The sequence below is a fragment of the Photobacterium gaetbulicola genome (genome assembly GCF_003025515.1).
GTDB lineage: Bacteria > Pseudomonadota > Gammaproteobacteria > Enterobacterales > Vibrionaceae > Photobacterium > Photobacterium gaetbulicola.
The window spans coordinates 115344-230686 of sequence record NZ_PYME01000003.1; the positions used below are offsets into that span (position 1 = coordinate 115344).

General features: G+C 51.2%; 92 protein-coding genes and 4 pseudogenes (1 of these 96 only partly in view). 48 read left to right on the forward strand and 48 right to left on the reverse strand.

Annotation, left to right across the window (positions count from 1 at the left end):
- Nucleotides 1-187 precede the first annotated feature (187 nt).
- Both C9J03_RS03365 and C9J03_RS03370 read right to left on the reverse strand, forming a co-directional pair.
- Entirely contained in the window at nucleotides 188-856 is a 669-nt protein-coding gene (locus C9J03_RS03365) for a thioesterase domain-containing protein (protein ID WP_044621691.1), read from the reverse strand.
- Nucleotides 857-871: 15 nt separating this feature from the next.
- Complete coding sequence (locus C9J03_RS03370) at nucleotides 872-1357, reverse strand: CurL C-terminal domain-containing protein (RefSeq protein ID WP_082060526.1); 486 nt, start codon at nucleotides 1355-1357, stop codon at nucleotides 872-874.
- Here C9J03_RS03370 and C9J03_RS03375 point away from each other — a divergent pair.
- Nucleotides 1318-1562: pseudogene (locus C9J03_RS03375) on the forward strand (integrase core domain-containing protein); the annotation flags it as partial. The gene C9J03_RS03370 and the pseudogene C9J03_RS03375 overlap by 40 nt on opposite strands.
- A 155-nt stretch (nucleotides 1563-1717) precedes the next feature.
- Here the strand turns inward: C9J03_RS03375 and C9J03_RS03380 are convergent.
- The gene (locus tag C9J03_RS03380; RefSeq protein ID WP_044621693.1) at nucleotides 1718-3727 is read right to left on the reverse strand and encodes a heparinase II/III domain-containing protein; all 2010 of its coding nucleotides are present in this window, start codon (nucleotides 3725-3727) and stop codon (nucleotides 1718-1720) included.
- A 360-nt stretch (nucleotides 3728-4087) separates the two neighbouring features.
- Here C9J03_RS03380 and C9J03_RS03385 point away from each other — a divergent pair, with 360 nt between their 5' ends.
- Together C9J03_RS03385 and uxaC are read left to right on the forward strand one after the other, a co-directional pair.
- On the forward strand, nucleotides 4088-5863 hold the full coding sequence (locus C9J03_RS03385; protein WP_044621694.1) for a sodium:solute symporter family transporter: 1776 nt from the start codon (nucleotides 4088-4090) through the stop codon (nucleotides 5861-5863).
- Nucleotides 5864-5969: 106 nt separating this feature from the next.
- Nucleotides 5970-7376: a glucuronate isomerase gene (uxaC, locus tag C9J03_RS03390; protein ID WP_044621695.1), complete on the forward strand. Its 1407-nt coding sequence runs from the start codon at nucleotides 5970-5972 to the stop codon at nucleotides 7374-7376.
- A gap of 177 nt (nucleotides 7377-7553) precedes the next feature.
- Here uxaC and C9J03_RS03395 read toward each other — a convergent pair whose 3' ends face one another.
- On the reverse strand, nucleotides 7554-8720 hold the full coding sequence (locus C9J03_RS03395) for an oligogalacturonate lyase family protein (protein WP_044621696.1): 1167 nt from the start codon (nucleotides 8718-8720) through the stop codon (nucleotides 7554-7556).
- 376 nt (nucleotides 8721-9096) lie between these two features.
- On the opposite strand from C9J03_RS03395, the gene kduD (C9J03_RS03400) reads away from it, so the two are divergent.
- On the forward strand, nucleotides 9097-9858 hold the full coding sequence (gene kduD, locus C9J03_RS03400) for a 2-dehydro-3-deoxy-D-gluconate 5-dehydrogenase KduD (RefSeq protein ID WP_044621697.1): 762 nt from the start codon (nucleotides 9097-9099) through the stop codon (nucleotides 9856-9858).
- A gap of 187 nt (nucleotides 9859-10045) precedes the next feature.
- On the opposite strand, the gene C9J03_RS03405 is transcribed toward kduD (C9J03_RS03400), so the two are convergent.
- Nucleotides 10046-10369 carry a cupin domain-containing protein gene (locus tag C9J03_RS03405; protein ID WP_044621698.1) on the reverse strand — a complete coding sequence of 108 codons (324 nt, stop codon included), beginning with the start codon at nucleotides 10367-10369 and terminating at the stop codon, nucleotides 10046-10048.
- 396 nt (nucleotides 10370-10765) lie between these two features.
- Between C9J03_RS03405 and C9J03_RS03410 the strand changes: the two genes are divergently transcribed.
- Nucleotides 10766-11404, forward strand: a complete 639-nt coding sequence (locus tag C9J03_RS03410; protein WP_044621699.1) for an RpiB/LacA/LacB family sugar-phosphate isomerase — start codon at nucleotides 10766-10768, stop codon at nucleotides 11402-11404.
- A 113-nt stretch (nucleotides 11405-11517) separates the two neighbouring features.
- On the opposite strand, the pseudogene C9J03_RS03415 reads toward C9J03_RS03410, so the two are convergent.
- The 3 genes and pseudogenes from C9J03_RS03415 to kduD (C9J03_RS03425) all read right to left on the reverse strand — a co-directional run bounded on the left by C9J03_RS03415 (nucleotide 11518) and on the right by kduD (C9J03_RS03425) (nucleotide 13753).
- A pseudogene (locus tag C9J03_RS03415) lies at nucleotides 11518-12227 on the reverse strand (HAD family hydrolase).
- A gap of 121 nt (nucleotides 12228-12348) precedes the next feature.
- Nucleotides 12349-12855 carry a YgjV family protein gene (locus C9J03_RS03420; RefSeq protein WP_082060527.1) on the reverse strand — a complete coding sequence of 169 codons (507 nt, stop codon included), beginning with the start codon at nucleotides 12853-12855 and terminating at the stop codon, nucleotides 12349-12351.
- 136 nt (nucleotides 12856-12991) lie between these two features.
- On the reverse strand, nucleotides 12992-13753 hold the full coding sequence (gene kduD, locus C9J03_RS03425) for a 2-dehydro-3-deoxy-D-gluconate 5-dehydrogenase KduD (protein WP_039460752.1): 762 nt from the start codon (nucleotides 13751-13753) through the stop codon (nucleotides 12992-12994).
- A gap of 275 nt (nucleotides 13754-14028) precedes the next feature.
- Between kduD (C9J03_RS03425) and kdgR the strand changes: the two genes are divergently transcribed.
- From kdgR to C9J03_RS03450, 5 genes are all read left to right on the forward strand, one after another.
- The gene (kdgR, locus tag C9J03_RS03430) at nucleotides 14029-14808 is read left to right on the forward strand and encodes a DNA-binding transcriptional regulator KdgR (protein WP_044621700.1); all 780 of its coding nucleotides are present in this window, start codon (nucleotides 14029-14031) and stop codon (nucleotides 14806-14808) included.
- Nucleotides 14809-14894: 86 nt separating this feature from the next.
- A complete protein-coding gene (gene kdgK / locus C9J03_RS03435; protein WP_044621701.1) occupies nucleotides 14895-15833 on the forward strand; it encodes a 2-dehydro-3-deoxygluconokinase in 939 nt (312 codons plus the stop codon).
- A 10-nt stretch (nucleotides 15834-15843) separates the two neighbouring features.
- Nucleotides 15844-16467, forward strand: coding sequence for a bifunctional 4-hydroxy-2-oxoglutarate aldolase/2-dehydro-3-deoxy-phosphogluconate aldolase (locus C9J03_RS03440; RefSeq protein WP_044621702.1), 624 nt, complete (start codon nucleotides 15844-15846; stop codon nucleotides 16465-16467).
- Between the two features lie 178 nt (nucleotides 16468-16645).
- A complete protein-coding gene (locus C9J03_RS03445; protein ID WP_044621703.1) occupies nucleotides 16646-17440 on the forward strand; it encodes a substrate-binding periplasmic protein in 795 nt (264 codons plus the stop codon).
- Nucleotides 17441-18040: 600 nt separating this feature from the next.
- Complete coding sequence (locus tag C9J03_RS03450; protein WP_052260669.1) at nucleotides 18041-18640, forward strand: porin family protein; 600 nt, start codon at nucleotides 18041-18043, stop codon at nucleotides 18638-18640.
- A gap of 106 nt (nucleotides 18641-18746) precedes the next feature.
- On the opposite strand, the gene C9J03_RS03455 is transcribed toward C9J03_RS03450, so the two are convergent.
- From C9J03_RS03455 to C9J03_RS03465, 3 genes are read right to left on the reverse strand one after another with little or no spacing between them, the layout of a single operon-like run.
- A complete protein-coding gene (locus C9J03_RS03455) occupies nucleotides 18747-20375 on the reverse strand; it encodes a polysaccharide lyase 6 family protein (protein WP_044621704.1) in 1629 nt (542 codons plus the stop codon).
- Nucleotides 20376-20432: 57 nt separating this feature from the next.
- Nucleotides 20433-21689 carry an alginate lyase family protein gene (locus C9J03_RS03460; RefSeq protein ID WP_044621705.1) on the reverse strand — a complete coding sequence of 419 codons (1257 nt, stop codon included), beginning with the start codon at nucleotides 21687-21689 and terminating at the stop codon, nucleotides 20433-20435.
- Nucleotides 21690-21698: 9 nt separating this feature from the next.
- The gene (locus C9J03_RS03465; RefSeq protein WP_044621706.1) at nucleotides 21699-23480 is read right to left on the reverse strand and encodes a sodium:solute symporter family protein; all 1782 of its coding nucleotides are present in this window, start codon (nucleotides 23478-23480) and stop codon (nucleotides 21699-21701) included.
- A gap of 436 nt (nucleotides 23481-23916) precedes the next feature.
- Between C9J03_RS03465 and C9J03_RS03470 the strand changes: the two genes are divergently transcribed.
- The 5 genes and pseudogenes from C9J03_RS03470 to C9J03_RS03490 all read left to right on the forward strand — a co-directional run.
- The gene (locus tag C9J03_RS03470) at nucleotides 23917-24597 is read left to right on the forward strand and encodes an oligogalacturonate-specific porin KdgM family protein (RefSeq protein ID WP_044621707.1); all 681 of its coding nucleotides are present in this window, start codon (nucleotides 23917-23919) and stop codon (nucleotides 24595-24597) included.
- Between the two features lie 195 nt (nucleotides 24598-24792).
- Nucleotides 24793-25509 carry a FadR/GntR family transcriptional regulator gene (locus C9J03_RS03475; protein ID WP_044621708.1) on the forward strand — a complete coding sequence of 239 codons (717 nt, stop codon included), beginning with the start codon at nucleotides 24793-24795 and terminating at the stop codon, nucleotides 25507-25509.
- A gap of 297 nt (nucleotides 25510-25806) precedes the next feature.
- Nucleotides 25807-26586 carry a 3-oxoacyl-ACP reductase FabG gene (fabG, locus tag C9J03_RS03480; protein WP_044621709.1) on the forward strand — a complete coding sequence of 260 codons (780 nt, stop codon included), beginning with the start codon at nucleotides 25807-25809 and terminating at the stop codon, nucleotides 26584-26586.
- Nucleotides 26587-26795: 209 nt separating this feature from the next.
- The gene (locus C9J03_RS03485; RefSeq protein WP_044622010.1) at nucleotides 26796-27407 is read left to right on the forward strand and encodes a LysE family translocator; all 612 of its coding nucleotides are present in this window, start codon (nucleotides 26796-26798) and stop codon (nucleotides 27405-27407) included.
- Nucleotides 27408-27488: 81 nt separating this feature from the next.
- A pseudogene (locus C9J03_RS03490) lies at nucleotides 27489-27761 on the forward strand (glutathione binding-like protein); the annotation flags it as partial.
- 688 nt (nucleotides 27762-28449) lie between these two features.
- Here C9J03_RS03490 and C9J03_RS03495 read toward each other — a convergent pair.
- Nucleotides 28450-30600 carry a heparinase II/III domain-containing protein gene (locus C9J03_RS03495; protein WP_044621710.1) on the reverse strand — a complete coding sequence of 717 codons (2151 nt, stop codon included), beginning with the start codon at nucleotides 30598-30600 and terminating at the stop codon, nucleotides 28450-28452.
- Nucleotides 30600-32741, reverse strand: coding sequence for a heparinase II/III domain-containing protein (locus C9J03_RS03500; protein ID WP_044621711.1), 2142 nt, complete (start codon nucleotides 32739-32741; stop codon nucleotides 30600-30602). Before C9J03_RS03500 ends, C9J03_RS03495 begins: the two co-directional genes overlap by 1 nt.
- A gap of 309 nt (nucleotides 32742-33050) precedes the next feature.
- Here C9J03_RS03500 and C9J03_RS03505 point away from each other — a divergent pair, with 309 nt between their 5' ends.
- From C9J03_RS03505 to C9J03_RS03520, 4 genes are all read left to right on the forward strand, one after another.
- The gene (locus C9J03_RS03505; RefSeq protein ID WP_044621712.1) at nucleotides 33051-34817 is read left to right on the forward strand and encodes a sodium:solute symporter family transporter; all 1767 of its coding nucleotides are present in this window, start codon (nucleotides 33051-33053) and stop codon (nucleotides 34815-34817) included.
- Between the two features lie 81 nt (nucleotides 34818-34898).
- A complete protein-coding gene (locus C9J03_RS03510) occupies nucleotides 34899-35228 on the forward strand; it encodes a cupin domain-containing protein (protein WP_044621713.1) in 330 nt (109 codons plus the stop codon).
- A 58-nt stretch (nucleotides 35229-35286) separates the two neighbouring features.
- Nucleotides 35287-36213, forward strand: a complete 927-nt coding sequence (gene kdgK, locus C9J03_RS03515) for a 2-dehydro-3-deoxygluconokinase (protein WP_044621714.1) — start codon at nucleotides 35287-35289, stop codon at nucleotides 36211-36213.
- A gap of 18 nt (nucleotides 36214-36231) precedes the next feature.
- Nucleotides 36232-36855 (forward strand): bifunctional 4-hydroxy-2-oxoglutarate aldolase/2-dehydro-3-deoxy-phosphogluconate aldolase, encoded by a 624-nt coding sequence (locus C9J03_RS03520; RefSeq protein WP_044621715.1) that lies wholly within the window; start codon nucleotides 36232-36234, stop codon nucleotides 36853-36855.
- Nucleotides 36856-37026: 171 nt separating this feature from the next.
- Here the strand turns inward: C9J03_RS03520 and C9J03_RS26450 are convergent, their stop codons facing one another.
- From C9J03_RS26450 to C9J03_RS03540, 5 genes are all read right to left on the reverse strand, one after another.
- The gene (locus C9J03_RS26450) at nucleotides 37027-37242 is read right to left on the reverse strand and encodes a hypothetical protein (RefSeq protein WP_146149059.1); all 216 of its coding nucleotides are present in this window, start codon (nucleotides 37240-37242) and stop codon (nucleotides 37027-37029) included.
- Between the two features lie 354 nt (nucleotides 37243-37596).
- Nucleotides 37597-38343: a 3'-5' exonuclease gene (locus tag C9J03_RS03525; protein WP_052829677.1), complete on the reverse strand. Its 747-nt coding sequence runs from the start codon at nucleotides 38341-38343 to the stop codon at nucleotides 37597-37599.
- A gap of 21 nt (nucleotides 38344-38364) precedes the next feature.
- Complete coding sequence (locus tag C9J03_RS03530) at nucleotides 38365-40239, reverse strand: putative nucleotidyltransferase substrate binding domain-containing protein (protein WP_044621716.1); 1875 nt, start codon at nucleotides 40237-40239, stop codon at nucleotides 38365-38367.
- A 230-nt stretch (nucleotides 40240-40469) separates the two neighbouring features.
- Entirely contained in the window at nucleotides 40470-41138 is a 669-nt protein-coding gene (locus tag C9J03_RS03535; protein WP_052829678.1) for an AbgT family transporter, read from the reverse strand.
- Between the two features lie 102 nt (nucleotides 41139-41240).
- Nucleotides 41241-42422 (reverse strand): M20 aminoacylase family protein, encoded by a 1182-nt coding sequence (locus tag C9J03_RS03540; protein WP_044621717.1) that lies wholly within the window; start codon nucleotides 42420-42422, stop codon nucleotides 41241-41243.
- 145 nt (nucleotides 42423-42567) lie between these two features.
- On the opposite strand from C9J03_RS03540, the gene C9J03_RS03545 reads away from it, so the two are divergent.
- Entirely contained in the window at nucleotides 42568-43491 is a 924-nt protein-coding gene (locus C9J03_RS03545) for a LysR substrate-binding domain-containing protein (protein WP_044621718.1), read from the forward strand.
- A 226-nt stretch (nucleotides 43492-43717) separates the two neighbouring features.
- Here the strand turns inward: C9J03_RS03545 and C9J03_RS03550 are convergent, their stop codons facing one another.
- The gene (locus C9J03_RS03550) at nucleotides 43718-44911 is read right to left on the reverse strand and encodes an acetate/propionate family kinase (RefSeq protein ID WP_039466800.1); all 1194 of its coding nucleotides are present in this window, start codon (nucleotides 44909-44911) and stop codon (nucleotides 43718-43720) included.
- Between the two features lie 393 nt (nucleotides 44912-45304).
- Nucleotides 45305-46216 (reverse strand): LysR family transcriptional regulator, encoded by a 912-nt coding sequence (locus tag C9J03_RS03560; RefSeq protein ID WP_044621720.1) that lies wholly within the window; start codon nucleotides 46214-46216, stop codon nucleotides 45305-45307.
- Between the two features lie 102 nt (nucleotides 46217-46318).
- Here C9J03_RS03560 and C9J03_RS03565 point away from each other — a divergent pair, with 102 nt between their 5' ends.
- Together C9J03_RS03565 and C9J03_RS03570 are read left to right on the forward strand one after the other, a co-directional pair.
- Complete coding sequence (locus C9J03_RS03565) at nucleotides 46319-47251, forward strand: Rossmann-fold NAD(P)-binding domain-containing protein (RefSeq protein WP_044621721.1); 933 nt, start codon at nucleotides 46319-46321, stop codon at nucleotides 47249-47251.
- Between the two features lie 205 nt (nucleotides 47252-47456).
- Entirely contained in the window at nucleotides 47457-48419 is a 963-nt protein-coding gene (locus tag C9J03_RS03570; protein WP_052829679.1) for a helix-turn-helix transcriptional regulator, read from the forward strand.
- 67 nt (nucleotides 48420-48486) lie between these two features.
- Here C9J03_RS03570 and C9J03_RS03575 read toward each other — a convergent pair whose 3' ends face one another.
- On the reverse strand, nucleotides 48487-49146 hold the full coding sequence (locus C9J03_RS03575; RefSeq protein ID WP_044621723.1) for a CatB-related O-acetyltransferase: 660 nt from the start codon (nucleotides 49144-49146) through the stop codon (nucleotides 48487-48489).
- 74 nt (nucleotides 49147-49220) lie between these two features.
- On the opposite strand from C9J03_RS03575, the gene C9J03_RS03580 reads away from it, so the two are divergent.
- Nucleotides 49221-49520: a hypothetical protein gene (locus C9J03_RS03580; RefSeq protein ID WP_044621724.1), complete on the forward strand. Its 300-nt coding sequence runs from the start codon at nucleotides 49221-49223 to the stop codon at nucleotides 49518-49520.
- Between the two features lie 124 nt (nucleotides 49521-49644).
- Complete coding sequence (yieH, locus tag C9J03_RS03585; protein WP_044621725.1) at nucleotides 49645-50313, forward strand: 6-phosphogluconate phosphatase; 669 nt, start codon at nucleotides 49645-49647, stop codon at nucleotides 50311-50313.
- A 36-nt stretch (nucleotides 50314-50349) separates the two neighbouring features.
- Here the strand turns inward: yieH and C9J03_RS03590 are convergent, their stop codons facing one another.
- Nucleotides 50350-51648, reverse strand: a complete 1299-nt coding sequence (locus C9J03_RS03590; RefSeq protein WP_044621726.1) for a tetratricopeptide repeat protein — start codon at nucleotides 51646-51648, stop codon at nucleotides 50350-50352.
- A 314-nt stretch (nucleotides 51649-51962) separates the two neighbouring features.
- Between C9J03_RS03590 and C9J03_RS03595 the strand changes: the two genes are divergently transcribed.
- Together C9J03_RS03595 and C9J03_RS03600 are read left to right on the forward strand one after the other, a co-directional pair.
- On the forward strand, nucleotides 51963-52346 hold the full coding sequence (locus tag C9J03_RS03595; protein ID WP_044621727.1) for a DUF3302 domain-containing protein: 384 nt from the start codon (nucleotides 51963-51965) through the stop codon (nucleotides 52344-52346).
- Nucleotides 52346-53476, forward strand: a complete 1131-nt coding sequence (locus C9J03_RS03600) for an HlyD family secretion protein (RefSeq protein WP_039457688.1) — start codon at nucleotides 52346-52348, stop codon at nucleotides 53474-53476. Before C9J03_RS03595 ends, C9J03_RS03600 begins: the two co-directional genes overlap by 1 nt.
- Nucleotides 53477-53530: 54 nt before the next feature.
- Here C9J03_RS03600 and C9J03_RS03605 read toward each other — a convergent pair whose 3' ends face one another.
- Complete coding sequence (locus C9J03_RS03605; RefSeq protein ID WP_044621728.1) at nucleotides 53531-55345, reverse strand: S8 family serine peptidase; 1815 nt, start codon at nucleotides 55343-55345, stop codon at nucleotides 53531-53533.
- 346 nt (nucleotides 55346-55691) lie between these two features.
- Between C9J03_RS03605 and C9J03_RS03610 the strand changes: the two genes are divergently transcribed.
- Nucleotides 55692-57062, forward strand: coding sequence for an L-serine ammonia-lyase (locus tag C9J03_RS03610; RefSeq protein ID WP_044621729.1), 1371 nt, complete (start codon nucleotides 55692-55694; stop codon nucleotides 57060-57062).
- Nucleotides 57063-57118: 56 nt separating this feature from the next.
- Here C9J03_RS03610 and C9J03_RS03615 read toward each other — a convergent pair whose 3' ends face one another.
- From C9J03_RS03615 to putA, 5 genes are all read right to left on the reverse strand, one after another.
- Complete coding sequence (locus tag C9J03_RS03615) at nucleotides 57119-58228, reverse strand: porin (protein ID WP_044621730.1); 1110 nt, start codon at nucleotides 58226-58228, stop codon at nucleotides 57119-57121.
- A 315-nt stretch (nucleotides 58229-58543) separates the two neighbouring features.
- On the reverse strand, nucleotides 58544-60517 hold the full coding sequence (locus C9J03_RS27085) for a chitinase (protein ID WP_044621731.1): 1974 nt from the start codon (nucleotides 60515-60517) through the stop codon (nucleotides 58544-58546).
- A gap of 374 nt (nucleotides 60518-60891) precedes the next feature.
- Nucleotides 60892-62388: a sodium/proline symporter PutP gene (gene putP, locus C9J03_RS03625; protein WP_044621732.1), complete on the reverse strand. Its 1497-nt coding sequence runs from the start codon at nucleotides 62386-62388 to the stop codon at nucleotides 60892-60894.
- A 134-nt stretch (nucleotides 62389-62522) separates the two neighbouring features.
- Nucleotides 62523-63215, reverse strand: a complete 693-nt coding sequence (locus C9J03_RS03630) for an aldehyde dehydrogenase family protein (RefSeq protein WP_044621733.1) — start codon at nucleotides 63213-63215, stop codon at nucleotides 62523-62525.
- A 28-nt stretch (nucleotides 63216-63243) separates the two neighbouring features.
- Nucleotides 63244-66378, reverse strand: coding sequence for a bifunctional proline dehydrogenase/L-glutamate gamma-semialdehyde dehydrogenase PutA (gene putA / locus C9J03_RS03635; protein WP_044622014.1), 3135 nt, complete (start codon nucleotides 66376-66378; stop codon nucleotides 63244-63246).
- Between the two features lie 283 nt (nucleotides 66379-66661).
- On the opposite strand from putA, the gene C9J03_RS26615 reads away from it, so the two are divergent.
- Nucleotides 66662-66808 carry a hypothetical protein gene (locus tag C9J03_RS26615; protein WP_156149929.1) on the forward strand — a complete coding sequence of 49 codons (147 nt, stop codon included), beginning with the start codon at nucleotides 66662-66664 and terminating at the stop codon, nucleotides 66806-66808.
- Nucleotides 66809-66824: 16 nt separating this feature from the next.
- On the opposite strand, the gene C9J03_RS03640 is transcribed toward C9J03_RS26615, so the two are convergent.
- Nucleotides 66825-67616, reverse strand: a complete 792-nt coding sequence (locus C9J03_RS03640) for an AraC family transcriptional regulator (RefSeq protein WP_044621734.1) — start codon at nucleotides 67614-67616, stop codon at nucleotides 66825-66827.
- A 534-nt stretch (nucleotides 67617-68150) separates the two neighbouring features.
- Between C9J03_RS03640 and C9J03_RS03645 the strand changes: the two genes are divergently transcribed.
- The 3 genes from C9J03_RS03645 to C9J03_RS03655 all read left to right on the forward strand — a co-directional run bounded on the left by C9J03_RS03645 (nucleotide 68151) and on the right by C9J03_RS03655 (nucleotide 70970).
- Nucleotides 68151-69110, forward strand: coding sequence for an AEC family transporter (locus tag C9J03_RS03645; RefSeq protein ID WP_044621735.1), 960 nt, complete (start codon nucleotides 68151-68153; stop codon nucleotides 69108-69110).
- Between the two features lie 804 nt (nucleotides 69111-69914).
- The gene (locus tag C9J03_RS03650) at nucleotides 69915-70625 is read left to right on the forward strand and encodes a helix-turn-helix transcriptional regulator (RefSeq protein ID WP_044621736.1); all 711 of its coding nucleotides are present in this window, start codon (nucleotides 69915-69917) and stop codon (nucleotides 70623-70625) included.
- Between the two features lie 171 nt (nucleotides 70626-70796).
- Entirely contained in the window at nucleotides 70797-70970 is a 174-nt protein-coding gene (locus C9J03_RS03655; protein WP_044621737.1) for a hypothetical protein, read from the forward strand.
- A gap of 47 nt (nucleotides 70971-71017) precedes the next feature.
- On the opposite strand, the gene pdxH is transcribed toward C9J03_RS03655, so the two are convergent.
- Nucleotides 71018-71662, reverse strand: coding sequence for a pyridoxamine 5'-phosphate oxidase (gene pdxH / locus C9J03_RS03660; protein ID WP_044621738.1), 645 nt, complete (start codon nucleotides 71660-71662; stop codon nucleotides 71018-71020).
- Nucleotides 71663-71830: 168 nt separating this feature from the next.
- Between pdxH and C9J03_RS03665 the strand changes: the two genes are divergently transcribed.
- From C9J03_RS03665 to C9J03_RS03675, 3 genes are all read left to right on the forward strand, one after another.
- Nucleotides 71831-73663 carry a sensor histidine kinase gene (locus C9J03_RS03665; protein ID WP_044621739.1) on the forward strand — a complete coding sequence of 611 codons (1833 nt, stop codon included), beginning with the start codon at nucleotides 71831-71833 and terminating at the stop codon, nucleotides 73661-73663.
- Complete coding sequence (locus C9J03_RS03670; protein ID WP_044621740.1) at nucleotides 73660-74931, forward strand: sigma-54-dependent transcriptional regulator; 1272 nt, start codon at nucleotides 73660-73662, stop codon at nucleotides 74929-74931. The genes C9J03_RS03665 and C9J03_RS03670 overlap by 4 nt, the downstream gene beginning before the upstream one ends.
- Nucleotides 74932-75144: 213 nt before the next feature.
- Nucleotides 75145-77082: an EAL domain-containing protein gene (locus tag C9J03_RS03675; protein WP_052829680.1), complete on the forward strand. Its 1938-nt coding sequence runs from the start codon at nucleotides 75145-75147 to the stop codon at nucleotides 77080-77082.
- A gap of 80 nt (nucleotides 77083-77162) precedes the next feature.
- Here C9J03_RS03675 and C9J03_RS03680 read toward each other — a convergent pair whose 3' ends face one another.
- The 7 genes from C9J03_RS03680 to C9J03_RS26455 all read right to left on the reverse strand — a co-directional run bounded on the left by C9J03_RS03680 (nucleotide 77163) and on the right by C9J03_RS26455 (nucleotide 85603).
- The gene (locus C9J03_RS03680) at nucleotides 77163-78815 is read right to left on the reverse strand and encodes a DUF342 domain-containing protein (RefSeq protein ID WP_044621741.1); all 1653 of its coding nucleotides are present in this window, start codon (nucleotides 78813-78815) and stop codon (nucleotides 77163-77165) included.
- Nucleotides 78816-78992: 177 nt separating this feature from the next.
- Nucleotides 78993-79397, reverse strand: coding sequence for a hypothetical protein (locus C9J03_RS03685; protein WP_044621742.1), 405 nt, complete (start codon nucleotides 79395-79397; stop codon nucleotides 78993-78995).
- 247 nt (nucleotides 79398-79644) lie between these two features.
- On the reverse strand, nucleotides 79645-80388 hold the full coding sequence (locus tag C9J03_RS03690; protein ID WP_044621743.1) for a phosphatase: 744 nt from the start codon (nucleotides 80386-80388) through the stop codon (nucleotides 79645-79647).
- Complete coding sequence (locus C9J03_RS03695) at nucleotides 80385-82529, reverse strand: tRNA(Met) cytidine acetyltransferase TmcA (RefSeq protein WP_044621744.1); 2145 nt, start codon at nucleotides 82527-82529, stop codon at nucleotides 80385-80387. The genes C9J03_RS03690 and C9J03_RS03695 overlap by 4 nt, the downstream gene beginning before the upstream one ends.
- A 117-nt stretch (nucleotides 82530-82646) precedes the next feature.
- Nucleotides 82647-83621, reverse strand: a complete 975-nt coding sequence (locus C9J03_RS03700) for a ParB/RepB/Spo0J family partition protein (protein ID WP_039457620.1) — start codon at nucleotides 83619-83621, stop codon at nucleotides 82647-82649.
- A 7-nt stretch (nucleotides 83622-83628) separates the two neighbouring features.
- Nucleotides 83629-84843: an AAA family ATPase gene (locus C9J03_RS03705; RefSeq protein ID WP_039457617.1), complete on the reverse strand. Its 1215-nt coding sequence runs from the start codon at nucleotides 84841-84843 to the stop codon at nucleotides 83629-83631.
- A 541-nt stretch (nucleotides 84844-85384) separates the two neighbouring features.
- Nucleotides 85385-85603 carry a hypothetical protein gene (locus C9J03_RS26455; protein WP_146149060.1) on the reverse strand — a complete coding sequence of 73 codons (219 nt, stop codon included), beginning with the start codon at nucleotides 85601-85603 and terminating at the stop codon, nucleotides 85385-85387.
- Nucleotides 85604-86181: 578 nt separating this feature from the next.
- Here C9J03_RS26455 and C9J03_RS03710 point away from each other — a divergent pair.
- Nucleotides 86182-88182 carry a replication initiator protein RctB domain-containing protein gene (locus C9J03_RS03710; RefSeq protein ID WP_044621745.1) on the forward strand — a complete coding sequence of 667 codons (2001 nt, stop codon included), beginning with the start codon at nucleotides 86182-86184 and terminating at the stop codon, nucleotides 88180-88182.
- A 119-nt stretch (nucleotides 88183-88301) separates the two neighbouring features.
- Nucleotides 88302-90581 (forward strand): patatin-like phospholipase family protein, encoded by a 2280-nt coding sequence (locus C9J03_RS03715; RefSeq protein WP_044621746.1) that lies wholly within the window; start codon nucleotides 88302-88304, stop codon nucleotides 90579-90581.
- Nucleotides 90582-90913: 332 nt separating this feature from the next.
- Here the strand turns inward: C9J03_RS03715 and C9J03_RS03720 are convergent, their stop codons facing one another.
- Complete coding sequence (locus C9J03_RS03720; RefSeq protein ID WP_044621747.1) at nucleotides 90914-91681, reverse strand: uracil-DNA glycosylase family protein; 768 nt, start codon at nucleotides 91679-91681, stop codon at nucleotides 90914-90916.
- A 145-nt stretch (nucleotides 91682-91826) separates the two neighbouring features.
- On the opposite strand from C9J03_RS03720, the gene C9J03_RS03725 reads away from it, so the two are divergent.
- From C9J03_RS03725 to C9J03_RS03740, 4 genes are all read left to right on the forward strand, one after another.
- The gene (locus C9J03_RS03725) at nucleotides 91827-92843 is read left to right on the forward strand and encodes a hypothetical protein (protein WP_146149061.1); all 1017 of its coding nucleotides are present in this window, start codon (nucleotides 91827-91829) and stop codon (nucleotides 92841-92843) included.
- Between the two features lie 145 nt (nucleotides 92844-92988).
- Nucleotides 92989-94065, forward strand: a complete 1077-nt coding sequence (locus tag C9J03_RS03730; RefSeq protein ID WP_231580605.1) for an efflux RND transporter periplasmic adaptor subunit — start codon at nucleotides 92989-92991, stop codon at nucleotides 94063-94065.
- The gene (locus tag C9J03_RS03735; protein ID WP_044621749.1) at nucleotides 94065-97160 is read left to right on the forward strand and encodes an efflux RND transporter permease subunit; all 3096 of its coding nucleotides are present in this window, start codon (nucleotides 94065-94067) and stop codon (nucleotides 97158-97160) included. Before C9J03_RS03730 ends, C9J03_RS03735 begins: the two co-directional genes overlap by 1 nt.
- A gap of 166 nt (nucleotides 97161-97326) precedes the next feature.
- Entirely contained in the window at nucleotides 97327-97671 is a 345-nt protein-coding gene (locus tag C9J03_RS03740; RefSeq protein ID WP_039457598.1) for a hypothetical protein, read from the forward strand.
- Between the two features lie 87 nt (nucleotides 97672-97758).
- Here the strand turns inward: C9J03_RS03740 and C9J03_RS03745 are convergent, their stop codons facing one another.
- Nucleotides 97759-98991, reverse strand: coding sequence for a serine/threonine protein kinase (locus C9J03_RS03745; RefSeq protein WP_039457596.1), 1233 nt, complete (start codon nucleotides 98989-98991; stop codon nucleotides 97759-97761).
- 362 nt (nucleotides 98992-99353) lie between these two features.
- Here C9J03_RS03745 and C9J03_RS03750 point away from each other — a divergent pair, with 362 nt between their 5' ends.
- Both C9J03_RS03750 and C9J03_RS03755 read left to right on the forward strand, forming a co-directional pair.
- Nucleotides 99354-100268, forward strand: coding sequence for an AraC family transcriptional regulator (locus tag C9J03_RS03750; protein ID WP_044621750.1), 915 nt, complete (start codon nucleotides 99354-99356; stop codon nucleotides 100266-100268).
- A gap of 123 nt (nucleotides 100269-100391) precedes the next feature.
- Complete coding sequence (locus C9J03_RS03755) at nucleotides 100392-100595, forward strand: hypothetical protein (RefSeq protein WP_039457594.1); 204 nt, start codon at nucleotides 100392-100394, stop codon at nucleotides 100593-100595.
- A 130-nt stretch (nucleotides 100596-100725) separates the two neighbouring features.
- Here C9J03_RS03755 and C9J03_RS03760 read toward each other — a convergent pair whose 3' ends face one another.
- The 4 genes from C9J03_RS03760 to C9J03_RS03770 all read right to left on the reverse strand — a co-directional run bounded on the left by C9J03_RS03760 (nucleotide 100726) and on the right by C9J03_RS03770 (nucleotide 104753).
- Nucleotides 100726-102186, reverse strand: coding sequence for a sodium:solute symporter family protein (locus C9J03_RS03760; RefSeq protein WP_044621751.1), 1461 nt, complete (start codon nucleotides 102184-102186; stop codon nucleotides 100726-100728).
- Between the two features lie 9 nt (nucleotides 102187-102195).
- Nucleotides 102196-103131 carry a DMT family transporter gene (locus tag C9J03_RS03765; RefSeq protein ID WP_044621752.1) on the reverse strand — a complete coding sequence of 312 codons (936 nt, stop codon included), beginning with the start codon at nucleotides 103129-103131 and terminating at the stop codon, nucleotides 102196-102198.
- A gap of 2 nt (nucleotides 103132-103133) precedes the next feature.
- Nucleotides 103134-103280, reverse strand: a complete 147-nt coding sequence (locus C9J03_RS26620; protein ID WP_162845544.1) for a hypothetical protein — start codon at nucleotides 103278-103280, stop codon at nucleotides 103134-103136.
- 255 nt (nucleotides 103281-103535) lie between these two features.
- Nucleotides 103536-104753 carry an MFS transporter gene (locus tag C9J03_RS03770; RefSeq protein WP_044621753.1) on the reverse strand — a complete coding sequence of 406 codons (1218 nt, stop codon included), beginning with the start codon at nucleotides 104751-104753 and terminating at the stop codon, nucleotides 103536-103538.
- Between the two features lie 231 nt (nucleotides 104754-104984).
- On the opposite strand from C9J03_RS03770, the gene C9J03_RS03775 reads away from it, so the two are divergent.
- Entirely contained in the window at nucleotides 104985-105866 is an 882-nt protein-coding gene (locus C9J03_RS03775; protein ID WP_044621754.1) for a LysR family transcriptional regulator, read from the forward strand.
- A gap of 141 nt (nucleotides 105867-106007) precedes the next feature.
- On the opposite strand, the gene C9J03_RS03780 is transcribed toward C9J03_RS03775, so the two are convergent.
- On the reverse strand, nucleotides 106008-106526 hold the full coding sequence (locus C9J03_RS03780) for a cysteine hydrolase family protein (protein WP_044621755.1): 519 nt from the start codon (nucleotides 106524-106526) through the stop codon (nucleotides 106008-106010).
- A gap of 141 nt (nucleotides 106527-106667) precedes the next feature.
- Here C9J03_RS03780 and C9J03_RS03785 point away from each other — a divergent pair, with 141 nt between their 5' ends.
- The 3 genes from C9J03_RS03785 (at nucleotide 106668) to C9J03_RS03795 (ending at nucleotide 109992) form a co-directional block, all read left to right on the forward strand.
- Nucleotides 106668-107633 carry a GlxA family transcriptional regulator gene (locus C9J03_RS03785; RefSeq protein WP_044621756.1) on the forward strand — a complete coding sequence of 322 codons (966 nt, stop codon included), beginning with the start codon at nucleotides 106668-106670 and terminating at the stop codon, nucleotides 107631-107633.
- A gap of 113 nt (nucleotides 107634-107746) precedes the next feature.
- Nucleotides 107747-108865: an alkene reductase gene (locus tag C9J03_RS03790; RefSeq protein WP_044621757.1), complete on the forward strand. Its 1119-nt coding sequence runs from the start codon at nucleotides 107747-107749 to the stop codon at nucleotides 108863-108865.
- 20 nt (nucleotides 108866-108885) lie between these two features.
- The gene (locus tag C9J03_RS03795) at nucleotides 108886-109992 is read left to right on the forward strand and encodes an alkene reductase (RefSeq protein ID WP_044621758.1); all 1107 of its coding nucleotides are present in this window, start codon (nucleotides 108886-108888) and stop codon (nucleotides 109990-109992) included.
- A gap of 287 nt (nucleotides 109993-110279) precedes the next feature.
- Here C9J03_RS03795 and C9J03_RS26990 read toward each other — a convergent pair whose 3' ends face one another.
- Entirely contained in the window at nucleotides 110280-110444 is a 165-nt protein-coding gene (locus tag C9J03_RS26990) for a substrate-binding domain-containing protein (RefSeq protein WP_338064686.1), read from the reverse strand.
- Here C9J03_RS26990 and C9J03_RS03800 point away from each other — a divergent pair.
- Nucleotides 110434-111315 (forward strand): annotated as a pseudogene (locus C9J03_RS03800) (PTS fructose transporter subunit IIC); the annotation flags it as partial. The gene C9J03_RS26990 and the pseudogene C9J03_RS03800 sit on opposite strands and share 11 nt — an antisense overlap.
- A gap of 66 nt (nucleotides 111316-111381) precedes the next feature.
- Here the strand turns inward: C9J03_RS03800 and C9J03_RS03805 are convergent.
- A complete protein-coding gene (locus C9J03_RS03805) occupies nucleotides 111382-112164 on the reverse strand; it encodes a hydratase (protein ID WP_044621759.1) in 783 nt (260 codons plus the stop codon).
- Nucleotides 112165-112364: 200 nt separating this feature from the next.
- Here C9J03_RS03805 and hxpB point away from each other — a divergent pair, with 200 nt between their 5' ends.
- Nucleotides 112365-113039, forward strand: coding sequence for a hexitol phosphatase HxpB (gene hxpB / locus C9J03_RS03810; RefSeq protein WP_044621760.1), 675 nt, complete (start codon nucleotides 112365-112367; stop codon nucleotides 113037-113039).
- An 88-nt stretch (nucleotides 113040-113127) separates the two neighbouring features.
- On the opposite strand, the gene C9J03_RS03815 is transcribed toward hxpB, so the two are convergent.
- Both C9J03_RS03815 and C9J03_RS03820 read right to left on the reverse strand, forming a co-directional pair.
- Nucleotides 113128-114018, reverse strand: a complete 891-nt coding sequence (locus C9J03_RS03815; RefSeq protein ID WP_044621761.1) for a LysR family transcriptional regulator — start codon at nucleotides 114016-114018, stop codon at nucleotides 113128-113130.
- Between the two features lie 178 nt (nucleotides 114019-114196).
- Nucleotides 114197-115343, reverse strand: the 3' portion of a protein-coding gene (locus C9J03_RS03820) for a serine hydrolase domain-containing protein (RefSeq protein ID WP_044621762.1). 158 nt of this gene lie beyond the right edge of the window; 1147 of the gene's 1305 nt are visible here — the last part of the coding sequence; its start codon lies off the right edge, out of view; its stop codon occupies nucleotides 114197-114199.

Consider the following 115343-nt stretch of genomic DNA (forward strand, 5'->3'; position numbering starts at 1 on the left):
ACATCCTATGTTTAATGTCACTGTTCAGATTCCACAAATTGATTGGGATAGCGGGCTATTTCTTCAATAGCCCTGGCCGGAAAATGCCACTTGTAGTGCGATAAGTCTTAGTGATTAACCGACGATTATCATGGTATGAGCAGGAGGTCATATTCAATCAAAGCGCCGGGCTCTTCACCTTTCTCTTCTATACCATAGCCAACAACTGAGATTGCTCACTCTCACTGTGGGCTTCTGCCAGTACTGCCGACAATGTCCGCGCCACCTCTCTAACATAGGGGGCAACAACCATTGTCATATGGGTCCCTGGCACCATACGGCATTCGAGATCCGTCGCAACATGATCCCAACCAAAGGTCGGGGTCTTGATATCCGGATGCTCTTTGTAGCCGGTAAACTCGTAATCATCCAAATCCTGCACCCGAATAAGCTTCACTTTTCCATGGTACGGCTGGGGCTGGTATTGACGCTCGGCACTGTCGGCGCCCCTGAACATATCAATAATTTGCTCCAGTTGCTCACGGGCCGCCCCGTTCTCAGACATCTCATTGATACTGCTGGCTTTTTCTAGTACTCGTTCGAACTGGGCCTCTGGCTCTAGTCCATTGAGTTCATTCGGATCAATATCCAAGCTATTGCCAAAGATCTGACCGATCCCACGTCCGAGGAATGTCATCACCCCTGACAAGGCAGCGGCGACATATTCACCAATACTGTGCCCGATCATCGCCTTCGGCTTGATCCCGAGACTCATCAATAACTTGGCTAAGGCATATTCGACAACAAACAAGGCAGGCTGGGTTAACCGTGTCTGGTTGAGTTCGGCGGCAGAGCCTGACGCCGAGCTAAATAGCACGTCACGAATCCCCTGTCAGGCTTGCTCAACCAACAGCTCCTTGGCCATACCGGGATACTGGCTCCCCTGACCGGAAAACATGAAAACGATATCAGGTTTATGGTCAGATAACCCTCCGTCAATCTGATCTTTATGCCACTGCTTACCTATAATGGAAGCTATATCGTCTTTTTCGCTGACCGCAAAGGCGGCACGGTATTCAAATGGCTTACGCCCGACCTGCAGGGTATAGGCAGCATCGTCCAAATTCAGCGCTTTATTCGCCCTGAAATAATCAGCAAGATCCTCACAACGCGTCTTCAGTGCCGAGGCGGTTCTCGCTGAGCAGAGCAGAAACTGCGTTTGCCTGGATGGTTCCGAGGCGGCCTCGGGTGAAGCTTGCTCCAACACAATAGGGCCATTAGTCCCACCGATACCGAATGAACTGCCCCCGCAGTATCTACCCAGGGCGTTAAATTGTCTCGCTATTGAGACGAGGAAACTGCTGGGGCAACAGTCCAATGGAGAGGTTCTTCAGAAGCTTAAAACAGAACGGATTTCAGTAACGGGCTATCGGAGTGTTGCTGAAGCTCGACAAGAAATCATTCGATACATAATCGGTTATTAAAGTCAGCTTAGGCAGCATCACTATAATGGAGGGCTGACACCGAATGAGTCTGAAAGGCGTTACTGGAATAACTATAAAACCGTGGCCAATTTAAGTTGACCATACAGATGTCACGGAATAGTTCTTTTGACAGAAAGGGAAACGCTGAAAAGCATGCATTACAACGACGATAAAAACGATATGCCGATACCGATCAAAAAAGCCAGCACATCAGTACTGGCTTCCCTCGATTGGCTGGGTTTTACTCAACGTTATCAGTCGTGACGCAACACGTGGTATTCCATACCACTATCCGTGAAGGCCACTTTGATTGAATGCGCTTCACCGCCCCGGCTCAGGCTGATATAGGCACTGTCTCCGACCCATTGGACATCGACATTTTCGAGTGCTCGAGCACTATCCAGATCATGGATCACCGCGGCTTTGTAGTGGGTATTCTTACTTCTCAACAGCATGTAAGACAGGTTGCTAGTTGCAGGGTTATCCGGCGCTTGCCCGGTCAGCAGCTCCCCTTGCGCAACAACATAGCAGTGGTACGGCGCTTGCCCTTCAATGTCAAACTGCTGTGCTGATACGCCAGATACGGGTTGCACCTTGCAGTCGGTCATACGTGCAAGCGGCCCCTGCAATGGGTTGTCGCACTCAACTGCGGCCGGATGTACCTGATGCTGGCCGCGCACATGCCAGACTAAATCCAGTTGCTGGGCGTGCGGGTTTTCTACCTGGTTGATTTCAATCGCCGTATGGCCGAGCCAAATCACGCTACGGCGGAAAGTAACGTCCCGGTAGGCATCTTCATCCCACTGAACCAGCGTATGGCTGTCCAAGCCTGGGTGGGCTTTAGACCAATCGACAATAGTATCGAGGCAAGTGACGCCATCATGCTCTTCGAAGCTCAGTACCTGCGGTATTGCCGGTGGCTGGTTTTGCTGATTAACCGCAAGGGTATTGTGGGTCACGGTATTTTTATAATAACCATAATGCAGCTCGGCACCGTACCCAGTTGTACCCAGATCCGGCAAAATTTCCTTGCCGTCACGGCAAATGATAATACCTAACCGATCATAGTGATCATGCTCGCCGCCATACGGAGTGTGCTTAACCAGCAGCATATTGCTGCGCTGCTGATCTTTGCAGATAGTTATCCCAACGTCCGGCGCATGGATTGGCTGGGTTGCCAAAGGCTCAGCAGCAGGCAGCTCCTCAACACCGTAAAGCAAGGCATCGATATTGTCCCGGCTCTTGTTTTGATAAATACTCGCCAACGCTGAAGCAAACAATGGATGTTTGAATTCACTGTAGGCGTACTCGAACAAGTGAGAGTGAGTAAGGACTTCCTGACCGGCAATGCAATCGTTCAAGCGAGGGAAACGGCCATCGATCTGCACGAGCTGCAGTGGAAAAGCGAGCATCTGGAAAAAACTAGGATGATCTTTTAGCGAATACTCACTGCCACGCGCCATCATCTCGTAGCCCATAAGAGCCTGCAACGCGTAATAGTGATAATGGATAGAACCTTCGAACCACAGTCCTTCGCCGATAATGCCATGCTCCAGCTGATAGCGAAGACCGTAGGGGCTATTTACAGCAAAATCAATAAACCGCTGCTCATCAAGCAACAAACCAATCACACCAATAGTTGAGCTGATCTTCATTTCGTGGTTATGGAGCTGATCACTGCGGTGCTGCATCATGAACTCCGCCCCTTCACGCAACAAGTTCTGTTCGATGTGACCACGCTCTGCTTCTGTCAGCGCTTCCCGAACAAAGTCATAGCCACGGGCAAAGTCCATATGGCAGTTGGCTTCACACAAGGTCTGGGCATTAGCTTTACCTGGACCATTGTACGGGATACCGCCGTGCTCTTCGTAGTCGGGGTAATGATCCGCATAGGCCATCAAAATATCACGAACTTTAGCTAAATATTGTTGTTCACCCGTCAAGTGCCACAGTAGCCCCAGTTCATTACAGGCTTTGGAGTTTAGCCCATTAAGCCAGCGCCACCATGCGCCATCGTACGGTTCGCCGGTAAATACCTTACCGTCTACCGGACAACGATGCTCCAACGGACTATTACGTTGCCAATCAAGGCGAACACCGTGTTCTGGACAGAAGTAGTATAAATTCCATGTCGCCCGTGAATCTGGCGGAACCAAGGTCTCCGATGTCAAAACTGTCTGATTGTTCTGGATCAAATTATCAATGATCGCTGAGCAATCCTTGGTTTTGATCTTAGTCATTTCTTCGCTAGAAAACTGAAGCATGAAATACCCGATTTTTTATGAACCACCGTTTCAATTATACACAAACAGCATCGGATGTTGGTAAAATTTACGCAAAGATAAAGTAAGATCACACTCCAGAAATCGCACTTAAGCCTACGCATATCAATAGCTTTTACGCCTCACCCCGCTAAGCTGTTGTTATTAAATGACTATCAAAAGCTAAACACGAAACAATACAACCAACAAAAACAAAATCACGTTTCATTTTTTTCCTAAATGGATTTTGATCACAGTTTTATCGCTCAATAACACATAAAATTCGCCACATAAGATTTTCAACTATGAATCGCAACAGCCCAATCATCGATTGCAATGGTTGGCATAAGCAAAGAGAGCACTATGAATACAGAGATTATGGTAATAGGCGGCTACTTTATGCTGATGATTTTCATCAGTCTCGCCTTTAAAAAAATGGCCAGTAACTCTTCTAGCGACTACTTCCGTGGGGGCGGCAGGATGCTGTGGTGGATGGTGGGGGCAACCGCCTTCATGACCCAGTTCTCGGCATGGACCTTCACCGGGGCCGCAGGTAAAGGCTTTAACGATGGTTTTATGGCCACGGCAGTATTCTTTGGTAACACCCTTGCCTACGGTGTTTCCTACCTTTATTTTGCAAAGCGTTTCCGCCAGACCCGCGTTGATACCCCAACCCAGGCCGTACGCAACCGCTTTGGTACAACCAATGAGCAGTTCTTTACCTGGGCGATTATCCCTCTGAGTGTATTGAATGCCGGTGTGTGGCTAAATGGCCTATCGATCTTCGTGGGTGCCGTGTTTGGCTTCGACATGACAACAACCATTTGGATCACTGGTCTTGCCGTACTGGCTATCTCGCTACTAAGTGGCGCATGGGGTGTAGTGGCATCGGACTTCGTTCAGACTCTGGTTGTTGCCATCATTTCTATTGCTTGTGCTGTTGTCGCCCTTATCAAAGTCGGTGGCCCGGGTGAAATTGTCGCCAACTTCCCATCTGACTTCATGATGGGTCCTGATATGAACTACGGCCTGATCTTTGTGGGTACCTTCCTGTTCTTCGTGGTTAAGCAGCTACAAAGTATCAACAACATGCAGGATTCTTACCGCTTCCTGAATGCCAAAGACTCCAAAAATGCCAGCAAAGCAGCACTGATGGCGATGGGCCTAATGGCTGTGGGTAGCATCATCTGGTTCATCCCGCCTTGGGCCTCTGCCATCCTATACCCTGAAGCGGCAACGCAATACGCAGCTCTTGGTAACAAGGCTTCAGATGCGGTTTACCTTGTCTTTGCTGAAAATGCGATGCCACTGGGTACAGTTGGTCTGCTTGTTGCGGGTCTATTTGCTGCGACCATGTCTTCAATGGACTCAGCGCTAAACCGAAACTCGGGCATTTTTGTTCGCAGCTTTTGGACCCCAGTGATCTGCAAGAACAAACCAACCAGCGAAAAATCACAGCTACGTGTTGGCCAGATTGTATGTGTGGCAAACGGCATCGTGGTTATCATGATGGCCCAGCTATTTAGCAGCCTGAAAGAGCTAAGCCTGTTTGACCTGATGATGACAGTTTCAACACTGGCTCAGTCACCAATCCTAGTTCCGCTATTTATGGGTATGTTCATCAAGAAAACACCTAAGTGGGCAGCATGGGCAACAGTGGTCTTCGGTATGTTCGTCTCTTGGCTATGTATCAATGTCTTCACGCCTCAGGCTCTTGGCCAGCTGCTAGGTATCGAGTTTACCGGTCGTGAAATTGGTGAACTACGCACCATGATCACCATTGCAGCTCACCTGTTCCTGACCGCAAGCTTCTTCTGGGCAACTACCCTGTTCTACAAAGAAGAGTCGTTCACCGCAGAAGAGAAAGCTGAGATCAACACCTTCTTCGAGAACGTTGAAACCGAGTGTGTTGCAGACGACTCTCAGGACGAGTTCGACAAAATGCAGCGTGAGAAACTGGGCACCATCACCATGATGATGGGTGTGGGTCTGCTGGCCATGGTACTGGTACCAAACCCACTATGGGGCCGCGCATTGTTCCTAGGCTGTTCGGGCATCATCTTGCTGACGGGCTACCTGCTTAAAAAGAGCGCCCAGAGCAAGCCGGAATCAGCGGCGCAACTTGCGACTCAGAGCTAAGCGCTAAATATTGCCAACCAATGCCGCCTCATTGACCTGAGGCGGCATTTTATTTTGACCAAGCTTTCATGCCAGCTAGGCTAACCCCTTCATTGAAGAGTATATTATGAAGAAGCCTTTTCTTGATCAGCACTTTTTGCTGCACACCCCAACAGCACAACACCTATATCACAGCGTTGCCAAAGACCTTCCGATTATTGATTATCACAACCACCTCAGTGCCCAGGATATCTACCACGATATCCACTACCGCTCTATCGCCGATGCATGGCTCTCCCATGATCATTATGTTTGGCGGGCAATGCGCAGTAACGGGATCGACGAGCGCTACATCACAGGTGATACGAGCGATTTCGAGAAATTTGAGAAATGGTGTGAAACCGTTCCTTATTTGATCGGCAACCCTTTCTACCATTGGGCCCACATGGAGTTGCAGCGCTACTTTGGTATTAACGAACTGATCTGTCCCGAGAACTGTCACCAAATCTGGCAGCAGTGCAATGAACAGATCAGCGGCGACGGTTTTTCAGCCCGGCAGCTACTAGAGCGAATGAATGTTGAGTCATTGTGTACGACCGATGACCCTTTAAGCGATCTTCGCTATCACCGCCACTTAGCTGAGACGGACTTCAAGGTAAAGGTACTGCCAACCTTCCGGGCCGACGATGCCTTCAATATCGAAAACAACAAAAAGTTTGTCACCTGGGTGGCCAAGCTTGCCTCGCTAACCGATACCAGAATCAACAATATTGAAGATCTCTACCGGGCATTAGAGCAACGCTTTAAATACTTCCATCAACACGGCTGTCGCTTATCAGATCTTGGGCTCAAAACTGTCCCTTATACCGATGCAACCCCAGATGACGCCAACAGAGCATTCAAAAAGGCCCTTGCAGGCCAGCCATTGTCAAGCCTAGAAGTCGCGCAGTTCAAGACCCAATTGTTCCAATACCTAGGTCAAAAGAACCATGATCTTGGCTGGGTCATGCAAATACACATCGGGGTACTGCAAGACGCAAACCGCCGCCGCTTCGAACAACTGGGCGGAGCAACTGGCTTCAGCGCCATTGACGATACCTGTATTGCCCAGCCCCTGAGCAAACTGCTGAGCTCGCTGGATTACCAGCACTCCATGCCCAAAACCATCCTGTACTGCCTCAACCCAAAGGACAACTATGTGCTTGGCGCAATGATCGGCGCTTTCCAAGATAGTGACTGTGGGCCGGGCAAAGTTCAGCTGGGTGCGGCTTGGTGGTTTAACGATCAGAAGGATGGCATCCTAAACCAACTGCAAACTTTGGGGAATCTGGGGGCTCTGGGTCGCTTTGTAGGCATGCTAACCGACTCCAGAAGTTTTCTTTCCTACCCCCGCCATGAATACTTCCGCCGTATATTGTGCAACGTGATCGGCGAGTGGGTTGAGCTCGGCGAGCTGCCAGACGATGAGACGTTGTTGGAACGTCTGATCAGCGATATCTGTTACCACAATGCCAAACGCTACTTCGACCTGTAGTATCACGAAAGCCCAAAAAAGGCCAAGTCACAGAATGACTTGGCCTTACTGTCCGCATTGGACTCGCTCAATTTAGCCTATTGTTTGCGTGCATCGACAATGGCCGTTCATAAAAAAACCCACCGAAGTGGGTTTTTCTTTCCAGCGTCTGAGGGCAATCGCACTCAACCTTGATCGCTATGATCTAAGCTGCTCTGGAATTTCTGCAATATACAGACTCGGAACGCCCTCAAAATCACTCGTGAACAACACGCCACTGTCATCAGGCGTAAATGAAGGGTGCGGGTGAGTGATCTGGCGGTCACCATCTAGCACTTCCCAAGAAGTCGAGTGCTTCGCCAGGCGAGTCGACGTTTTGGTCTTGGTGTTCAAGATGTAAAGGAACGGGTCATTCTCAATGTTATAACCGTCGCTATCAGCCACATCCACTGGCGCATCACAGCCATCACCGACCATCAAAGAACCATCGAAGTTACTCATCAAGTGTGAACAGGGCGGCATCACCATGACTTCTTCATTTTCAAGCGTCACCGGATCAGCTTTGTAAATGACGCGATCCGTCTGGCCCTTGAAGTAAGAAACATAGGCCATCGCCGAACCGTCTGGGATCCAGAACTCGTGAGTACAAGACTCGCCTTCGGCATGCTCTTTGATTTTACGAACGTTCGAACCGTCTTCATTAACCAGCCACATGCGCGCATCCACAAGATCATGCGGCCCTTCATGGCAGAAGCCAACCGTCGAATCGTCAAAAGGACGGTAGATTGGGTGGCCCAGCCACGCATCATCCTGATGAACAACTTCCAGTTCACCCGTCTGGATATCAACCTTAATCAAGCGGCACGTTGGGTTGGTATGATAGAAGTCTTGGAATTTCTGCCAATCTGTCAATGGCTTCCAGCACGATTTCAAAATCTCGATACCGACAAGCTTGGTGCAGTCAGAATTAGCCACCCACGTACCGTAACCTTTCCATTCGCTGTCAACGGTATAGATAACGCTCTCTTCCAGCGTCTCTAGATCCACCTTCATCAGGTGTAACTCGTTCTTCACATAAAAGAAGCTTTTCTCATCCGTTGAAATGAAACCGCCAAACGTATTGTCGCCTGCGCCTTCAGTCAGCTGTGTAGCTTGCTGCTTTTCTAGATCCAACAAATAGTAGTTACGATTACCATCGAAGTCACCGGCAAAAAGTAACTTAGTACCATCATTAGTAAAACACTTTTGGTAAAAGTAGTTACGGTGGCAAGTCATACCTTTCGGGGTAAGGCGAGTCACTTTCACCCCAGTATCACTGTCTTCAAAAACCTCAAAGCTCAGGTCGATTACGTTACCTTTTGCCATTCTATTTCTCCGATATTAAATCAGCCGCCGGGCTGGGATAACCTGTAAGCATAGTACGCAGAGGAACACTTACACAGCCCGACCGTCACAATAATCAAAACAATGTTTCAAGTTAAAGTGATTATAACCTACCTCGACGGACAAGCACACAAAAAATCAAAACAATGGTTCAATTTAAAAAAAACAAACCAAAAACGTGACCACTATCAAATTTATGACTCGGCAACACAATTCGTTATGACCATTAGTCTCCCGTCAACACATCGATAAGATTGCGGAAATTGAAACGCCGTTTCTTTTTTGTTGAAAAGATGAATCATGATGGTATTATCCCTCTCAACCATTACACAAACAGCCATCACTTTGAGGAAAAGGCATGATTCTGAATTCATTTAACCTTGATGGTAAAGTAGCCATTGTTACAGGTTGCAACAGAGGGTTAGGTCAGGGTATTGCTGTAGGCCTAGCACAAGCCGGATGCCATATTGTCGGCGTTAGCTCTTCTGGCAGCGTAGAAACGCAGAAGAAAGTCGAAGCTATTGGTCGTCAGTTTATTGATATTCGAGCCAATTTGATGAAATTGGATGATATTCCTGCAATCGTGCAACAAACCGTGGAGCACTTTGGCAAAGTCGACATCTTAGTGAACAATGCCGGTATCATCCGCCGCGAAGACGCCATCAATTTCAGTGAATCTGACTGGGATGATGTCATGGATATTAATCTCAAAACCGCTTTTTTCCTCAGCCAAGCTGTCGCCAAAAAGTTCATCGCCCAGGGGAGCGGCGGAAAAATCATCAATATTGCGTCGATGCTATCGTTCCAGGGTGGGATCCGTGTGCCCTCTTACACGGCATCCAAAAGCGGTATTGCCGGCCTCACTAAACTGCTAGCTAATGAGTGGGCTAAACACGGTATCAATGTCAACGCCATCTCCCCTGGTTATATGGCAACAGATAACACCGCTCAGCTACGCCAGGATGAAAAACGCAACCAGGAAATCTTGGATCGTATCCCGGCGGAGCGCTGGGGTAAGCCGGAAGATCTTTCCGGCCCAGCCGTCTTCCTGGCATCTGACGCCGCCAGCTATATTCAAGGCTATACCCTTGCCGTTGACGGTGGGTGGCTGGCTCGTTAATCACAGCAAGGAAACGTTAAACGCATATCCTGAATGCCTTCACACCGAACGTAAAAAACGTTCGGTGTTTTTTTGCCTATCAACCCAGTAAATCTCGCCGAACCTAGCATCCTTGGGTACATAGGCAAAAAAAATCCCCGAGCGACTAAGAGCTCAGGGATCTTGCGTTAATCTTACTTGCACCAAATTAGCTGATGAAGTCTTTGCGCATCGGGGTGAATGTATCGATCAATACACCAGCCTTTAGACAATGGCAGCCATGCACAATTTCTGGCTCCTTGTACATCGTATCGCCCGCTTTAACAATTTTGGTGTCATTGCCAATTGTAAATTCGAATTCGCCTGACAATACGTAAGTCAGTTGCTCATGCGGGTGAGTGTGCAGGGCACCGATCGCACCTTCTTCAAAGTGGACTTCGACAGACATCATGTTGTCGCTGTGGGCTAGGATTTTACGGCTGATCCCTTCACCCAGATCTTCCATCGCAACTTCGTTATTGAATACAAACATTTCTCTACCTTACCTCTATTGCTAGAGTTTCATTTAACACTCGACAGCGACATCTTACACCACCAATCGAAATAATCAAAATAAATGAAACCATGTTTCACAAATAAGATATTGCCATTACCCGCCCTTTCAAACCGACATAGACTTATTTTTGCACACAGCCGTTAGCACGATAGAATAAAAGTCATTTAAAAACATAAATTTACCGTTAACACTTAATTGTTAGTACTTTTCATCTACTCTAAAAATGCCAGTATTTAGCAGCGACCAAACCCTGAACCCGCTTCCGGCAAGCCGAAGCATTAGCAAAAAGTTAATTTTTATTTTTTTGAAAAGGCTTTTCATTTTTCACGGCATCACATATAATCAGCTCATCAACGACAGAGAGATATTGTTATGAAAATCGCACTTATGATGGAAAACAGCCAGGCGCCTAAAAATGCTATGGTTGCAGCTGAGCTAAACAACGTTGCAGGTGGCCTTGGCCACGAAGTATTCAATGTTGGCATGAAAGATGAAAACGACCACCACCTAACGTACATTCACCTAGGTATCATGGCGAGCATTCTTCTGAACTCTAAAGCTGTTGATTTCGTTGTAACCGGTTGTGGTACAGGTCAAGGCGCACTGATGGCCAGCAACCTACACCCAGGTGTTGTTTGTGGTTACTGCCTAGAGCCATCTGACGCATTCTTGTTTAATCAAATCAACAACGGTAACGCTATCTCTCTAGCGTTCGCGAAAGGTTTTGGTTGGGCTGGTGAGCTGAACGTTCGTTACATCTTCGAAAAAGCGTTTACTGGCAAGCGTGGCGAAGGTTACCCAATCGAGCGTGCTGCTCCACAGCAAGCTAACGCAGCGATCCTTAACGAAGTGAAAGCAGCTGTATCAAAAGATGTAGTTGAAGGCCTGCGCGCAATCGACCAAGAGCTAGTTAAAACTGCTGTTGGCAGCGCACACTTCCAAGAGTGCTTCTTCGCAAACTGCCAAGACGAAGCAATCAAAGAGTACGTTCTGTCTGTACTTGAAAAGTAATTTGACTGCCCTAAGTTAACATTACGGTTATGGAATTTGAAAAGGCTCCGAGCATGCTCGGAGCCTTTTTGTTTGTCTGTGTGACACATTCGCTGTCCATTCTTACCCTTCGTTTACAGGTAATGCTCACAGATCGCGGGCAATTCACGAGGTGTTCGAATAATAAAGTCCGGTTGGCTGCCCCATTGCTCAGGCATCGCGCCGCTATACGCCGCCGCAACAGAGATAACAGTAGAATCCTGCCCGAGTTCCGACTGTAAGTTACGGGCAAATTGCACATCGGCTTGGTGATCGCCGACATACATGATCACCTTGTTGTCAGGGGTCGCAAACAGCTGCTCCAAGCATTTTATCCCCCCTCAGGTGAAGGTTTCTGGCCCCCCTTTGACACATCGTCATAACCGATCACCGCCTGAAAAAATGTATCGACCTGAGCCTCAGCAAGTACCCCTTTAATATTCTTGGCCGCATTTTGCGAGCATATGCCATGGGGAACAGCCGCCAAGCGTCTTACCGTATCCTCCACACCGGCAAATAGCGTCACTAGCGTGGTATTGCTCAACTGATGCTCTGTCCACAAAGCGCCTGCTGCCAACATTTCTGACTCGGTCATACCGTAGTATTTCACGTAGAGTTCCTGCCAGTTTTTTGCGGCATGGTTAACTTGGTGATATGCCGCTTCACTTTGCAGGCAGTAAGGGAGGTTATCGCCGGTTAAATGGGGGGCGACAATAGAGAGGATCCGCTTGGTAATATCGATATTTTTCGGCACCGAATTGACAATAGTTCCATCGTAATCCCACAGAATCGCGTCTAGCTTCATGGCTCCCTCACACACGCTTGTTTCGAATGAACCTAGAATATATCTGATTACTGACGCGCAATCTCACCAAAGATGTTCATGCAGGGAAACAATGCGTTGACGATTCAATCTCGTCATGGTGCTACGCAACGACTACCCGCTGCTGACGATATAGCCGTAGCATCGTCACCACATTCACACTCAACAGGGTTGCTTCGAGCAGCGTACCGCCAATCGAGCCCACCGCGATATTGTTGCTAAGCCAGCACAGAGCCCCAACCAAGAATGCCAAACGCATCTTGATACCTTCGAGGCAGAATAACGCGTAGGTACCGATACATGCCCCAGCAATCGGCAGTAAATCCAGCCACTGCTCAGCCAGATAAAAACCCACAACCAAGTTACAGGCGATAAAGGAATAAGCGAGGAGCTTCGACTGAAACTTTACTGACAAAGCAGTACGAAAAGCCGACAGCAAGGCACTGAAACCCGCAGTCACGGCACCAAGCAAAAAGAAATGCAGCATATGGTTGATATTAAAAATCACCATCACCACTTTTAGCTTCTTGTCATCTTTCTGGTAAAACGCCGTGATCCCCAGTGCGAAACTGACAAACCCCAGTGCTTGTGCAAGCGACATTTCACTCATCACTATCCGACCCTCTAAAAAACCGTCACTACCAGCGAAAACCACGCTTTGACCCGCATAGCTCAAAAATATCAGCTGATAAATACAAAAAACGGCCGCCTCCTTACAGAGGCAGCCGCCATATTGTATTATTATATTAGCGCGCTAGCCAGCCGCCATCGACAGCCAGTGTGTAGCCGTTTACATATGAAGCCGCATCAGAGGCTAGGAATACACATGGACCTGCTAGATCTGAAGGCTCACCCCAGCGATCCGCTGGAATACGCTCTAGAATTTCAGCGTTACGCTTCTCGTCAGCACGTAGCTGAGCCGTATTGTTGGTCGCCATGTAACCTGGTGCGATCGCGTTCACGTTGATGTTGTGCTTCGCCCACTCGTTAGCCATCAGACGAGTTACGCCCATAACACCGCTCTTAGACGCAGTGTATGAAGGTACGCGGATACCGCCCTGGAACGAAAGCATAGACGCGATGTTTACGATCTTGCCACCGTGACCCTGAGCGATGAACTGCTTAGCAACAGCCTGAGACATGAAGAACACAGACTTGATGTTGATGTTCATGACATCATCCCAGTCAGATTCGCTGAAGTTGATCGCATCTTCACGACGAATGATACCGGCGTTGTTTACCAGAATATCGATTTTGCCGAATTTTGTAACGGCTTGATCAACGATGCTTGCGATGTCATCCGTCTTCATCAGGTTAGCGCGGATATCAAGGAACTCACGACCCGTTTCTTTGATTTTTTCAATCGTTTCAGTAGGTTCAACAATGTTGACACCAACGATGTTACAACCAGCTTGAGCCAAACCCAATGCCATACCCTGACCAAGACCAGTGTCACAGCCTGTTACGATGGCAACCTTACCTTCTAGGTTGAATGTATTCAAAATCATGTCGTTTCCTCGGTGTGTGTCCGCGGCCGTCAGACCCCGAACAAGAAATTGGTGTTCCCGTTAATGTGGTGCAACTATAGCAACACCGAAAACCCACATCAAGTTTTTTGAAAAGCCGTTTTATTTTTTATAACAACAGAGTTGACGCACATCACAAAAATGAGGACATTTCGCGTTGATTCATATTTTCTGAAAAAGGTTTTTATAAAAATAGATACAAAAAATGTTAAGTCGTATAATGGTGGCAAAACGAATTAGATAGAAAGGAATTTTTGATGGAGTCAACAAAACAACCTGAAGCCGTCTCATCGGTGATGAAGGTGTTCGGGATCCTGCAAGCGCTTGGCGAACAGAAAGAAATTGGTGTCACCGAACTATCGCAGCGCCTGATGATGTCAAAGAGCACTGTATATCGCTTTTTGCAGACAATGAAAATGCTCGGGTATGTCTCCCAAGAAGGCGAAACAGATAAGTATGCACTGACGCTAAAACTGTTCGAACTGGGTGCCACCTCGCTTGAGCATGTTGATCTCATCGATTTGTGCGATAAAGAAATGCAACTTATCTCGCAGCAAACCAACGAAGCCCTTCACCTTGGCGCGTTGGATGAAAATGCCATCATCTATATCCACAAAATAGACTCCGGCTATAACCTGCGCATGCAATCTCGCATTGGTCGCCGAAATCCGCTCTACAGTACCGCTATCGGCAAAGTTCTGCTGGCCTACCGCAGTGAAGAGTTCACCCGAAGCGCCCTGCAAGATGTAGATTTTATCAAACACACCGATAAAACCCTTGAGAACATCGACCAACTACTCAGCGAACTGAAAACCGTCAAAGAGCAAGCCTTCGCTGAAGATAACGAAGAGCAGGAGCCAGGCCTTCGCTGCTTGGCAGCACCGGTCTTTGACCGCTTTGGCAATGTCATTGCCGGACTATCAATTTCATTGCCAACCATTCGTTTCGATGAAAAACGCAAGTCCTACTATGTCGAACTGCTGCAAAATGCCAGCAAAAAAGTTTCGGAACAGCTTGGGTTTCACAATTACCCATAAAAAATAGAAACACAATTTCATTTTTATTGACTTGCGTATTCTTATTGTTGAAAATACCCTCAGTAACCAATATTGAGGGTTTTTTTATGTCTTTAAAACATGTCGCTGTGATCGGAGAGTGTATGGTCGAGCTACAGCGCAAGGGCGAGCTCATCAAACAGAGTTTTGGTGGTGATACGCTCAATACCGCACTCTACCTTTCCCGTCTCACCCATCAATATGGTGTTGAGACAAGCTATGTGACCGGCCTGGGTACTGACAGCTTCAGCCGCGACATGCTTGACGCTTGGCAACAAGAGCACATCAATACTGAGCTTGTTTTCCAATCTGAAGACAAAAACCCAGGTTTGTACCTGATTGAAACTGACAATACCGGCGAGCGCACCTTCCATTACTGGCGCAACGATGCAGCGGCACGTTACTGGCTGGATAATATCGACACCCAAGCCTTGATCGAAAAGCTGAGCCGTTTTGAAATGATTTATCTGAGCGGGATCAGCCTGGCGATCTTGCCTGACCAAGCCCGCGAGACCCTGTTCGGGGTGCTAAGAGCATGCAAAGAGCAAGGCAGCAACATTGTCTTTGACAACAACTACCGTCCACGCCTGTGGCAAAATACGGATGTTGCAGCCATGCATTACCAGACCATGTTATCGCTGACTGATATCGCCCTGCTGACCTTTGACGATGAAGTGATGCTGTACGGCGAGCACAGTGTCGAAACCTGCATTGCCCGTACCCAGGAACACGGTGTGAACGAAATCATCATCAAGCGCGGCGCTGAAGACTGCCTTGTCATTACCGCAGAAGGCTGCCAGTCTGTTGCTGCAACCCGAGTCGAGAACGTGGTTGATACCACGGCTGCCGGTGACTCGTTCAGTGCCGGCTATCTAGCAACACGCCTAACCGGCGGAAATACCGAGCAAGCGGCCCAAAATGCTCACTTATTAGCTGGTACCGTGATCCAACATCAGGGCGCCATTATTCCATCCACAGCTATGCCTGTGTTGTTCAAATCGAATTAAGGAAGACATCATGACTACGTTAAACGCTCGCATGGCCGAGCTGAAAGTTATCCCTGTAATTGCTATCAAAGATGCAGACAAAGCGGTAAAACTGGCTCAGGTGCTGTCTGAGAACGGCCTGCCTTGTGCAGAGGTAACTTTCCGTACCGAAGCGGCTGCACAAGCTATCCGCAACATGCGCGATGCCTTCCCTGAGATGCTAATCGGTGCCGGTACCGTGCTAAATGCCGAGCAGGTAGACCAAGCTATCGACGCCGGCGTGGATTTCATCGTGAGCCCGGGCTTCAACCCGACTACCGTGAAATACTGCCAGCAGCGCGAAATGCCAATCATCCCAGGCGTGAACAACCCAAGCATGGTTGAGCAAGCGATGGAGCTAGGCCTTAATACACTGAAGTTCTTCCCGGCTGAACCTTCTGGCGGTGTGAACATGCTAAAAGCGATGACAGCGGTTTACCCTGTAAGCTTCATGCCGACAGGCGGCGTCAGCCCTGCCAACGTCAAAGATTACCTAGCGGTTAAATCTGTCTTTGCCTGTGGCGGTACTTGGATGGTTCCTGGCAACCTGATCGACGAAGAGCGTTGGGATGAGCTAGCAGTGCTAGTTAAAGAAGTGGCCAACGTTGTAGCCTAATTGGCTATTGTAGCTACCAACCACATTCTCCAAGGCAGTGGACATTCCACTGCCTTTTCATTTTCAGCCAACTTATTTGGGGTTCAAGCGATTTTCCACTTCCTCCTCACCAGCAAACTTTCAGCCCGCTGTTACACTTGAAAGACCCATAATATTTTGGCTGCCTGAGGTCTTTAACATGAACAATACCAACTCAAAGCCTCGCTATCTGCTCCCTTTGAAACTGGCCATATACAGCTCAGCCCTTTTGGCTGTTGTCCACCTATCTGCCGAACAACGCAAACTTATTGTTGCCATCTCTACCGATATGCCACCTTATGTGATGGATAATGGCAGCAAAGGTCTCGAAGTTGATATTGTCCGGCAGGCATTGGAAGGGTACGAGCTGGAGTTTGTTCAAATGCCACTGACGTATGTACAACGCGCAGTACAAAACCAAAAAGCCGATATTGCCATAGGCGTGCTGGTCGATGGCGGCGAAATCTACTATTCCGATCATCTCGTTACCTTTGTGAATTTTGCTATCAGCAAGAAAAGCGACAGCCTTGCAATAAACACTATCGATGACCTCAAAACCCATCCGGTATTGACTTGGCAGAACGCCTACCTTGAACTGGGCGACGAGTTCAAGACATTATTTTCACCGGGCTCCGAATACCGCTCCAACTACCATGAATTCGGTAACCAGGCCGACCAGGTCGCCCAGTTTTGGAAAGCAAGCAAACAAGTGATTGTCATCGACCGCAGCATCTTTGAATTCTTCAGCAAGGCGATGAAGCAACCGACCGACAATGTCGAGTACCACAGCCTGTTCCCACCCGTGACAGAATTCAAGGCCAGCTTCAAAGACAAAGCAATCAAAGATACCTTCAACACAAATCTCAAGGAAATGTGCCAAAACGGCGCTTACGTCAAACTGCTAGAGGTGTATGACGTAAAGTTGGAAACGACGGTCTGTGACAAGATTAACTAGTAACATATAGGCGACCCCATACAAAAACCCGCAAACACTCTACTTGTGATTGCGGGGTTTACAATTCAAACGACACAGTAGCGATTTAGTGTGATTACACTCTCACTTCCCCACAAGTTACTGAGAATAATGTTAACAATACTCTATCATTCAATTACCACAAAAGTGGGATATCGCTTCCAACACTTTGTCACCATGTAAAAATTTGGTATTAGACATGGACATGTTTACTCTCGATATAAGAACACTCAACTTCATTATCATTCTGTTTTCTTGCCTCAAGGGCCGACCAAGCCCTATATCAGGCTAAATTCGAAGGGAGAAATACTGTTGTCACCGATTCAGAGGCTCCTACTTGCTCTCTCATCGACCACACCCGCCATAGTCAACCAGAAACTTATGACAAAGCGTTGTGAATAGACTTCACACTCACCCAAGGCCTGAACTGAAACACCTCTTCACACTTAATGCAATTTAGCAGTCAAATGCTTCGAAAGTGTCGGCTTTTGTCAGCTTTATGTTATTTCACTTCGTTCGCTAATTACAAATAGTACCGTTAACTCCATAATCCTCCCGCCCCCAAATAATATAGTAAGACCAATGATGCAAAAGTTATTCGCAACTGCAGCCTTAACACTGCTAACGACAGCTCCAATGGTGGCCAGTGCCCACCATAGCCCTAGCTACCACACTCACCACCATTACCACAATGGTGGCCCTAACGCTTATCAGGGGCCACGTGTTGGCTTGGGAATTTCTTATCTGTCAGACCGTTATACCGACACCGATACTGGCTTCAAGCTTGAGGGAGGGTACGATTTCAACCGCATTGTCGGATTTAACCTTTCCTATGAAGAATCTGGTTATGATTACTATGGTTACCAGCGCGGCTCGGTTGATTACAGTACCGTCAAGCTGGGTGCTGACTTAGGTTATGCGTTCCCGCTAAGCCCGAGTGTGTCACTCAAACCTTATATTTCGCTGGGTTTCCACCGTACCACAGAAGATGAAAGATGGTGCTCGAGCAAAAGTTGCTACTCCGCCAATTACTCTGACACCAACACCTATTATGGTATCGGTATACGTCTGACGGCAGACATGTTCTACATCAACGTGTCCAATGAAGTATTGAAATTTGATGTTGGACCTTACCGCTACGAGCCCGATCAGATCGCCGTCACGGTTGGCCTTAAGTTCTAATCGCAAGTAGGCTACCACTCCTGATGACTAATAGAGTTGGCAGCCTACCTGGTATATGAAAACATTGTGGGCACCGTCTGTTCAAGCCGCTCCCCGCGTATTTTCCCTAGCGCTTCGGTGCCTCTTGCAAACGGTAGCTTGGGCCGATTTCATCGGCAGTCAGCACGTGCAGTTTCGAGACATCCGCACCGCCTTCGGCAAACTGGTAGAAGTCGCCTACCTTAGTGTAAGTTGGCTTCTGCTGGGTAACGCCTGCTGGCACCCCGTCTACACCGTGTACCTGGCCGTAGTAAACCTCATCACTGTAAGTTGGGTTTGTCAGCGGGGTCGCCGGATCAGCACGCAATGCCTGCAGCGTTTCATCCAAGTTGAACACCACATTGCTGCTGAATCTAATGTGATCACCAGTGAAAATCGTCTCGACCTGGCTGTTATCGAACAGGCTGACACGGTGGCCCTGGTTGCCGTGAACCATTCCGAACTCCACATCAACCATGGTGTTGTTTTCCACCGTGACGTTCTTCGGCGTCCACTGCTTGTTCAGCTCTTTGCCTTTGACTTCCTGGTCAAGCTGCTCGTTATTCTTTACATCGATGATGCCGGTGTTGATCACCACGCCACCGCGAACATCGGCATTACCGGCGATCTGGCCGCCCGAGCCGCGCAGGCCAACCAGGTAGTTATTGCGAACCACATGATCTTCGTCGTAGATACGGATACCACCGGTATCCTGCTTGTTGTTACCAATGATCACATTGTTCTCCACCACGTTGGCCTTGCCGTGACGCAGGGAAATCATCGACGCGCTCTCGAAGATGGTATTACCCGCGATGCGGTTCTCGCCTGATTTGACCGAGATCAGCTCGCGCTCACCGTCCGAGTCCACCAGCAGGTTGTTGACGAATTGGGTACGTGACGGCCACTGGCTGCTCTTAGAATCACCGATCCGTATCGCCTCCCAGCTGTTGCCGTTGTAGCGTACCGCTTTTTCAATCGCCAGCTCGTTGTAGCGGTTCTTTTTCTGCGAGTAGAAGATATTGCCTTCGATCAGGTGGTTATCCGCCTGATCGTCAATGTTCTTCTGAATACCGATCAGGGTACCGCGCTTGTGCTTGCCTTCGAAACGGTTGTTAATTACCTTGCCATCTTTGCCCCATAGCGATACCCATAGGTAACGTGGGTACTCACTGCGTCGCTCGTCCGGCTGGTACTCGTAATCATCATTGAAGTAGTAGAAGGTCGAGTTCTGCAGGGTATTGCGCATCCCTTCCAGGCGCACGCCACCAAAGCGCTCTGCCGGGCCACCCTCGGTAAACACTAGGCTATCCAAGGTGATGTCATCGCCTTTGACAACCAGCTGGACCAAGCCCGTCAGCAGCACTGTGCCCGGCTGCTCAGCTTTCACTGTGATGCCATCCGCTGTCAGTTCAATCACCCCCAGGTTGGCGTAACGGCCCGGGGCAATAGTGATCACCTCACCCGGCTTGGCATTTTCCAGCTGCTGCTTCAAAGCCTCTGCGGCCGCATTATCCGCAACCTCGACCTTGCTGGCATCGACCAGCTCACGGCTTTGGCCGGCAACCAGCTGTTCAGCCGTCAGCGATTGTAGTGAAACCTCGGCGATAGGCTGTACAACCGCCGTCTCCGGCAACTGTACCGGCGTCGGCGAAGTGGCATGGGCATTGAAAGACAGCGCAGCTAGCAAAGCCAGCGCGATAGGCGTGTGTTTTTTCATGGTGTTTTCCTTATACCGGGCGGCGTAATTGCCGCCCGGGTGTTTCATGAAGAGGGTTTACAGTTTTGGATACAGCAGGTACGCGTCACGCTCCGCCCAAACCTGTGACAGGTTATTCAACTCGGCATTGCCAAAGCCAATCTTGTCGATAACCTGATCGTAGTAGTCGGTGCCCCAGGCCAAATCAGCCTTGCGGTAGACTGTCAGCATGCGATAGGTCTGGAAGCGGCCCTTCTTCACATCGTTGTCAGGGTGCGGCCAGTCTTCGATACGCTGGTACTGCGCCACGTAATCTATCGCCGACTTCATGCTGCGGCCACGGTATTCATGATTCCAGATATCAACCCCCAACTTGTCGCCAAGCTGTGCCAAATAAGCCATGGCATCCAGGTTGAAGTAGCTATAGTGGTAGCCACGGGTACGCGCCAGCTCTTCTGGCTGTGTGCCCTTGCTATCTAGCTGTTCGCGGATCCGCCACTTGGTCTGGGCCACAGCCATCTTGGCGATATCTTCACGGCCAAGGTAGTAAGCGATACCGGCAATTTGGGCCTGCATCCAAGTCCCGTGGTTATTCGGGGCAAAGTGCTCGGCGGTGCCCTGCTCGGAGGTGATCAACCAGTCAAGGAAGTCACCCAGCCAGGCGCGCATGGCAGCATCGTCCTGCTCGGTCCAGTGCTCCGACAGCTCAATCAGTGCCAATGCATCAACCAGGCGATCCGAGAAACTGCGCGAGTCAATCATGCCGCTGCGGCGCTGGTCATCGACGCCCGGCACGGCCTGGGCGTAGCGCATGTTCGAATTCATCCGCGTTTCAGGGTTAATGAACCAATGGCGAAGCATCTCTGCAGCCTGCTCGGCGTACTTTTCCTCACCGGAGAAGTAGTACGCCACACCAAGAGCGCGCACCGAGCGGGTGAACAGGCCGATACGGACAGAGTCTGTCGCATCGGTCTTCGAGTCCGGGTTGGTGTTACCGTCCTGGCGGACCCATGGCAAGCCATCTTCTGTCTTTTGGTTCGGCCACCAGTATGGGCTGATAGAGAAGTAATCATGCTTGTCACCGCTTGGTGGCATCAGGGTCTTGTCGGTCACCGACAGCAAACCCACTTTCATCGCGGCTTCCGCTTCTTCCAGCAGGCGCTGGTAACTCGCCTGGGCCTCCTTTGTTGCCGTATCGTTGTGAATACGCGCCTTGCTTTCAGCAATCAGATCGGCATCGAAAAATACCGTGCTTGGCGTACCGTCTAGGGCAAACACTGGAGCGGCAAACAAGGCGCCGGCTATGGCCAATGAAGTTAGTGTACGTTTCAACATATTCGCTCCCTAGTCTTGTTCGGTTGCCAACTCGGCATTGTTTTCAACGCTGCTATCCACCGCCTTCACCAGCAGCAAGCCAACACCCAGGACAATTGCCCCGCACAACACGAAGATCATTCGGCCCCAGAATGGGTTAGGCAGCACAAACATCGCCATCACTCCCACACCAGCGACTGCGATCAGCGAGCCAAGCATACGACGCTGCTTGTTATCCAATTGCTTCTGCTCGGTAGATTCTGAGACCAACGGTGTTGCCAGGTTATTGAAGAAACGGTCAACGTCTTTCTGGCGCTCATCCGATAGCGGTTTGTAGAACACCGTTGACAGGATGAAGAAACCGGCGGTGAAGATCAGGTGACCGATCAGGCCGATGGCCACTTTCAAGTCAGACCATTCACGGCCAGTCAGCGGCTCAAGGTCGAACCAGTTCTGAACCATGTCGGCCGTGATAACGAAACCAACGAAGTAAGACACGATACCACCGACAACCAGCGTACCCCAGCCAGCCCAGTCCGGTGTTTTCTTAATAAAGAAGCCACAGAAGGCAGGGATGGTCATCGGGAAACCGATCAGCGCACCGACATACATCATGGTGTCGAACAGGCTCAAACCTTTCAGTGAGTTGATGAACAAGGCAACCAAGATGATCGCGATACCGAAGAAGGTCGATGTCAGTTTAGAGACCACGACTAGCTCTTTCTCCGGGGCGTTTGGACGCAGGATTGGCTGGTAGAAGTTCTTAACGAAGATCCCTGAGTTACGGTTCAGGCCCGAGTCCATCGAAGACATGGTCGCGGCAAACATCGCAGAGATCAGCAGACCCACCATACCTGCTGGCATGTATTCTTGTACGAAGTACAGGTAAGCAAAGTCACCGGCTTTAGAGCCTGCTTCTGGGTATTGCGCCATAAGATCAACACCCTGACCAGCGATGAACCAAGAAGGCATGAACCAGATCAATGGGCCCATGGTCATCAGGATACACGCAAGCAATGCGGCTTTTTTCGCGTTCTTAGAATCTTTGGCCGCCAGGTAACGGTATGAGTTCAGCATGTTGTTAGTAATACTGAACTGCTTGAAGAAAAGGAAGAATGCCCAGATCCCAAAGATGCTTAGGTAGTTAAGGTTGTTACCCGATACGAAAGAAGCACCTTCTTCCAGTGGGAAATTGCTGACGATCTCGCCAACACCGCCGCCCTGGATAACCGCAACGATAGTACAGGTCACCGTTACCGCCATGATGATCACCATCTGCATGAAGTCAGAAGCAATAACCGCCCATGAACCGCCGGTTACCGACATCACCAGTACAACCAGGCCAGTCAGGATAATGGTCATGGTCATATCGAAACCGAAAATGCCCGATGCGATAATTGCCAGACCATTTAGCCAGATACCCGCGGTGATCACACTGTTAGGCATGCCTGACCAGGTAAACACCTGCTCATTGTGCTTACCAAAACGCAGGCGAATCGCTTCGATCACTGTAACCACCCGCATTTGACGAAACTTTGGTGCGAAATACAGGTAATTCATCAGGTAGCCGAAGGCATTGGCCAGGAAAATAATCGCAACCGCGAAACCGTCATCATAGGCTTTACCTGCCGCTCCGGTAAACGTCCAAGCACTGAACTGGGTCATGAAGGCTGAAGCACCCACCATCCACCACAGCATGCTGCCTCCCCCCCGGAAATAGTCACTGGTGGTATTGGTAAATGTCCGGAACATCCATCCAATTGCAATCAGAAACAGGAAGTAGATGCCGACGATCATGGTATTGAGATCCATCGTAAAAGTCCTTTTGTGTATTAATTTGCTAATACTATAAGAACTTCGCATCACGTCTTGTACTACAATATTCATTAATCGCGATATTGATCACGAAGAGATACTAACAAAAAATAACACAAATAAAATTACCCTTATAAATCATAATATTGCACATACAGAACAGATAGATAAAGCGTATATCCCATTATTAAACAAACACAAAAATCATACTTTTTATGATCAATTTCACGTTTGCTAAATTTATAAACAATATAAAAACCACACCACCAGATATAATAATCAGTTGAATTATATAGATAAAAACAACAACTGTGATCAAGATCACCCAAGATCATGATCACAAATATCTTCAACCCTTCATTGACGACAAGAATACAAACAATAATATTGTATTACTTTTTCAACAACGCTCTATAATTCAGGAATAAACACTATGTTCAAACACTCTTCCCTGATGCTACTTATTGGCTCAGCCTTAGTTGCAGGCCAGGTCAGCGCGGCTTCTATCGACTTCCGCCACGAATACAGAGGCAAGTCAGAACAGCACTCAAGCCGTGTCAAAATTAACGAAAGCATCGGTAGCCTCTATTTCAGTGGTGAACTGAAATTTAAAGGTGCAGATGGTAAGTTTATGGAAGACTTACAAAACAATGGCTGGGAATTCGACTGGGGATACCGCTTCCGTAACGGCAACTGGACCCTGCAACCAGGTATGCCAATTGAAGGCCGCAGCAGCGGCATGACCTATAAGCCTCAGCTTCGACTGACTTATGCCTTCGATAATGTTGAGGGCCTAACACTGAGCGGCCGCTACCGCCACGACTTCAAAACCTACAGTGATGATCGTTCAACTCAAAAACGCCACCGGGTAACGGGTAATGTTGGCTACCGTATCGACCAATGGCAGTTTGGACTAGAGATGAACTACTACAAGGCCGAGGGTTACGACTTGTACGATGGTAAAGACACCAACTACGAAAACAACATCAGTATCCGTTACCGTCCGGGGGCATGGAGCCCTTACGTAGAGTTTGGTGACGTCAACTACAACCGCAAAGATGCCAGCGATACCCGTGAGCTACGCAGCCGGGTGGGCATTACTTACAGCTTCTGATCAACAGCTCCGGCTTCCGCTTATGAACTGTTTTTTGAGCTAAAAATTGCCCCTAGCGGCAAAGTTTATTACGATAAAAGGCCGACGAGAGTCGGCTTTTTGCCTGAAATACGCAAAACTACTCAGGCAAACAGTCTAAATCCAGTATACTGTAGTCATATAGTCATACATATAGTTATTGAACCAAGGATTAACATGTCTTCTAGTTTTACCGCGATCGCGGGATCCAAACGCAGCCTGCATGTTCAGGTCGCCCGTGAAATCGCCCGTCGCATTCTCTCTGGCCAGCTTGAGCAAGGACAAGTGATCCCTGGCGAAATGACGCTTTGTGAACAATTCGGCATTAGCCGTACGGCACTGCGTGAAGCCGTTAAGCTTCTGACTTCGAAAGGTCTGCTTGAGTCAAAACCTAAAATTGGTACCAAAGTCGTTGACCGCCTGAATTGGAACTTCCTTGACCCGCAACTACTGGAATGGATGGAAGGCCTGCAAAACGCCCAAGTCTTCTACCACCAGTTCCTCGGCCTGCGCAAAGCCATCGAGCCAGAAGCCTGCGCGCTGGCGGCCCGCCATGCCACCGCTGAGCAGCGTATCGAGCTGTCTGAGACATTCCAGCAGATGTGCGAGATTGCCGACGACTTCGACCAAGCCCGCTGGGCTGAAGTGGATATGCATTTCCACCGCTTGATTTTCTTCTCGACCGGTAACGACTTCTACCTGCCGTTCGGTAATGTATTGGCAACCATCTTCATGAGCTTCATTCACCACTCATCCAAAGACGGCGGTGTCTGCATCAATGAACACCGTGCTATCTATGACGCGATCATGGCTGGCAATGCCGACAAGGCCCGAGCAGCGTCTCAGTTCCTGCTCCAGGAAGAAAAGCACCGCCTGCCAAGCGAAGTGGCCTAACTCGCTAATAATTTTCAACGGTATATATCCATGTGGCGCCCCAAGCCGCCTGGATGTATACGGACAACATTTCCTTTGCCATCTCGCGCCTTAATTACCTGCCCCACTTACCTCTCGTGACTGCGATTGCCTCGTCATACAGCGCTCGAATCTGTGAAAACAGCCAGAATGGATTACATAAATTTGGGATAGGCACCACTGTATAAGATTTCTTACAATCAAGCATAAAAAATCATACCAACACCACATTATTATACCTTCCCATATTACGTCGCATATCTTAGGAGAAGGTACATCATGCTCAGCCCAATCAAAGGACAAACAGTTATCGTCACAGGCGGAAGCAAGGGGATCGGCAAGGGTATTGCCCGCGTATTTGCCCGCCAAGGGGCCAATGTGGTTATCGTTGCCCGTGGTGAGGAAGCCGCGCAACAAGCCATTTCAGAGCTAAATGCGCAGGGGCTGAACGCCGATTACATCTTGGCTGACGTCAGCAACTGGCAAGACATGCAACGCATGGCTGAATATGTCAGGGAAAAATATGGCCGAATAGACGTGTTGTGTGCCAATGCCGGGATCTTTCCGCAAGCCCGCCTGAGCGAGATGGAACCAGAAAACTGGGATCAGGTGATGAACACCAATCTCAAGAGCCTATTCCTGAGCGTTAAGGCGGTTACTCCGTTAATGAAAGCGCAGGGCAAGGGGCGGATCATCGTCACCTCATCCATTACCGGTCCGATTACCGGCTTCCCGGGTTGGTCTCACTATGGAGCCTCGAAAGCCGGCCAGCTCGGCTTTGTCAAAACCGCAGCCATCGAGCTGGCCCGCTCAGGCATCACCATCAATGCCGTCATGCCGGGGAATATCTATACCGAAGGCCTGCAGGATCTCGGTCAGGAGTACCTCGATACCATGGCCGCCTCTATTCCGCTCAACCGCCTGGGCAATGTCGAGGATATCGGCAATACCGCGCTGTTCTTTGCCTCCGATGAGGCGGGCTACATTACCGGACAGACTATCGTGGTCGACGGCGGCCAGATCCTGCCAGAGTCTCTGGAAGCACTTGAAGGCATTTAACTACCCAACAGCGCCTTGGCCGATGCGGGGCGCTGGCACTTATCTCGCAATGACTTCGTCCCGGCCGCAAAAACGGCCCTTATAGTCCAGTTTGACTTTACCTTTTACTCACTTCAATTCATATTAAAAGGCTCGCCGAGATGGAGCTTCGGCACGAGCACCGCTTACCTGTACGGCAAGTATTCCGAGCCTTCAACCACGAGGAAGTAATGGACTATTTATACTCCTTAATATTGTTTGCGGTGGTATCATCCGCAACGCCAGGCCCCAATAACATTTTAGTGATGACCTCAGGCCTTAACTTTGGCATCAAGAAGAGCCTGCCTGTCTTGTGCGGAATATGCGTCGGCTTTTCTTTCATGTTGCTGCTGGTCGGCTTGGGGTTCGGCCAAGTCTTCGAGCTTTTCCCGCGTTTACATGTCCTCATCAAAATATCTGGCGTGTTGTATTTGCTTTACTTGGCATGGCTGATTTCAAGCTCAAGCGGCGGCCTTGGGGCAAAACAACAATCTGAACCGCTGACTTTTCTCAACGGCGCCTTGTTCCAGTGGGTTAATGCCAAAGCCTGGGTGGTTGCAACAGGGGCCATTGCAGCGTTCACCGTATCGGGCGGTGAGTTCAGTACCCAGACGATAACTCTGGCGGGCACATTTTTGGTTATCTCGTTTCCTTGCGTCGGGATCTGGCTCTATTTCGGTTCATGGCTCAAACGGTATTTGAACAATGCCGCACACCGTAAGTGGTTCAATTTATCCATGTCCGGTTTATTGGTAGCCTCTGTACTGCCAGTGATTGGCGAACTGTTTGAGCAATTTAGCTAATACTCGCTAGCAAGGAGACATGTGTGTACCAACTGTATTACTACCCCAACAATGCCAGCCTCGCCCCGCACTTTCTATTACACCATTCCCAACGTGGTTGCCGCACAAGACGATCGCATCGCCGATGCCTTGGCTGTCATCGATAACCAGTTGGCCAGCAGTACTTACCTGCTAGGTGATAACCTCTCGGCCTGCGACTTCTTCCTGTTCATGCTGGCCGAGTGGTCGCTGCCTATCAAAAAGTCCCCTTTGCACTTTCCCCACCTGGCAACTTATCTCAAACGGATGTCTCAGCATCCCACCATCCAAGCAGTCAGTGAAATAGAAAACATCGATCTCTCTCCATTTCATTAGCAACCAGGCAATGATCCGACGGATTAAATTCACAGAGAGGATGTCTGAGACATCTTTGACGAGAATAGCGAAAAGAAGACAGGCAAAAAAATAGCGCTCCGTCCTAGAGCGCTGTTAGACAAGGCAAAGCTTAAGTTAGGAAGTAGATTGTTATAATAAGTCAGTCTCAGGGTAGCCACTTGAGGAACAGCTATCTTGATTAATGGCTGCATTATAAGCGAAGAAAACCAAAATGCAAAACATTATACTTAAAATAGTAAAACACGGTTTCATAAGTGATGATTTGTAGAATTACAGAATAGAGAAAGCACGTGAGGAACAAAGCTCAGCATTGCAATTTAGCTAAAAAAATAGCGCTCCGTCCTAGAGCGCTGTTAGACAAGGCAAAGCTTAAGTTAGGAAGTAGATTGTTATAATAAGTCAGTCTCAGGGTAGCCACTTGAGGAACGGCTATCTCGATTGATGGCTGCATTATAAGATCACTCAACTTGTAATACAATATATCAAGAGCAGCATGGCACTAAATCCGCATTTCATTGGCTAAAACTTGACAATTCCGTGATCCAGATCTCGTTTAAACATCCATCACGAGCCCATTAATAATACAAAACCCTGGTGCATTTCTGCATCAGGGTCTTAAACGTAAAAAAGCCGGGCTAAAGAGCCCGGCTTTCCTTATGGCATGTAACTATAGCTGTGCGTAAGGGCCTTCCCAGCTGAAGGTCTCGCCTTCAAAGCTCACTTCATGCTTGCCGTCTTGCAGGCCACCAGTTTGGTTCGATACTGCATAAGTCAGTACATGACCTTCAACAAGGTGCAGACGAACAACAGAGGCCACATCATCCATACCCACCACTTCAACGCGCTCTACTTTACCGCGGGCATCAACTGATGCCTCTACCGCTTCGTTGAAGTAACCGTGCGTTTCCAGCACGTTAGCAAACAGGTGAGATTTCGCTTTCTGGCGCAGTACGAACATTGGCTCAGAACGTAGGTTGAAATCAGGATCGTTAGCACCAAGGCGACCAAAGATCACTTCACCCTGGTTACCCGCAGAGCTCACCATGCTGTAGTAGCTGTTGTCATGCAACCAGCTTACCAGCGTGCTGCCTGATACTTCACCTTGCGCAACCTGCCAGATGTGCTGGTAGCCATCGCTTTCGCCCATTGGCTTCAAGCTCGCGTTTGCCTGGTAGTCGAAATCAGTACGGATGATCTGGCCCCTGTGGTGTACAGGGAAGTCATACTCGTGCTCGTCTTCAGAGATCAAACGGTACAGGTCGATGATCAACGGGCTTTCGATACCGTCAACTTTCGCCAGTAGCACGCTACGCTGCATATCAACACCGGCGTAGTATTCGCGTACGATGCCGCTCATGCCCTGGAAGTCTTCGTTGTCAGTCTTGAAGAAGTGCAATTCACCGTTACGAGATTCAGCCATCGCGGTATTGAATTCGTTCTGGGTCTTGCGATCAACAACTACCGTGTTGTGGGCGATAGTTTGCTTACAGTAGCTCTTGTTCTCTGGAATGTAGCGACCACCGAACTTAGGCTCAACATTAACCCAGCGACCAAAACCGTAGTCGTGCAGGGTTTCGTGACCTTTGTTGAATACGCTTAGGTGAAGGCCGTCGTAGTGACCGTGATCCAGTGCCGAATGGTACTGGTGATCAGAGCCGTGCTGACCGAACCATAGCAATGCCATAGTATCTTGGTCTTTGCTGTCACGGTGACGCAGGATAGTCAGGCCACCTTTGTCGCCGTTAGGGCCGTCAGTGACAAACAAGCTACCCCAGTTAAATGCAGGGATATTCTCTTCTTTTGCTACCGCGTCAGACAGTTTCTTACCAGAGATATGCACCCACACATCTTTCTGGTGAGCAGCCATCGCCAGTAGGTTGGCGTCTTCTTCGTAACGGCCGAAACACGCACTTGTCGTGATCAGAACACCTTCATCATTGATGTCCATGGTCTTCGACGAGTCGTTCAAAGCCGGTAGCGTACCGTCAGGGAATGCCGTTGACATTACTGCATAGCTGGTCGTTTTAATCACACCGTCTTTGTGGGCGAAAATACCCACTTCTGGCTGGCGGCGCTCAATGGCTTCAGCAAACAACTGAATTGGGCGCAGTGAGAAGCGGTGGTAGTAAGGGCCTTCCATGTAGTAGCCGTCTGGCGAGAAAAGCTGAGAAAGCTGAGCCAGGAAGCCACCGCTTACGCTGTCGCCTTTCAAACCGTATAGCGCCTTATCCACGATGTCCTGGTTCTGGATAGCGTAACCACAGATCCCCACACCTGCTACAGCCCATAGGCCGTGGTTGTGGATGATATCGAAGTCGTGGGCGTACGTGTCGACGAACATATCCGCCATAATCTGGAACAGATCGTTTTCGATCAGGCGGCGCTCGTCGTCAGACAGCGTGTGGTGGATGCAGCTGTACGCACAAGACGCGTAAAGCATCCACATGTTCTCGTTCAGCGTCTGGTGGAAGATACGGCCGGGGTGATTACTGTCAAGGCTGACGTTCAGCTCCAACGTCGGGTAAACCTCGGCATAGGCCACCAGCAGGTTACGGATGTAATCACGGTACGCTTCGTTCTCGGTGATCAGGTACAAACGGCCGGCAATATCCATATGGATGTAGTTTTGCTTGTGACGGTTGTGCTCATAGCCGCCCCCTTCGCCGTGGCCAGGTACTTCGATACCAACCGTTGCGATGTAGTCTTCCAGTTTTGCAATGTCACGGGCCAGTGCATTGCCCATCAGGGTATCTTTACCCAGATCTTCACGAAGGATAGCGGCTTCGTCGAAGCTCATCAGTAATGGTTGATACGTCATTATTTCGTCTCCTGCTCAACAGCAAGGAATCCTTTCCAGCTATAAGTCTTGTCGTTGATGATAATTCGATGTTCGGTCGTGTCGGTCACATTAGGCTGGTTGCTCACCATCACTGTGAAGCGGATGCCTTCCCCTTCAATGGCAACTACCGAGCCGGTCTCGCTGTGAGCCAGCACTTTAATCTGGTGAAGCTTGCCACGGGCATTGACCGAGGCTTCCACCGCTTCATTGAAGTAACCATGGGTCTCCAATGCCGAGGCGAACAGCAAGTCTTTGCCCGTGGTTCGTAAGATAAAACTGTTTTCATAACGCAGGTTAAACTGCGGATCATTGGCACCGGTCTGGGTGAAGATCACTTCGTTGTCAGCGCTTGAGCTGGTGCCAAGCCAGGTGTAGTAACTGTTACCCTGCAGCCAGCTGATCAACGCATTGCTACCGGCTTCGCCACGGGCCAGGCTCCATAGGTGCTGGTATCCATAGTTATCACCCAGCGGATGGAGCTCGGTATTGGTCTTGTACTCGAAGTCGGTACGGATGATCTGGCCTTGGTACTGGTGCGAGTAGTCGTACTGGTGCGGTTTTTCGCTCGTTAGGCGGTACAGATCGATCAGCAGTGGACTTTCCAGCATATCGGATTTCAGCATCATCACCGTGCGCTGCATCCCCATTCCCGGATAATGCTCGTCGGCAAAGGCACTCATCGCCTGCAGCTCGGTACCTTCACCCATGAAGAAATGCGGCTTGCCGTGCACACTGTCTGCACGCTTGATATCGAACTGGTTCTGGCAACCCTCATCCACCGTCACACTGTTGTGGTTGATGGTCTGGCGGGCGTAGCTCTTATTCTCGTCCAGGTAGCGTCCGCCGAATTTCGGCTCAACATTCACCCAGCGGGCAAAACCGTATTCACGAAGTACTTCTTGGCCTCGGTTGTAGAAAGCGATCCCCAAGGTATCGAAATGGCCGTGGTCCATACCGTGCTGGCCATAGTTCATGGAAAGCTGGCAGATGTCTTTGTCTTTCGCCTGCATACGCAGGAAGCCCTGTGCGCCACACGTACCGTCTGGTCCTTCGTTCAGCTCCACGCTCGGCCAGAACGGCGGATCGATCGTCGCCTCGGCATCACACGCTTCGGAAAGGGCCTGGCCACACGGGTGCATCCAGACCTGATTTTGGATCTGGGCCATGCCCAGCAAGTTCTTATCAAAGCCGTAGCGCTTGAAGTACATGCTGACGGCAACCACGACTCCCATGTCTGTGATAGCCATGGTCTTTGACGCATCGTTCAACGCCGGGAACAGCCCGTTCGGGTAGGCAGTAGCCAAAAGGGCCTGGGTAGTCTGCTTAATCACCTGGTCTTTGTAGTTGTAGATGTCCAACTCAGGCATGTGGCGGTGCAGCACTTCGGCAAACACCGCCAAAGGGCGAATGGCAAAGCGGTGGTAATACGGGCCTTCCATGTAGTAACCAGAAGGGGCAAACAGCTTGGAGATCTGAGCCAGGAAGCCACCAGTTTCGCCGTCACCATTGTGGCCGAACACCGATATCTCAAGATACCTACGCTCACCAATGGCGATACCGCAGATCCCGACAGCCGCCACCGCCCAGATACCGTGGTTGTGAATACGGTCAAAATCATGGCCGTACTTCTCGGTAAACATTTCCAGCATCGGCTTGAATAGCCGCTCCACGATGTGGCTGCGCTGCGCCTGAGAAAGCCACGCACTGATGCAAGAATAGCCTAAACTTGCATACATTAACCACATATGCTCGTTGAGAATTTGGTGGAACAAACGGCCCGGAGGATTGGTATTGCGCTGGATATGGAAATCAAAGGTGAGGTATTTGTCCGCATACATAGCCAATAGCTTGCCAGCATACTCAGCATAGCGCTCATCTTTAGTGATCAGGAACAAACGACCAGCAAGGTTGATGTATTGGTAGTTTTGCTTGTGCTTGTTGTGCTCATAGCCACCAGCTTCACCGTGACCAGGAACGTCCATGGGTAATGCCATATATTGCTCAAGCTCGGCCTGCAGCTTAGCAATCGTGTTGCCCATCAATGAAGGTCGGCCGATTTCTTTATGCAAATCAGCAAGTTCTTCATTTGAAAGTAACACAGGCAGTGTTGTTGTGTTCATATTAACCTCTAGGTTAGAGCGTATACCACACCTTTTTGATGAGCATAAAATAATACAAATGGTTTTTTATTTCATGACCACATTGAAAAAACCCGACGGCCATCACATTTCAAAATGCGAATTGATCCATATCAAACAACAAGATTAAGATACTGATACAAAAGAATAAAAATTAAAAGCAAAACAAAAATAACTTTGCAGCACGGAAAATAAACTTGATTAAGGTCACGAAAACACCCATCTTGTATTACAATATAACTTTTCAGTTATTACACTAGCGCCAATTCGATAAACTTAAGGCTGAAAAAGATGACCATTGATACTTTCGTAGTTCTGGCCTATTTCCTATTTCTCATTGCTATCGGGTGGATGTTCCGGAAATTCACCACCTCTACCAGTGATTACTTCAGGGGAGGAGGTAAGATGTTGTGGTGGATGGTAGGTGCTACCGCCTTCATGACGCAATTTTCAGCATGGACGTTTACTGGTGCAGCAGGGAAAGCATTTACAGATGGTTTCGCCGTCGTTATTTTGTTCTTGGCAAATGCGTTCGGTTATTTCCTCAACTATCTGTATTTCGCACCAAAATTCCGCCAGCTACGTGTGGTAACAGCAATTGATGCCATCCGTATGCGTTTTGGTAAAACCACAGAGCAGTTCTTCACCTGGGGTAGCATGCCAGATAGCCTTATCTCGGCGGGTGTTTGGTTGAACGGTCTTGCAATCTTCGTTGCTGCTGTATTCAACATCCCGATGGAAGCGACCATTATCTTCACCGGTATCGTCCTGATGCTGATGGCGGTAACGGGTGGCTCATGGGCTGTTATCGCCTCTGACTTCATGCAGATGCTGGTCATCATGGCGGTAACGATCACCTGTGCGATTGCTGCTTACTTTCACGGTGGTGGTGTTGGTAACATCGTTGACAACTTCCAGGGCAACTTCCTGGTAGGTAACAACCTGAACTACATCAGTATCTTCATTCTTTGGGTTGTGTTCATCTTCATCAAGCAGTTCGGTGTCATGAACAACAGCATCAACGCTTACCGCTACCTTGCAGCAAAAGACAGTGAGAACGCGCGTAAAGCAGCGGGGCTTGCGTGTATCCTAATGGTTATTGGTCCAGTTATCTGGTTCCTACCACCATGGTACGTAAGCGCCTTCATGCCAGATTTCGCAGCTCAGTACGCATCAATGGGTGACAAAGCGGGTGACGCAGCCTACCTAGCATTCGTGCAGAACATCATGCCTGCCGGTATGGTGGGTCTACTGATGTCAGCAATGTTTGCCGCCACCATGTCTTCCATGGACTCAGGTCTGAACCGTAACGCTGGTATCTTCGTGTGTAACTTCTACCAGCCAATCTTCCGACCTCATGCAAACCAGAAAGAGCTGATTATTGTCAGTAAGCTGACCACTATCATGATGGGCTTCATCATCATCTCGATTGGTCTGTTTATTAACTCTCTACGTCACCTGAGCCTGTTCGATATCGTACTGAACATCGGTGCCCTGATTGGCTTCCCGATGCTGATCCCAGTCCTTCTGGGTATGTGGATCCGCAAGACGCCTGACTGGGCGGGTTGGTCAACGCTAATCGTCGGTGGTGTTGTATCTTTCATCTTCGGTATTGCACTGAAAGCCCACCACATCGAAGGCCTATTTGGCCTTGAGCAACCGCTAACAGGGCGTGAGTGGAGTGATCTGGTGGTTGGCCTGAGCCTGGCAGCACACGTTGTGTTCACCGGTGGCTGGTTCATCATGACCACATTCTTCTACAAAGGCCTAACGGTCGAGCGTGAGAAAGAAGTAGAGAAACTATTTGAAAACTGGAATACCCCACTGGTTTCTGGTGGTGACGAGCAGCAATCGCTAGATACAGCGCAGCGTTCAATGCTGGGTAACCTAATCAGCGTAGCAGGCTTTGGTATTCTGGCTATGGCCCTGATTCCTAATGACCCTTCAGGCCGTGGACTGTTTATTTTGTGTGGCTCTATCGTGCTAACGGTCGGTATTTTGCTGGTGAGTGCTTCAAGAAAAAAGCCTGAAGCCACAGCCGAGACGAGCACGGCTTAACCAATAACAACAAAGTCTGAACCTTTGTCCCCTACTTTAAATTGTATTATTTCAACACATTATTTTTGGGAGAATCACACAATGTTTTTCGAAATCAACAACAACGAATGGGAAGATCTTGGCGATGGCATCAAGCGCAAAATCGTCGGCCACACTGAAGATCTAATGGCAGTACACCTAGAGTTCGCTAAAGGTGCTATCGGCCACCCACATGCTCACGATATCCATGACCAGATTGGCTACGTGGTTGAAGGTAGCTTCGAAGCAGAAGTTGACGGTGAGAAACGCGTACTAAAAAAAGGCGACGCGTATATCGCTGCTAAGCTAGCCGTTCACGGTGCAGTCGCACTGGAAGAAGGCAGCATCCTGCTAGACATGTTCTCACCTGTTCGTCAAGACTTTTTGAAGTAATTACCCTGATGGGAAGGGCACGGTTGTGCACTTCCCGTCCCCTTTTTCCGGAGTATGTATGGCTACAATGAACATTGCCATTCTTGGCGAGTGCATGATTGAACTGCAACAAGCCAATGACCAACTAACCCGTACCTTTGGAGGCGATACCCTGAACACAGCGGTATACCTATCCCGCCTAACCAAAGGCAAGGACATCAACACCACCTACGTAACAGCTCTGGGTAACGACAGCTTCAGTGATGAAATGTTGGCAGCTTGGAACGAGGAAGGGATCAATACTGACTTGGTGCTACGCCTGGAAGGTAAACTACCTGGCCTTTACTACATCGAAACCGACAACACGGGTGAGCGCAGCTTCCACTACTGGCGTAATGATGCAGCCGCAAAATACTTGCTTGAGCAAGCGCAAAGTGCAGAGCTGCTAAACAGTCTGATGGACTTTGATGCAATTTACCTCAGTGGTATCAGCCTGGCGATCCTGACCGCAGCAAGCCGCGAGCAGCTATTTACATTCCTTGAAGATTTCAAAGGCAAAGGTGGCAAGGTGTTGTTCGACAACAACTACCGTCCAAAGCTTTGGGCTTGTGTGAAAGAAGCCCAGGAAGCTTACCTTCGCATGCTATCGCTAACGGACATCGCACTGCTGACTTTCGACGACGAGCAGTTGCTGTTTGGTGATGAGACGCTAGAAGAGTGTATCGCACGTACCCAAGGTGCCGGCGTGACCGAAATTACCATCAAGCGCGGTAAAGATGCCTGCCTTGTTGTCACCGCAGAGCAGAATGTATTTGTCCCTGCCCTAGTGGCCGACAAGGTTGTCGACACCACAGCTGCAGGCGACTCGTTCAGCGGTGGCTACCTCGCTAAGCGTTTCACCGGCGGCTCGGCAACCCAAGCCGCTCACGCAGGCCACCAGGTTGCATCAACGGTTATCCAGTACCGTGGTGCAGTGATCCCAGCCGACGCGATGCCAACAATTTAACACACGGAGTAAAGAGTAATGAGCAACCTAAATGACAAACTAGCCGCGCTAAAAGTTATCCCTGTCATCGCAATCAAAGACGCTGAAGACGCAATCCCACTCGGTAAAGCCCTAGTCGACAACGGCATGCCTTGTGCTGAAATCACTTTCCGTACTGAAGCGGCAGCCGACGCAATCCGCAACATGCGCAAAGAATTCCCTGAGATGCTAATCGGTGCCGGTACAGTGCTGACCAAAGAGCAGGTTGACGAAGCGATTGACGCTGGCGTTGACTTCATCGTAAGCCCAGGTTTCAACCCAACAACCGTTAAGTACTGCCAGGAAAAAGGCGTTGCTATCGTTCCTGGCGTAAACAACCCTAGCTTGGTTGAACAAGCCATGGAGATGGGCCTGCGTACCCTCAAGTTCTTCCCAGCCGAGCCTTCTGGCGGTGTGTCTATGCTAAAAGCACTGACTGCGGTTTACCCAGTTAAATTCATGCCAACAGGCGGTGTGAGCCTAGGCAACATTGATGACTACCTAGCCCTTCCTTCGGTACTGGCTTGTGGTGGTACATGGATGGTTCCGGGCGACCTGATTGACAACAAGCAGTGGGACGAACTGGGCCTGCTCGTCAAAGATGCGGTTGCCAAGGTGCAGTAAGTGCTTCACCCCCGATGAAATTTCTGATCTTAGTCGATCATTTTTGCTTTTAATATTTTTAGTTACTTGCCAAAGTTACTACATTAATTGATCCGTTTGCCCCAGCCATTGGCTGGGGCTTTTTTTATCTGCGGATTATGGAAGAATGCAAGTAGCCGATACCGAGCAACGTCAACTTACCGGAGGGCGCGGGTAGCGATAGATTTGTGGTGGAGGCCTGTCCATTATTTCCGTGGTGCGGTATAGCTCCATGTAGTGGCGGTTCATCGGCGGCTCGGCATCACTGCGCGAGAACGTGCTGCTCTCGCACCCAGTCAGGGATAGGAACAGCCCCCCCACTATAATGGCTTGCAGGCAAAGCCTTATGCTGCTTGACCGATATTTCATTAGCCGATCTCACTCAGCGGATCTCATCTTAACTATAAGTCAGTTTCTCACTTTCAGGAGAAAGCCAGATATCCGTCTAGCGCGTCAAAGCCGTCATCACTGACTAGTGGTTATAGTGAAAAACAGATCACCGCGATAACTTACCCCACTTTAAAAACAGCGTTCAATATGTATAATTGCGACAGCAAAATATTGCCACCAACAGAAGAAATCGGACATTGGTATTAAGCGACAAGGATGCGGCCTTTCGAACAACAAGAGAATCTTACATGACGGCATTCTTGATTTTTATCGCTTACAGCATCCATAGCGCTTCGGTGTAACAGGGCCACTCTCGGCCCCGCAGAGACAGCCTCACTGACTCATCGTCAGCTCATAGTGGTGCAGGTCATACACCTCCTCCAGCCTTGGTGAACTATGACCGAAGCACTTGGTCATCAATGCCAACAACAACTCCCCCGTTGCAACTGCATCTATCAGCGCCCCGTGGCTCGGGTACTCCGGCAGGCCATAGCGCTGACGGATAGAGGACAGCCGATAATCCCCTTCTTCGCGCATGTGGCGGTTGGTCACCAGCATCTTTTCAATCAGCAAGGTATCGAGCCACAGTAGTGGCGGCAACGGGATCCCAACCCTTTGTTGCACATAGTGCTCGAGAAACGACTTCTCGACCGACAGGCCATGGACCAGCACCACCTTGCCCGCCATCCTTTCAAACAAGGCTTCCATCGCCTCATCGAGTGCTTGGCCAGATGTCAGCATTTCCGGGGTAATTTGATTGATAATGGCCGTATGGGCATTGATGCCGCAGCTGTCCTTGATAAATGTTTCTTCACTGCTGCTGAGGTTGAGCATCCCCTTTTGCATCTCGACATAGCCGATACTCAGGATCTGATCTTTGCCGGGGTTCAGGCCCGTGGTTTCAAAGTCGAGGCAGAGAATATCGAGATCCAGCAAGGTGCTGTCCGGGGCCGGCAGCCCCGGACCGAGCAAGTTGACAACCCGCTCGGCACTGGCTCGGGTAGCATAAGTATCACGCCATTTGGCCTGCCCCCTGGAAAGGCGGTTCAGCGGCTTGAAATACGACAGCACACGTTTCATTATTCTGGCTTTCCTTACTTGTTAGGCCTGTCCGAAGCGCAGCTTCACCGCATCCTGATGTTCGGCGATGATCCGGAACGCATCCTTGAGGTGCTTGCGCTCAAAGCTACCGAACATATCCGGAGAGATATGATTATCCGGCACTTCGCCTTTCTTCAACGCCTGAAGCTGGTGGCTGTAGCGTACCCGAGTAATAAAGCGGTAGGCACCGATAATATCCTTGAGGCTCTCTTCGCTCAGGCTGCCGTGCTCGCAGGCATAGTGGAAACGCTCCTCGGTACCGGTCAGGGTGCAACCGACCGCCAGGCTGTAAATCCGCGCCAAATCGACAATCAGGTTGAGCGCATATTTCTTGATGTTGAGGGTATTGCTATGCTCACCATTTTTCTCCAAAACGAACTTATTGAAGATCCCCAGCGGCGGTTGTGTTGCCACCGTTTCTTTGGCCAAGATACTCAAAAAGCTACTGTTTTTCCCCAGCAAGCTCATCAGGTGAGCCTGCAGCTCTTGCGATAGCGCCGTCTGGCCAAAAATGGCCCTCACTTCCAAGAATACCGTGATATTGAGCAGTCGCTCATACTCGGGGTTTTCCGCCCATTTGGTATAATACGCCTTCCACACCGACAAAGGCTGGCACCACTTCTGCACCGATGCCATGTAGTTTCCGCTGCACAAACTGTAACCGCAGGCATCCATCCACTTGCAGACATCCATTGCCAGCAGCTTGAAGTACATCCGCTGATCGTCGGTCACATCATCGGACAAGATAATGGCATTGTCTTGATCGGACAGGGCATGGACTTCATTTCGGGCATGGGAGCCCGCCACCACCCACGTATACTGACAAGGCGGCGGCCCCATCCGCTGCTCAACCAATTGCAAGATACGGCGGTTGAACGAATCCATAATCATCGCCATCACCTGACCGATGATCTCCGAGCCAACGTTACCCTCGATCAGGGCTTCGAAAATCGCCTGCCGCTCAGGGGCCAGTTCGACCAGCTCCTCCAGCGAGTCGGAGTAGTTGATCTTCTCAATCAGGAAAATCGCCTGTACCCGGTGCTTCTGAACCAGATGCGTGGTCGACAATACCCCAACCACCAGCCCGTCCTTGACCACCGGCAAGCTGCGGACATTGTGCTGCATCATCAGTGATGCCGCCTTCATCACCAGATCATCCGGGGCGACGGTCAGCGGGTTCGGGGTCATCACTTCGCGGATTTGCCGTTCAGGGTCAACGCCTTTGGCCAACACCCTTTTTGCCAAATCGCGATCGGTCATCACACCGACAATCGTATTGCCGTCTTTCACCACCGCAACCGGCGAAGGTGTCTCTATCGTCATTCGATGAGCCGTCTGCTGGATAGACATAGCCGCCGGCACGACGGCAACCCTGTCGCTGGCCACCTCTGCGACCGTTTTGAAAAACAACCCCTTTTCATCATCCGACCACACCACACTCAGGGCCGACTGGATCCGGACCTGGGCCTGGGCGGCAAAGTGCTGGGCATATTCCGGGTACGAGCGCAGGATATGTTTGAGCTTGGCATGGGGGATCAAATAGAGCAGGGTGTTCTCCATCGCCGTCGCCGTATAGGCCATCTCTGCCTGACTGCTGTCCCCTTCGGTTTGCAGGAAGCTGAAGCCGAAGATATCTTGCTCGCCCAGCTTGGCCCTGAGTACCCCGTCGGACTTGCGCTGCTCCATCGCGCCGGAGCGGATAATATAGAGGTAGCACTCTTCCTGATCGGTCGAGAAAGCAATCCGCTCCCCCTGCCCTAGGTAGTTGATCTTGATACAGCCGGCAATTTTTCCGAGGCAGTCCTTGGGCAGTTTATCGAAAGGGTCGACATGGGTAAGAAATTCAATGATGTTCGGCAGCAAAGTGTGAGACATGGGCTTTATCCGGTTGAAAGGCAATACCGTACCGAGCCAACGAACAGCTCAGACAAGAAGTATAATAATACAATTAATACGATTTCGGAAAGGTGAATAACACCAACCAATTCACACTGTAAATCGCCCCTGAAAGTTGGCTCCGCCAAGGACCGAAAAACGGCTCACAGCGAGCCGTTTTCCCCCTCATGCAACTTTTACCGACACCACCAGGCTCCAAGTGATCATTTTCAATATATCCCAAACGGCAACCCTAAGGCGTACCAGACAAAGAACAGCACTATCCAACCGGAGAGGATCGCCAGCGAATACGGCAGTGCCGTCGCCAGCAGGTTGCCAATCGTAAACCGCGGGCTATAGCTGTGAATGAAAGCCAAGATCAGCGGCAAGTAGGGGGTGATGGGGGAAATCACATTGGTGGATGAATCGGCGATTCGATAAGCCGCCTGTACCGCTTCTGGCTCGAGCCCCATCAGCATCGGCAGAAACACCGGCGCCATCAACGCCCACTGCGCCGAGCCACTGTAGATAAACAGCAGGGCAACGATGCCCGTCCTTCTGAGTGCTCTTTGCTCGGTGTCAGACAACTCTGCGGTTACCGGCTCGGCTGCGTCCTCGCCTGAATGGCTGAAACGCTGCAAGGCAGGCTCGGCATATTTGTGGGTGATCACCGTGATGATGCATGTGATCAAAGGTACCGACACGCACATAAAGAACCAGTTCGCCAGAACACTGACCTCATGATCAGGGCGTACCGATTGCACAACCTCGGTCGAGATCCCCGAGATCAGCAGGTCGGTTCCGGCAATGAAGACGTTGGCCGAGAAGCCCGCAAATACCGCGACAAAGGAGGCGATAATGCCGACCAGTGGGTTGCGCCCCACCGTCTTGAACATCATGGCGGCAAGCGATTGGCTAACTTTTCAATCAATTCCATTACAACTGAAAAGGAGCGGCTGGATTGGAGTTTGGTCTCTTCCATGATTTCCTCCGTCAATATGTTATTTAATGGCTAGCTCTTGCTGGATCACCTCGACAAAAAATGACGCTCCGACCGGAATAATTTCGTCATTGAAGTCATAGCTTGGGTTATGGACGCTAATCCCCCCTCGGCTCCCTTCACTGCCGTTGCCGACAAGCACATAGCACCCAGGAACTTGCTGGAGCATAAAGGAAAAATCCTCACTGCCCGATAACGGCAGACACTTGGCATCGACGCTATCGCAACCAACGACAGCGTCGGCAGCCGATTTGGCGACCGCTACGGCCCCCTTGTCGTTCACCGTTGCAGGATAACTACCTGGTTTTACAATAAACTCTGCCGAGGCACCGTAGGACGCCGCAACCTGCCCGACCAGTCGCCCCAGCCGCTCGATAGACTCACGCCGCACATGTTCATCGAACGCACGCAGACACCCTTTGAGAGAGGCATGATCGGGGATAACGTTATGGGTACCGGAGCCGGCATGGACATCGGTAAAGGAGATCACCGCAGCGTCCAAAGGAGACGTATTCCGGCTGATGATGGTTTGGGCTGCCATGATGATATTGCTCAGCACGATTGTCGGGTCAGTCGCCATATGGGGCATGGCGGCATGTCCTCCCCGGCCGGTGATCTCAATAACAAAGCGATCGGAGCTGGCCAGCAACGGGCCTTCCCTAAACCAGATCTTGCCCTGGGGGATCCCGGGCATATTGTGCAATCCATAGATTCTGTCGCAGGGAAAGCGCTCAAAAAGCCCTTCTTCAACCATCACTTTTGCGCCAGCCAAGCCTTCTTCGGCGGGTTGGAATATAAAATACACCGTGCCACTGAAATTACGCTGCTGCGACAAATACCACGCGGCTGCCAGCAAAATCGCGGTATGGCCATCATGACCACAGCCGTGCATTTTTCCCTGGAGGCATGAGGCATAATCAAATTGATTGGCCTCATCCATTGGCAGCGCGTCCATGTCCGCGCGCAGGCCTATCGCCCGGTTCGACGCCTGCCTGCCTTTCAGCACACCGACCACCCCCGTTTTCGCAATCCCAGTATGTACCTCGTCAACCCCCCACGCCCTGAGTTTTTCTGCGATCAGATATGCCGTCCGAGATTCCTCGAATCCGAGCTCTGGGTGGCGGTGTATATCACGCCGCCATGCTGTGAACATCTCATTGTTCATTTGAAGCGCTTCGATCATCTTGCTCTCCTGTTTAGCCTATCAGCCATAACAACTTGTAATGGCCTATCCGGTATACTCGTAACCCATGACTTTTGAGTTACTGTATACTGGTTTATAAGTAGATATCTAATGACTTAGCACTATCAAAGCATAAGGAAATGTTATGGCATCACGAGGGTTTACCGACAGCCAGATAGAGGCGTTTTTGTGGATAATGCGTACCAGGAGTGCGACCAAGGCTGCTGAAAAAATGCTGATCACCCAGCCTGCGATTAGCCGGTTAATCAAACAACTAGAACAGAGACTGGGGTTTGCATTGTTCGACCGGGTAAACAACCGCCTGCTCCCCACCCGAAAAGGGAAACTGTTCTACGATGAGGTCGAGAAAGTCTATGCCGGTTTAACCCACTTAAAAGGCTTTGCCGACCGGCTCAAAAAACAGGTGGTCGGGCAATTTAACATCGTGAGTATGCCCGCCTTTGCGGTAAACTTACTGCCTGAGCTGGCCATTGCTATCGACAGCCAGTTTCCCGGTTTGGATATCGGGCTCTACTCCTACCGTTCAAACCAGATTATTGCCGAGATGGCCGCTCAACGATTTGATTTTGCCATCACCACCGACTTGACCGAAGATCCCCGGTATCAAAGTTTTTTCTATACTGTTCCCAATATCTGCCTGCTTCCCGAAACGCACCCTCTCACCCAGAAGCCCTTTATCCAAATAGCTGATTTCAATGGCGAGACGCTGATTGGCGGTGAGCCGAACGAATACATTCGCACCTCGATCTCCGATCTCTTCCATGAGGCCCAGATCACGCCCAGCAAAACTTGGTCCGTCTCATTGAGTGATATGGCCAGCCGGCTGGTAGCCGGCGGCAAAGGGCTGGCAATCATCAACTGCATTTCCGCCATGGATATTCCCCAAGGTACGGTGGCAAAACCCTTCGACCACCTGGTCGATTATCAACTCCAAGTCATCATTCCCTTGGAAAAAGATATGGATCCCCTAACCAGAGAAATTAACCGCCATTTACTGGGTGCTTTTGAGCAGAAGTTATGCCAAGCCCGAGAGCGGTTTTATCCTTAAGCCAGAAAACCAAGCCCGTGAGGCCCAGGCAAGCCAAGTGATCCTGATAATCTGTTTCGCACCAACCGTAACATCAAAGCTGCAGAGCGGTACCCGGCGAAGACTGATCCGGGTTGAGCGGTCAGCGCCCCTTGCCAGTGCAACCGGCAAAAATAAAAACGGCCCGGAGCATAAACACTCCGGGCCGTTTACAAATACTGGGTTAATCCTGCAGGATCAGAACCGATTAAGCGTGCAGCAGTTCCATTGACTCTTTGGCGATTACCCACTCTTCGTTGGTTGGGATAACCATAGCCATTGGCGTGTTTGGCTTGGTGATAACACCCGCGTTGCCAAAACGTGCAGCCGCGTTGCCTTCTTCGTCTTCACGGTAGCCGAAGATCTTCAGGTTCTCAAGGATCTTGCTACGGATTGGCTGAGAGTTCTCACCGATACCGGCAGTGAAGATGATGGCGTCTAGTTCGTCTAGGGCAACCATGTATGAGCCGATGTACTTGGCCACGCGGTAGCAGAAGATTTCAAACGCCAGTGTCGCGCCTTCGTGGCCGTTTTCCATCGCTTCGATGATGCCGCGACAGTCGCTTGTCAGGCCAGATACACCTAGCAGACCCGACTTTTTGTTCAGCTCGTCGAACACTTCCTGCTGAGACCAACCTTTCTTCAGTAGGAACTCAATGATACTTGGGTCAAGGTCACCACAACGAGTACCCATCATTAGGCCCGCAAGCGGGGTGAAGCCCATGCTGGTGTCAACCGACTTGCCGTTCTTGATCGCACAAACAGAAGCACCGTTACCCAGGTGAACTGAGATGAAGTTGCTGTCTTCAACCGGCTTGTTGATCATTTTTGCCGCTTCACGGCTAACATAGTAATGGCTAGTACCGTGGAAACCGTAACGGCGGATACCGTACTCTTTGTATAGCTTCTGAGAGATAGCACCTGTGTATGCTTTAGCAGGCATTGTCTGGTGGAAAGCAGTGTCGAAAACCGCGTACTGAGACAGGCTTGGGAACGCTTTCATCGCTGCACGCATACCAATAACGTGAGCAGGGTTGTGAAGCGGAGCCAGATCGCTCAGGTTGTCGATCTCTTCCAGTACAGTTTCGTCAATCTTAACCGTCTTAGTGAATTTCTCACCGCCGTGTACAACACGGTGACCGATAGCAACGATGTCTTGCTTCATGCCTAGCTCTTCAAGCAGGGCTACAATGCGGTCAACGGCTTGCTGGTGGTGGTTACCTTCAGCTTCAAGCATGTGCTCGTGCTTCTCACCATCAATTTTCCAACTTACTACCGCTTCAGGCAGGCCGAAACATTCGCCAAGGCCGCTTAGGGTTGCTTCACCGCTAACAGTATCGATAAGGGCAAACTTAAGTGAAGAACTGCCAGAGTTGATTACAAGTACTAGAGAGTTGCTCATGGGTTATCTCATCAGATTAATTTGGGCTCTAGAACAAAATGTTCCGTTACACGTCTATCCGGTCTTCTAGACCTGGCCAGAAGAAAAAGTGTGGAGCAGCATTTTCTTCTGATTTATAGCTTTTGATTACATTATTCAATTTTTTTTGAATAACTCAACTTTTGTTTCGATAATTTTGAAAAAAATTGAAATTTCACTGGTTCAGATCAAGTTTGAAGCAACGAAAACGTTTTCGCTCGCCTACTTTGTAACCAGCAGCGACCAAAACACACTAAGAATTGTTGATAGTATTAAACAAATTATAGAAAAAATTAATTCAGAAAAGAGGAAAAAACATGCAGAGACAGTGAACGGCAACTGCTCTGCCTCACGAGAGCAGCACAAACCACGTAACTAGCTGATTAAAAGAACTTTATCTTGGGAAGAGCGAAACCATTCGCTGATGAAAGCCATCAAATGGCGGATCCGCGGGTTAATGTGGACGTCATGGTGGCAGACCAGCCACCACTGGGCATCGGGCAGTTCAATATCGGTAAAATGAATTGGCTGCAGTTCAGGATAGCGCTCGGCGACAGAGTGAAATACGACAGCAATCCCGGCTTTGGCCCTTGCCAGTTCCAGCTGCATCTTGAAGCTGTCGGTTCGAAAGTTGAACTGTGATCTATTGAGCCGGTCGCCAAACTGACGGGCCGTGTCAATGTATACCTGCTGCTGATCATAACCGATAACCTGATGGTGGTCGTTGTGCATTTCCACCACCGAAGTAGGATACCCAAATTCCTTGAGATAGTCCCGGTGGGCATAAAAACCGATAGGTTCACTGTGCAGCAAGCTCACCACCAAGTCCGACTGCTCTGGTCTCACCTTGGAGATCAGCAGGTCCGCCTCGCGCTTGTTGAGATTAACCTCCTTATTAGCCACCAGGATCTCAATTTCAATCGCCGGGAATTGGCGCTGAAACGCCTTCAGCAATGAAGGCAGCCAATAGTAAGATATCGCATCACTGGCTGCCAACCGCACATGCCCCGCATGCTTACCACTGTGTGCCGAGGCTTTATAGATAAACCCGTCCACCCCTTTTTCTGCTTCTTTGGCGGTACCTAACAGCTCTTTTCCGGCCGCAGTCAGCCCCAATCCCTGGGTCGAGCGATCAAACAAGTTGAAGCCTACTTTTTCTTCCAGGGCTAAAACATGTCGACTAACGGTCGGCTGGGACATACCTAGCTTGAGCGCCGCAGCTGACATGCTCCCCTCTTCGGCGACAGCAAGAAAAATACGAATGCTGTCCCACTCCATGCTATGCATTCTCAAATACCCACTATGTGTTTTTGTCTGTTCACTATAACGAGAAAAAGCACTTAACTGATGACTATGATTTTGAAATGAATCGCAAGGTTGGAGGGAAATATGAGAAGAGCCTTGGTTCTAGGTGCAGAACATGAAATGGGGGCCCTGCTTTGTCAATCTCTCGAGCGGTTCAATTGGCACATCACCGCCACTGTTGCCGATCCCAGCCAACCCATTTCGTTATCGGCCAACATGACCCTGGCCGAGCTGACATCACAAGATAACGCATTACTCAACGACTTGATCGCCAAAACAGACACTGTTTTCCTGCACCTGCCCGACCCGATTGAGGGAGGACAGGTGTTTTTTTCACTCGACAACATCTTGAAACAGGTGGCCCAGTACCGGCGCAACTTGGTCATCACCACCAATGTCTACGATACCCGGCAGCCCCTGTTCAGTAGTCTTGCATTCTGGCGCAAGAAAAAGCCCGTAGCCTATGTACTACCTAAAAAAATCAGCGCTAAGCTGGAAATGGCCGCCAACGCCGGCGCGAATATCAAAGTACTGTGCTACGGGCACAACCTAAATTTTTCCCTAGCCCACAGCTACCTCGGCATCTTGGTGAAAGAAACCCACCACAAGTTCATCCTGCAATCCCCTAGCGCCTACAGCACCAACCATTACTGGACCTATTTGCCAGATCTGGCCGAGAACCTGGTCAGGCAGCTTTCTGCAGAGTCAAAGTGCAGCCCTCCCCTGTCGGTTAACTACTACCCGGGGCATCTGGCGAGTATCAAGGACATCGCCCGCGGCTTGGCTCTCAGTACTGGCAAGCCAGTCACAGTCACGCCCCTGCGCTGGACGGTCATGGAGGCCATTTCGGTGTTCTCCCCATTATTCCGCCGTTTCATCAACATGCGTTCGTTATGGCAGCAAGGCGGGCAATTGCCGCTCCGCTCTTCTGACTGGCAGCAAACTAAGCTCCAACATACCCCGCTGGAGCTGGCTCTACAGCGCATTTGGCACCAACTTCGGCAATCTTCCGGCTGAGCACACATCAGCCATCAATGATACGTCTTCTGAATAAGAGCTGAATATGGGAGTGACAATTTTCCCCCCAGTCACACTTTTACTGCCGCCTGAATGCACGCAGGCTATTTAATGAATACGATACTCATTAAGTCACATAACCTATCGTACTTCCATGCCACCAGTTCCCTGTGCTTCCATGTCTATCCATAAAGGATGGCGGGAAATGCTTCAACAAGCGGCGGAGCAATTTGGCCTCGATCCGAGCCTGTATTTTCCTGATACGGCTGAGAGCGAGCGCATTCGAATACAGCCAGCAGATCTCCGTGCCTTCAGTAGCCAATTCAACCAACTGTGCCAGGATAGTGGTGAACCGTTGTTCCCTGCCTTTGCCGCCAAGCATGCCTCGCCGCTCACCTTCAGCTGCTACTCGCTGGCGTTATGGACAGCCAACGATCTCAAGACCTTAATTCAGGACGCCTGCCAGTACTGTATCTTGATAGGCTCCCCGATCAGGCTGAAGCACCACAAAACACCCCAGGGAAACAGCGAGCTGTGGGTGATCAACCGTGATCCCTTCAATGACAAATCAAAAGTTTCCGATCGGGGTTTTATGATGTATGTCGCCACCTTAATCGAGATGATCCAGCAAGCCACCGGAGGCATCAATAATCTGGTTTTGAAAATCACCCGCTGGCCCTTCACTCCCCAGCTGCAAGGCAAATTCGAACAGTTAATGGGCTGCCAGATTGAGACCGGCTCGCCGCTGCTGAAGATTTGCTTTCCCCAAAATGCTGATATGATCAGGCTAAAAGGACGGGATCCCGATATCTATTCCGTTGCCATTCCTCGCTTGCGCCAAGCGGTCAGCCAACTGGAGAGCCACGATATCATCTTGCTGATCTACAAATTGCTAGACAACGAAAGCAACCTGAAAATTATCTCGCGGGAAAAAGTCGCCTCACAGATGCTGATGAGCGTCAGAACCCTTAACCGCCGCCTCGCCGAGTTAGGCTTGAACTACCGGCAAGTGTTGGAGCAATACAAGCGGGAAAAAGCCTTGCTGTTGCTAAACCAGCCCAATATCAATCTGACCGATATCGCCTTCCGGCTTGGGTTTGCCGATCTCAGCAGCTTTTCCCGTGCGTTCAAAAGCTGGACCGGCCATAGCCCAACCCACTTCCTATGAGCCTCAGGCCATAAAAAACCGGCCAGCAAGCTGGCCGGTTTCCTCGATGTCTAATAAACACTAATTATTATTCAAAACGCTGGTATCGTTCAAACAGGGCATCAATATCCGAGCTGCACATCAAATCCATGTTCTCCTGTAACCGCTTCATCGGCCAGTCCCACCATTTCATCTCCAGCAGTTTGGCAATGTCCGCATCACTAAAACGCTTTTTGACCTCCTGACCGGGATTACCCACAATTACCGCATAAGGCGCCACATCTTTGGTCACCACTGCCCGCGCGCCAATCACTGCCCCGTCGCCAATCGTCACGCCCGGCATAATAACGCACTCACTACCGATCCAGACATCGTTGCCAATCACCGTATCGCCAGCACGCTCAAAGCCCGATTTGACCTTGTTACCAAACTTACCGACATCGAAAGGAAACGATGAAATCCAATCATGGCGGTGCCCTTGATTCCCCGCCAGCATAAAGGTGGCTCCCGAAGCAATCGAGCAATACCTGCCGATGATCAACTGGTCGACCTCGCCGAAAATCCCAGACTCCCACACCGCCCGGCTTGAATGATCGCCGAGCAAATACCGGACACAATGATCCTCGAAATGCTTATCGTGGTAATACCCCGAATAATACGTGTGCTCCCCGACCGAAATATTCGGGTTCCTCACGTGTTCCCTGACCTCATAGCCGCCAAGCCATGAGGGAAATATGGATGATGTCATAGCCACCCCTTATAATCGCCACTACTGCCTCAGCAGGCATTTACCTCAAAGACTATCAACACAGGCTTGTGCCCATGGAAACAAACCCGCTTTATTCTGCCTACCTTGGTGAACTGTATGGCATTGCCTTTTTCACTGCTTTTGCCAACAAGTATAGTGACGATAGCCACATCCATAAATGGCAACTTCTGATAAATGTCGAGCAAATCACTGCGACCAAACTAAAAACAGAATTAACGTCTATCAGTATTCCCTACCCAGGCCATGGCGCCAAAGTGGCGCAACAACAAGTCGGTTCAGGCATCGCTATGCTCGAAGCTTCTATCATCCGGCCCCGCCAAGGTAAGGTTGGTGGCCTGCTCAATGCGCGCTGATTCAAATTATTTCTGCTATTTCACAAACAGTTGGCGATGTAGCTAGCAAAATACCAATCTTCGTATTGTCGGAAGCGTAGGGCTGGATTAACAATCAAAGCAGCGAGATAGACAGGATAAAACTATGAGACAGGATCAGCCCTATCACACCCGCTGTGTCATCTTTGACTGCGACGGCACCTTGGTAGACAGCGAGCGGCTGTGTAACCAGGCTTTAGTGAACATCTTTTCCCGGCTCGGCGGACAGCTCAGCCTCGATGAGTGTATCGAGCATTTCCAAGGCGGCAAGATTGTCGATATCCTGGCCGAAACCCGGCGCCGTACCGGGGTAACGGCGTCTATCGATATCCTTGAGCCGATGTACCGGGAAGAATGCCGCAAACTCTTCAACGAACACCTAACGCCGATTGCCGGGGTACCCGATCTGCTCCAGAAACTGACCCAGCAGGGGATCGACATGTGCATTGCCTCCAACGGCCCTGTCCATAAAATGGAGCACACCCTCGGCCTGACCGACATGCTGCATTTCTTTGAAGGGAAATTATTCAGCGGCTTTGAAGCCAGTAGCTGGAAGCCAGACCCGGACTTGCTGCACTTTGCCGCGATGAATATGGGGTACCGGCTGCAGGACTGCGTGTTCGTCGATGACACCGCGCGGGGCGTCCAGGCCGGCCTCAATGCCGGGATCCCCACCTTCCACTATGCCGCCCCCCATGCGCCGGAAATCAAGGATCCGCGGGTGATCACCCTGACCGAGATGCCCCAGCTGCTTGACTATATCCAAGCCCTGTAACAAAAAAGGCCCCAACCAGGGCCTTTTTTGTCATCGTCACTGCTTTTTCTCGGGCTTATCCTGCCGAATATCGCCACCTGACAGCAGGCTATCCCAAGACATGTGCCACGATTGCTGCTGATAGCCCGACATAGCCGATTGGCTAGGGACGCTACCAACGGCATCGGCAGGCAATGTGTCCGTGTTTAGCTCATCAGACGATTCAGACAGCGCCTCGCCATCAAACCTCTGCGGCAGGTTGTGAGCTTGTTGTTCATGTTCAATAGGCTGCAACGTCGACATTTCACTGGCCAGCTCTCCCAACGCTATCGAATCAAGCATCTCTTCCGTTGGCCGGTAACCGCTTCTATCGTATAGCTTATCAAGCAAGTGCATCACCGAATGGGCTTCCACTTCGCCACCTTGCCTGAGCATTTTATAGATCCTGTTTGCCACATTCTGTACGCCCAGAATGGTATCGATATCAAATTGCTGTACCACGCCATCCCGGGCCTTCCTCGCTTGCTTAAGACCATTGGCGTAAGCCAAGGAATACCAGATATAAGCGATCGCAGCATCGGACATCGTATCCCGGTTATGCAGTTTGGCCACCAGCAACTGGGCTTCCCCCTCTCCTCGCTCTGCAGCCCGCTCCAGCCAATACATGGTGCGGGCACTATCCTTGCTCACGCCGATCCCAGCCTGGTAACAAAAAGCCGTTTTCATGAAACCGCTGATATCGCCTAGCCTGGCAGCCCGAAAACGCCACAAGAAAGCCTCCACCGGCTGGTGCGGTTGAGAAAACTCAGAAAGATACCAATCACCCAGAAATAGCATAGCAGCAAGCCACTCTTTATCCGCTGCCTCCCGCACCTTGTCCAGCCCGGCATCAACATCGATGTCGGTTCCCAGGCCACGGATCAATAGCAAGCCAAGCTCGAACAGCTCTTTCGCCTCGCCACGCTTGGCTTTAACCACCTGCTCCCAGTATTGCGACTTTGCTTCGCCGTCAGGATCGTCGATGTCGGTCCGGCACAAGCGTGCCAAGGCATTCTGAGCAATAATATTGTCGAGTTTTGCTGCTTTTCCATACCAGTAGATAGCTTCACGAGTATTGGTTAATTCATACTCCTTCGCCAAAGACAACTGACTTGGCACATGCCCTGTCTGCGCCTTGAATATTTTATCCTCACGCTCGGCCACTTTGGCTTTTTCCAACACTTGCTGGTACCTGGCCTCTTTTTGCCGCTTTTCTTCCAAAGACTGTTGCTGCTCCGCCTTGGAGGCAAAAAAACGGTATAGGATCCACGCCAGTAGGCCCGCTGACAGGCCGGTAGCAATCAATAGGTAAGGCATATCCCCTCGACGGTCAGTGTTTATTACAGGTTACCGAACACCATACAATACTCGGTGAAATAGCCCCCCGTTTTCCCCTGAGCGGCTATCTTTTCTCTCGCCTACATATATCGACCACCAGGCCAATAACTGGAGCACAAATTCCTGACAAATATACGGCATCCCCCTTCTTATTCACATTGCCGATATCAAAATAAAACCAAGTAAAACAAGCATAAAAGTAAATCAATGCTAAATTTGATCATGACTGGAATGTGCCTTGCCCGGAAGCCGGCACAACGTCACCGCCGATCTGATAAGGACAAGGAGCAAGGATGTTTCTCGACTATTTTGCCCTGGGCGTATTGTGCTTTGTCGCGGTTTTCCTGTTCTATGGGATCATCGCCATCCACGATATTCCCTATGAAATATCAAAAAAACGCAACCACCCCCACCAAGATGCCATCCATTATGCCGGCTGGGTCAGCTTGTTTACCCTGCATGCGCTATGGCCGTTCCTGTGGATTTGGGCCACGCTATGGCGCGAAGATCGAGGCTGGGGATTCACCCAACTCCAGAACGAACAAAACGAGCTTCATCACGAAATCCTCAAGCTATCAGAACGGGTCGAACACCTGACCGAAAAAGTCTCAGAGCTGGAGGTCAAGCAATCACACAACGAAACACCACCAGACCGCACGCAGGGGGACGAAGACTAATGGACCTATTACTCATTCTGACCTACGCCGCCCTGTGCATTGCCGTATTCAAGATTTTCAATATCCCACTCAACAAGTGGACCGTCCCAACTGCGGTTCTCGGCGGTATCATTTTGATCGGCACCTTAATTTTACTGATGAACTACAACCACCCTCATAGCAACATGGGCGGGCAGTTTTACGTCACCACCCCGATAGTCCCCGGCGTGAGGGGCAAAGTGATTGAGGTACCGGTTGCCGCCAATACCCCGGTCAAAAAGGGCGATATCCTGTTTCGTATCGATCCCACACCGTATGAAGCCGAGGTCCAGTTACAATTAGCGGCGTTGGCCGAAGCGAAACAAAATGTCATGGGCCTAGAGGCGGCTTTCCATGCGGCCAGAGCGAGCACGGAACGGGCTGTTGCCGAGCGGGATAGAACCTTGAGCCAATACCAGCGCTACGAAAAGGGATACAAGCGCGGTGCCTTTACCAAATCGGAAGTGGATAACCGCCGCCAGTTCTACCGCAGCGCTGAAGCTTCACTGTCTGCGGCAAGGGCAGAGGAGCAACGCGCCAAGCTGGCCTTCGAGTCACAGATCATGGGAGAAAACACCGCTATCGCCAAAGTACGCGCCCAGCTGATCCAGGCCCAGTTCAATCTTGAAGAAACCGTGGTTCATGCCCCTACCGCCGGTTTTGTCACCCAAGTAACATTGCGGCCCGGCATGATGGCCGTGCCCTTGCCACTCAAACCGGTAATGACCTTTATCCATCAGGAAGAGCAGTTCTTTATTGGTGCGTTCAGGCAGAACTCCTTGCTGAGGCTGCGCCCCGGTTTCAAGGCCGATTTTATCTTCCGAGCCCTGCCCGGCAAGACGTTCCAGGGCGAGGTGGTGGAAGTATTGCCGGCTATCGGTGAGAGCCAAATCCAAGCGGCAGGGGTACTTTACGGCAGTGACTTGCTGCTGCGCCAAGGGCGCCCGCTGGTCAAACTGAAAATCACCGACGATCTCAGTGAGTATCAATTGCCACAAGGGGCCAATATCGAAATAGCGGTCTATTCCGATAGCTTCGAACATGTATCGGTAATGCGCAAAGTCCTGATCAGAATGAAAAGCTGGCAGAACTACCTGTTCCTCGATCATTGATCCGCAATTAGGCACTGTTCAGCGAAAAATGGCGGCCATTAGGCCGCCTCACTATTAAGGGTATCCGTATCCCTGCTCATCCATATATTGCATCGCTCTTGCAGGATTGACACGTCCGTGCCCCCACACCTCATCAACCCCGGGCTCACCGAGATCGTCAGCGGTGGCGAATATGATTGCCGCAACCTCACTTGCCGTTAGCTCGGGGGCACGTTGCAGTATCATGGCAGCCAGCGCGCTCACATAGGGGGCCGAAAAGCTGGTGCCGTCGCGGCCATCAATCTTATAGGGGGCGACGACCCCGCGGTCTTTCAGGATCCCCAGCGGCTTTTGTGGGCGGTACGGATCACCCATATAGCCCGCCACGACAATCCAGCTCTCCTCTTGCTGCGCATCGATGGCTGCCACGACCGTCATATCACAGGCTTTGTAATAGTGCTCCCACTCGGACTGGGGGACACCAGCAAAGTGCGCTTCCAGCGCGGAGGCACTCAATCCCACCTGGCGACCCAGTTCAGCCGCTTCAGCAGTGCAGACCGTCGAGGCATTACCAGCCGAGGTAATTTTGAGCGGCTGCTGCGGGTAATAGTCATTGAGCGATTTAACCGCTTTCTTGCCGGCATCATAGGTCGTGCTGCTGGAGCTCATATTGATGACATCGGCCTTAAAAGCCTCTTCGGACAGATCTATCGGCGCACTGTCGCGCCTGTCATCATTGATGTTGGATGTCCGGAACTCGACACTCTCATCCACATCCAACTCAGCATTGTAGTGACCTTGGGCAATGGCCATGACAAAGCCACCGTGCGAGCCTTCCTCGTACCATGGCGCGTCGCCAAACGCATCCCTGATCACCACCATCACCGCATCATCCTGTGGCACGGGCGCGGCTGTCGCACCGGCCGCTAGCAGTTCAACTTCACTGACCCCAATCGGTTTCACATTAGAGGGGAAATACAGACGGTAGTATGGGTAGCTGCCCTGCTGCTCAAATGCTATCTCGTAGCTTTGCTTTTCCTTTCCCAGCTCCTGGTTCTGGCGTTCATCCAGCGTCAACCATGTACTGCCGTCAATACTGGCCTGCAGCAACCAGTGCTCTGGGGCCATGTATTGCGAGGGGGCCTCAAGGGTATAACTGACAATTCGCTGGGGACGAGTAAATGACTGAGCCAACCATTCATTATTCTGGCTAACGGGGCGCCAATAGGTATTTTCCGAAAAGTTATAACCGCCGCTAATATTATCGAATGCCAAGGTGTGAAGGTTCGGTAAATATTCAAAGGCCGTATCTGTCATAACCCAGGCATTGGAACTGGCAGAGGCAAACTGCGGCATCGTAACATCTTCAGGCACACCACCACTGCTTTCTCCGCGATGGCCATATAGTTCAAGCATATTTATATTGGCTGAATAATTATCCCCAATGGTATATAGGCGATAATACTGATAAGCCCCTACCTTTTCTTCCGGTATTGTAAAGTAGGTTAGTTGCGAACTGATGGTTTGCTCACGCTGAGTATCGAGGGTTTGCCAAGCAATCCCATCGTGACTAGCCTGAATTTTAAAATGTTCAATATTGCCTTTGACTGAATACCCCGTTACCGCCATGGCTTCGGGAAACAGCTGCCCAAGCCAAGAGTCCTCGCGAAGAGCGGGATGCCATGAAGTATAAGGGTTTCCGTCAAACGCTCTGATCATCCCCAGCGGATCTTCCTGGTAGCCGTTATCGCCATAGCTCAAGCTGGTATTAGCAAAGGCAAAGTCAGGCGAGGCAATATTTTCCGTTTCAGCCCCTGTCACTGACATTGAATATAAAGAACAAATTATTGACGCTGCAATATAGGAGCAAAAGGTTTTCTTTATTTCCATGATATATTCCTAGTTATGTTATTATCATTCCCACCAAGCGTTTTGTCGCCTGATTTAAATTAATAACTTTTAGAATTAGCCATCAAAATAAATTAATAATTTTGGGATCACCTTTCAGAAAATAACTTATATATCAAATAAGAAACCTCAAACCATTCACCGAGAAAATACAAATTCAACAATTGATGAAAATAGAATAAGAGACAAATTTTTGTCTCTTATTTTTTTCTCTCTCAATGTTCTAGCCAATTTTCTACTATTGTTTCGGTTTTTTCCTGCTTTTCCCGTGTCGGCTTGTTTCTTTCTGCCAAACTTATTAATAAATGTGATTTTTTAAGGAAAGACCATGCTATCTATTTTTGATATCTACAAAGTGGGGGTAGGCCCGTCCAGCTCTCACACTAACGGGCCTATGCTGGCCGGTTTTGATTTCTGCCAGAAAGTGGATGCCATGCTGGACGATGTGGCCCGGGTACAAGTGGATCTGTACGGCTCTTTGTCGCTAACAGGCAAAGGCCACCACACCGACCGAGCATCAATCCTGGGGTTGATGCACAACAAGCCCGATGCGATTGATATCCAGGCCGCCAACCAGGCGATGGCCGATGGGATTGCCAACAGAACCTTACTACTGGCGGGTAAAAAGCTCATCGCTTTCAATGTCGATACCGACATGCTGTTTCACAGTGATAATCTGCCGTTGCATGAAAACGGCATGACCATTACCGCCTTCGACCACGCCGGCAAGCAGCTATTTATCGAGACCTACTACTCGATAGGCGGTGGTTTCATTGCTACTGCCGACGAGCTACAAAACGGCAAAGCCACCAGCGAAGTCAAGGTACCTTTCGCATTCAACTCGGCGGAAGATATCCTCAGAATCACCGAGCGAGAGGGGATAAGTATTGGCGCCATGTTCCTGCGCAATGAGCTAGCCTTCCGCAGCCAGCAAGAGCTGGATGCCAAGGCAAACCAGATCTGGCAGGTGATGGCGAACTGCATGGCCCGCGGTTTTGAGACCGAAGGTATACTGGAAGGTGGCCTGCATGTGGTACGCCGCGCCCCGGCACTGCTGAAGAAGCTCGAGTCCAACCAAGAGATCGAGAACGATCCTATGGTGGTCCTGGATTGGGTAAACGTGTTTGCCTTTGCCGTCAGCGAAGAAAATGCCGCCGGTGGCCAGGTCGTTACCTCGCCAACCAACGGGGCGGCAGGTGTGATCCCAGCTGTACTGATGTACTACAACAAGTTCATCCACGAGCTTAATGACAAGCAAATCAAAGACTTCCTTGCGGTATCCGCCGCCATCGGCATGCTGTACAAGATGAATGCGTCTATTTCCGGTGCAGAGGTGGGCTGCCAGGGTGAAATTGGTGTGTCATCCTCAATGGCGGCAGCCGGCCTGACGGCGATCCGCGGCGGCAGCAACGAGCAGATCTGCATGGCGGCTGAAATTGCCATGGAGCACTCGCTGGGCATGACTTGTGACCCCATTGGCGGCTTGGTTCAGATCCCTTGTATCGAGCGCAATGCCATGGGCGCAATGAAAGCGATCAACGCCTCGCGCATGGCCCTCAAGCGCAACAGCAAATCGCGCATCTCGCTCGACAAGGTGATTGATACCATGTACCAAACCGGCAAGGACATGAACAAGAAATACCGCGAAACCTCACTCGGCGGCCTGGCGATGATCCACCTGGCTCCTCCATGCGAATAGCGGCATGAAAAAGGCTGGCAACCATGCCAGCCTTTTATTAGTGCTTGAAAGCAGAATTAGAATACGTACGCGAAGTTGAAACCACCGCCGTTATCAGTACGGCCAGGCTCACCACTGAACTCGTTCAGCTCGTTTCGCTTGGCTTCGAAAGACAGCACGGTTTTCGGCGTGAAGGCGTAAGACAAACCCACTGCATATACCTGGCGGTCACCATCTACGCCATTTTCACCGTCGAAATCAACGTGTGAAGCATAAGCGTACGGACGCAGGCCTGATCCAAACGCGTAATGCGCATAGACGTCTACTGCGTTGGCATCTGCCCATTCTGCGCGAGGAGCGCCCTGTAGGCCCGCTTTGTGGATATTCTCACCCTTGGTGTAAACCGCTGCCACCTTCAGGCCACCAGCAACATACTGACCGCCAACAGTCAATGCTGTTTGCTTGTCGCCGTCTTCCAAGCCGTTAACCTCAGAGGCCTGCGCAACTTCAACCTTGTTTTCCAGGTAAGCCACACCCAAGCTCAGCCCCGAGTCAAAGTCATAGCTGGTCGATAGCGCGTAGTTGTAATCACGCTTGACCGTATCGCTTTGAACTTGGTTGTTTTCATCTTCAAAACTGCCGGATTCACCGTTGCTGGTAAAACCGTAGTGCGCCGAAACATTCACGCCGCTGTTGCTGTAGCGGTAAGCCACCAGGTTATCACCGCGGCCCGTTGCCGCGAAACCGCCGTCAGTACCTTCAGAGTAAATCGGTGTCGCATCAGGGTCGATGATGATCAGGTTATCCATGTAACGGGCAAGATCATGGTATGCCGACCACTGTTTACCGAATCGCAGGCTACCCAGCTCATCGTTATTGATGGTGACGTAGCCCAAGCGGTTACGGAAGTTGCTGCTGCCAGACGTCGGATTATTCAGAAATTGATCCCACTCGAACTTGGCATCCAGCGTCCAGCCATATTGCAGCTGGCGCTCAAAGCCCAGGTTGAGGATACTGCGGGTGGCAGAGAAGATATCGTCTTCGCCCCAGACCGGTTGGAAAGCGTCGAGGACAAAAACGCCACCGACATCGAATTTATTTTGCTCATCTTCATAAAGAGTGATGGCGGATGCCTGGCCAGCCAGTAAAAGTGTGGAGATGATGGCAGAGGAAATTTTCAACTTCATGGAACAGGCTCTTCTAGTGATAGTGTTGACAATAGTGCGTGGTGACCAGCACAAACTATCAGAACCCCCATAACAATGTAATAGCAAACTAGTACACAAGTAAGCGGGATATTGCGTTAAAAAACTAAGCCAGATAAAAATAACACTCCAAAGTCAATTACTTAGCCACAACATACCTACTGAGAATTATTTTTCCCTTTTGCGTTCAAGTGTTCGTTTTATAGTCAAATACACCAACAAAACTTTGCTCTTCAGATAAAGAAGCGGCACTCAGGCGCTGAGCACCGCATAAATATCAGCTTCTAGTCATATCAGCTATAGCTTGGTCCAGGCATCCTGCCATGCATGCCCCTCTCCTGGCTTGTAGGCCTCAGCGACACCGCACCAGCCACTGTATGGGAACGCCTTACATTCATAGTTATCGCCCAAATTGGTGACACGCTCCCCTTCGACATAGTTTTTGCCGAGCTCCCAAGCCGGGTATTCACCGGTTGAAGCCGGCTTGATGACGAGGTTGTGTGAGGCAGTTACGGGCTCATTGACGCTATCCGTAACATCCAGCCAGACCGTAACAGTCGTTTCATTCTCAACCGCAGGTGCAACAAAACTGGCAGAGCGATTATCTTCAGCCACATCCAGCGAGATACCGTTTGACGCACGCCAGTTAAAGCTGAACTCGGTATCATCCGGGTCCTCGACGGTCGCGGTGATAACAACCGGCTCCGAGGCTTTCACTGATTGCGGCCCGGCGAGCGTGACCGTAGGCGGGAAATTATCTGGCACGACTTTCGCAGTGATCGTCATGGTATCCGATGCTGTTTGGCCATCATCATCCACCACCGTTAGCTCGAAATGGTACAGGATCTCCGTCTCGACCTTGGGCACAACGACAGAAGCTTTCGCTTGATCGGCTGCGGCAATTTCAAGGGTATTGCCCAAAACCTGCTGCCATTGATAGCTGACAATTTCACCATAAGGATCATGCGAGCCGCTGCCGTCAAGCGTAACCCGGGTATTATCCGAGAACAGGGTTATATCGCCACCGGCATCAGCAGTAGGCGGCACGCCCTCGAGATCATTGATGATATTGACATCGAATTTATCTTCGACACACTTGCGGTAGTCCCCTTCGACGAAGGCAGAAAATGGACCTTGGTAGGCCACCAGCTGGCACTTGTAGGTTTGGCCTGTCGGTGTATCCGGTGTCCAACCCCAGTCTTCTTCCCAGTGAACGTTGAGTGCGCCGGCACCGCCAGCATCGAAGGCCTGCATATTGGCGCAGCCTAACACTTCACCCTCGGCAATAGGTACGTCGAGGTACTTGGCAAATTCACGATAGTAATCGATGCGGTTCTGCGACTGGATATGCTCACTCGAACCGCCACACTCAACGCCGCCGTTGATGATCATGGTAGTCACCCCGAACCCGGGCACCAGGCCGGCGTTCAAGTCAGCCTGGTTTGGCTGCCAGGTGCCGTCGAGCACATGCAGCATACTGGGTTTGGGTGGCTGCGGGTAAAGATAGAAGAACACGGCACTGGCCAGGTTAAGCCAAGAGTCTGCCACCAGCTCAGGTTCGTTGAGCAGCTTTTCGACATTGCCATAGATGGCGTGGGAAAATGGACCATAGTTGTAGTTGTAGCTGAGCTGCTTGGCACCACGGCCGAAGTAGCTCTTGTAGGAGCCATCTTCAAACTGACCGCACGGATAGGCCTCACCCTGCCACAAGCCCGGATCACAAATACCGTATCCGCCGGAAGTGCCTTCGCTCCAGCCCACCTCGCGCAAATAGTAAAGCCCCTGGCGCCACTCCGGATATTCGCTATAGGCATTATGCCCACCCGTCTCCTGGGTAAAGTGGGCAAACATGGTCGCCAGCGATTTACGGCAAATCGCCTCGGCATCTCTGCCATCATCATAATTCCCGCAAAACGCCGGGAACTTGCCGATGCCCTTGAGGAAATTGAGATAGGTATATTGCGCGTGGCGCTCAACAAAGAGGAAGTTCCAATCCTGCTCACTGACAATCGACTCTACCCGTTTTACATTCTCCGGATTATTCGGGTTGCCGACGGTGATCGCCTCGACGGCGTCATTGTCCAAGGTGCGGATTGACTCCATCACCAATGCCAGCCCTTCGGGCTGCTCTGCGATAATGGCTTGTTCATCGGCCAGCACATCACTGAGCAGCATCTCATAGGGTTCGGCATTGACTGCCGCACTTGCCATACCTATAAGGGCAAGAGTGAGGCTGTTCTGTAACACTGCTTTTTTCTGATTTATTTTCATAATGTTATCCATTCCATTCACGCCAAGCTACCTTACGCAACCACCACACATCAGCGTGAGTAAACGGCTGATCACACCTATTGGCCGGATCCCAACACGCAAGCTGGGAAGGCTTAGGCAAGGCAGCAATAGCATTAATAAGCTCATAAATTGTGAGGGGTAAGCAATGAAATGAAACGCATTAATCTCGTCAAAAACAAAAATGCGGAATAAGCATCACGCTGTTCATGAGCGCAATATCCCTTTACATTGAGAGCATGAATTTATAGCCAGAAGGCATTGAAAAGATGGATAAAGATGCAGTTGCCAAGGACATAAAAAAGCGGCATCTGAAAACAGACGCCGCCTTATTAATTGTCAATCACCCCAGAGGATTACTTGAACTCGACGAGATTCTTCTGGTAAGTGTCGAACTGTGCGGCAACGTCTTGCGAGACCCCACCTGTCATCTTGCTCACCACCACAATCGCAATAGTAGCAAAAACAAAGCCAGGGACAATTTCGTACAAGTCGAAAATACCGCCACTGAGCTGCTTCCAGATCACCACAGTCATCGCACCGATCACAATACCGGCCAATGCGCCATTGCGGTTCATCTGTTTCCAGAACAAGCTAATCAACAGTGCCGGGCCAAATGCCGCGCCAAAGCCCGCCCAAGCATAAGACACCAGGCCAAGTACTGTGCTGTCTGGGTTCATCGCCAGCATCAGGGCAATGATAGAAAGCACGATCACCGCGATACGACCAACTCTCACAATTTCTTCCGACGATGCCTGCGGACGGAACACCTGCTTGTAGAAGTCTTCCGCCAGCGCCGATGACGATACCAGCAACTGGGAGTCAGCCGTACTCATAATGGCAGCCAAGATCGCCGCCAGCAAAATACCGGCAATTACCGGGTGGAACATTGAGTTCACCAGCAGCATGAAAATACGCTCGCCGTCGTCAAGGTTACCGGCCAGCTGGTTATCAACGTACAAAATACCAACCAGACCGACAAGGATCGCACCGGCCATCGACAGCGCCGTCCAGCCAACCGCAATGCGGCGGGCAGTAGTGATATCGGCATTGCTGCGGGTCGCCTTAAATCGCGCCAGAATGTGCGGCTGGCCAAAATAGCCCAGGCCCCAGGCCGCAAGGGAAATAATCGCGATAGCCGATAGCGGCTCGCCCTTCACATCGTTGAACAGGGTCATCAATTCAGGGTTTTTCGCTTCCAGCGCCACAGCCAAATCTACCGGGCTGCCGTTCATCGACGCAATCGGCACAATCATCAATGCCGCCGCCATCAGCAGGCCCTGCACCAAGTCGGTCCAAGACACCGCCAGGAAACCACCGAACAAGGTGTAAGACACCACGCACACCGTACCAACAATCACCGCAATGGTATAGTCAAGGCCGAATACGGTCTCGAACAGCTTTCCACCGGCAACCAAACCCGAGCTGGTATAGAAGAGGAAAAACAGCAAGATAAAGAATGCTGAAATAGTTTGGATCAGCTTGGATTTATCGTTGAAGCGACGGGCCAGAAACTCCGGCATGGTCAGTGCGTTATCGGTAGTAATACTGTAGGTACGCAGGCGCTTGGCACAGATCAGCCAGTTGAGCCAGGTCCCCAGCAGCAAGCCGCCAGCCAGCCACAGAGACTCGATACCCGCCGCATAGGCGTAGCCCGGCAGACCGAGCAGCAGCCAGCCACTCATATCCGATGCACCGGCAGAAAGCGCTGCGGGCCAAGGTCCCAATGTACGTCCGCCAAGGAAGTAATCGGCTGAATTTGACGTTCGCTTATACGCAATGTAGCCAATGGCCAGCATACCGATCAGGTAGGCGATAAACGTTGCTGTAATAGCAAAGCTATTCTCTATCATTGTTTGAGTTCCCTCACATAAAGCCCCTGTCCATAGCAGGGGCATTTGGTTTTAGCGCTGATAATCAGCGATGGGTTGCTCGGCCGCCAGCAGGTTGCAAGCTAAATTCCTGCATGCAGCGGCCCACCCTCTGGTTAATGTTCCTCACCGCTCCCCAACTCAAGCAAGGTGGCGTTGCCGCCAACCGCAGTAATGTTGATCGTCCGTGTCCTCTCGGTCACAAAACGCAGTGAGTATGTCGGACTGCCGATAACCGGCAGCTGCTCGGTATCAGTTTCACTGATAAGCTGAGCAAGCAAGCCGTCTCGGGCAGCAAGTTGGCGCCCAAGCGCCTGGGTTGTTGACAGCTTGCCGGCATAGGCCACGCCAGCCACAGCGGGATGGCTGACCAGATCGGCAAGCTGATCGTTATCAATCGCGGTGATCACACCGCCAGCACAGCCGCTCTGCTCGAGCTGCACAGCGACGTCTTTGGCCTTGACCGGGTAGTCTGCAGGCAGGCAAACAAACACCGTGTTGCCCGTGACCAAAGCCGCTGCTAGCTGGCCGAAAAATGCCACCAACGGTGTTTCATTGTCGGCGGTCACCACAAAGCTGCCCCGCCCGGCACAGTACAGTTCGTTGGTTTCCCCCGTCGGGCCCGGCATCAACAATGTCGGGGCGACATGCTCCTCGGCCTGGCGGCATTGATACTCCACCATGGCGCGGCATTCGGCCGCCAGTTGATCGGTCCAGTGGCGCAGAATGCGTGTCCGTGCTTGATAGCCAAGGTTATTCCAGCCTTCCCATGCCGCCGAGCTTGTATTTACCAATGTTTGAATAGTCATGATCACTCCTTAATTTTCTCGACAGCCATTAGGCTTCAACACGGTCTTGGGTAAAGCGGTACAGGTAGTGCGGACCGCCGGCTTTCGGGCCGGTGCCGGATAGCCCCTGGCCGCCAAACGGCTGAACGCCAACGACCGCCCCCACCTGATCCCGGTTGATATAGCAGTTACCGACACGGGCACGGCGCTCGATATGGCTGTAGGTACGCTCGTTGCGGCTGTGTACCCCCATGGTCAGGCCAAAACCGGTCTGGTTGATGTGGTCGATCACCTGATCCAGCTCGCTCGCTTTGAAACGGACGATGTGCAGGATCGGGCCGAAGTGTTCATTTTTCAGAATATCGATAGACGGTATTTCAAACGCCGACGGCGGGACAAAATCACCGTGCTGGCAGCTCACTGGCACACTCGCCTGTGCCACTAACGTAGCCTGGTTTTTCAGAGACTGGATATGGGTCTGCAGCTTGTCGCGCGCCGTTGCATCAATGACCGGGCCCACATCGGTACTGTGCAGCTCAGGACGGCCGACAGACAGCTCAGCCATTGCCCCTTTGATCAGGCCTATCACCCTGTCCGCGATATCCTGCTGGATAAACAGCACACGCAATGCCGAGCAGCGTTGGCCGGCCGACGCAAAGGCCGAGCGCACCACGTCACGCACCACCTGCTCTGGCAGCGCAGTACTGTCAACAATCATGGCATTCTGACCACCGGTTTCAGCGATGAAAGGAACAGGCTCGCAGTCTCGGGCTGCAAGACTACGGTTGATCCGCTGGGCGGTTTCGGTCGAACCGGTAAACGCCACCCCGGCGATACGGTTATCGGCCGTCAACGGCGCACCCACCTCGGCACCGGTACCCGGCAGCAACTGAATCGCACCGGCAGGCACACCCGCTTCTAGCATGAGCTCGATGGCACGGAAGGCGATGAGCGAAGTCTGCTCAGCCGGTTTGGCCACTACGGTATTGCCCGCAACCAGCGCGGCCGAAACCTGGCCAAGGAAGATTGCCAGCGGGAAGTTCCACGGACTGATACAAGCGAAGACACCACGCCCCTGGTAACTCAGCTGACGGGTCGTGCCGTCAAAGCCCATCACCGGCTTAGGTTGGGAAAACTCCTCGGTCGCTTGGTTGGCATAGAAACGGCAGAAGTCCACCGCCTCACGAATTTCATCAATACTGTCCTGGATAGTTTTCCCCGCCTCGCGATGGCAAAGCGCCACCAACTCACCGGTATGGTCTTCCAGCAAATCAGCCAGACGCAGCAAGCACTGTGCACGTTCGGCCGCAGGCCGCGATGACCACTGCTGATAACTCTGCGCGGCAATTGAGAGCGCTTCATTGACCTGTTCGGCACTGGCAAAGGTGACACTGCCTACGCTTTCGCGGCGATCATATGGCGCGGTCACAGCCACGGTATTGCCACTGTCAATGACCGCCGCCCCGTTGATAATTGGGCCAGCTTGCCACTGATGGCGGGCAAACGCCTGCACGGACTCACTGAATGGCTGCCACTGCGAAGCAATATCAATATTGACCCCGGCCGAATTCTTGCGCTGTTCGCCGAAGATTTGCGGCGGCAGCGGGATCAAGCTGTTATGCAGGGTCGGACGCGATTTCAGAATATCGACCGGATGCTGGATCAAGCTTTCTACCGGGCAGTTGGCATCAACCAAGCGATGCACAAACGAGCTATTGGCACCGTTTTCCAGCAGGCGACGAACCAAATACGGCAGCAAGTCTTTGTGGCTACCTACCGGCGCATAGATCCTGACATTGGTCTGGTGCATCTCCATGACATGGTTATAGAGCGCATCGCCCATACCGTGCAGACGCTGGAATTCGAAGTTGCGGTGCGATTTCGCCATCGCCATCACCGCCGACACCGTGTGCGCATTATGGCTGGCAAACTGAGGATAAAACACGCCGTTGAGGTGAGGAGCCAGCATGAAGCGGGCACAGGCCAAGTAAGAAGCATCGGTGGCTTCCTTGCGGGTAAACACCGGATAGGCGCTATAGCCGCTCTGCTGGGACAACTTCAGCTCACTGTCCCAGTACGCCCCCTTCACCAAGCGTAGCGGGATCACATCACCCTGGTCCTTGGCCAATGCCGCCAGCCACGCCAGCACCGGCAGTGCACGTTTTGAATATGTCTGTACCACCAGACCAAAACGGCCCCATCCCTTTACCTCCTCGGCGCGGTAGAGCTTTTCAAACAGCTTCAGCGAGAGCTCAAGACGATCAGCCTCCTCGGCATCAATGGTAATACCGACATTGAGCTCGCGAGCGCGCTTGAGCAGAGACAGCACCAACAGGTACATCTCGTCCAGCACACGGGCTTCGTTAGCCACGTCATAACGCGGGTGCAGAGCGGAAAGCTTAATCGACACCGTCGGATCCGGCGAGCGGGTATTACTGCCACTTTCGCTGGCATAGCTGTCACGGCCGACAGCCTCGACAGCCATGACATAGTCTTTGAAATACTTCTGGGCATCCTGGGCTGTCAAAGCCGCTTCGCCCAGCATATCAAACGAATAGGTAAAGCCTTTATCACGCTTGCTCTTGCCATTCTTCATGGCTTCGGCAATGGTCCGGCCCAAGACAAATTGGTGACCCATGATCTTCATTGCCTGGTTCATGGCCTGGCGGATCACCGGCTCGGACATCTTGTTAACGAGGCGGTTGATGACATGGCTCGGGGCACCATCTTCCTTGGCATCGAGACTGACCACCTTGCCGGTCAGCATCAGGCCCCAGGTAGAGGCGTTCACAAACAGCGAGTCGGAGTTTTTCAGGTGCGACTTCCAATCCGCTACACTGAGCTTGTCACGGATCAGGGCATCGGCTGTGGCAGCATCGGGGATTCGCATCAAGGCCTCAGCCAGACACATCAGCAAGATCCCTTCTTTGGTGTCCAAACTGTATTCCAGCAACAGGGCATCAATCATCTGGACTGCGTTCTGATCGGCGCGGACCCGCTCAATCAAGCTTGTCGCCTGCTCGGCAGTATACTGCCTCTCCTGCTCTGTTGGCTCAGCCAGCGGCATCAACTGCGCGAGCCACTGTGATTCATCCACGCTGTATAGGGGTGAAATCAAGGACCAGAGCTCATCCAGTGGACGCTCAATAAAACCAGGCTGAAGTACTTCTGCCGCATTGAACATAGTGATTCCCTCAATAGTGTACCGGATCAGGCAAACAGCATTTTCCATTACTCGCTGCCTCCCACCCAAGAAAAATGTTACATCAGTGTTACCATTGAGGGGATTTTATTTTCCACCACTCCGATAGTCTTGCTATATTCTCCGATACTTTTTAGAAAAAGTCCGAGCTTTAACAAAAATTGACGGAGATTTTTTAGAAAAAATGCATTTTTCCGTAACCAGACACCAATCATTGACTATTTAACACACAGTTTCGGAACAATGATCAAGAGCAGACGGATCAATGATCAAGGACGATCAAAGAGACATAGACACGAAGAAGCTGCCCATGGCCATCATGAACAGCCTTTGGCAGAATAAACAACAGGTAGAAAAGGCTGAAGTGGCGCCGACAACAACAAAACGTCAACAAAAGGAATGGGACGGATAGGGTTGGTTTAGGTAAACTAGCCAGCCGGATTTTCACGACGATAGCGCGCCGGCGGTTTGCCGTATAACCGGGTAAACGCCTGGGTGAAACTGCTCTGGCTGGCGAACCCGGTAGTTTGGGCAACCTGAGCGACGCTTAACTGGGACTCCTCTATCAGATCGCGCGCCAGTTCCAGGCGCTTTTTCAGCACATACTGGTGTGGTGTCACACCCGTTTGCTCTTTGAACAGGAAATGAAACTGGCTTTCGCCCAGGAAAACCAACCCCGCCAGCTGGGCTACGGAGATTTTCCGGGTCAAGTGCTGCAGGATATACTGATCGATCACATCCATATTCAAACGATAGGTTTGGCGATCGTCTTTGAGCGGTTTGAAGTGACGATGCAGCACGCACATCAAGGTATCGGTGCACGCTCTGCTGAGCAACAGATCGTCAGGGTGAGCAGCCATCTCTGCGGTTAGCGCCTGGATCAAATTCTGCGCTTGGCGATCGAGGTGGAAATAGCCCGAGTGCTCGAACAGCTGGGCAAGGTGATCTTGAGAGTAAGAAGCGAGGTACTGGTCTGAGGCTACATTCAACACCAAAATTTCATTATTGCCGATACCAGAAAACGCGTGCTCGGAGTCCGCCGTTACCAGACAGCCCTGACCGGGGCAGACCAGGTTACCCGACCCTTCTATATCAAATTCCGTTTGTCCCGACAGACCAATCACCACCTGGTTGTAACCATGGTTGTGGTGATCCATCTGCTCCGGCAACTTGACGATTTCAGAGGGTTTGAACAATGGCGAGTTTAGCTTTGCTTTCATGCTAAATGACCGAAGGATATGGCGGTGATTCGTAGTGGGAGCATACCATATTTCCCCCAAGAGCCATACTCCGGAACTATGATCAAGTGACGATAATTTACGGCCAATGTCATTCTGATGTTATTTTGCTGATTTAAAAACCAGAAGCTGAAACCCACCGACTCCTCCCGGGGGTGGCAGCCCATTACCCCAGTCAATTTAATTGGCTGATTTTCAACCATTTATGATGGAAACGAAAATTCAGGGTGACATTGAGTGAGTGATTGCCGCGATTTTTCCCTGTAGGCAACGGCCATTCTCTTGATCATTATTCGGGGGAAAAATACCAAGATCATGATCTAGCTTGATCATCGTTCCTGTCGGAAATACATCGGCCGTCACACCGCACCTCTTGATCATCGTTCCATATAAATTCAGCACCTTGGCTCGGTATCAGCCCCTGTTGGCCAAGATCGGAACAATGATCCTTGATCATATTTCCTATCTCACTGCTATTTGTGTTACAAATAGCCTTCTTAACAAGGATAGGCGACCATGACAGAGCTACTTGCACAATTACATTATTCATTTTCCATCACCGGTCCCATCTTCCTGATGCTCGGCCTCGGGATCTACCTCAAGCGCATCGGCATGCTGACCGAAGACTTTATCGAAACCGGATCCAAGCTGGTGTTCAATCTGACTCTTCCGGCAATGCTGTTTTTAAGCGTTGCCCGCGCCAACATCTCTGAAATAGGTAACCCTGACTTATTATTGTTTGCGCTGGGAGCCAATATTCTTACTTATGCCTTGTTCGAACTGGTGGCCAGCCGGGCAATACCACAAAAAAAAGACCGCGGAGTGGTTGTCCAGGGCGCTTTCCGCGCTAATACCGGTATCATTGGCTTGGCCTACGCCAGCAACGCCTTTGGCGAAACCGGCCTTGCCTTGGGGTCGCTCTATGTTGCCGTCATCACCGTTGCCTACAACGTCCTTGCTGTTATCACCTTGTCGCGCTCGAACCCGAACCTACCGAGCCTTAATGCGGGTTTTCTCCTGCGTTCAATCATCAAAAACCCGCTAATCATCAGCATACTGTGTGCACTGCCATTTTCATTGCTCGCCGTTCCCCTCCCCGAACTCATCACCAAGTCCGGCGGCTACTTCGCGGGGATGACACTGCCGCTAGCGCTGCTCTGTACTGGCGCCAGCCTCGACTTCAATCAATTACGTCAAGAGCCAGCCAACACCCAATTTGCCAGTGTCGGCAAACTCCTTCTCTCACCACTACTTATTACCCTGGCAGGAATTGCTATTGGCTTTCGAGAGTTGGAGCTAGGGCTGATATTTCTCATGAGTGCCGCGCCAACGGCGGCAGCCAGCTATGTCATGGCCAGGAGTATGGGAGGAAACGCCTATCTTGCCGCCAACATAATAGCCGTCACAACACTGGGCTCGATATTCACCAGCAGTCTTGGGATCACCCTGCTTAGAACTTTTAAATTAGTAAATTAACCCTAAAGTGGTACAAGCAATTATCTTGCCCTTATAAGCATTGAGGATATAGAGATACAACTGATTGTCTAAATTACAGTGGAATTTCTCGCATTATTTTTTGCTGAAATAATAATCTCGAGTAAAACCAATTATTGATCTTAATAAAATTGTTGATAAACGTATTATTTAAAACAATATAAAACCTAACGCTCGCAGATGCATGCATATCCAGACATGCACTTTTACGCCCATACGAACAAGGGAAGGACACTGCAAAAAAATGGGTTATTGCCGGGAAAAAACTATGCAAAGCAATTGAATAAGCTATCGTTTTTCTGACAGACAAGGCTTCTTCGATGACCGCGTCAAGGGATGACTCGTGAAGCGCAGCACTAATGCGCTTCACGTTTCATAAAACAGTAACCAGACCAACAGACATAATGTAAAAACAATGTCAATAGGTGATTTCCCCCCTTACTCACGACTATCACTATTGTTATAGTATTTTCCGTAGACAACGGACGGTATTTATCGTTTTCTGTTTACAGTATCCAACTTTGGATACATGCCAAGCGGGTTTACTTTGGTATACACCCTCATACCAAAGAATATGAATCTGATTGGATACCTCTTCTACACGTCGTACAGGATTGTGCTCTTCGGAGTCAAACTCTTGTCTTTGCCGGCCTATTGGGCCGGCTTTTTTTTATCATTTTTTACAATTATGCCCAAAAACCCGTCACTAACATATTGTAACCTCTGTCCATTCAATTAAACTTCAATGTTGCAACTGCTCTATATCTATTAATTCAGGCACACGTAGTGAAAAATAAAGTAGAACCGTCTTTACTACATATATTTAATCAGCTCCCAGGATGTTGGGGATGTAAAGATAAGGATTCGGTCTTCGTTTATGCTAATTCCGAGTACGGCAACATTATTGGTGTAGATCATCATTTAGACTGTATCGGTCGCACCGATTTTGATATGCCGAGCCCAACCGTTGAGTGTGCTGAAGCATTTCAAGAGCAAGACAACCTTGTGGTCACAACAGGAAAACGGATGCGGGTTCTGGATATTCACCCCTATTCGGACGGCAGCTGGCGTGCACACTTATTCACTAAAACACCGTGGAAAAACGATGAAAACGAAATCGTCGGTACCATTTTTTCGGGTGTTGAACTCAAGGATACGGCGGTACTTGAGGTAGGCCATTGGATTTGCCGGGCAGCGGGAATTGATCCCAAAGAGCAGGCCTCGTTCAACCTCGACCTCAACCACAATGCCATCAACCTCAACACCCGAGAGTCGGAAGTACTGTTCCTTCTGCTTTACGGCAAAAAACCACAGTATATCGCCAAGGTACTCGGTGTTTCGGTCAAGACGGTAGAGAATTATGTCATCCGTCTGCGCGAGAAATTCAACGCCCGCTCAAAAAACGAGCTGATCGACATTGCACTCGACTTCGGTTTTGGCTCCCATATCCCTGAGAGTATGCTCAAACGCCAACTCTCGGTAATTTTGAAAGAGTAAACCGATATACCCAAGCGCATCGGCAATAAACTGCAAAACACGCAGACTTAGTTTACCTTTTTGCAACCCAAAGCCTGTTTCCAGATCAATTTTTGTACTGGGCCGATTTCCTATAATCCGCCCAGTATTTAAATTAACCGGTCGTAGAGCCGACAATCAGCTGGAAATATCATGAAGCAATTTACTATCACCTACGTTGTCCATCCCCATTTCAACATCCCTTGCAAGTACCAAATCCAGGCAGTGAACGAGATTGAGTCCATCGCCAGTGCCGAAAAAGCGTTGAAAGTCCGCCACCCGGAAGGTGTGAGCATCGTGACCAGCCAGCAGAAAATGGCAGCATAAAAAAAAGAGCAGCTCACCGCTGCTCTTTTCAGTTCAGTACCACGCCTTTACGGCGCCAGGCGTTCAATTTCCCACTGCTGGCTTTCATCCTGCTTACGGGTATACAAGAACCTATCGTGGAGACGGTTCGCACCGCCCTGCCAGAACTCAATCGTATCAATCTTCACGCGGTAGCCACCCCAGAACGTCGGCACAGGCACTTCACCTTTGGCAAATTTTTCTTTCAGTTCAAAAAATTTGCTTTCCAGCGCTTGCCTTGCCGAAAGGCGGGAACTTTGCTTACTCGCCCACGCGGCAATTTGACTCTCTTTGGGACGTGACGAGAAGTACTTCAGCACTTCCATTTTGGAGAGCTTTTCGGCACAGCCCGTAATATGGACCTGGCGTTCAAGCGGGTGCCAAGGAAAATGCAGGCTAATCTTGCTGTTGTCAGCCAGCTGGATCGCCTTGCGGCTACCAAGGTTGGTATAGAAGACAAACCCGTCTTTATCAAAGTGCTTCAATAACACAATACGCTGATAAGGCTGCCCGTGCGCATCAACTGTCGCCACCGTCATTGCCGTGGGATCAGTCAGCTTTGCTTCAATCGCCTGATCCAACCAGGTACTGAAAAGTTGCTCCGGCTGTTCCGGCAAGTCATGACGACGCAAACCACCTTGTGTATAGTCGCGACGAATATCAGACAATTCCATTGTTATCTCCGCTTATTCTCTAGATGTTTGTAACAACGCTAAAATTGTGCGCTTTGTCTAGTTGAAACACAAGTAAATTGCCAACAGCGATAACCCGCTCGGACTCTGCAATCAAGCTCGACGTTTCCCTGCCGGTAATTTGCTACAGTGGCAGAAAAAGGCCTTCTTATGTCGAGCAAACAAAAATTCTTCTTCCTTGCCCTGCTGACTGGGATTATAGGCGCCATGCTTATCGGCTGGCTGACCTTCATGCAGATCCAACAGCACCTTAGCGAAAAAATTACATCCGACGTCACGCAGCTAGGCACCAAGCTCGACGCTCAACTCGAGCGCTACAGCCAATTGCCCGAAGTCCTTGCCAGTGATCCGCGGCTACTTGCCCCCCTTGAAGCGGAGAGCGATACCACTTATCTCATCCCCGCAGCCGAACCGTTCATGTCTGCCAGCCAATTGCTGGCGCAGTGGAACCAGACCCTGGGTGCCGATACCCTTTATCTGATTGACATGGCAGGCACGACACTGGCCTCTAGCAATTGGCAACAGCCCGATTCATTTGTCGGGCAAAACTTCAGTTACCGCCCTTATTTCCAGCAGGCCGCCAGAGGCCAAAACGGCCAGTATTTCGCGCTGGGAGCCCGTTCCGACAAGCGGGGATATTATTTTTCTGCCCCAATCATCCACAACCAAAAGCCGGTGGGGGTACTAGCCATCAAGGTCGACCTCTCTATGCTGGCAGATATCTGGCAGTATGAAGATATCGACTATGCCATTACCGATGAGCATGGCATCATCTTCTACAGCTCTGAGCCTGCTTGGCTGTACCACTCACTGTCTATGCTCGATGAAACCGTGCGAGCCCAGGTCAAGCAGTCGCGTCAATATGGCCGCGCCGAGATAGCCGCCCTTACCGGTGCCGCTAGCCTGCCGGTATTCAATCAGAGCACGGTTCAGCCGTTGCGCTCCCCCTCAGTAGGCGCAGCCATGACTTACATTACCGCCCAGCACGATATGGAGAAAGCCGGCTGGTACATCTACGGCTTTACCCCGCAGACCCGAGCTTTTGAATATATGGGTCAGGTACTATTGCTGTTTATCCTGATCTACGCCCTTCTGTGTATCGCTATACACTCGTGGTGGCAGACCTACCGGGCCAGAGTCGAATTGGCCAACCTCAACAGCCGGCTGGAAAAACGGGTAAGCCAGCGTACACGCCGCCTGCAAGAAACTAACCAGCAGCTCAAGATCACGCTCAGCCAATATGAGCATAGCCAAGCGGAACTTAAGCAAACCCAAGATGAGCTGCTGCAGGCAGCCAAGCTTGCCATGCTTGGTGAGCTCTCGGCAAGCATCAACCACGAGATCAACCAGCCCCTTGCCGCAATAAGAACCTATGCCGAGAACAGCCGCAAGCTATTGGAGAAGCAACGCTATAACACAGTTGGCCGCAACCTCGACGAAATCATCGAGCTGAACCAACTGATTGCAGACATCATCGCCCGGTTCAAGGTCTTTGCTCGCAAGCGCGATTTCCACCAAAACTCACCGCGTACCAATCCGGCTGACTCCATCCGCTCGGCCTTGTCGCTAATGCGCAATGCACTGATCAAACAAGGAGTCATCCTGCGGCTTGAGGCTATTCCCGAGGATCTGCTCATCAACATCGACGCCGTCCAATTCGAGCAGGTACTGGTGAACCTTTTGCAAAACAGCCTTCACGCGCTCCAAGGCCGGCCGGAGGCACAGGTCGGCATTCGGCTCGAATCCGATGCCAAACACGTTGTCTGCCGGGTATGGGATAATGGCCCCGGGCTGAACCAAGAGCAGAAGCAGCAAGTTTTTACCCCGTTTTACACCACCAAGGATGACGGATTAGGCCTCGGCATGACCATCTCCAAACGTATCATCGACGCCTACCACGGCACACTCAGCGTCAGCGATCACCCCGGCGACGGCGCTGAATTTTCCCTCTCTTTGCCCTTAGATAGCGAGAACACACCATGAACACCCCTGTCATGTTTATCGATGACGAAAAATCTATTCGCGATGCCCTCGGCCAGACCCTTGAGCTCGAGGATTACGACGTCGAGCTCTTTGCCAGTGCAAAACCGGCTCTGAAGCAGCTGACGAACCAATTTCCCGGGGTGATCATTTCCGATATCAATATGCCTGGCATTGATGGTCTCACTTTCCTCAAGCAGGCGCTGGCATTAGACGCAGAATTGTCGGTGATCATGCTCACCGGTCATGGGGATATCTCCATGGCGGTGGAAGCCATGCGGCTCGGCGCCTATGATTTTCTGGAAAAACCGTTTTCAACCGAGCACCTGCTTGATGTCGTCAAGCGGGCGGCCGAGAAGCGCGATCTTGTATTGGAAAACCGAGAGCTGCGCAGAGAGCTTGAAGTACAAAGTGGTCCAGGCCCACGGATTTTAGGCAACGATCCGGCCATCAAACAACTCAGGCGTATCTTGTCCCACCAAGCAAAAACCCACTCGCCGTTGTTTATCCACGGCCCGAGCGGTTGCGGCAAGGCTTTAGTTGCCCGCTTCGTCCATGACCACGGCCTACAGCCCCATCAGCCATTTGTCACGATTGATTGCAGTGCCGCCGGGACCGAGACACAGCTCGACGAGTTAATGGACGGCGGTGCAACGCCATTTGCCACCCTTTACCTCAAGCATATCGACCGCACTCCGCAGCAACTGCAACCCACACTGCAAGATCTCATTACGCCCCTTTGCCGGGGCGAACACACCGTTCGGGTGATCGTCAGTGCTGATGTCGACGGCCACCACCAAAGTGCGTCAGGATTTCTTCATACCCTCTATTTCAAGCTGGGGTTTATCACCTTGGATTTGCCGCCCCTAAACCAGCGACAGGCTGATATTCCTTTGCTATTCCATAATTTCCTCCGCACGGACTGCAGCCGGTTTGGCATTGAGCCGCCTCAGATTGACAGTCAGCTGGAGCAATGGCTGGGAGAGCAGCGCTGGACAGGTAATGTCAGAGAGCTACGGCAGTTTGCCGAACGCTATGCTCTCATGGGGGCAAAAGCCCTCGAGCCCCAGCATCAGGATCCCAGCCAGCCGCTGCAGGCCAGCACGCTGGCAGAGCGGGTTGCCGATTTTGAATGTAAAGTGCTCCATGATGCCCTCAACCGTCACCATGGTAGGCTAAAGGAAGTTCAGCAGGAGCTTGGGCTTGCCCGCAAGACCCTGTATGACAAAATGAAAAAATACCACATTGATAAAAACGAGTTTAAAGCATAGACACAACAGCGGTAGCCATGGACAGAGACGGATGTAAACCTTGGCTACATTGCACATTTCTTCGAACTATCTTCCGAAAACAACATGTTCCCACCTCCTTAACCTCGAGATAGCGGCAAAGTTTGGTAACTTACTCAAAGCATGAATTGACAACCTCAGTCGCCTGAACGCTTCCATTTATCTACATTCTCTTCACGCTTGCTGAGATAAACTATGAATTTATTCCGCTATACCTATGCTTGGTTTGCCAGTTGCTTTACGGCATTGTTACTGTGCTTTATTGCCTTGTATGCGATGGGGATCCGCACTAGCCTCATCGACCAGACCCAACAGCAACTACGCACGCAGATCTCACTGCTGCAGTACCGACTCGAGTCCAGTGCAAAGCAGCCAGATTATCAATTGCTCTTGCAACAGCTTCCCCCAGTCTCGCCGCGAGGGGAAACGCGGCTGCATGTATTGGCAACCGACCAACAATATTCAACAGCATCACTCGAACGACAGCCCCAAACACATTCACAATTACTCCGCCGGTTGTGGTCTCCGTTAACATTGCAACAGACCTTGCTCGGAAACAGTACTCAGGCCGTTAGCCTTACCGTCTCAGTCTCTCCCGCCGCCCTCATGCCGATATTCTGGCAACAGGTGTTTCCGGGCGCACTGCTTGGAGCCGCCAGCTACTTAGTGGCAATGTTGATCACCTTCATCGCGCTCAGGCGCAAACTCCACCCCCTGAGCCAACTAGCCCAGCACTCCGCCACCGCCAAACATGCTCTTCCGGCTGTCAACGCCAACAGCCACGAGGCACAGGCTTGGCTCACCATGATCACGCATTTTAACCAGCAGCTAGAGGATATCTTTCGGCGTCAAGCGCTCGATGCCAGCAAGCTAAAAACCCAAGCTTATCAGGACAAAGTTTCCGGGCTTGGAAACCGCCATTATTTTATTAACCAGCTTGATGCCTGGCTCGATAACCCGCAGCAAGCGGGCTTAATTCTGCTTAAATCCACTTTACTTGATGAGATCTACCAACAGTATGGCTTCGTGACCGGCGACAATTTTACCCGCCAGCTCGCTGATGAATTTAACAGCAATATTGTCCATACCCAGGTATCCCTTTCCCGACTATCCTATGATGAATTTGCGGTATTACTACCAAATATTTCTTCAGACAAGCTCAAGCAGATTGGCCAAGCCATGCTCGAGGTTCATCAACAACAGGAAAAAGCACACCGTGGCGACACATCCGATAGCGTCTTTCTGGGTCTGTTGCTTATCGAACAGGCCAGCTCTGCCAGCCACGTTCTCGGACAGTTGGATAACATCTTGGCACAGGCAACACGCAATCCCGGCCAACCACTCCAGCTGGCCGATAACCAGCACCAGGTTCCCAGTTTCGGCAAGCAGCAGTGGAAGTCATTATTGCTCGAAGCGATAGAAAGCAACACGGTGGCTTATCAATACCAACCAGTGATCAACGAACTCCAGCAGCAATATCATTACGAGGTGTTTTCATCGCTCAAGGCCAAGCAGGCCCAGTACAATGCCAATCAGTTTTTAGGCGCGATAGAAGATGTCGGGGCAGGCGTGCTACTCGACAAACACGTCATCGCCCACCATATCAATATATTGAACGCAGACCCCGCCAAAGGTCCTTTCGCCATCAACCTCACCACAAACAGTATTACCGATCCCGCTTTCAATCGCTGGCTCGACCAAGCGTTGACGAGAAACCAACACCTGTCAGAACGGTTGCATTTCGACATTCCTGAAGCGTGTTTTATTCGCACCCCCGATGCCTGTAGCCTGTTATGCTCGCTCATCCGGTTTCACAAGTTCCGCTTCGGGGTGGATGGCTATGGTCGCTATTTTAAATCACTGGCATACCTTGATGAGTTCCGTCCCGACTATGCCAAAGTCGATTACTCCTATACCCATCAATTGAATGACGAACTTAAAAAACAACTGCTCTCTTCTATCTGCCGGACGGCACATAGCCTCAATATAATGACGATTGCGACCCGGGTAGAAACTGAGACTCAACTAGAAAGGTTATCGGATCTTTTCGTCAGCGGTTTCCAAGGCTTCTTCACTGAGCAGAAATTGAAAGAACAGCGGATTGGCAAAGGGCATTCAGCCTTACTCCATTAGGATGTTGCCTGCGTGTCCTGTTTCAGCGAATACAATTTACAGTGTAAATTCAATTTACACTGTAAACCGAAATGACAAGATCACAATGGCGTACACTGAAGTGCCTGCTCGAAGATATGGAGTTTTGATGGGCCATGTTCTTGGGTGATCAACAAGTTCTCTTTTTCCAACCGGCTTTGTACCCCAGAATATATCCGATTGTAGGCAGTGATCATGACACGGGAGCGAAGCTCTTCATATTCAGCCCGCAGCTGCTTATAGTCAGTTTGAAGTGTGCTGATTTGCGATTTATGCTGCTCCGCCGCATGTTGGATACGCTCTGCTAATTCGGCAGGTCGCTTATGTTCGGGTAATTTCAACAACTTCAGCTGAGCCTCTCTGATCTTTTCAACATTCTGGGCTTCGAGCTGATATTCGCGGTGCTTAGCTTGAAGCTGATGCTGCAGATACTCATGCTTGGTAAACGCATTCACTACTGTCGGGATCCCGGCTAAGGCGCCAAGGTTGACCACCCGGATACTGTAGCCCGCTTCCGTAATCCCACCGCTCAGTGTACCTTGCCGCTTGAACTGATCCATCACAATGACTTCGCCTTCAGCACGAATCACGCTGTGGAGAACGTGGAGCGTAAACTGGGCGTTTTGACCACAGGTAATTTCAGCGAACTGGGCGAACTTACTGGTCACATTGCCTTTGGCTTCGATAGAGCACCCGAGTTTTGAACCATCATGCTTGCGACCAATGATCCCTTTGATAATGGAAATGTCTCCCCCGGCTTTTAATTCTGCCAGCTCAACAAAGCCCGAAACCGTAATATTGCCGGATGCCGAGACCCGCATCCCAGGGGTAACATCGCCGGTGATAAGAATGCTGCCATCAAAATCAATATGGCCGGTTGCAACATTCACCCCTTTCAGCGTTAAGGCTTCATCAACTTGCATCCCTCTAGGCTTACGCACGGGAATACCTGATTTTTCGGCCAGCAGCAAATTAGGATCGTATTCACTCACCATGGTGCCATCACCAGGCTGAAACTCACTTTCTTTCCCTGGTTTGGCAGGCAACGCTTTGCCCTGCACAGTAAAACCGGCGACACCGTCGGTTGCCGGAATGCGCTTCATTAATGGCTGTCCGGCTTTTACTGTAATTAATTCCCCCAGATCAAGCATATCGACCTTACCGTCATCGGTTACCTGAGGCTTAAGAATACGATGGCTGGCATCATCTACCAGGGGATCGAAACGGGAATCGATACCGTGTTCGGGCAAACGCCCAAATGCAATCGGTAACGTCAGCTTCTCACCGGGGCAGAGCCTATTCGCCTGCTCGAGCAATTGGTGGAGCTGCGACTTGCGTATCCCTTTGACAATCCGGTTCTGCTTGAGGGCCTCAAGAATATCGGCCCCTGTTGCAGGCTTTCCGCCGTAAGGCGCTGTCACCGTGATTGAGGCGCGCATGAAATCAGGTTCGGCTTTCACCACCAAACTGGCATCACGCCGCTCAGCAATAACGATTGTTTCAGCGTCGCTACCATCAGATTGTAACTCGGCAGCCTGGCTTGTTATAGCTAACGCGGAATCAATCGCCTTTTCGAACAAATAGAAACGCTCAGCCCCAACGGAATGAAGTTGCTCCAGCAACAACTCCCTGGTCGGGACCGATTCTTGGGCATGACTCGCCGCGAATAACACTGATTGTCCATCTTCAGAGATACGCAGAAAAAGCTCTGCCATATCAACTCCTTTTGCTGTTATTAGCGAACATTAAAATGTTATGGTTGCTCCTCAATATTACAGTAACGAAACCGTTACCAAGTAACTGTTAAGTCACACTTTTATCTGAAATATGTCTACACATCATTATTGAGCACGCAGTTGCATATTGATTATTTCAGAGACAGCATAACTAAATCAGACCAAGGCAATAGAGCGGATCTGCTGTTCGCTCAGCCAGCAATCGGTAACAAAAATATAGCTACTGTGTGAAGGGTGCTTTTTATTGACCGATACCTGGTCATGTTGCAAGTAGCCTTCGAGACGGCCGACCGGTTGAAGATACAGCTGATAGCAGGCAGTGAGCGGCAGTGGCATAGGTGATTCAATATAGATGCACTGTCGGCTCAACCGATTAGCGGTAACTCTAACACCATAGTCCTGGTTATCGATCGTTTCACCGCTACTAAGCAGGTGGCCATATAAGCGACCCGCAATACCGCCACGTCCAACAGAGAAACATTTTTCAGCGTCGGCGTCTTGGCACACAGCAGGGTGAAACATTTCTTTAAGTGCTGGGGGAAAATCTTTAACCAAACTCATGCTTTCTCCTTATTATTATTTTATGCCTGCCACAACAACAATAAGACGGCAGGGACGTCAGCATACATCGCAAGCATCAAAAAAGCGGGGGAATTCTATAAACTTAGTCAACAAGGCAAAATAATACAAATGTAATTCTTAAAGCCCTTTTCTGTCCGAATTTACAGTGTAAATTTGGACAATAAAAAAGGTGGGTAGCCCCACCTTTTCCATATAACTCACTCAGAAATTTACAGTGTAAATTCACCTAGCACAAAGACTGAAATTCACTAATCGGTGTCCGGCCTCGAGACTCAAGAAATCCCAAAAAACGAGAAGCGCTAGTGGTAACAATTGCCGATTCGTCGATTTTCGTTTTCTCAAATAGCGCCATTACCGAGTCAAACTTACCGACATCATAAGCAAAGTGCGCGTCCGACCCGGTTGTGAACTTAACACCGACCTCTTTGCCAATTTCGGCAATACGCTCGCACCGAGGCTGGCTGCCAATGCGAGATCCAGATAGCGAAGAGTTATTGATCTCGACCAAAACCTTGGCCTCGGCCGCGGCGGCCAGCACACGTTCAAAATCGAAATCAAAATTAGGGTTACCCAAATGACCCAGCGCATCGACCCGCCCCGATTTAATCACATTAAGCAAAGCCTCAGTATGTGCATCCGGTGTCGAGGGCGTAAATACCGGCTCATGAAAACTGGCCAGAACCCAATCGAGATGTTCCTCGACTTTGGGCAACACATCAACCTGACCTGCAGTATTCATGATATTGGCCTCGACGCCGCGAAGAATACCGACACCATGCAGAAAGCGCGGAATGACCTTCTGATTGGCAAAATGCCAAAAGTGAGGTGCTCCAGGCATAGAAGAGGCGTGATCCGTCAAGCACAGCAACTGCAATCCATTTTCCGCAGCCGCCTTGGCATTCTCAAGTACAGTGCTATAAGCATGGCCACTGGAGACTGTGTGGCTATGAGTGTCGACAACAAATTTCATGACTCGCTCCTTGCAATAAAATTCTTTTGAATATCGGCTCTGATAACCGCTCGAAGACGTTGCTCGGCTTCTTTTCGACCAGCAAGCTGGTAAAACTGAACGATTTCATGCCACGATTGACGCTGAATAACTTTGGCGACAGGAAGGCTAAAAGCGGCCAGCTCAGAAGGCCGTTCGGCATTGGCCAGCCGCAACAGCAAATATTGCTGCAATGACGGCAACACGAGTTCATACCCCAACCCCCCCTGGCAATAAATCGAAAGTTGCTCATCAACCCAGTCACTTGCTAGGGGAGCGGGAACCCCCTGACACGACAGCGCATCGACCAACAGAGGCAACAACTCCGCTGCAGGCATATCGCTGAAAGCTTCACAAGCATTGGCCAACAGCCCAGCCGAAAAGAATACCCTGGCTTTGGGAAACCACTGTCGACTGGAGTGGCCAAGAGGTTGAACACATAACAGAGAAGGGTAACCGCTCGAGGCATCTTTCTGTAACCCCAAACGCACCGCCTGGTAACCTGCTCGCTGCCAAAAGTTGAGTAGTTCGGGGACATAACCAAAACTGGTGCCAAGGAAATCATAGCGAGCTTGGCCCCACTGACGAACGCAAGCCAACAATTTCTGGCCAATACCCTGTTGCTGAAAGTCCGGGTGAACAGCAATGCGAAGTACACGGCCAGAATGCTGCACCGCGGCTTCCAAAATGCCGACATGGGCGGCCAAAGACTGAGCCAATAAATGGCCCCGTGGCCTTCTCGTTCCCAATTGGATCTGCCGGGCTAACTCATCAGTAAATCCACCTTCGTCGACGATCAGGCAACAGCCCAATACCCTGTCGCTGTTACGACATACCCAAATGTGCAAACTATCATCGTCGAGCAAATTCACCAAGTCGGCCGGCGACGTTTGGTAATGAGCATTGATCAGCAAGCCAAACAGTGACGAAAGAAGATTGGGAGAGTCAAGCAACTGAGCTTTATCAAGCAATTCATAGTCAGCCGTCTTGGGATCAAGCCCCTCGCATGAAACCTCCGCATCGAGTAACAGCGCATTGAAAATCCACTTTTCCAGCGGGTCATGGTCCGCCCAGCGAATCGCTTGCTGCATTTCGAACGCGCGCCACTGAGGCATGACGGTGTCGAGTTGCTGGCGGAACTTGACTGCAAAACCACGGCCGGTGCCTTCATAACCATGAACGGTACTTGAAAAAGCGATACGGTTAAATTCACCGAGCAACGCAGTCAAGACAGGGGCAGGAATCGCTGCCGCTTCGTCGACCATCACAAAGTCAGCCGAGGGTAACTCCGACAACAGGACATCAGGGGCAACAAATACAATTGATCCTTTGCCGACCTCGAGTCTTTTCTGATCGGTAAACTCCAGTCCGAACTGCTCGGCAACATGACGAAACACCGTTTGGCTGGCCAGATATGATGGAGCCGTAACCACGATCTTGATCTCTCGCTCAGCCAGCAGGCTGGCTGCAGCCAACCCCAGTGCCGCAGATTTCCCTCGACCACGATCAGCCGTTAACACCAAAGGCCGTTTACGATGCCCGGTGACAACCCGACGGACAGCTTCAACCGCTCCAACCTGGCACGAGGTGACGGCTCCAAATCGAAGAGGGGCGCCACAAGTACTGGCGGATTGCGCATCCGCAACCTCGCCATGTGACGGCTTGATGATGTCTGTCTCGTGAGAGCGGGGTAACGGCGGCAGCGCCGCACCGGCTTCCAACATGATGACACCGGGTTGTTGCAGCAACTGACACAACCGCCTGTCAAAGTTTGAATCGCATTGTTCAAACCAGTCATTCGGCAGCAACAATAACAAAATCCCGCCACCGACAACCGTCCCCGACAACGCGCCAAGGGCCTGTGCATCCACTCCCCGATGACCATTGACAGTAAGCATTTGGCATTCACGGCCCAGCCACTGCTTGGCTTTCTTAAATGGGATACTCGGGTTCTCGCTCTGCAGCGGCTCGCCGCAGAATAGCCGGTCGGGGTAAAGCGGATCGAAAGCAGCTAACACTTCCAGCGCCCACTCTTTGTTGCCCTTGGCAACGACGAGGAAACGAATATTTTGACTGGCCGCAATCGATGAGAGGGTGCGGCAAAATTGAGAAAGTTGGGACATGCTATGACTCAGTGACAAACAACATCTTGATAATACCAATATGCCAATAGCGGTGCGAAAAAAAACCACGCCTGATAGCGTGGTTTTATAGTAAGAGTATGAAATAGGCGTGGTTTGCTACTTCAAATAGTCAGCCAGGTAAGCCAGGATTTCTTCGGCCTGGCGTTCACTAAGCTTCTTCAGTTTAAGCTGGAGCTTGTCGCCATCGCGCAGGTAGCTGATTTTACCCTTCACTAGCTCTTGCGGCTTTGGTTTCTCAACCTCGATTTTGGGCTGAAGGGTCTCGCCGATCTGCTCAAGTTTACTTGTCACTTCGCGGGTGATACGGGTGATACCTGAGGCATTGATCGTCTTCCACATTGCGTCGTCAGCGGATGAAATCTCACTGACAAACTGTTGTTGCTGCTCGTTATTCAGGCCGAAGAACAATCGGTGCAGTTTGACAATCGTCGGTCGGCCTAGCTCACCAACACTCGGATAGGCCATCAACAGTTCCATCGGCAAAGCTGCCGCTTTCAAGGCACCACTGACCAAGGCTTCACTGCACTGACAATATTTCGCCAGCTCTTTCTGATCGGCCACTTTTCCGGATTCAAGCAGCGCCTGCATTTCCTTGCCACGTTCAAACAGCGACAATGGCTTGTGGGCGTTCGCAACATCAGAAAGGAATTTGGCGTGATCGCTGTTGATCCCCTTCCCCACGTAAATGAGGAAATCCTTTTCCGCCAGGATACAAGACATACGACGGCGGCTACCGTCCAGTACTTCAATCCGGCCATCATCCAACCAGCGGCCCACGGCTGGATATTGCTGTCCGCGATCTTTTAGTGTCGTCAGAATATCAGCAAGTGCATGTTCGTTGAGGAAAGCTTGTTCTCGAGCATTTTCCGCAAACACACGCGTTTTGTCAGCAACTTGATTGGCCTGGATTTTCACCAGTTCAAATGCGACGGTTTCTTCACCGGCAACGGCCAGTTCGATGACCGACGCCTTATCGCGGGCTGCGGTTTGTGCTTCTGTTGGCGTTGTTGCACGGCGCTTGTCAGCTTTGCCGAACAAACGGGCATTGAGATCTTTCGTTTTAATCGCCATCCCCTAATTACTCCCGGTTTAGGTTGGCCCAGTGAGAGTGCATCACACGCTCTAACTCGAGGCCAACACGTTGGATCGCTTCTTGTGCTGTCGAAAGGGTCTTTTTCCCCCCTTCAAATTCGGCTGCCGTAAGGTCGAACACAGTGCTATATGTATCGGCGCAAGTTTCGAAAGCACGGCTACGCGGAACCGTCGCCATCATCACTTGATCACGTAGCAGGTAGTTCATCTCGGTCAGTACCGAAACCTGCTTCTTGTTGTCATCCTCAAACATTGTCGGCATCAGACGGATAAACTCCAAACCATGCCAATCTTCGGGGAACATCTCATAAACTGTAGGCAAATGCTGGAAAAAGTTAACTGTCGACGCCCAGTCAAGACGCTTCGCCGCACATGGAATAATCAAGGCGTTAGAAGCATACATGGCATTCCACACCAGGGGATCGATGTGTGGGCCGGTGTCAATCATGATGATGTCAAACTCATCAGCAATCGGATCGATCACTTTCTCTTTCAGCAGGCGAACAATGTTCAGGTCTTGGTTCTCTGCCAAATCCTGCCAGGCATCGGCATTAAACATCGCATCTTCGGGAAACGCTGCGATAGTCTTCAGATTAGGATACTGGGTAGGCATCACCACATTACCCATCAAGAATTCCTTGTCGATCGCCTGTCCTTCCGGGACATTTTCCAGCATTACATCCACGGCAGAATAGATGGTGTCCTGATCGCCCACGCTGATCTGTGGGTTAAGGAACAAACGCAATGACCCCTGCGGATCAAGGTCTATCAAACAAATACGGTAACGCTTATCCAAATCAAGCGCGAGGCAGGCCGCCAAGTGAACGGCTGTCATCGACTTGCCCGTGCCCCCTTTCTGGTTCTGGACATTGACAATCCAAGGTTTGCGTCCTGCACCTTCACGCTCATAGAAAGCGGGCTTTTTCGTCGCTTCCATTAATTGATGCGCTTCTTCCAGGCTAATGGAGTAGTGGTTGGCATTATTTTTGGTAAATTGGTGGCCATTCGCTTCCATACGGGAGATAGCATCATCCAGCTTGCGGCGGGTAAGGCCAGAGCGGCTTTCCATCAAAGCTTTCGACATGGGAGGAAAAGCTTCTTCACGACGCTCTTCCAATACAATTTCAATTCGGTCCGCCTGGACCTGCTTCGTCTGCTCGGCAATATTGAGCAAGTTGTCTATGGTTTGTTCCCTGTTCATTGTCTTTATTCACCTTGAAACATTTTGCTTTATTGTACAGCAAAAAAACACCAAAACAATAAAAAGCTGAACGGCACCATGTGATATTCATCTCAGCATAAAGCAACAAACAGAGCAAAAAACCGACGTTTTTAATTCGATTTCTGCTTACAAACTTAAGAGAATCACCCTGTTTGTGATAAAAACCAAAAGTGTTACAGCGTCACTATTTTACAATGTAAATTGACTATTAGGGCTATATCACCGGAAGCGTGAGAATAGTTGGCTAATTTACGGCAGGTGCCACATTGACTAAATTTCAAACTCACGGCTCAATAACAACAGCCAGCCCGGCAAATTTTCCAAAACAATAATGAAATTGAATAATTTCATTATGATCGGGCAGACACAGCCAAACAGGGCTTCCGACGATCAACCTGAAATCATAACAAATCATGATCTTGGCAGGGTTGAATGAACATCTACTTGATCATCGTTCCTGGTTATTCCGCCAGATCTCGAAACATGATCAAGGCAAAAACCAAGCCCTAACGATTGCCATTCACGGCGACGAGAGATCGGAAAAATGATCAAGTAAAAGAGGCTGTAAATCGATCCTCGGCTCAACCTTGCCGAAAGCATGGAATACCACAGCTAATTTACGGCGAGTGTAGGCCTGATAAGGGCTTAGCAACAAATTAGGCAGGGAAATTGCGCTATTTCCTACTGTAACCCCACACGGAACTGCAAAATTGAAATACACCTCCACAGTCTTGATCATGCATCCACCCCGGACACATGATAAAACCCCGGCAGAATACGGAAAGTGTCAAATCAATTTTGTTCAAAATCCCGCCACACGAGAGGGAAAAAACCGAAATACCGCCTCAACCAACGTCCGCAAGCCCTGCCATGATCATTTTTCCGGCCCCAAAACGCCGCTCATGCCAGCTTCAGTCGTGATAATTTTCCTTTATCGAACAAAATTTCACCCGAGAGGGCTGAGGGGCCTGTGGATAACCTGTGAAGCCACGATGATCATGCTTTCATAGGCCTGTTGATCATGCTTGCTGGTTGATGATGATCATATTTCCAGGCCATTGATGATCATCGTTTCAGCCACTTGTTGATCATTTTTCCGAAGTCGCCATGATCATGCTTTCGATCGCGCCATTTTTAATTTATTTATTTTTCATATAGTTAAAGCTAAAAAAGCAGCCAGATCATAAGATCACTAAATCAATAAGATCAAAATAAACAAAAAGATCAGTTTAAAAAAAGCCAACAAAAGATCTTTCTTTCTTGTTCTATTTCCATTAATCTTTCACGGAAAAATGATGCATCTACGGCTAATGACAAATGAACTCCGCGCTTACATCAAACAATAAGAATACTGACAAGATATTGATCCCCGCTCCACGATCCCACAAAGACGGGCATTTGTTCTCGATCCCGGCGAACTTGATCGACTGGTTACCGCAATACCAGCATTTCAAGGGGGTAACCAAGAGCATCATTGAACTATTGAACCTCATCTCACTCCGTGGCTTATCGAGTCATGATGGGATGGTTTCTACCACTGAGCTTGTGGAGGCGACTGAAGGTCAGTTAACCCGCGCCGCAATCCAGCAACGGCTGCGGGCCGCCGTCAATATTGGTTTGTTTAAACAACAACCTGTGAGGTTCGAAGAGGGCCTTGCGGGTAAAACCATGTTGCATCATTTCATCAACCCGGCCATGCTGATCTCCCAGCTAGGTACCGGTAGCCTAAATTCAGAACAGTCCAAGGCCAAAGAGAAACAAAAGCGCTCGAAAGCACTGGCGCAAAACCATGTCAACCGCCAATTGCTCAGTGAGCACGGCCTGGGGACTCCCCCAACCATGCCTGATGAAGCGGATCAGATTGTGATCTCTCCGACGAGTTGGGCCGGGATCATCGACCAGGCCTTGGCTCCGCCGCGGACCAAGAAGAGCTATCAGAAGTCAATGGTTGCTATCAGCGGGACCAAGGCGATCATTGAAACACGATCATCGAAGTCGATCATGACCGTCGACGATCTGATGACCTTGTTTGCGCTGTTTACCCTGACGGTACAGTACCATGATCACCATATTGCCGATTATGAGATCCAGTCGCGCAATATGGGTAACAAGACACCCGTCTACATCACCGATATCTTGGCTTTGAGGGGCAAGAAAGACAGCGGTCCGGCCCGTGATTCGATTCGGGAAAGTATAGATCGTATTGAATTTACTGATTTCCAGCTGCATGAACTTACCGGTCGGTGGATGAGCGAGAATATGCCGGAAGGGTTCAAGAGTGACCGTTTCCGCTTCCTTGCCCGTACCATTACCGCGTCAGAGGAAGCACCGAAGGAAGGGGAGGACGGCGAGATCCGGATCAAGCCCAATTTGTATATTCTGGTGTGGGAGCCGTCATTCTTTGACGAGCTGCTGACCCGAGACTACTTCTTCTTGTTCCCACCGGAAATCTTGCGCCAGCATACGCTGGTATTCCAGCTGTATTCATTCTTCCGTAGCCGGATGTCGCGCCGTCTCAATGACTCGATGATGCTCAGCGAACTGAACCAGAAACTGGCTCGTAACATCGAATGGCGCCGTTTTTCTACCGATTTGATCCGCGAGCTGCGCAAGCTGGCGGAGGATAAGATCACCGATCACGTGTTTGCCGTAAACTTGTGGGGTTATCATTTGACCATTACGCCACACGAGGAAGGCAAGCGCTATTGTGATTACCAGATTGATATCCGTTGTGATGTCGATGAGGTCATCCGTTACTCACGGGCGAAAACCACCAATGAAGGCAAGCGGACCATGGCTCCGACCATGCCTAACCCGCTGCGGAACGAGATCTTGCCCAAGCAGGAGCTTGATCAGCTTTCCGAGATCATCGATGGTGAGTTCGAACCGATCCAGCGCAAAGAATCCCGTCCGAAGGGGCGTCTGGGCCGCCGGGTGAAGCTGCGCAAGCACTTGGTTGAGATCAATGCTGATGAATTGACCATTACCTTGTCGAAATATACCTCCTCAGAGGCTCTGCAACGCAGTATAACGGCGTTATCGGCGATGAGTGGGCATTCTATTGCCTCGATCAGTGAAGAGTGCCAAGGCTTGCTGGAGAAGCTTGACTGGCTGAAGGTCAACGGAGAGGTGGTGCCTTATGAGACCCTGAGCAAGACCATCGAGCTGTACAACGGCCAGCATGACGAGGGACATCTGTCGATTGAGCGGCTGATTTCAGGCCTCGCGGTAAGACGTAAGGTTTGTAAACTGGTGTATGAAGGCCATATCAACGAGCAGGTGATGAATGCGTTGGATGATATCGCCCGCGGTAGCTAAGTTGTCATTATAAATAATAAAAAAATCCGGCCAGCAACCTACTGACCGGATTTTTTTATGCCTGCTGTTCAGCTAACTTGGGTATATTATTGCTATTAATCCAAGCAGTAGGATGTGTCATGGAGTGGCTGAACATTTATCGGCGTTGGCGGGGCGGGGCAGTGCTCGCATTGGTCGGTGTTATTTCGGGAACCTTTAGCGCGGCGGCTGAGACCCGTCCGCAAATCGGGCTGGTACTCAGTGGGGGAGGGGCCAAGGGAGCCGCCCATATCGGGGTGCTCTCGGTGCTGGAGGAGAACCGGATCCCGGTTGACGTGATCACCGGGACCAGTATGGGCGCCTATGTCGGCGGTATGTATGCCATGGGCCTGTCTGCCCAGGAAGTACGGTACAAGACGATGGACGCCGACTGGCAGAGCGGCTACGAGGATCGCGTCGGGCGAAATGATCTGGAGCTGCGCCGCAAGCAGCAAAATGACAATTACCAGATCTACACCGATATCGGCATTGATCTCAAGGGGAACTACCAGTCCAAACCCGGAGCTTTCCAGGGCCAGGGCATGGCCACCTTGCTCGGTAACCTTACCGACAACCTCCCTGCCCTTGAGAGCTTTGATGAGCTGGCGGTGCCCTATCGCGCCGTGGCGACAGATATCGTGACTGTCCAGCCGGTAGTGCTGGAGAGGGGGCACCTAGCCACGGCCATGCAGGCCTCGATGACGGTACCGGGGGCGCTTCAGCCGGTAAGAATTGGCAACCAGATCCTGGTCGATGGCGGGATCGTCAACAATATGCCGGTCGATGCGGCGCAGGCACTGGGCGCCGATGTGATCATCGCAGTGGATCTCCGAGATGCACTGTTTGAGGAGCCCCAGCTCAATAGCGCCTTCAATATCATCGGCCAGCTCACTACCTTCATGACCAATACCAGTGCCGATCAGCAAATGGCACTGATGGCGGAGGGGGACGTATACCTCCAGCCGGATGTTTCCTTCATGCTGGCGCCCCACTTCGACAAAATGGACCAGGCTTACGTTGCCGGGCGCAAAGTGGCACTCGATGCCCTGCCTCGGCTCCAGCGCTACCAGCTGTCGGAGCAAGACTACCAAACCTACCTCAATGACAAGCTTGACCGCCGCTCCCGGCTGCTAGCCAGTCCGGCCTACTACATCGACCGGATCGAGGTGAAAAACTACACTCAGCGCTCCGATCAGGCGCTGCTTGAAGTCATGGATCTTGCGACGGATCGGGTGATCACCAACGAGGAGATGGACGAAGCGGTGAAAAGGCTCAACCGGCAAGATATTTTTGAGCGGATCACCTACCAAATCGAGCAGCAGGACGAAGAAAATGTGCTGGTGATGGATGTGCGGGAGAAGTCCTGGGGACCGGGCTACCTCAACCTCAAGTTTGCTTTCGAGGATGACTTTGCTAACCGCTCGGACTTTGCGTTCGGTACCCAGTATATCTACACCAACCTGACTGACATGGGAGGGGAGTGGCAGTTCGAATGGCTGCTGGGAAGCTGGAAGAAAATCGATACCAGTTTCTACTTTCCGCTCGATTACCAGAAAAACACCTATACCTCGTTCGGTATCAGCTGGAACCGCGAAGTCCGCGAGTTCATCTTGTCTCGCGAGCAGGCGGACTTGATTGACCGTGAGCCGGGCAGCTCGGTCGAAACGGAATACAGTGTCTACAGCGGCTACGCGGAGTGGGGTTGGAACTTGCAGCCTTGGAGCTCGCTGTCGGTTGGTTACCGCGGCGGGGTTGGCGAGGTCAGCGAAATCAATATCAATAACAAACAGGACTATACGGTTCACGGCCCGTATGTGTCATTTGTCTATGATGACTTGGATAGCCTGTTCTTCCCGCGTGAAGGTTTTATGCTCCGGACCGAGGTAGGGCTGGGATCAAGTCGAAGTTCCATCAACGATGAAGAGACGGTCTCCAGCGATAGTGTCTATGCCGAACTGAAATTGCTCAAGCCCTTCAGCTATGAAAGGCACAGCCTTGTCAGTGTGCTGCAGGCCGGCGGCTATGACAGTGATGACGTGCTGCCGGTTTATGTGCAGGATTTGGGGGGGCTGTTCAATATGTCCGGCTATCACCGCTATGAGCTTAACGGACGCTACAAACTCTTTGGTGCCTTGGTATACAGCTACCGGCTGATGGATAACAATTTCGGTGCCGTGTCGGTGCCCGTGTATGTCGGCGCCTCGCTGGAGCAAGGTGGGGTTTGGGATAACCAGTCAGACATTGACTTTGACTCGAGCCTGAGCGCCGGCAGTGTGTTCCTGGGGCTGGATACCCCTGTTGGTCCGGTTTACCTCGCCTATGGTATGGCCGAAGGCGGGCAGAACTCCTTCTACCTGTCGTTGGGAACCACGTTTGACTAGTGGGATAGGGGGAGCTGACATTGCTTCCCGCCAGCACTTGGAATGGCCAAGCGGTTTCAGCAAAATTGGAACCGCGACCTCAATGACAGGCATTGCTTTGTTGTTTCTGACATTTTCCTGACAACAGCCGTCAGGCCTGAGGCAAAATGTTTAGCGGATATAACCTTTGTCCCTTTCGATGAGTTAGGTTTTCACTGGTAAGGATACTGGGATTTCCTAGTCACCCTCTCGAAATGCAATATATGAGTTATTTTGCGAGCCATCGACCGGCTCGCTTTTTTTTGCCTGTCATATTCTTTCCTTGCTCTTCTTCTCTTATCTCCCTCAAGCTATCAAAGAGCCAGTGCCCATTGGATCAGCCGTGCCTTTCGTGCATCCAGCTCGTCGGGGTTGGTCTTGTTGGACAGGGTGTGTCGGGGCTTATTGCCACAGAAATAGGCAATGCGCTCGGCATTGGCTCCTGATGGGTGGGGAAGGCCGGCCAGGATTTGCTGGTCGCGGATCACGCCCTGGTTGGCCAGATAGCGCAGGGCTTCTTCGACCTTGCCGCCGAGCGGGATGAAAATGGTGTTTTCATCCAGGGCACGGCATTCCTCCGCCAGTGTTGTATCTAGCATGCTGCGCAGGAAAGGATGGCTGACCATGGAAGGGGAGCCGCTGTAGTTTTTGCCGTCCTTGAAGACCGGGTAGCGCAGGGCCGAGGTGTAGTGAACCTGCGCCTTGAGCTCACCGAACAGTACTGAGCAGCTCTGTGCGTTGAGGTAATGCTGAAACCCGATGGTATCGAGCATATTCACCAGGTTGTTACGCATGGCACCGGCAAAACTGGCGGTTTCCTTGGCTTGGCGCAGGGCGGCTTGGTGATCGGCACCGTCCGCTATCGCTTGCTGAGCTTGGCTAAGGGCAATGCGTGCTTGCTGCATACCCGGAGTAATACCGCAGATCACGACGCGGGCTTCGCGGTTGACATAATCGAACGGGGCGTAATAGGCGGACAGAGCTCCGCTTTGGCCAATAAGCAATGGCTCGGATTGGCATGCCGATGGCTGCGAAAAGTCTAGGGATGTAATGATGTGCTGGTATGCATTGAAAGCTGTCATGGTGTAAACTCGTGATTTCTGCCGAAATTAAAAATATATCGGTGTATTTGTTGATTTCGGTTATAAGCTAAGGCATCCTGCGTGTTAGGTCAAGTTTTACCGAAAATTGATTTTTTGTGATTTATTTTGAGGTTTCGCGAGAATTATGCGTTTTGAAGAACGACTAGAAGTGCTGCAGCAGTGCCTGGGGCAGATTTATCCCGGCGTGATATCGGATGTAAGGCTCTCTCCCTTGATGCCATTGCTTGAGCGCTGTGAGGGGGGGACACTGCGGACCAGTGATTTGCTCGACTGGCAGGGGGATTTCTGCCCGGTTGCCTGGCTGAACCTGCTGCAATCAACGCTCCGGGCCATGGATGACTGGTGTGAACGGCTGGGGGGCGATAGAGACTTGCTGGATCTGGAGCATTACCAAGCCCTGCAGTACTTCGCGGCATTAACGGCAAACCTGCTCAGCTACGTGGCCCTCTATGACAGTGACTTTATCGACTATCCGCTTGGGAGCGAAGACATCAATCGCTTGGCGGCCAAGGATATCATCCAGCCTACCCGGCTGATTGGACACAAAGAATTTAGCCTGCTTTATGATGCCGTACCGGTAGACGGTGGCCGCCATGAGGCGTTACTGGACTGGCTGTCCGGGCGGCGGTATTTCAAAGCGGTCAGCGAGAATGGTGATATTACGGCGCAGGACAGTAGGTTGCTCGAGCAGGCAGATCCGGAAAAGCGGCTGCCGAAGCCACCAGCTACCGTGGGGGATACATGGCTGCTGAGGGCGGAAAGCGACAAGCTCAGTTCAGAAGACGTGATTGGGGTTTTGCAACGGCACGGTTTGGTCCCCCATACGGCATATCGCGAGACGAAATACCTTAAGCCGCTCGGATTCAAACCGGGTGACAGCTCGGGGCCAGTAGCCTGCGGGGTGCTGGTGGTGGAGAAAACTAAGACCGCCAACTTGTGGCTGCTGACCGCTGACGTGGCCGAACCGCTTTCGGGGCTTAGTCGGGTGGATTATCCGGCGACCTCACCGTCGGCAGAGCGCTACGGCCGCAACAGTAACTTGCAGAAGATCGCTGAGCTTGCCTACGCGCCAGTAAGCAAATTCAAAATCAAGACGGTAGCCGAGCTTCGCTCGGTACTGACCTACCTGGGACGCGGTTAACCCTATGACTCAATCCTGACCTGTTGCCTCCCATAGCGGTGATCGTGGCGAATTTCGACGGCCATTTTCACCGCCTACCTGAATCTCCCTTCCTATACTGACTATATCAGCTGTAATTTTCCTATTTTCCTCAGAAGGATACTGCGTGCGATTGAAAGGGACTCTGATCAGTCTATTGCTTCTCGTTGTGCTGGCGGGGGCCATCACTTACAAGGAATACTTCTCTTCCGTAGCGACAGCCGACCGGTCGATGCCGACACCGACCGTGGTGGTGGCCGAAGCACAGAAAAAGATGGTCCGGCGTGAGCTCGAGGCGCTCGGCACGGTGAAATCCCGCGAATCTGTAATGCTCACGGCGAAGGTGACCGAAAAAGTCGACAGGGTCCTGTTTGAAGATGGCCAGTCGATTTCGCGCGGGCAATTGCTGGTCACGCTCAATGCCGACGAGCAGCAGGCCAAGGTGCGGGCCGCCAAAGCCAACCTCAAAGAGCAGCAGCGTGAATACAAGCGTATCGAAGGCTTGGTCAAGCGCAATACCATTGCCCGCTCGGAGCTCGACGCTATCTATACCGATATCGAAGTCGCCAGGGCCGTGCTGGCTCAAAACGAGGCCGAACTGGCTGCTCGCTATATCCACGCGCCGTTTTCCGGTGTATTGGGGTTTCGCCAGATCAGCCCCGGAGCACTGGTGACGCCGGGCGCGGTTATCACTACGCTGGATGATATTGCCACCGTGAAGCTCGACTTTTCTATTCCTGAAGCCTTTCTCGGCATGGTCTCACAGGGGGCGGGAATAGAAGCCCGTGCCGCGGCTTATCCTGATGAAATCTTCCGTGGCCAGGTGGCCAGTATAGATAGCCGGATTAACCCCCAGACCCGGGCCATTGTGATACGGGCTGAGATTGCCAACCCCGAACTACGGCTGCGGCCCGGTATGCTAATGACCTTGTCACTGATAGTGGGCGAGCATCAGGGGTTGGTGGTACCGGAGGAAGCCTTGGTGTCCCGCCAGCAACAACACTTCTTGTTCGTGGTGGGAGAGAAAGGAGCCGTTGAGCAGCGTGAAGTAGAACTGGGGTACCGGCGCCGGGGAGAGGCGGAAATATTGACTGGTATCCGTGAGGGGGAACAGGTGATCACCCGCGGCACGCAAAGGGTAAGGCCAGGGCAAAAAGTGGAGATCCGCGAACAGGAGCGTTTCATTTACCGGGAGGCGGGCTGATGTGGCTGTCGGATATTTCGGTTACCCGGCCAGTTCTGGGGTCAGTGATTAGTTTGTTGCTGGTGGTGTTTGGGCTGGTAGCATTCGACCGACTGCCACTGCGCGAATACCCGGATATCGATCCGCCCGTGGTCAATATTTCCACTAGTTACCGGGGAGCGTCGTCGGCGATTGTCGAAACGCGGATCACCCAATTGGTGGAAGATAGCATCGCCGGGCTCGAAGGGATCCGCTCGATTAGCTCGCGTAGCCGTGACGGCCGCTCCAGTGTCACCCTTGAGTTCTCCATTGGCCGTGACATTGATGCGGCGGCCAACGATGTGCGTGACCGCATTGCGGGGATCCTCAATAACTTGCCCGATGAAGCTGATCCGCCGGAGGTGCAAAAGGCTGCGGCTAGCTCGGAAGTGATCATGTGGCTCAACCTGGTTTCTGACCGGATGGATACGCTTGAGTTGACCGATTATGCCAGTCGTTATTTGGTTGATCGCTTCTCGGTGATCGACGGGGTGGCGGGGATCCGTCTTGGCGGCGGCAAGTCTTATGCCCTTAGGATCTGGATCGACCGCCAGAAGCTGGCGGCAAGGGGACTGACGGTCACGGATATCGAACAGGCGCTGCGCAATGACAATATCGAGCTGCCTGCCGGCTCGGTGGAGTCGGCCAGTCGCCAGTTTACGGTACGGACCCAGCGCAGTTTTCTCGCCCCCGCAGATTTTGTCCGGTTGGTGGTCGGTAGCGGTGAGGATGGTTATCTGATCCGGCTCGGTGATGTGGCCGAGGTCGATCTTGCGGCCGAGGAAGAGCGGATCACCTTTCGCGGCAACACCCAGGACATGATTGGGATAGGGATCACCCGTCAGTCAAAGGCCAATACCCTGGATGTGGCTCGGGCGGCCAATGCCTTGGTTGACCAGCTCAACCCCTCCTTGCCGCCGGGGATGGAAATCAAGCGCTCCTATGATTCCTCGGTGTTTATCCAGGCCTCGATTGACGAGGTTTATAAGACCCTGCTGATCGCCCTTTGCCTGGTGGTGGTCGTGATTTACCTGTTTCTCGGCAGTGTCCGCGCCATGCTGATCCCGGCCCTGACCCTGCCAGTCTCGCTCATTGGTGCCTTTACCGTGCTCTATGCCCTCGGGTTTACGCTTAACCTACTGACTTTGCTGGCGTTGATTTTAGCGATCGGTATCGTGGTCGATGATGCGATTGTGATGCTGGAGAATATCCACCGGCGGATCAGTAATGGTGAGCCGCCGCTCAAGGCGGCATACCTCGGAGCCAAGCAAGTCAGCTTTGCCATTATTGCCACCACCGTGGTACTAGTGGCGGTCTTTCTGCCGATTGGCTTTCTCGAAGGGGATCTGGGTAAGTTATTCCGCGAGTTCTCCATTGCCATCAGCGCGGCGGTGATCCTCTCGTCGCTGGTGGCACTCACGCTGAGCCCAATGATGGCTTCGAAGCTGATGCAACCGATTGACAAGGAACGTGGCCTGGTGGCATTCAGCCACCTTGCCATGGCTCGGTTGACTGCGAGCTACAGACGTCTGCTAGTCCATGCGATACAGCGGCCTGGGCGTGTTATTGGGTTCTTGTTGGTGGTCTTGGTGATCTGTGGCTGGCTGCAGCAGCGTTTGCCCTCAGAGTTTGCCCCGCGCGAGGACCGGGGGGCGATGTTCATTATTATTAATGGCCCGCAGGGTGCGAGCTTTGACTTTATCCGGCCTTACATGAATGAGGTAGAGCACCGCCTGATGCCCTTGGTGGCAGCGGGTGAGATCAAACGGCTGTTGATCCGTGCCCCGCGCGGGTGGGGGCGCATCGCCGATTTTTCCAACGGCTTTGCCATCGTGGTGCTGGAAGACTGGGCCGAGCGCCGCCCGGCAGGGGCAATCATTGGCGATATCCGCAGAAGGCTAGGAGATTTGGCGGGGATCACCGCCTTTCCGGTGATGCGTCAACCGTTTGGCCGTGGGGTCGGTAAACCGGTCCAGTTTGTCCTTGGCGGCGGCAGTTATGAAGAGCTGGCCCAGTGGCGGGATATTTTGCTCGATGCGGCGGCCAGCAATGCCAATTTGGTCGGGCTTGATCACGATTACAAGGAGACCAAACCGCAGCTTAGGATCGTGATAGATCGCGATCGGGCCGGTGATCTCGGGGTCTCGCTCAAAGCGATCGGCCAGACCCTCGAGTCTATGCTCGGCTCCCGCCAGGTCACGACCTATACCTGGCGCGGGGAGGAGTACGATGTGATCATCGAAGGTCAGCGTGAGCGGCAGAACACAGCTGCCGATTTGGCGAATCTGTATGTCAGGGCGGAGCAGGCAGAAACCTTGGTGCCGCTGTCGGGCCTGATCACTGTGGATGAGTATGCCGGCGCCCCGCAGCTCAACCGCTACAACCGGGTACGTGCGATCACCCTTGAGGCCAACCTTGCCGAGGGATATACCCTTGGCGAGGCACTGGATTACCTCAATGGCCTGGTTGATGAGTTGCTGCCTGCCGACGCGGTGGTCAACTACAAAGGCGCGTCCAAGGACTATCAGGACTCGAGCACTTCCATCCTGTTTGTATTTGCGTTAGCGTTGGTGGTGGTGTTTCTGGTACTGGCCGCGCAATTCGAAAGTTATGTCCATCCCTTTATCATCATGCTGACCGTGCCGTTGGCGACACTCGGGGCATTGCTTGGGCTTTACTTTACCGATCAGACCCTCAACATTTACTCGCAGATAGGCCTTATCATGCTCATTGGCTTGTCGGCCAAGAACGGGATCTTGATTGTCGAGTTTGCCAACCAACTCCGTGATCAGGGTATGGCGTTTGACGAGGCCCTGCTGGAAGCGGCATCCGAGCGGCTGCGTCCCATCCTGATGACAGCCATCACGACCATTGCAGGGGCGATCCCTCTTATCCTGGCCACTGGCGCCGGTGCCGAGAACCGTATTGTGATCGGTATTGTGGTGTTATGCGGCATCACGGTGGCGACCCTCTTTACCCTGCTTGTGATCCCCGTGATGTACCGCTTGCTGGCGCGCCGTACCCGCAGCCCTGAGTATATCGCCCGCCAGTTGGCGCGGCAGATGAAAGACTCCTGATGGTGGCAAGAGTGGGCTTGGCACGGCGAATATAGCGCTGGGCCTTGACGTAATGTGGGGATATATCAATAAAAGGGTAAATTGATGATGAAATTACTGCTTCTGATACGACAATTTCCCTCCATTTCGCTACTATCCCTTCAAGACTTAATCTGGTGATATTGATATGAAAATTTCTGTTGATGGCGGCTCGTTCCGAGTGGCAATTGAAACTGAATTTGCTGGGCTGGTTGAAGAGTCAGTCGCGATTTTTAACGAAACCTTCGAGCAGGCACAAACCAACGACAAGACAATCTTACGCTTGCTGCAAATTATCCTTGAGCACCGTGACAGCGATGATGCCATCGGCTATGCCGTTCTGGGCCTGCTCGGCTGGTACCACATCAACATCAACCCTGTTGACGATCAGGACATCGAGTTAAACCTGCCGAAAATCCTGCCGCACCTGATCAACCCGGCCGGTGACTTGACCGCGACCAGCGCCAGCGAGGGCAGCACGTTTTTGCATTGATGGGCTTTTACCGATAGTCATCCGCAACAAACAAAAAAGCCTGACGGTGCGGCCGTCAGGCTTTCTTTTCGTGGTTTATTATATGGCCTAGTACTCCCAATACTCGACACTGTGAGCGCCGAAGAACTGGTTGCCGAAGTAATCTTCGCGGGTGCCTTCCCGCCAAACATCGGCTGTTGCACAGTGCAAACCTCCGCCGAATGCATACGCGTCACGCAGGTCAACAGGAATAACCTCGAACCCTAGTTTGTCGAACTGTTCCATTTGAGGGTGTTCTGAAGCTTCCACACATACTGTTTTGTGGTCAAGGATCAGGGTGTTCATCGACAGCCAAGTACTTGAGTAACATAGTGGTGGCGGGTTATCCCAAGCTGGAGAGACCGCTTCAACAATTTCCCAACCATTCTTCTCGAAGATATCGCGCTGGCCTTTGAATAGAGGACGGTGCGGGTTGAGCAACATCAATCCTGGACGCAGCGGGCAGAATGTCGCATCAATGTGGATGGGGTGGTTATCCTCGAAGCTGAGGGTATGAATACGGTATCCCTGCGGTTCATACTTACGTTTTATCCAGCGTATCCCAGCCAAGTTGGTTGTAAGGCCATGCTGGACGAAGATATCTTTGCCCAGGCGCATGACATCCGCCGCATCGAACAGAATATCGGTTTCATTGGTGCTGTATTCCTTGCGTAGCGAGCGTGCCATGGTTTCTTCATCGGATAGATATTCATAAGCAGCGACGTAGTCCATGCGGAAACTTTCATCGGCCAACCGTGGGCGTGGCGCTTGTTCTATCAAGCAATTAGGATCTGACTCGAAGTATTCGCGCAGCAGATCAACATAGGCCAAGTATTCGAAGTAGCGGCTTCGAAAGCTCATCGGAGCCATCAAAATGCTTTTGCCCATGGTGAGAAGGCAATCGCGGGGTGGCATGCACCCGAACCCCGAGCTGATGGTAAAGTCAGGGGTCGTAATACGCTGGTGCCAGTCTACGGCTCCCGGGCGGTCAACAATGATCCCGCGGTCTTCTAAGATTTTTGCAAAACCATTCAGGCACTCGTTGGCCCGATCAATCGTTTCCTGGGTTCGGCGGCCTGCTTTACTGCCTCGCATCGGCGAGTCTGCAGGGATCTTTTCATTACTGGCAGGGCAGGCTTCGGGGATGTGTTGGTTATCGGCGATACCGACGATGACATGGCGGAGTGGATCAAAATCATTATGGGATTCTACATGTAGACCTTCTCGGACATAAGGTACACCAGATTCTTTCCTCTCAAGGGGCTGAGAGGCATTTGGGTATAGATCGTTGGAAACACTCATGACAAACACTCCACAAAATAAACGGATTGAAACTGTTGGGTTGAATAACAAATTGCCGCTATCCAATGAGTTCTATTTTGCGAGAATAGCTGCTTTCTAATAGTCAAATAGTGCCGGAAACTGGTGTTTTTCTGCTGGCTTTCGCCAGTTAATCTGGTCATGAAAAATAACCCACTGAAATGGGATAATTATCCGCATATATCGATAAAGTTAGTCTCTAAATCTGAATTTTGAATATTGTCATGCTTAATCGACCGCGTTCTTCTATTCGCTAGGTGTATATCACGCTTTGGTAAGCCTGCTTTGGAGAATTATTTAAACGGTGGTAAACATAACTACTACTGCCAAGGGAGGAGAAGGTTATGTGTCCAAGGGTTATTGCCAGCACTCCGAAGTTCCTGATGTTTGATCTACAGAAAGTCAATGAAACGGAGCACATGATTTTTGGCGCCGACTATATTGTGGTTGCTCCCCGTACGGCTGGATGCACTCTGCACCTCGCATCCACCCACTACCGGCTGAAGGTCGGCCAATTGGTCTTGTTGGCACCATTCAACCCTTTCCGACTCTCATTGTTATCACCGGGCAGGCAGGGCAAGGCTGATTGTGACGTATTGCACTTTCGGTTAAATGCGTTGGGACAGACATTCGTGGATAGTGTCCAGTTCAAGGCGATTAAACAGATGCTGGATGATTCCCGCAGTGGATTGTTGTTTGATGATCCGCACAGTGAGGCTGTCCGGCAATATATCGAACCGATGGAAAATACCTTCGATTTTATTCAGGTATTGAACTTACTCGGTTTGTTGAATCACTTATCGGCGAAGCAGCCACTTCGTTGCTTAATTAACAACTGCGTTGAAATCTCCAACTCTAAGCGGGCAGAAGATAGAGTGCAAATGGCACTTAAGTATATTGATCAACACCTTGGAGAGCCGATTTCAGTTGCTAAGGTGGCCGATCACCTCCATATGGCTGACAGTACTTTCTCGCGCTTTTTCCACGCAAATATGGGTACCACTTTCCGGCAATATTTAATCGAGCAGCGTGTTAGGCAGGCTGCCCGTTTTTTGGTGACGACAGATTGGAGTATTTCCCATATAGGTACAGAGGTGGGATTTTCATCTTTGTCTAATTTTAACGCCAAGTTTAAAGGCTTGCTCAAGGCAACGCCTCGGGAATACCGGGCTAAACATATTGACATGAGAAAAGGTATAGACACATCTCGTTCTGTCGCAGGCCAGGTGACCAAGCAGTTCTATGACAATGCTAGCTGAGGCTAGGGGAAAAAAGAGAAAGCAACATGGGCTAGAGCATGTTGCATTGAAGTCTAAAAGTTCTATATTTATCTGTGTTTATATTTGTTTCTATGGTGCTTTTCATCAAATTGGAGTTTAGATATGAAAAACGAAGTAATGCTATTTTTGGAACGACACCCGATTCGGACTTTTGAAACTGAAGAGATTTATCTGAATAGGATTACCGACATTGCGGTTAGAGAAAATTTGGACCTTACCGACTTTTTTCTTGTTTTAAGTGATAAGTACCCTCATTGTTCGAATCAAATTGCAGAACTCAGCAGTAAACTATCAGCCAATGACTGAGTCTTGTGGGCTATGCTCATAAGTTATTAGTGCACTTCACACGGTTTGGTTTATTACAAAGTTCGCCACCACAAGATCTCTACTTAATGATGCATGTTATAAACAATGCAGCCAGTTTTCCGCCGAATACCTACCGTAGCCGGAGAAAATGAGCCTGGTGGTGGCGCTGAGAAACGAGTGACACAAACCAGTAACTCCCGCAGGCAAGCAATGAGGCATACAGCGGTGCCTCTACCCACCCCAATTGGAATTGCCAAAATAGCAGGCAGCCAGAGCAGAAGCCAACCAATATGGAGGCGAGTGCTGCGTAGATATTGGTGTCGATTACCTGGGCTAGCAGTGTCGGTGCCACTAACGCTGCCATCAAGGTACCCGACCCAAGGATCGCCAGCATCGATAACATGAATGGCGGTGCAACGAGCATCAACAGGAACCCGGCCAAGCCCAACAGGATAACGGCTAGCCGGTTGAGCCGCAGCAGTTGGCGGTGATTGAGGGTGCAGTTGGGCCAGAGGGCTTGCCGCAAATCATGGGAAACCGCGCTAGCTATCGCATGCAACACCGAGTTCGCGGTGGATTTCATGGCGAACAGGATAAACAAGGTGACGATAGCTGAAACTGTGGGTGACAAGAACAGCAGCAGGAAGGTCGGCATGGCCTCGTCCGGTGTGGCCAAGTTGGGCACCTTGAGCTTGACATACAGCCCTGCAATGGGAACCAGACTGAGCAAACAGGCGATGGGGGTCATATAAGCCGCGACATGGTGAAGCTTGGTCGTTTTGGCCAGCGCCATAAACCGGATTGACATATAGGGTAGGGTGGCGCTGTAGATGAATGCATAAGGCAAGACTAAAAACACATGCCAAATGGATCCGCCATAGGGGCCGGAATCTGCGGGGGCAAGTAAGGCTGGGTCGAGGGCATTGAGTCCATCAATCAGTTGGCTGGGTGACAGGTCTGCAAAAATAGTGATCACAATAATCAAGGCCGAAACGCACATACCGATGACCATAAAACAATCGGTGAAAGCGACGGCTGCCAGCCCGCCAATCGAGGTGTAAAGGATAATGATTGCCACCATCAGCAACGACGCAGTGGTGACATCAATCCCGAGCCATTGCCCTGCGAGAAGCCCCAGCGCTTTGATTTGCCCAATGAGGAATACCAGTAATAGCAATACGGTGATAATGGCGGTGATCGCTTGGGTGAGCCGTTTGGCGGGCTCTGGACCATCGTGGCTGGAGGCGATGTACTCTGGAATGGTCAAGCTACCTATTTTGCTGGCGCGTTGGTGTAGGAACCGGGCACAGAATAAGACCGCGAATACCATTGCTGGCGCGAAGAAAAAATTCCCCAGTAGCTCGATGGCGCCGTATTTGTAGGCAACACCCGGCGAACCCATAAAGCCCCAGCCGGAAAAGCCGGTCGCGACGATTGTTGCCGCTCCCACGAAAGGGCCAAGGGTGTTGGCGGCTAGTAAGAAGCCGCCTTCACTGTTACCTTTGCGGACAATTTTATCGCTGTAGAGTGCGAGCCCGGCCATCACGATAACGGTGATGAGCAAAAGACTCCAGTTTAGCCAGGCGTTCATGTCCGCCTCCTAGTGTTCAAATTGCGCTTGCTTAGGTAGCTGATGCTTCTTCCGCATGCCGATAACCACTTCTCCCATACCGCCTCCAATCACCAGGATCCCCCCGATGGCTTGCAATAGGGTCAGCGATTCGCTGAACAGTAAGATCCCGATCCCTGCACCAACCACGGTTTCTAAATAGGACACACACGCCAGCTCTGCCGCTTTCAGGTGTTTGGCGGCAATGGTGAGCAGGGATAGGGCGCCAAAGCCGATAAAGAATCCCATCGCCAGCAACCAGATCCACGAGGAAGTATCCATTTCTGCCAATGATGGCGGGCTGATAATGAAGTAGATACCGATGGCGACAGCACCAAATAGGAAGTTGAAGAACGAACGGACATCTGAGCTGACATCCGAGCGATAACGGCTGAGGAACAGGTACAGACCATAGCCGACGCCAGAGGCAAGTCCAAGCATGTCACCAATGAAGGTCTCTCTCGAAAAGGACAAGGTAATGACTAGGCCGGACTGACTGTCGTAGCTGATGATGCCAATGACAAACAGGCAACCGAGGAACACCGCACTCAGGAGCATGGCTGTGAGCCGTGAAATGCGTTCTTTGAGAAAGATAGCGGCAAGAATGGTAGAAAAAACCGGGCCGGAGTAGATCAGGAATACGGCATTGGCCAAGGTGGTATACTGGGTTGCTGAGACATAGGCGGCAAGGCAGAGCCCCAGACAGGCGCCGCTGGCGATGACGCTCGGGGTGAGTTTGGTTGAGGAAAGCAGAGGAACCTTCCGTTGGTATAAAAGGATAGCCAAAATACAGATAGCCCCGACAGTCATGCGAGTAAAGGCTATGACATCACCGGAGGTATTGATGTTGCGGGCAAATAAGCCGACAAACCCCATCAGCGTCGCAGAGACGATCATGGTGCTATATCCTAACGTCTTGGTATTCATTTTCACTCCTTGGTGTCATGCTTGCAGTTCGGCGGGGTTAAGTGCCCTCCCCCGGTCCACTCGAGGTAGCCGAAAATTGTTGCGACTAGGGCGCATAGTGTCGCCATCGCAATAATAAAGGCATCAATGGACCAATAACCCGTAAGCATGAGCTTCCCCTTCAGTTGATGTGGATGAACTCGATATATCGCCAGCTGATATATTCTGATTACTCAATATAGTGGCGTTTGGAAGGGAATAAACCAGTGAAAACCTGCTGTAAAATTGCTGATTGCTGCCCTAGGTAGCCGGATGTGATTTTGGTTGGAAACAACTCAATTTAATGGGGCTCATGCGTGCAAAACGAGAACGAGAAAAAGCCCGACGGTGCGGCCGCCAGGCTTTCTGGTGTATAGCTGTGATTGTTAAACCACTTGCGTGGTATCCGCTACCACCTTGTTGGTTTGCTTAGCGTCGCGGCTTAGCGTTTTACGATCCAGATGGCCACTCAAGCGGGTTAGCAGCAAGGCAACAATCACAATCGCAGCACCGGCCCAAGGGGTATGCATCAGGCCAGCTTGGGCGACAATGTGGCCACCGCCCCATGAACCCAAGGCAATACCGATGTTGAAGGCCGCGATGTTAAGGCCAGAGGCGACATCGACTGCATCCGGGCTGACTTTCTCTGCCAGTTTGACTACGTAAACCTGCAGGCCCGGTACGTTACCGAAGGCAAATGCTCCCCAAACCAAAATGGTTGCGACAGCAGCAATCGGGTTGTACGCGGTCACACTGAATACCAGTAAGACTGCCGCTAGGCCGGTGAAAATAATGGTCAGGGCTTTGATTGGGCCCATCTTGTCGGCCATTTTACCGCCCCAGATATTACCGATAGCCACAGATACCCCGTATACCAGCATGATCAGGCCAATGGCACCGGCGTTGAAACCAGACACATCTTCCAAAATAGGTGCCAAATAGGTAAAGGCGGTGAAAGTACTGCCATAGCCGAGTGCTGTGATGGCATATACCAGCAGCAGGCGAGGCTGGGTCAATACTTTAAGTTGCGACGATAGCTTGGCCGCTGGTGGCTGCTTGAGGTTGCCAGGGACCAATAATGCACTGCCAATCAGGGCAATTAGGCCAAGCAGGGCAACAATTAAGAAGGTTGCCTGCCAGCCAAAAGTCTGGCCGATATAGGTACCCAATGGGACACCGGTTACCAGGGCCACCGTCAGGCCGGTAAACATGATCGCTATGGCACTGGCGGCTTTTTCTTTCGATACCAGCCCGGTGGCGATGGTCGAGCCAATGGAGAAGAACACCCCGTGGGCCAGGCCTGTTAGGATACGTGCCAAGACCAGGGTGTTATAACCCGGGGCCTGCCATGCCAGTAAGTTACCGGCAACGAACAGGCTCATGACCGATAACAGAACCACCTTGCGGTTCCATTTGCCGGTCAGGGCAGTCAGTACCGGGGCGCCAACGGCGACACCCAGGGCATATAAACTCACCAGCAGGCCGGCAGAAGGTAGTGACACATTGAGGTCGGCTGCCATGGTTGGGATCAAGCCCACGATGACGAATTCTGTGGTTCCGATAGCAAAGGCGCTTAGCGTCAATGCCAATAGTGCTAAAGGCATAGTCTTTCTCTCTATTGATGTAATCAAACCGCCGCTACGACCTTGTTTAAGGTCTCAAGGTTTTAAGGTCTCAAGGTTTTCAGCTTTATCGCTAACCCTTCGCGGCACTCTCTCTGTTGGCAGGCATTATTCAAAAAAACGCTATTTCCAAAAACAGCACCTTTTACAAATGATTTTTGCTATAAATGAAAAAATGCGAAGGTGATAACAAATGTTGGAAGGAAAGGGGTCATGCTAACGCGCTCTGATGATTTGGAAATTTTACTGACCGTGGTCGATAGCGGCGGCTTTTCTGCGGCGGCCGAGGCGCTGGATATCCAGGTCGCAAGGGTCTCCCGGGCGGTGAGCAAGGTCGAGAAACAGCTCGGTGTGTCTATTCTCAATCGTACTACCCGTAGGGTAGAGCTGACCGATGAAGGGCGGCAGTTCATCGAGACGGTGAGGGTGGGCTTGCAGCATATCCAGCAAGCCGAGGAAGACATCATGCAGCGCGGTGAGTTGCCCAAAGGAAGGCTAAGGGTCGATGCGGCCAGCCCGTTTGTGTTCCACCAGCTGATCCCGTTGATCCAGCCTTTCAAGGAGGCATATCCGGAAATCGAGCTGGAGCTGACGTCCAATGAAGGCTTTGTTGATTTGCTGGAAAAGCGCACTGATGTGGCGATCCGCATCGGCAAGCTGGAGGATTCCACCTTGCATGCCCGGCCACTCGGCAGGAGCCCGCTGTATATCGTTGCTGCGCCGGAATACCTGGCCAAGCGCGGGATCCCCAAGCAGGTCAATGAACTTGGCCAGCATGACTTGATCGGTTTTGCCGGGGCCAAGATCCTCAATCGCTGGCCGCTCAAAGGGTTGGATAGCATCACGCCTTCAATGATCTCGAGCAACGGCGAAACCGTCCGCCAGCTGGTGCTGGCGGGCAATGGTATCTCATGCCTGTCGGGCTTTATGGTCAACAAAGATTTGGCGGAGGGGCGCTTGGTCTCTTTGCTGGAATCGGAGAAGCTAGCCAATACCGGCCGCGAGCAGGTTAATGCCGTATTTTATAAGTCATCCTCGGTTGCAAGGCGGATCTCGGCCTTCATTGATTTCATCCAGCCGCAGCTGGCGTTGTAGACTTATACCCAATCCACACCTAGAACGGATAGTGGTTGAAAACATCCTCAATCATTTTTTTAGGGGAGCGCCATTTTCATCGTCATCCAAGCCGTTGACTCGGGCATAGGTGCGAAGCCCTGAGCCCTGAGCCCTGAGTCTTTATAACATCTGCTCACTGGTCACCAGCTCAACTCGGGTCGAGACCGCATGTAAGGCGATGTTGTGGATCATCTCATCGACTGTGGTACAGCAGTCCATCAGCATTGAAACTTTGTACTTCTCTGCGGCTTTGGAGATAGCGGTGTGGGTCACGCAGTTCTGGGTCATCATGCCGCAGACCAGCAACTCATCGACACCTTGGCAGCTCAGTACCTGCTCAAGGTTGGTCTGCTCGAAGCTATCGGCAAAATGTTTGATCACCACTTCACCTTGTGGGGCTGCTGCCAGGATCTCCGGGTGGATCTCGGCACCTTGGGTGCCTTCATTAAAAAAAGGTGCCAGGCCCATTGCCGGATCAGCGAGGTGCTGGATATGGATCACCGGGATGTTTTGCTGGTTGGCTTTTGCAATAACTGTTTTGATATTGGCGAGGGTTTGCTCGGTATTCCACAGCGGGAATTTACCGCCTGGGAAATAGTCATTCTGTAGGTCGATTACAAGTAGCGCTTTCTTTGACATAGTCGGACTCCGGTTGCGAACTGTGATGTCTAAACAAGGGGTTAAACAATGAATATGGAGCCAGTATAGGGATTGATCTGTGTGTTTCTCAGTGACTAAAATGACATAAAACAGGTTAAAACTGACAAAGAGCCTTTCCCCATGAATTCTGATGTTATTTCTATCGCCATCGTTCAGTACCCCAACAGCCTACGCTCGGCGGTATACGGTCTGGAGGAGCTATTTGCCATGGCAAATCATGCCAGTATAGAGCAGGGGATAGATGTGGCCTTCAAGGCTGAGGTAGTAGCCTTTGATACGCCAAGCATGCCTGATCAGGCCCCCTCGGATAACAAGGACGCAGGCTATGCGGTTGTGATATTGCCGCCGAGCCAGCTTGGCGATGATTACCTCACGCCGCCACAAGCGTTAATTGAATGGCTGGGTAAGCAGCACCAACAGGGCAGTATTTTGGCATCCGCCTGCGCCGGGGCATTTATTTTGGCCCGAACCGGACTGCTGACAGGTAAGCCGGTAACAACCCATTGGGGGCTGGCGCAGGCATTGCACCAGCAGTTCCCGGAGTTACAAATGGCGACGGATAAGATCCTTGTCAACCAGGGCGATGTGATCACCGCCGGAGGGATGATGTCGTGGCTTGACCTGGGGCTGGAGGTCGTCTCGCAGCTGGGTTCGCCGGCACTGATGCGGTTGGTGGGCAAAATGCTAGTGGTCGATACCGGCGCCCGCGAACAGCGCTATTACCAGCAGTTTGCCCCTAGTTACCTGCATGGGGACACAACCATTGTCGCGCTGCAGCACGAGCTAAATAAACGTTACAGCCAGACCCAGAGTATTGCAGGTCTGGCGCGCAGGGCCAACCTGACCGAACGCACTTTGCTGCGGCGTTTTGTCAAAGCGACCGGTTTCAAACCCACCGAGTACCTCCAGCGCCTGCGGGTACAGAAGGCCTGCGAACTGCTGGAAACAACCACTGAACCTTTCGAGTCCATTGCCCGCCAGATCGGTTATGAGGATGTCGGTGCATGCCGCAAGGTGTTTATCAAGGTGATGGGGCTGAGCCCTGGCGAATTCAGGAAACGCTTTGTGGCCAATCGTACAGCTTAAATAGGCCGTGTTGATTATTTCATTTTCTACAAAAGTTAATTGTCATTCTTGCTATCAATGAAAAGCTCACCACTTGGTAGACTGCCCCCATTCTAATGTAGAGGGCAGCAGTTATGACCAAGTCACTATTCCAGCCGATGACACTCGGCCGCCTTACCCTGAAAAATCGCATTGTCATGCCTCCGATGACACGCTCACGCGCCAGCCAACCGGGCGATGTGGCCAATGATTTGATGGCAACCTACTACGCCCAGCGCGCCAGTGCCGGCTTGATTGTTTCTGAAGGGACCCAGATTTCATCGATGGCCAAAGGCTATGCCTGGACACCGGGTATCTATACCCCGGAGCATATCGCTGGCTGGAAAAAAGTTACCGATGCAGTCCATGCCAAAGGTGGCGCTATCTTCGCCCAGTTATGGCATGTCGGCCGTGTGACCCATCCTGACAATATTGGTGGCGAGCAGCCTATTTCTTCATCGGCGATCAAGGCAGAAAACGTCAGGGTATTTATCGACAACGGTACCGATGCTCCGGGTTTTGTCGATGTGGTTGAGCCGCGAGAGATGACTGTCGGCGAAATCAAGGACGTTGTCGGACAGTACCGCCAGGCAGCCATCAATGCAATCAAAGCTGGCTTCGATGGTATCGAGCTGCATGCTGCCAACGGTTACCTGATCAACCAATTTATCGACTCAGAAGCCAATAGCCGCACCGATGCCTATGGTGGCTGTCTGGAAAACCGCCTGCGCTTTTTGGATGAAGTGGTTGCCGCCATGGTTGAAGCTATTGGAGCTGACCGTGTGGGTGTTCGCCTTGCACCTTTGACGACGCTTAACGGCACCGTTGATGCCAACCCGCAAGAGACCTATACCGCCGCTGCAGCGCTGCTTAACAAGCACAATATTGTGTACTTGCATATTGCCGAAGTGGACTGGGATGACGCGCCAGATACGCCTAAGTCATTCAAGCAGGCGCTGCGTGAAGCTTACCAAGGCGTACTGATTTACGCTGGCCGCTACGATGGCGACAAAGCCGGGCAAGCCATTGGCGAAGGTTTGGCAGACATGATTGGCTTTGGCCGTCCCTTTGTGGCCAACCCGGATCTGCCTGCCCGGATTGAAAACGGTTACCCACTGGCCGCGCATGACCCAGAGACCCTGTTTGGCGGGGCTGAAAAAGGTTTGATCGATTACCCAACTTACCAGGCTGAAACCAGCCCAGAGTGTGTTTAAGTTTTAGCTGGAGAGAAACAATGCTATTTGAATCATTTAATTACGGCCAGCAGTCGTTCGAAAACCGTATTGCTATGGCGCCAATGACCCGTTCGCGTACCTCGCAGCCGGGTGATGTGCCAAACGATATGATGGCAACCTACTACAAGCAGCGTGCCAATGCTGGTTTGATTATCACCGAAGGCGCGCCAATCTCTGCGGTTGGCCGTGGTTATTCGATGACGCCGGGTATCTATACCCAAGCCCACATCGACGGTTGGAAAAAAGTCACTGAGGCTGTACACAGTGCTGGCAGTAAAGTTTTTATCCAGCTTTGGCATGTAGGCCGCCGCAGCCACGAAACCATCGCCGGTGAGCAACCGGTATCGGCATCGGCGGTAAAAGAACCCGATCAGGTGTTTGGCCCATTGCCTGAAGGCGGCTTTGGTATGGTGGAAACCGGTATGCCACGTGCTTTGGGCGAGCAGGATATCCAAGACACCATTGCTGATTTTGTCCAGGCAGCCAAAAATGCGATGGAAGCGGGCTTTGATGGTGTTGAGATCCACGCCGCCCACGGTTACCTGATTGACCAGTTTATGCGTATGGCAAGTAACCAGCGCACAGATCAGTATGGTGGTAGCCAGGAAAACCGCATGCGCTTTATGCTCGAGACAGTTGAAGCGGTTGCCAAAGAAATCGGCAGTGACAAGGTCGCTATCCGGGTGTCACCGCACGTGATTGAGGGCTATGCCGAAGAAGATCCGGAGATCATTGAGCTGACGCTTAAAGCGTTGGCAAAACTGGCACCGATGAACCTGGCCTATGTCCACTTCTCGGAAAACATTTCGCGCTATGTCGAGGCGCCGGAGTCATTCCGCCAGCAAGTGCGAGAAGTGTACCCGAACCCTATTATGGTAGCGGGCAAGCTGACCAAGGAAACAGCCCAGCAACTGCTTGATAAGCAATATGCCGACTTGGTGGCCTTCGGTACGCCGTATGTCACCAATCCGGATTTGGTACAGCGCTTCAAAAATGACTGGCCGCTTACCGAGTTCGATGCCGACGCTCGCTTGACCCTCTACGGAGGTGATGACAAGGGCTACATCGACTACCCTGAGTACCAGCCCAGCCGATCTAGCCTGTAAATGTAGCGAGTTAGGGCGGAAATCAGCGCAATTTTTTGCGAGTAGGTTTTACGGAATATAAATGGGAAACGGCCCCAACCATTGATCGCCAATGGTTGGGGTCTTTTTTGTATTTGAACCGAATTAGCTGATGGTCATCTTGAGCTCATGCTCCCAAGGTGGATAATGCCAAGGCGGATGGTGTTCATTGAATAGGGCTATCTTGGGTGGATTCGGTCAAAAAAACTGGAACGATGATCAAGGTGATATATGGATCGTTACTTGATCATCGTTCCGGGAATCGTGCCCTAGCCGTTGTCTTTGGGAGCCGTGCTGCCGCAGGACTGGCGGATCACTAGTTTCGGCGGGATGATGATCCGCTTTTGGGGGTCGGTATTGCCGCGGATACGCTCTAGCAGTGCTTCGCCGGCACGGCGGCCGATCTCCCGCGCCGAGACAGAAATTGTTGTCAGTGCCGGCTACATTGCCTATGCCGTGGGTGATCGCCCTGCCTTGGCCCCGGGCCTTATTGGCGGCTGGATTGCCAACAACGGCTCGTTCTATGGTTCGGAAGTGGGTACAGGCTTTATTGGTGCCATTATTGCCGGCTTGCTGGTGGGGTATTTCATCCGCTGGGTCACTAGCCTGAATTACCCAAAAGTGATGCAGCCGCTGGTGCCGATTATTATTGCGCCATTATCCGGGACATTCTTCATCGCGGTGATTTTCATTACCCTTATCGGTGCGCCGGTGGCGGGAATGATCGACTCGATGAATGCCATGCTGGTGAACATGAGCGGCGGTAACATCATTATCTTAGGAATGATCCTCGGTGCGATGTCCGGCTTTGATATGGGGGGCCCGGTCAACAAGGTGGCTTTCTTGTTCGGTGTCGGCATGATTGCTAGTGGCCAGACCCAATTTATGGGTGCCTTGGCTTGTGCCTTCCCGGTCCCGCCGTTGGCGATGTGGATGTCTACTGTTATCGGCCGCAAGATGGGGCTGTTTGACCAAACTGAAATCGAAGCGGGTAAGGCGGCAGGGGCGATGGGCTTTGTCGGTATCGGTGAGGGAGCTATCCCGTTTGCCGTCCGTGACCCACTGACCGTTATCCCAGCCAATGTCATTGGTAGTATGGTGGCCTGTGTGATGGCCTTCCTGTTCGGCATTACCAACACCGTTGCCCACGGTGGCCCGATTGTGGCGCTGTTGGGTGCGATGAACAAGCCGGTTATCGCTGTAATGTGTATGATCGTCGGTGCTGTCGTGACCTGCCTGATCACGGTAACCCTGAAGAAATACCGCTTGGTAAAGTCACAAGCGGGTGAGCTTCAGGTAAGTTAATACTTACTGTCAAACCAGCCAGCACCTTTCAAGATATGCGGGAGCCTAGTGCTCCCGCATTTTGTCTTATGCTTTCTCTTGGAAAGTCACCTGGTACTCACCGATGCCGTCGTATTTGATGGTCGTTGGTTTATCAAACCCGACTTCAACAATCCCGCAGTATGAACCGGTGATAATGGCTTCACCTGCCGCGAAATGCATGCCACGGCGGGTCATGTAGTTGATTAGCCAGTACACTGGGTTCTGCGGTAGCGAGTTCGGGTGCTCTCCCGCGAACGTTTGTACTTGCTCACCTTGGCTCACGCTGATATCAATCTTGGCTGCTGCGAATGCTTGTTCACGATCGATCTCTGGGCCGATAAACATCCCTTGGTTGACCAGGCAGTCTGCCAGTTTCTCGAAGAACTCGGCACCGCTGTCGTCGGCAAAGCGTGCCTGCATCAGCTCCAGTGCCATGTGGCATGGGCCAATTGCATCATTGATTTGTGCTTCGCTGTAACCTTCAGGGTTCGCTGGTAGATCCTTGTTCAGGATAAAGGCGATTTCTGGCTCGATGCGAACGACATTGTTGTCGGCGAACAGTGCACAATTGTTACCTTGCTGAGCTGCTCCTTTTTGAATGGTATCGGCAAAGATAGGGGCTACTACAAATTGCTCGTCTGAAATCGGTAGTAAGTACTTCCAACCACCGACTTTGTCGGTGTGTTGGTCAATCATCGAAGATTGGATTTTCAGGGCGTCATCGACGTTGGCTGGTCGCTGCTGCTCGTCAAGGCGAGGCGCTTTGGTGCCGGCTACGCGGCGGCTGAGCAGCTCGGTGGCTGCCTGTTCGAAGTTTTTAGTGGTCATATTGTATTATCTTTTGGAGGTATCCCTAAATAATATAGGGAATTGCTAAGGTTGGGTAGTGAAATCCATTTTGCAGGCGGTGCGGTAAAAAGACTCTGTGATGGTAGAAAGGGGGAAAGCCATAGGCATGAACTCTTCTCTTTATTGCCGTTTGATACCGTTCTAGGATGCCTTATCAAATGATTTAGTAGGTAAGTGCCATGCAAAAAAACGCAGCCATCTTTGATATGGATGGGGTGCTAATTGACTCCGAACCTTATTGGCGACAAGCTCAGGTGGACGTATTGGCCGGCTTCGGGGTGACAGCTACGGCTGAGGATTGTATTCGCCTGACCATGGGCCGCCGATTGGATGACATTGCCAAAATATGGTGTCAGCACTTTAGCCTGGATATACCATCGGAAGAACTGCAGGTTAGTATCATGCAAGCCGTTGTTGCACTTATTCGCCAGCATGGAGAGCCGAAGTTAGGGGTTGTATCACTACTACAAACGCTGCAGGGTGCCGGGGTGAAAATTGCGCTGGCAACCTCATCGAGCAGGCCGATAATTGAGGCGGTGCTTGATACCCTGAATATCCGCAAATATTTTACGGTGGTTTGCAGTGCAGACAATGAAGAATACGGCAAGCCCCATCCATCCGTGTATCTGACAGCAGCTCAAAAATTGGATGTTGCTGCTAACCAGTGTGTGGTGATTGAAGACAGCGTGACAGGTATGATTGCAGGCTTAGCGGCAGGTATGACGACGTTTGCTGTACCGGACAGTATTGATGATCCTCGTTTTGCCGTGGCAAATGGGACCTTTTCCTCTTTAGTGGATCTTGAATATCATCTGAAAAAAACGGGTGAAATAATGGAGAGCATGGCAAGGTAGCCCATCTATTGACGGCCGCGTTTACTGCTTGGGCCGGACACGCCTGAAGCTTATCGTAAACCTGCCAGCGTTAATGCTTAGTTTTGCATCAGCCCATATATTGCCGAGCATAATCGGTGAACCAGTCGATGAACTGGCCTATCGTGGTATCACTTTCTAGCTGGGTCGGATAATACAGGGTCAGCCCGTGGCGGTGGGCATTGACGACGTCGGTCAGAGTCAGTTCTACCAAGTCGCCCTTTTCGACATACTCTTCGGCAAAAATCCGCGACAGTACCGCCCACCCCTGGTGCCTAAGCAGTGCAATCAGCACGTCATTGTTGCTGATGATGTGCTGGTGAGGCGAGATTTTCATCATGTCGATCCCTGCCCGCAAATGGTTTTCACTGATGTATTGCTTGTTGAGTTGGAGATCTTTTATCGCCACCTCGGGTTGTGTTGCCAAGGGGTGGTGTTGGCCGACATAAATAGATAGCGGCAGCATGCCGAGGCTGCGGTACCCAATTTGTTTTTCCGGGATCAGCTTGTTGCGGTGGGGCATGATGGCCAGCTGGGCTTCGCCCGACACCAAGTCATTGAGGGTTTCATCACGGTTACGGTGGAGCCAGTTGAGTTGGAGCTGCGGGAAATGCTCTGCGGCTTGGCGCTCTATCTGGATCACCATACTCGCCGGCAACAGCACGTCGTGATAGATGTTGAGGGTGGTGAGTGTCTGATCAAACGCCGCCAGTGCGGTCAGGGTAAACTCCTGTGCCTGGCGGGCGAGAATTTCGGCCCGCGGATATAACCGGTGGGCCAACTCGGTGGGTCTGGCGCTGCGCCCGACAATGGTGAACAGCGGTAGCCCGAGGTTATCCTCGAGGCTGATCACATGCTCCCTGACGGTGGTCCGGTCCTTGTCCAGTACCCTGGCGGCGGCACTGTATGAGCCGTGTTGGTAAACAGCGGTGAAAGCTGAGATTTGTTCGAGGGTAAACATAGCGAGTTCCGGCGAAGGCGTTTGTTATTGAAGCTAAATCCAGAGCTCATGTTTTTCAAGCGCCTAGCAGAGATTATGGGATTTAGGTTTTGCTTTGAAATTGGATTGTGAACGTAAAAACCGCCGGCCCCGGTCGGGTCTGGGCAGGCGGTGAAGTGGTTATATTATCTCGGTAATGCTACAGCTGCTCGGCTAGCTGATGGGTGATATCCAGTTTCAGCTTGTAGCTATCCCGTGCGGCATTGGAGGCACTCGGCGCGCTGGAGAAGGTTGCTATCACCACGTTTTTGTCTTGGTTGACGTACAGGGTTTGGCCAAACACGCCACGGGCGGTGGCGATACCTTTTTCCTCATCATGGATCCACCAGAAGTTCTTGTAACCGGTTAGCTTGTCGTCGTAAGTAACATGTCCGGTATCTTTGTACTGACTTTTGCGGACATGCTGGCGCTCTTCTTCGCTCAGGGTAAAGGTGTCCTTGACCCATTTCTCCGGGAAGAGCTGCTCGCCGTTGTACTGGCCGTTGTTGGCCATGGCCATGCCGAAGCGGGCAAAGTCACGCAACGTGGTGTTGAAGCCGCCTGTCGCCACCGGCGTGTAGGCGATATCGGTGATGAAGAAGGCATCGTGCTCGGTACCAAGCTTGCCCCAGATATTCTCTGCAATATAGGTCTGCAACGGCTGGCCGCTCTGGCGCTCGATGATCCAGCCGATGACATCGACATTCGGTGAGTGGTACTCGAATTTGTGGCGCGGGGGTAGCTCTGGGTTTTGCACGATACTCGGCAGGAATGCCTGGATCCCCCTTGGGGTATCGTCTTTGGCCGGGTTGAGCGCCATCAGATCATAAGCGGGAATAAAGCCCAGGCGACGAAAGTACTCGGTGCTGGTTGCGCCCGGCTCCATGTTGACGTAATCCTCGCTGTAATCGAGCGCGGTGATCATATTGAGCACGTCGCGAACGGTACGCTCGGCAAAGGCGCTGTTTTTCAGCTCGGGGATGTAAGCAGACACTTTCTTCTCGGTATCCAGTTGGCCTTGCTCGGCTAGGATCCCTGCCGCCATCCCGATTAATGACTTGGTGCTGGATGCCCACAGGTGGTGATCTCGCGGCCCGAATTCACCGAAGTAGCGCTCGTAGACAATCTGGCCGTCTTTGATCACCAGATACCCATCAGTGTGATCAGTTGCCAGCGCTTCTAACAGGGTGACCTTTTCACCTTGGTATTCAAAGCTGGCTTGCTCGAGGGTTTCATTCATGTTGTAAGGGATAGACACCGTCTCGCCATCGCGTGGCACCATGACCGACGGGTGGATGCCGACATTA

Coding starts and splice junctions, on each gene's coding strand:
- C9J03_RS03380 (WP_044621693.1), bottom strand. CDS start 3,727: ATGCTTCAGTTTTCTAGCGAAGAAATGACTAAGATCAAAACCAAGGAT.
- C9J03_RS03385 (WP_044621694.1), top strand. CDS start 4,088: ATGAATACAGAGATTATGGTAATAGGCGGCTACTTTATGCTGATGATT.
- uxaC (WP_044621695.1), top strand. CDS start 5,970: ATGAAGAAGCCTTTTCTTGATCAGCACTTTTTGCTGCACACCCCAACA.
- C9J03_RS03395 (WP_044621696.1), bottom strand. CDS start 8,720: ATGGCAAAAGGTAACGTAATCGACCTGAGCTTTGAGGTTTTTGAAGAC.
- kduD (WP_044621697.1), top strand. CDS start 9,097: ATGATTCTGAATTCATTTAACCTTGATGGTAAAGTAGCCATTGTTACA.
- C9J03_RS03405 (WP_044621698.1), bottom strand. CDS start 10,369: ATGTTTGTATTCAATAACGAAGTTGCGATGGAAGATCTGGGTGAAGGG.
- C9J03_RS03410 (WP_044621699.1), top strand. CDS start 10,766: ATGAAAATCGCACTTATGATGGAAAACAGCCAGGCGCCTAAAAATGCT.
- C9J03_RS03420 (WP_082060527.1), bottom strand. CDS start 12,855: ATGAGTGAAATGTCGCTTGCACAAGCACTGGGGTTTGTCAGTTTCGCA.
- kduD (WP_039460752.1), bottom strand. CDS start 13,753: ATGATTTTGAATACATTCAACCTAGAAGGTAAGGTTGCCATCGTAACA.
- kdgR (WP_044621700.1), top strand. CDS start 14,029: ATGGAGTCAACAAAACAACCTGAAGCCGTCTCATCGGTGATGAAGGTG.
- kdgK (WP_044621701.1), top strand. CDS start 14,895: ATGTCTTTAAAACATGTCGCTGTGATCGGAGAGTGTATGGTCGAGCTA.
- C9J03_RS03440 (WP_044621702.1), top strand. CDS start 15,844: ATGACTACGTTAAACGCTCGCATGGCCGAGCTGAAAGTTATCCCTGTA.
- C9J03_RS03445 (WP_044621703.1), top strand. CDS start 16,646: ATGAACAATACCAACTCAAAGCCTCGCTATCTGCTCCCTTTGAAACTG.
- C9J03_RS03450 (WP_052260669.1), top strand. CDS start 18,041: ATGATGCAAAAGTTATTCGCAACTGCAGCCTTAACACTGCTAACGACA.
- C9J03_RS03455 (WP_044621704.1), bottom strand. CDS start 20,375: ATGAAAAAACACACGCCTATCGCGCTGGCTTTGCTAGCTGCGCTGTCT.
- C9J03_RS03460 (WP_044621705.1), bottom strand. CDS start 21,689: ATGTTGAAACGTACACTAACTTCATTGGCCATAGCCGGCGCCTTGTTT.
- C9J03_RS03465 (WP_044621706.1), bottom strand. CDS start 23,480: ATGGATCTCAATACCATGATCGTCGGCATCTACTTCCTGTTTCTGATT.
- C9J03_RS03470 (WP_044621707.1), top strand. CDS start 23,917: ATGTTCAAACACTCTTCCCTGATGCTACTTATTGGCTCAGCCTTAGTT.
- C9J03_RS03475 (WP_044621708.1), top strand. CDS start 24,793: ATGTCTTCTAGTTTTACCGCGATCGCGGGATCCAAACGCAGCCTGCAT.
- fabG (WP_044621709.1), top strand. CDS start 25,807: ATGCTCAGCCCAATCAAAGGACAAACAGTTATCGTCACAGGCGGAAGC.
- C9J03_RS03485 (WP_044622010.1), top strand. CDS start 26,796: ATGGACTATTTATACTCCTTAATATTGTTTGCGGTGGTATCATCCGCA.
- C9J03_RS03495 (WP_044621710.1), bottom strand. CDS start 30,600: ATGACGTATCAACCATTACTGATGAGCTTCGACGAAGCCGCTATCCTT.
- C9J03_RS03500 (WP_044621711.1), bottom strand. CDS start 32,741: ATGAACACAACAACACTGCCTGTGTTACTTTCAAATGAAGAACTTGCT.
- C9J03_RS03505 (WP_044621712.1), top strand. CDS start 33,051: ATGACCATTGATACTTTCGTAGTTCTGGCCTATTTCCTATTTCTCATT.
- C9J03_RS03510 (WP_044621713.1), top strand. CDS start 34,899: ATGTTTTTCGAAATCAACAACAACGAATGGGAAGATCTTGGCGATGGC.
- kdgK (WP_044621714.1), top strand. CDS start 35,287: ATGGCTACAATGAACATTGCCATTCTTGGCGAGTGCATGATTGAACTG.
- C9J03_RS03520 (WP_044621715.1), top strand. CDS start 36,232: ATGAGCAACCTAAATGACAAACTAGCCGCGCTAAAAGTTATCCCTGTC.
- C9J03_RS26450 (WP_146149059.1), bottom strand. CDS start 37,242: ATGAAATATCGGTCAAGCAGCATAAGGCTTTGCCTGCAAGCCATTATA.
- C9J03_RS03525 (WP_052829677.1), bottom strand. CDS start 38,343: ATGAAACGTGTGCTGTCGTATTTCAAGCCGCTGAACCGCCTTTCCAGG.
- C9J03_RS03530 (WP_044621716.1), bottom strand. CDS start 40,239: ATGTCTCACACTTTGCTGCCGAACATCATTGAATTTCTTACCCATGTC.
- C9J03_RS03535 (WP_052829678.1), bottom strand. CDS start 41,138: ATGATGTTCAAGACGGTGGGGCGCAACCCACTGGTCGGCATTATCGCC.
- C9J03_RS03540 (WP_044621717.1), bottom strand. CDS start 42,422: ATGATCGAAGCGCTTCAAATGAACAATGAGATGTTCACAGCATGGCGG.
- C9J03_RS03545 (WP_044621718.1), top strand. CDS start 42,568: ATGGCATCACGAGGGTTTACCGACAGCCAGATAGAGGCGTTTTTGTGG.
- C9J03_RS03550 (WP_039466800.1), bottom strand. CDS start 44,911: ATGAGCAACTCTCTAGTACTTGTAATCAACTCTGGCAGTTCTTCACTT.
- C9J03_RS03560 (WP_044621720.1), bottom strand. CDS start 46,216: ATGCATAGCATGGAGTGGGACAGCATTCGTATTTTTCTTGCTGTCGCC.
- C9J03_RS03565 (WP_044621721.1), top strand. CDS start 46,319: ATGAGAAGAGCCTTGGTTCTAGGTGCAGAACATGAAATGGGGGCCCTG.
- C9J03_RS03570 (WP_052829679.1), top strand. CDS start 47,457: ATGCTTCAACAAGCGGCGGAGCAATTTGGCCTCGATCCGAGCCTGTAT.
- C9J03_RS03575 (WP_044621723.1), bottom strand. CDS start 49,146: ATGACATCATCCATATTTCCCTCATGGCTTGGCGGCTATGAGGTCAGG.
- C9J03_RS03580 (WP_044621724.1), top strand. CDS start 49,221: ATGGAAACAAACCCGCTTTATTCTGCCTACCTTGGTGAACTGTATGGC.
- yieH (WP_044621725.1), top strand. CDS start 49,645: ATGAGACAGGATCAGCCCTATCACACCCGCTGTGTCATCTTTGACTGC.
- C9J03_RS03590 (WP_044621726.1), bottom strand. CDS start 51,648: ATGCCTTACCTATTGATTGCTACCGGCCTGTCAGCGGGCCTACTGGCG.
- C9J03_RS03595 (WP_044621727.1), top strand. CDS start 51,963: ATGTTTCTCGACTATTTTGCCCTGGGCGTATTGTGCTTTGTCGCGGTT.
- C9J03_RS03600 (WP_039457688.1), top strand. CDS start 52,346: ATGGACCTATTACTCATTCTGACCTACGCCGCCCTGTGCATTGCCGTA.
- C9J03_RS03605 (WP_044621728.1), bottom strand. CDS start 55,345: ATGGAAATAAAGAAAACCTTTTGCTCCTATATTGCAGCGTCAATAATT.
- C9J03_RS03610 (WP_044621729.1), top strand. CDS start 55,692: ATGCTATCTATTTTTGATATCTACAAAGTGGGGGTAGGCCCGTCCAGC.
- C9J03_RS03615 (WP_044621730.1), bottom strand. CDS start 58,228: ATGAAGTTGAAAATTTCCTCTGCCATCATCTCCACACTTTTACTGGCT.
- C9J03_RS27085 (WP_044621731.1), bottom strand. CDS start 60,517: ATGAAAATAAATCAGAAAAAAGCAGTGTTACAGAACAGCCTCACTCTT.
- putP (WP_044621732.1), bottom strand. CDS start 62,388: ATGATAGAGAATAGCTTTGCTATTACAGCAACGTTTATCGCCTACCTG.
- C9J03_RS03630 (WP_044621733.1), bottom strand. CDS start 63,215: ATGACTATTCAAACATTGGTAAATACAAGCTCGGCGGCATGGGAAGGC.
- putA (WP_044622014.1), bottom strand. CDS start 66,378: ATGTTCAATGCGGCAGAAGTACTTCAGCCTGGTTTTATTGAGCGTCCA.
- C9J03_RS26615 (WP_156149929.1), top strand. CDS start 66,662: ATGATCAAGGACGATCAAAGAGACATAGACACGAAGAAGCTGCCCATG.
- C9J03_RS03640 (WP_044621734.1), bottom strand. CDS start 67,616: ATGAAAGCAAAGCTAAACTCGCCATTGTTCAAACCCTCTGAAATCGTC.
- C9J03_RS03645 (WP_044621735.1), top strand. CDS start 68,151: ATGACAGAGCTACTTGCACAATTACATTATTCATTTTCCATCACCGGT.
- C9J03_RS03655 (WP_044621737.1), top strand. CDS start 70,797: ATGAAGCAATTTACTATCACCTACGTTGTCCATCCCCATTTCAACATC.
- pdxH (WP_044621738.1), bottom strand. CDS start 71,662: ATGGAATTGTCTGATATTCGTCGCGACTATACACAAGGTGGTTTGCGT.
- C9J03_RS03665 (WP_044621739.1), top strand. CDS start 71,831: ATGTCGAGCAAACAAAAATTCTTCTTCCTTGCCCTGCTGACTGGGATT.
- C9J03_RS03670 (WP_044621740.1), top strand. CDS start 73,660: ATGAACACCCCTGTCATGTTTATCGATGACGAAAAATCTATTCGCGAT.
- C9J03_RS03675 (WP_052829680.1), top strand. CDS start 75,145: ATGAATTTATTCCGCTATACCTATGCTTGGTTTGCCAGTTGCTTTACG.
- C9J03_RS03680 (WP_044621741.1), bottom strand. CDS start 78,815: ATGGCAGAGCTTTTTCTGCGTATCTCTGAAGATGGACAATCAGTGTTA.
- C9J03_RS03685 (WP_044621742.1), bottom strand. CDS start 79,397: ATGAGTTTGGTTAAAGATTTTCCCCCAGCACTTAAAGAAATGTTTCAC.
- C9J03_RS03690 (WP_044621743.1), bottom strand. CDS start 80,388: ATGAAATTTGTTGTCGACACTCATAGCCACACAGTCTCCAGTGGCCAT.
- C9J03_RS03695 (WP_044621744.1), bottom strand. CDS start 82,529: ATGTCCCAACTTTCTCAATTTTGCCGCACCCTCTCATCGATTGCGGCC.
- C9J03_RS03700 (WP_039457620.1), bottom strand. CDS start 83,621: ATGGCGATTAAAACGAAAGATCTCAATGCCCGTTTGTTCGGCAAAGCT.
- C9J03_RS03705 (WP_039457617.1), bottom strand. CDS start 84,843: ATGAACAGGGAACAAACCATAGACAACTTGCTCAATATTGCCGAGCAG.
- C9J03_RS26455 (WP_146149060.1), bottom strand. CDS start 85,603: ATGATCAAGACTGTGGAGGTGTATTTCAATTTTGCAGTTCCGTGTGGG.
- C9J03_RS03710 (WP_044621745.1), top strand. CDS start 86,182: ATGAACTCCGCGCTTACATCAAACAATAAGAATACTGACAAGATATTG.
- C9J03_RS03715 (WP_044621746.1), top strand. CDS start 88,302: ATGGAGTGGCTGAACATTTATCGGCGTTGGCGGGGCGGGGCAGTGCTC.
- C9J03_RS03720 (WP_044621747.1), bottom strand. CDS start 91,681: ATGACAGCTTTCAATGCATACCAGCACATCATTACATCCCTAGACTTT.
- C9J03_RS03725 (WP_146149061.1), top strand. CDS start 91,827: ATGCGTTTTGAAGAACGACTAGAAGTGCTGCAGCAGTGCCTGGGGCAG.
- C9J03_RS03735 (WP_044621749.1), top strand. CDS start 94,065: ATGTGGCTGTCGGATATTTCGGTTACCCGGCCAGTTCTGGGGTCAGTG.
- C9J03_RS03740 (WP_039457598.1), top strand. CDS start 97,327: ATGAAAATTTCTGTTGATGGCGGCTCGTTCCGAGTGGCAATTGAAACT.
- C9J03_RS03745 (WP_039457596.1), bottom strand. CDS start 98,991: ATGAGTGTTTCCAACGATCTATACCCAAATGCCTCTCAGCCCCTTGAG.
- C9J03_RS03750 (WP_044621750.1), top strand. CDS start 99,354: ATGTGTCCAAGGGTTATTGCCAGCACTCCGAAGTTCCTGATGTTTGAT.
- C9J03_RS03755 (WP_039457594.1), top strand. CDS start 100,392: ATGAAAAACGAAGTAATGCTATTTTTGGAACGACACCCGATTCGGACT.
- C9J03_RS03760 (WP_044621751.1), bottom strand. CDS start 102,186: ATGAACGCCTGGCTAAACTGGAGTCTTTTGCTCATCACCGTTATCGTG.
- C9J03_RS03765 (WP_044621752.1), bottom strand. CDS start 103,131: ATGAATACCAAGACGTTAGGATATAGCACCATGATCGTCTCTGCGACG.
- C9J03_RS26620 (WP_162845544.1), bottom strand. CDS start 103,280: ATGCTTACGGGTTATTGGTCCATTGATGCCTTTATTATTGCGATGGCG.
- C9J03_RS03770 (WP_044621753.1), bottom strand. CDS start 104,753: ATGCCTTTAGCACTATTGGCATTGACGCTAAGCGCCTTTGCTATCGGA.
- C9J03_RS03775 (WP_044621754.1), top strand. CDS start 104,985: ATGCTAACGCGCTCTGATGATTTGGAAATTTTACTGACCGTGGTCGAT.
- C9J03_RS03780 (WP_044621755.1), bottom strand. CDS start 106,526: ATGTCAAAGAAAGCGCTACTTGTAATCGACCTACAGAATGACTATTTC.
- C9J03_RS03785 (WP_044621756.1), top strand. CDS start 106,668: ATGAATTCTGATGTTATTTCTATCGCCATCGTTCAGTACCCCAACAGC.
- C9J03_RS03790 (WP_044621757.1), top strand. CDS start 107,747: ATGACCAAGTCACTATTCCAGCCGATGACACTCGGCCGCCTTACCCTG.
- C9J03_RS03795 (WP_044621758.1), top strand. CDS start 108,886: ATGCTATTTGAATCATTTAATTACGGCCAGCAGTCGTTCGAAAACCGT.
- C9J03_RS03805 (WP_044621759.1), bottom strand. CDS start 112,164: ATGACCACTAAAAACTTCGAACAGGCAGCCACCGAGCTGCTCAGCCGC.
- hxpB (WP_044621760.1), top strand. CDS start 112,365: ATGCAAAAAAACGCAGCCATCTTTGATATGGATGGGGTGCTAATTGAC.
- C9J03_RS03815 (WP_044621761.1), bottom strand. CDS start 114,018: ATGTTTACCCTCGAACAAATCTCAGCTTTCACCGCTGTTTACCAACAC.